Origin of the sequence: Sorangium sp. So ce1153 (genome assembly GCF_051521595.1) — a bacterium.
Taxonomy (GTDB): domain Bacteria; phylum Myxococcota_A; class Polyangia; order Polyangiales; family Polyangiaceae; genus Sorangium.
In genome coordinates this window covers 6,616,436-6,722,500 of the sequence record NZ_CP150361.1, presented here as the reverse complement: position 1 = coordinate 6,722,500, position 106,065 = coordinate 6,616,436, and the positions used below count along the sequence as shown (strand labels likewise).

General features: G+C 73.2%; 79 protein-coding genes and 1 tRNA gene (1 of these 80 running past the window's edge). 50 read left to right on the top strand and 30 right to left on the bottom strand.

Annotated features, from left to right (window positions below):
* The first annotated feature begins 800 nt into the window (after positions 1-800).
* The gene (locus WME85_RS24135) at positions 801-5,813 is read left to right on the top strand and encodes an Lhr family helicase (protein ID WP_437841315.1); all 5,013 of its coding nucleotides are present in this window, start codon (positions 801-803) and stop codon (positions 5,811-5,813) included.
* Between the two features lie 280 nt (positions 5,814-6,093).
* On the opposite strand, the gene WME85_RS24130 is transcribed toward WME85_RS24135, so the two are convergent.
* Complete coding sequence (locus tag WME85_RS24130; RefSeq protein WP_437311794.1) at positions 6,094-6,399, bottom strand: KGG domain-containing protein; 306 nt, start codon at positions 6,397-6,399, stop codon at positions 6,094-6,096.
* A gap of 753 nt (positions 6,400-7,152) precedes the next feature.
* Here WME85_RS24130 and WME85_RS24125 point away from each other — a divergent pair.
* Positions 7,153-8,490, top strand: a complete 1,338-nt coding sequence (locus WME85_RS24125; protein ID WP_437841312.1) for a hypothetical protein — start codon at positions 7,153-7,155, stop codon at positions 8,488-8,490.
* Between the two features lie 27 nt (positions 8,491-8,517).
* Here the strand turns inward: WME85_RS24125 and WME85_RS24120 are convergent, their stop codons facing one another.
* Complete coding sequence (locus tag WME85_RS24120; protein WP_437841310.1) at positions 8,518-12,390, bottom strand: protein kinase domain-containing protein; 3,873 nt, start codon at positions 12,388-12,390, stop codon at positions 8,518-8,520.
* A 391-nt stretch (positions 12,391-12,781) separates the two neighbouring features.
* Here WME85_RS24120 and WME85_RS24115 point away from each other — a divergent pair, with 391 nt between their 5' ends.
* Together WME85_RS24115 and WME85_RS24110 are read left to right on the top strand one after the other, a co-directional pair.
* Positions 12,782-14,395, top strand: a complete 1,614-nt coding sequence (locus WME85_RS24115; protein WP_437841307.1) for a M57 family metalloprotease — start codon at positions 12,782-12,784, stop codon at positions 14,393-14,395.
* A gap of 483 nt (positions 14,396-14,878) precedes the next feature.
* A complete protein-coding gene (locus tag WME85_RS24110) occupies positions 14,879-15,151 on the top strand; it encodes a hypothetical protein (RefSeq protein WP_437841305.1) in 273 nt (90 codons plus the stop codon).
* Positions 15,152-15,244: 93 nt separating this feature from the next.
* Here WME85_RS24110 and WME85_RS24105 read toward each other — a convergent pair whose 3' ends face one another.
* Positions 15,245-15,883 carry a response regulator transcription factor gene (locus tag WME85_RS24105; protein WP_437841302.1) on the bottom strand — a complete coding sequence of 213 codons (639 nt, stop codon included), beginning with the start codon at positions 15,881-15,883 and terminating at the stop codon, positions 15,245-15,247.
* A gap of 402 nt (positions 15,884-16,285) precedes the next feature.
* On the opposite strand from WME85_RS24105, the gene WME85_RS24100 reads away from it, so the two are divergent.
* Positions 16,286-17,227 carry a lysophospholipid acyltransferase family protein gene (locus WME85_RS24100; protein ID WP_437841299.1) on the top strand — a complete coding sequence of 314 codons (942 nt, stop codon included), beginning with the start codon at positions 16,286-16,288 and terminating at the stop codon, positions 17,225-17,227.
* A gap of 292 nt (positions 17,228-17,519) precedes the next feature.
* On the opposite strand, the gene WME85_RS24095 is transcribed toward WME85_RS24100, so the two are convergent.
* From WME85_RS24095 to WME85_RS24085, 3 genes are all read right to left on the bottom strand, one after another.
* The gene (locus WME85_RS24095) at positions 17,520-18,257 is read right to left on the bottom strand and encodes an ABC transporter ATP-binding protein (RefSeq protein ID WP_437311787.1); all 738 of its coding nucleotides are present in this window, start codon (positions 18,255-18,257) and stop codon (positions 17,520-17,522) included.
* Positions 18,258-18,316: 59 nt separating this feature from the next.
* A complete protein-coding gene (locus WME85_RS24090; protein ID WP_437841296.1) occupies positions 18,317-19,915 on the bottom strand; it encodes a hypothetical protein in 1,599 nt (532 codons plus the stop codon).
* A 135-nt stretch (positions 19,916-20,050) separates the two neighbouring features.
* The gene (locus WME85_RS24085) at positions 20,051-21,301 is read right to left on the bottom strand and encodes a prolyl oligopeptidase family serine peptidase (protein ID WP_437841294.1); all 1,251 of its coding nucleotides are present in this window, start codon (positions 21,299-21,301) and stop codon (positions 20,051-20,053) included.
* A gap of 119 nt (positions 21,302-21,420) precedes the next feature.
* Between WME85_RS24085 and WME85_RS24080 the strand changes: the two genes are divergently transcribed.
* From WME85_RS24080 to WME85_RS24045, 8 genes are all read left to right on the top strand, one after another.
* Positions 21,421-21,657 carry an addiction module protein gene (locus WME85_RS24080; RefSeq protein WP_437311784.1) on the top strand — a complete coding sequence of 79 codons (237 nt, stop codon included), beginning with the start codon at positions 21,421-21,423 and terminating at the stop codon, positions 21,655-21,657.
* Positions 21,546-21,962 carry a type II toxin-antitoxin system RelE/ParE family toxin gene (locus WME85_RS24075; protein ID WP_437841292.1) on the top strand — a complete coding sequence of 139 codons (417 nt, stop codon included), beginning with the start codon at positions 21,546-21,548 and terminating at the stop codon, positions 21,960-21,962. The genes WME85_RS24080 and WME85_RS24075 overlap by 112 nt, the downstream gene beginning before the upstream one ends.
* A 1,085-nt stretch (positions 21,963-23,047) precedes the next feature.
* Positions 23,048-23,275 (top strand): hypothetical protein, encoded by a 228-nt coding sequence (locus WME85_RS24070; RefSeq protein ID WP_061620522.1) that lies wholly within the window; start codon positions 23,048-23,050, stop codon positions 23,273-23,275.
* A gap of 223 nt (positions 23,276-23,498) precedes the next feature.
* Positions 23,499-25,283 (top strand): serine/threonine protein kinase, encoded by a 1,785-nt coding sequence (locus WME85_RS24065; protein WP_437841290.1) that lies wholly within the window; start codon positions 23,499-23,501, stop codon positions 25,281-25,283.
* Positions 25,276-25,890: a hypothetical protein gene (locus tag WME85_RS24060; RefSeq protein WP_437841288.1), complete on the top strand. Its 615-nt coding sequence runs from the start codon at positions 25,276-25,278 to the stop codon at positions 25,888-25,890. Before WME85_RS24065 ends, WME85_RS24060 begins: the two co-directional genes overlap by 8 nt.
* 140 nt (positions 25,891-26,030) lie before the next feature.
* Entirely contained in the window at positions 26,031-27,392 is a 1,362-nt protein-coding gene (locus tag WME85_RS24055) for a glutamine synthetase family protein (RefSeq protein ID WP_437841286.1), read from the top strand.
* Positions 27,389-28,543 (top strand): iron-containing alcohol dehydrogenase, encoded by a 1,155-nt coding sequence (locus WME85_RS24050; protein ID WP_437841284.1) that lies wholly within the window; start codon positions 27,389-27,391, stop codon positions 28,541-28,543. The genes WME85_RS24055 and WME85_RS24050 overlap by 4 nt, the downstream gene beginning before the upstream one ends.
* A 192-nt stretch (positions 28,544-28,735) precedes the next feature.
* A complete protein-coding gene (locus WME85_RS24045) occupies positions 28,736-29,374 on the top strand; it encodes a sterol desaturase family protein (protein WP_437841282.1) in 639 nt (212 codons plus the stop codon).
* Positions 29,375-29,736: 362 nt separating this feature from the next.
* On the opposite strand, the gene WME85_RS24040 is transcribed toward WME85_RS24045, so the two are convergent.
* Positions 29,737-30,039: a hypothetical protein gene (locus WME85_RS24040; protein WP_437841280.1), complete on the bottom strand. Its 303-nt coding sequence runs from the start codon at positions 30,037-30,039 to the stop codon at positions 29,737-29,739.
* Between the two features lie 182 nt (positions 30,040-30,221).
* Here WME85_RS24040 and WME85_RS24035 point away from each other — a divergent pair, with 182 nt between their 5' ends.
* The 5 genes from WME85_RS24035 to WME85_RS24015 all read left to right on the top strand — a co-directional run bounded on the left by WME85_RS24035 (position 30,222) and on the right by WME85_RS24015 (position 35,542).
* On the top strand, positions 30,222-30,758 hold the full coding sequence (locus WME85_RS24035) for a hypothetical protein (RefSeq protein ID WP_437841278.1): 537 nt from the start codon (positions 30,222-30,224) through the stop codon (positions 30,756-30,758).
* 121 nt (positions 30,759-30,879) lie between these two features.
* Positions 30,880-30,952 (top strand) — tRNA-Gly (locus WME85_RS24030).
* 296 nt (positions 30,953-31,248) lie between these two features.
* Complete coding sequence (locus WME85_RS24025) at positions 31,249-32,697, top strand: oligosaccharide flippase family protein (protein ID WP_437841276.1); 1,449 nt, start codon at positions 31,249-31,251, stop codon at positions 32,695-32,697.
* Between the two features lie 304 nt (positions 32,698-33,001).
* Positions 33,002-34,627, top strand: coding sequence for a protein kinase domain-containing protein (locus tag WME85_RS24020; protein WP_437841274.1), 1,626 nt, complete (start codon positions 33,002-33,004; stop codon positions 34,625-34,627).
* A gap of 69 nt (positions 34,628-34,696) precedes the next feature.
* Positions 34,697-35,542: a hypothetical protein gene (locus WME85_RS24015; RefSeq protein ID WP_437841272.1), complete on the top strand. Its 846-nt coding sequence runs from the start codon at positions 34,697-34,699 to the stop codon at positions 35,540-35,542.
* Here the strand turns inward: WME85_RS24015 and WME85_RS24010 are convergent.
* The 3 genes from WME85_RS24010 to WME85_RS24000 form a co-directional block, all read right to left on the bottom strand.
* A complete protein-coding gene (locus tag WME85_RS24010; RefSeq protein WP_437760498.1) occupies positions 35,506-35,766 on the bottom strand; it encodes a GlsB/YeaQ/YmgE family stress response membrane protein in 261 nt (86 codons plus the stop codon). The two genes, WME85_RS24015 and WME85_RS24010, sit on opposite strands and share 37 nt — an antisense overlap.
* A gap of 268 nt (positions 35,767-36,034) precedes the next feature.
* The gene (locus tag WME85_RS24005; RefSeq protein WP_437841270.1) at positions 36,035-36,448 is read right to left on the bottom strand and encodes a hypothetical protein; all 414 of its coding nucleotides are present in this window, start codon (positions 36,446-36,448) and stop codon (positions 36,035-36,037) included.
* Positions 36,445-38,298 carry a protein kinase domain-containing protein gene (locus WME85_RS24000; RefSeq protein ID WP_437841269.1) on the bottom strand — a complete coding sequence of 618 codons (1,854 nt, stop codon included), beginning with the start codon at positions 38,296-38,298 and terminating at the stop codon, positions 36,445-36,447. The genes WME85_RS24005 and WME85_RS24000 overlap by 4 nt, the downstream gene beginning before the upstream one ends.
* 298 nt (positions 38,299-38,596) lie before the next feature.
* On the opposite strand from WME85_RS24000, the gene WME85_RS23995 reads away from it, so the two are divergent.
* Complete coding sequence (locus tag WME85_RS23995; RefSeq protein WP_437841267.1) at positions 38,597-39,673, top strand: hypothetical protein; 1,077 nt, start codon at positions 38,597-38,599, stop codon at positions 39,671-39,673.
* 68 nt (positions 39,674-39,741) lie between these two features.
* On the opposite strand, the gene WME85_RS23990 is transcribed toward WME85_RS23995, so the two are convergent.
* Positions 39,742-41,325: a serine/threonine protein kinase gene (locus tag WME85_RS23990; RefSeq protein WP_437841265.1), complete on the bottom strand. Its 1,584-nt coding sequence runs from the start codon at positions 41,323-41,325 to the stop codon at positions 39,742-39,744.
* A gap of 247 nt (positions 41,326-41,572) precedes the next feature.
* On the opposite strand from WME85_RS23990, the gene WME85_RS23985 reads away from it, so the two are divergent.
* Both WME85_RS23985 and WME85_RS23980 read left to right on the top strand, forming a co-directional pair.
* A complete protein-coding gene (locus WME85_RS23985) occupies positions 41,573-44,047 on the top strand; it encodes a hypothetical protein (protein ID WP_437841263.1) in 2,475 nt (824 codons plus the stop codon).
* 4 nt (positions 44,048-44,051) lie between these two features.
* Complete coding sequence (locus tag WME85_RS23980; RefSeq protein ID WP_437841261.1) at positions 44,052-46,376, top strand: ATP-binding protein; 2,325 nt, start codon at positions 44,052-44,054, stop codon at positions 46,374-46,376.
* 121 nt (positions 46,377-46,497) lie between these two features.
* On the opposite strand, the gene WME85_RS23975 is transcribed toward WME85_RS23980, so the two are convergent.
* The 4 genes from WME85_RS23975 to WME85_RS23960 all read right to left on the bottom strand — a co-directional run bounded on the left by WME85_RS23975 (position 46,498) and on the right by WME85_RS23960 (position 49,799).
* Positions 46,498-47,718, bottom strand: coding sequence for a phosphodiester glycosidase family protein (locus tag WME85_RS23975; protein WP_437841259.1), 1,221 nt, complete (start codon positions 47,716-47,718; stop codon positions 46,498-46,500).
* 72 nt (positions 47,719-47,790) lie between these two features.
* Positions 47,791-48,195 (bottom strand): hypothetical protein, encoded by a 405-nt coding sequence (locus tag WME85_RS23970; RefSeq protein WP_437311763.1) that lies wholly within the window; start codon positions 48,193-48,195, stop codon positions 47,791-47,793.
* 83 nt (positions 48,196-48,278) lie between these two features.
* Entirely contained in the window at positions 48,279-48,785 is a 507-nt protein-coding gene (locus tag WME85_RS23965; protein WP_437311762.1) for a hypothetical protein, read from the bottom strand.
* A 261-nt stretch (positions 48,786-49,046) separates the two neighbouring features.
* Positions 49,047-49,799, bottom strand: coding sequence for a hypothetical protein (locus WME85_RS23960; protein WP_437841257.1), 753 nt, complete (start codon positions 49,797-49,799; stop codon positions 49,047-49,049).
* 241 nt (positions 49,800-50,040) lie between these two features.
* On the opposite strand from WME85_RS23960, the gene mutY reads away from it, so the two are divergent.
* Together mutY and WME85_RS23950 are read left to right on the top strand one after the other, a co-directional pair.
* A complete protein-coding gene (gene mutY, locus WME85_RS23955; protein ID WP_437841255.1) occupies positions 50,041-51,267 on the top strand; it encodes an A/G-specific adenine glycosylase in 1,227 nt (408 codons plus the stop codon).
* Positions 51,268-51,636: 369 nt separating this feature from the next.
* Positions 51,637-51,801, top strand: a complete 165-nt coding sequence (locus WME85_RS23950) for a hypothetical protein (RefSeq protein WP_437842663.1) — start codon at positions 51,637-51,639, stop codon at positions 51,799-51,801.
* Between the two features lie 94 nt (positions 51,802-51,895).
* Here WME85_RS23950 and WME85_RS23945 read toward each other — a convergent pair whose 3' ends face one another.
* Complete coding sequence (locus WME85_RS23945; protein WP_437311759.1) at positions 51,896-52,270, bottom strand: hypothetical protein; 375 nt, start codon at positions 52,268-52,270, stop codon at positions 51,896-51,898.
* A 419-nt stretch (positions 52,271-52,689) separates the two neighbouring features.
* Between WME85_RS23945 and WME85_RS23940 the strand changes: the two genes are divergently transcribed.
* From WME85_RS23940 to WME85_RS23930, 3 genes are read left to right on the top strand one after another with little or no spacing between them, the layout of a single operon-like run.
* Positions 52,690-53,367 (top strand): hypothetical protein, encoded by a 678-nt coding sequence (locus WME85_RS23940; protein ID WP_437841253.1) that lies wholly within the window; start codon positions 52,690-52,692, stop codon positions 53,365-53,367.
* Positions 53,364-53,774 carry a hypothetical protein gene (locus WME85_RS23935; RefSeq protein ID WP_437841251.1) on the top strand — a complete coding sequence of 137 codons (411 nt, stop codon included), beginning with the start codon at positions 53,364-53,366 and terminating at the stop codon, positions 53,772-53,774. Before WME85_RS23940 ends, WME85_RS23935 begins: the two co-directional genes overlap by 4 nt.
* A complete protein-coding gene (locus tag WME85_RS23930; RefSeq protein WP_437841249.1) occupies positions 53,771-54,805 on the top strand; it encodes a hypothetical protein in 1,035 nt (344 codons plus the stop codon). Before WME85_RS23935 ends, WME85_RS23930 begins: the two co-directional genes overlap by 4 nt.
* A 43-nt stretch (positions 54,806-54,848) precedes the next feature.
* On the opposite strand, the gene WME85_RS23925 is transcribed toward WME85_RS23930, so the two are convergent.
* The gene (locus tag WME85_RS23925; RefSeq protein ID WP_437841248.1) at positions 54,849-56,339 is read right to left on the bottom strand and encodes a sulfatase; all 1,491 of its coding nucleotides are present in this window, start codon (positions 56,337-56,339) and stop codon (positions 54,849-54,851) included.
* A 77-nt stretch (positions 56,340-56,416) separates the two neighbouring features.
* Between WME85_RS23925 and WME85_RS23920 the strand changes: the two genes are divergently transcribed.
* The gene (locus WME85_RS23920) at positions 56,417-57,526 is read left to right on the top strand and encodes a hypothetical protein (protein ID WP_437841246.1); all 1,110 of its coding nucleotides are present in this window, start codon (positions 56,417-56,419) and stop codon (positions 57,524-57,526) included.
* 44 nt (positions 57,527-57,570) lie between these two features.
* Positions 57,571-59,673 carry a hypothetical protein gene (locus tag WME85_RS23915; RefSeq protein ID WP_437841244.1) on the top strand — a complete coding sequence of 701 codons (2,103 nt, stop codon included), beginning with the start codon at positions 57,571-57,573 and terminating at the stop codon, positions 59,671-59,673.
* Between the two features lie 81 nt (positions 59,674-59,754).
* Here the strand turns inward: WME85_RS23915 and WME85_RS23910 are convergent, their stop codons facing one another.
* Complete coding sequence (locus WME85_RS23910) at positions 59,755-61,623, bottom strand: aconitase family protein (RefSeq protein ID WP_437841242.1); 1,869 nt, start codon at positions 61,621-61,623, stop codon at positions 59,755-59,757.
* Between the two features lie 509 nt (positions 61,624-62,132).
* Between WME85_RS23910 and WME85_RS23905 the strand changes: the two genes are divergently transcribed.
* The 5 genes from WME85_RS23905 to WME85_RS23885 all read left to right on the top strand — a co-directional run bounded on the left by WME85_RS23905 (position 62,133) and on the right by WME85_RS23885 (position 69,085).
* Positions 62,133-62,480 (top strand): roadblock/LC7 domain-containing protein, encoded by a 348-nt coding sequence (locus tag WME85_RS23905; protein WP_437311751.1) that lies wholly within the window; start codon positions 62,133-62,135, stop codon positions 62,478-62,480.
* A complete protein-coding gene (locus WME85_RS23900; protein WP_437842344.1) occupies positions 62,477-62,944 on the top strand; it encodes a type II 3-dehydroquinate dehydratase in 468 nt (155 codons plus the stop codon). Before WME85_RS23905 ends, WME85_RS23900 begins: the two co-directional genes overlap by 4 nt.
* 39 nt (positions 62,945-62,983) lie before the next feature.
* On the top strand, positions 62,984-63,514 hold the full coding sequence (gene accB / locus WME85_RS23895; protein ID WP_437841240.1) for an acetyl-CoA carboxylase biotin carboxyl carrier protein: 531 nt from the start codon (positions 62,984-62,986) through the stop codon (positions 63,512-63,514).
* A 21-nt stretch (positions 63,515-63,535) separates the two neighbouring features.
* Entirely contained in the window at positions 63,536-64,882 is a 1,347-nt protein-coding gene (accC, locus tag WME85_RS23890) for an acetyl-CoA carboxylase biotin carboxylase subunit (RefSeq protein ID WP_437841238.1), read from the top strand.
* A gap of 354 nt (positions 64,883-65,236) precedes the next feature.
* A complete protein-coding gene (locus WME85_RS23885) occupies positions 65,237-69,085 on the top strand; it encodes an FAD-dependent oxidoreductase (RefSeq protein ID WP_437841236.1) in 3,849 nt (1,282 codons plus the stop codon).
* 151 nt (positions 69,086-69,236) lie between these two features.
* On the opposite strand, the gene yhbY is transcribed toward WME85_RS23885, so the two are convergent.
* Positions 69,237-69,539: a YhbY family RNA-binding protein gene (gene yhbY / locus WME85_RS23880; protein ID WP_437311747.1), complete on the bottom strand. Its 303-nt coding sequence runs from the start codon at positions 69,537-69,539 to the stop codon at positions 69,237-69,239.
* Positions 69,540-69,935: 396 nt separating this feature from the next.
* On the opposite strand from yhbY, the gene WME85_RS23875 reads away from it, so the two are divergent.
* From WME85_RS23875 to meaB, 3 genes are all read left to right on the top strand, one after another.
* On the top strand, positions 69,936-70,730 hold the full coding sequence (locus WME85_RS23875) for an arginyltransferase (protein ID WP_437841234.1): 795 nt from the start codon (positions 69,936-69,938) through the stop codon (positions 70,728-70,730).
* 97 nt (positions 70,731-70,827) lie between these two features.
* Positions 70,828-71,127 (top strand): hypothetical protein, encoded by a 300-nt coding sequence (locus tag WME85_RS23870; protein ID WP_437841232.1) that lies wholly within the window; start codon positions 70,828-70,830, stop codon positions 71,125-71,127.
* Between the two features lie 59 nt (positions 71,128-71,186).
* Positions 71,187-72,269 (top strand): methylmalonyl Co-A mutase-associated GTPase MeaB, encoded by a 1,083-nt coding sequence (meaB, locus tag WME85_RS23865; RefSeq protein ID WP_437841230.1) that lies wholly within the window; start codon positions 71,187-71,189, stop codon positions 72,267-72,269.
* A gap of 147 nt (positions 72,270-72,416) precedes the next feature.
* Here meaB and WME85_RS23860 read toward each other — a convergent pair whose 3' ends face one another.
* From WME85_RS23860 to WME85_RS23850, 3 genes are all read right to left on the bottom strand, one after another.
* Positions 72,417-72,710: a hypothetical protein gene (locus tag WME85_RS23860; RefSeq protein ID WP_437841228.1), complete on the bottom strand. Its 294-nt coding sequence runs from the start codon at positions 72,708-72,710 to the stop codon at positions 72,417-72,419.
* 142 nt (positions 72,711-72,852) lie between these two features.
* Positions 72,853-73,602: an endonuclease III gene (gene nth / locus WME85_RS23855; RefSeq protein WP_437841226.1), complete on the bottom strand. Its 750-nt coding sequence runs from the start codon at positions 73,600-73,602 to the stop codon at positions 72,853-72,855.
* A 121-nt stretch (positions 73,603-73,723) separates the two neighbouring features.
* The gene (locus WME85_RS23850; RefSeq protein ID WP_437841224.1) at positions 73,724-74,923 is read right to left on the bottom strand and encodes a Fic family protein; all 1,200 of its coding nucleotides are present in this window, start codon (positions 74,921-74,923) and stop codon (positions 73,724-73,726) included.
* Between WME85_RS23850 and WME85_RS23845 the strand changes: the two genes are divergently transcribed.
* Complete coding sequence (locus WME85_RS23845) at positions 74,841-75,791, top strand: hypothetical protein (RefSeq protein ID WP_437841222.1); 951 nt, start codon at positions 74,841-74,843, stop codon at positions 75,789-75,791. The genes WME85_RS23850 and WME85_RS23845 overlap by 83 nt on opposite strands.
* Positions 75,792-75,957: 166 nt before the next feature.
* Here WME85_RS23845 and WME85_RS23840 read toward each other — a convergent pair whose 3' ends face one another.
* The gene (locus WME85_RS23840; protein ID WP_437841220.1) at positions 75,958-81,255 is read right to left on the bottom strand and encodes a protein kinase domain-containing protein; all 5,298 of its coding nucleotides are present in this window, start codon (positions 81,253-81,255) and stop codon (positions 75,958-75,960) included.
* A gap of 320 nt (positions 81,256-81,575) precedes the next feature.
* Here WME85_RS23840 and WME85_RS23835 point away from each other — a divergent pair, with 320 nt between their 5' ends.
* From WME85_RS23835 to WME85_RS23825, 3 genes are all read left to right on the top strand, one after another.
* Positions 81,576-81,875 carry an FtsB family cell division protein gene (locus WME85_RS23835; RefSeq protein WP_437841218.1) on the top strand — a complete coding sequence of 100 codons (300 nt, stop codon included), beginning with the start codon at positions 81,576-81,578 and terminating at the stop codon, positions 81,873-81,875.
* A 413-nt stretch (positions 81,876-82,288) separates the two neighbouring features.
* Entirely contained in the window at positions 82,289-83,923 is a 1,635-nt protein-coding gene (locus WME85_RS23830) for a hypothetical protein (protein WP_437841216.1), read from the top strand.
* Between the two features lie 1,099 nt (positions 83,924-85,022).
* Positions 85,023-86,570 (top strand): pre-peptidase C-terminal domain-containing protein, encoded by a 1,548-nt coding sequence (locus WME85_RS23825; RefSeq protein WP_437841214.1) that lies wholly within the window; start codon positions 85,023-85,025, stop codon positions 86,568-86,570.
* A 216-nt stretch (positions 86,571-86,786) separates the two neighbouring features.
* Here the strand turns inward: WME85_RS23825 and WME85_RS23820 are convergent, their stop codons facing one another.
* On the bottom strand, positions 86,787-87,551 hold the full coding sequence (locus WME85_RS23820; RefSeq protein ID WP_437841212.1) for a hypothetical protein: 765 nt from the start codon (positions 87,549-87,551) through the stop codon (positions 86,787-86,789).
* A gap of 397 nt (positions 87,552-87,948) precedes the next feature.
* Between WME85_RS23820 and WME85_RS23815 the strand changes: the two genes are divergently transcribed.
* Positions 87,949-89,061 (top strand): DUF1566 domain-containing protein, encoded by a 1,113-nt coding sequence (locus tag WME85_RS23815; protein ID WP_437841210.1) that lies wholly within the window; start codon positions 87,949-87,951, stop codon positions 89,059-89,061.
* Positions 89,062-89,074: 13 nt separating this feature from the next.
* Here WME85_RS23815 and WME85_RS23810 read toward each other — a convergent pair whose 3' ends face one another.
* Entirely contained in the window at positions 89,075-89,950 is an 876-nt protein-coding gene (locus WME85_RS23810) for a class I SAM-dependent methyltransferase (protein WP_437841209.1), read from the bottom strand.
* A 99-nt stretch (positions 89,951-90,049) separates the two neighbouring features.
* Positions 90,050-91,918 carry a serine/threonine protein kinase gene (locus WME85_RS23805; protein ID WP_437841207.1) on the bottom strand — a complete coding sequence of 623 codons (1,869 nt, stop codon included), beginning with the start codon at positions 91,916-91,918 and terminating at the stop codon, positions 90,050-90,052.
* Positions 91,919-92,180: 262 nt separating this feature from the next.
* Here WME85_RS23805 and WME85_RS23800 point away from each other — a divergent pair, with 262 nt between their 5' ends.
* On the top strand, positions 92,181-92,999 hold the full coding sequence (locus WME85_RS23800; RefSeq protein ID WP_437841205.1) for an SDR family oxidoreductase: 819 nt from the start codon (positions 92,181-92,183) through the stop codon (positions 92,997-92,999).
* A 228-nt stretch (positions 93,000-93,227) separates the two neighbouring features.
* Here the strand turns inward: WME85_RS23800 and WME85_RS23795 are convergent, their stop codons facing one another.
* Positions 93,228-95,624 carry a DEAD/DEAH box helicase gene (locus tag WME85_RS23795; RefSeq protein WP_437841204.1) on the bottom strand — a complete coding sequence of 799 codons (2,397 nt, stop codon included), beginning with the start codon at positions 95,622-95,624 and terminating at the stop codon, positions 93,228-93,230.
* 559 nt (positions 95,625-96,183) lie between these two features.
* Between WME85_RS23795 and WME85_RS23790 the strand changes: the two genes are divergently transcribed.
* The 5 genes from WME85_RS23790 to WME85_RS23770 all read left to right on the top strand — a co-directional run bounded on the left by WME85_RS23790 (position 96,184) and on the right by WME85_RS23770 (position 99,673).
* A complete protein-coding gene (locus WME85_RS23790; RefSeq protein ID WP_437841203.1) occupies positions 96,184-96,537 on the top strand; it encodes a DUF4398 domain-containing protein in 354 nt (117 codons plus the stop codon).
* 24 nt (positions 96,538-96,561) lie between these two features.
* On the top strand, positions 96,562-97,041 hold the full coding sequence (locus tag WME85_RS23785) for a DUF4398 domain-containing protein (RefSeq protein WP_437841202.1): 480 nt from the start codon (positions 96,562-96,564) through the stop codon (positions 97,039-97,041).
* Positions 97,042-97,096: 55 nt separating this feature from the next.
* The gene (gene lspA / locus WME85_RS23780) at positions 97,097-97,780 is read left to right on the top strand and encodes a signal peptidase II (RefSeq protein WP_437841200.1); all 684 of its coding nucleotides are present in this window, start codon (positions 97,097-97,099) and stop codon (positions 97,778-97,780) included.
* A 187-nt stretch (positions 97,781-97,967) separates the two neighbouring features.
* Entirely contained in the window at positions 97,968-98,732 is a 765-nt protein-coding gene (lspA, locus tag WME85_RS23775; RefSeq protein ID WP_437841198.1) for a signal peptidase II, read from the top strand.
* A gap of 2 nt (positions 98,733-98,734) precedes the next feature.
* A complete protein-coding gene (locus WME85_RS23770; protein ID WP_437841196.1) occupies positions 98,735-99,673 on the top strand; it encodes a prolipoprotein diacylglyceryl transferase in 939 nt (312 codons plus the stop codon).
* A gap of 165 nt (positions 99,674-99,838) precedes the next feature.
* Here the strand turns inward: WME85_RS23770 and tatC are convergent, their stop codons facing one another.
* From tatC to rlmN, 3 genes are read right to left on the bottom strand one after another with little or no spacing between them, the layout of a single operon-like run.
* Positions 99,839-100,726, bottom strand: coding sequence for a twin-arginine translocase subunit TatC (tatC, locus tag WME85_RS23765; protein WP_437841195.1), 888 nt, complete (start codon positions 100,724-100,726; stop codon positions 99,839-99,841).
* Positions 100,723-101,442 carry a Sec-independent protein translocase protein TatB gene (tatB, locus tag WME85_RS23760; protein ID WP_437841193.1) on the bottom strand — a complete coding sequence of 240 codons (720 nt, stop codon included), beginning with the start codon at positions 101,440-101,442 and terminating at the stop codon, positions 100,723-100,725. Before tatB ends, tatC begins: the two co-directional genes overlap by 4 nt.
* 44 nt (positions 101,443-101,486) lie before the next feature.
* Entirely contained in the window at positions 101,487-102,746 is a 1,260-nt protein-coding gene (gene rlmN / locus WME85_RS23755; RefSeq protein ID WP_437841191.1) for a 23S rRNA (adenine(2503)-C(2))-methyltransferase RlmN, read from the bottom strand.
* 51 nt (positions 102,747-102,797) lie between these two features.
* Here rlmN and WME85_RS23750 point away from each other — a divergent pair, with 51 nt between their 5' ends.
* The 3 genes from WME85_RS23750 to WME85_RS23740 form a co-directional block, all read left to right on the top strand.
* Positions 102,798-104,123, top strand: a complete 1,326-nt coding sequence (locus tag WME85_RS23750; RefSeq protein WP_437841189.1) for an OmpP1/FadL family transporter — start codon at positions 102,798-102,800, stop codon at positions 104,121-104,123.
* Positions 104,123-105,505, top strand: a complete 1,383-nt coding sequence (locus WME85_RS23745; RefSeq protein ID WP_437841187.1) for an OmpP1/FadL family transporter — start codon at positions 104,123-104,125, stop codon at positions 105,503-105,505. Before WME85_RS23750 ends, WME85_RS23745 begins: the two co-directional genes overlap by 1 nt.
* A 266-nt stretch (positions 105,506-105,771) precedes the next feature.
* Positions 105,772-106,065: the 5' end (the start) of a hypothetical protein gene (locus tag WME85_RS23740; RefSeq protein WP_437841185.1), read on the top strand. Its footprint extends 873 nt past the window's final position; 294 of the gene's 1,167 nt are visible here — the first part of the coding sequence; the start codon lies at positions 105,772-105,774; its stop codon lies off the right edge, out of view.

Here is a 106,065-nt window from a genome sequence, read left to right as displayed (position 1 = left end):
CGCGACGGCCTGACGAGGCGAGGGCATTCCGAGCAGCCCGGCCCCCTGGGAGGGAGCTCGTCGCGCGGGGCAGGGACGGGCAGAACTCGCGTGGGACGTCCTGTGCCCGACGTGCTGCGCACGCCGGACACAGGACGTCAATTGCGCTCAAACATCTGCCCGTCCCCGCCCCGCGCGACGAGCTCCCTCCCAGGCGGCCTACCGTCCATCGAAACGGCGGGAGCGCGGAGGTTCGAGGCGCTCTCGACTGCAACGGGTGATCGCGGGCAGGCGAGCTCACGCGGCGGCCGCACTGAGCAACGGATCGGACTGCCGTAGCGCCGGCGGGTGGGTCCACGCGGCGGGGGCGGGCGGGCGCGCTGAGCACCGACCGAGGTGCCATGAGGCCCCAGGAGGCTCGAGGTTTCAGGCGCGCCTTGTGTGGCGCGCAACGGAACGCCTCAGGTGGCATGGCCCGAAGGGAGACATGCCGGGCGGTGTTCCATGCGTAAGCTCTCCCGTCCCCGCCTCGGCGGATGGCCAGCGCCCGCCCGCCCCCGCCGCGTGGACCCACCCGCCGGCGCGTCCGCCCGGAACCACCTCTCTTTCCGCCGGCCCGTTCCGGCCTCTCGACCAAAGGCCGCTGCGCTGGCCATGCGGCATTTTGCCCCGATCAGGGCGCCCTGAACGAGTTGCGCCAGGTCTCGCCGTGAGGGATGGCTCTTGCATAACCGCAGTCCCCGCCCAGGGCGGGACCTCGCGGAGCCAGACGCACGGTCGAGACGCCGCGCGGACCGACTCCGCGCGCCGCGCAAGCGCCGATGGCAAAGAAACGATCCGCAGCCCCCGACCCGCTCGACCGCTTCCATCCAGCCACCCAGGCGTGGTTCCGCGGCGCGTTCTCCGCGCCCACCCCCGCCCAGACTCAAGGGTTTCCACCCATCCTCGACGGCGCCTCCACCTTGCTGCTCGCCCCCACGGGCTCCGGCAAGACGCTCGCCGCCTTCCTCGCAGCCATCGACCGGCTCATGGCCTCGCCAGAGCCCGACCCGGCCGAGCGCTGCCGCGTCGTGTACGTGTCACCCCTCAAGGCGCTCGCCATCGACGTCGAACGGAACCTGCGTGCACCCCTCGCCGGCATCGCCGCCGCCGCCGAGCGCCTCGGCCTGCCCTACCGGATCCCCCAGGTCGGCGTGCGATCCGGCGACACAGCGCCCGAAGACCGCGCGCGGCTCGCCAGGAAACCGCCGGACATCCTGATCACCACCCCGGAGTCGCTCTACCTGCTGCTCACCGCCGCGGCGCGGGACCGGCTGCGCGCCGTCGAGACCGTCATCATCGACGAGATCCACGCGCTCGTCGCGACGAAGCGCGGCACGCACCTCGCCCTGTCCCTCGAGCGGCTCGAGGCCCTCCGGCAAGCGACGCGGCCCATGCAGCGCATCGGCCTGTCCGCCACCCAGCGGCCCCTCGACGAGGTCGCGCGCATGCTCGGCGGCGGCGAGATCGAGGGCGCCGGCGCGGGGGCGCGGTTCATGCCGCGGCCGGTGACCATCGTCGACGCGAGCGCCCCGAAAGCCCTGGAGCTCCGCATCGAGGTGCCCGTCGAGGACATGACCAAGCTCGGCGAGGTCGCGCGGGCAGGGGAGGGCCCGCCACCCGGACCAGCCGACCCGGCGCAGCGCTCCATCTGGCCAAGCATCCACCCGCGCCTCGTCGAGCTCGTCCGCGCCCACCGCACCACGATGATCTTCGTGAACAGCCGGCGGCTCGCCGAGCGGCTCGCCGCGGCCCTCAACGACACAGCCGGCGCCGAGATCGCGCTCGCCCACCACGGCTCGATCGCGCGCGAGCAGCGCCAGCAGATCGAGGAGCGGCTCAAGGCGGGCCTCCTGCCGTGCATCGTCGCCACCTCGTCCCTGGAGCTCGGCCTCGACCTCGGCGCCGTCGACCTCGTCATCCAGCTCGAGGCGCCGCCCTCGGTCGCCGCAGGGCTCCAGCGCGTCGGCCGCGCCGGCCACGAGGTGGGCGGGACGTCGCGCGGCGTCGTCTTCCCCAAGCACCGCGGCGACCTCCTCGCGTGCGCCGCGGCCGCGTCCCGCATGCGCGAAGGCAAGGTCGAGGCGACCCTCTACCCGAGGAACCCCCTCGACGTCCTCGCCCAGCAGATCGTCGCCATCGCGTCGATGGACACGCTCCACGTCGACGCGCTCTTCTCGCTCGTGCGCCGGGCCGCGCCGTTCGCCGACCTGCCCCGCGCGAGCTTCGAGGGCGTGCTCGACATGCTCTCCGGCCGCTACCCCTCCGACGAGTTCGCCGAGCTCCGGCCCCGCATCGTCTGGGACCGCGTCGGCGGCGCCGTGCGCGCGCGCAAGGGCGCGAAGCGGCTCGCCGTCGTCAACGCCGGCACCATCCCCGACCGCGGCCTCTACGGCGTCTTCCTCGACACGGGCGGCGACGCGAGCCGGCCCGGCCGGCGCGTCGGCGAGCTCGACGAGGAGATGGTCTTCGAGGCCCGCGAGGGCGAGGTCTTCCTCCTCGGCGCCTCCTCGTGGCGCATCACCGACATCACCCACGACCGCGTCCTCGTCGTCCCCGCCCCGGGCGAGCCAGGCAAGATGCCGTTCTGGCGCGGCGACCAGCTCGGGCGCAACGCCGAGCTCGGCGCCTCCATCGGCGCCCTCGCGCGGCGGATCGCCACGACCGCGAGCGACGACGAGGCCGAGCGCGCGCTCGCCGACGAGCAGGGGCTCGACGCGCGCGCGGCGCGGAACCTCGTCCGGTACGTGCGCGACCAGGCCGCGGCCACCGGCGAGGTCCCGAACGACCGCGCCATCGTCCTGGAGCGCTTCGTCGACGAGGTCGGCGACTACCGCATCTGCCTCCTGTCGCCGTTCGGCGGCCGCGTGCACGCCCCGCTGTCGACCTGCATCGCCGAGAAGTGCCGCCTCGAGCTCGGCCTGGCCGTCGACACGGTGTGGACCGACGACGGCATCGTCCTGCGGCTGCCCGAGTCCGAGTCGCCCCCCGACGCGAAGCAGCTCCTGCCGCAGGCCGACGAGGTGGAAGAGCTGCTCGTCCGGGGCCTCGGCGACACCGCCCTCTTCGCCTCGCGCTTCCGCGAGTGCGCGGGCCGGGCGCTGCTCCTCCCGCGCAAGTTCCCCGGCAAGCGCTCGCCGCTCTGGGCCCAGCGCAAGCGCGCCGCCGATCTGCTCGCCGTCGCCTCCCGCTACGGCTCGTTCCCCATCCTGCTCGAGACCTACCGCGAGTGCCTGCGCGACGTCTTCGACCTCACCGCGCTCGAGGACCTGCTCCGGCAGATCGCGGCCCGCAAGGTCCGCGTCGTCACGGTCGACGTGCGCGCGCCGTCCCCGTTCGCGGCCACGCTGCTCTTCGCCTACGCCGGCAACTTCATCTACGAGGGCGACCTGCCGCTCGCCGAGCGCCGGGCGCAGGTGCTCGCCATCGATCACGCGCGCCTGCGCGAGCTGCTGGGCGAGGCGGAGCTGCGCGAGCTGTTCGACGCGGACGCCGTGCTCGCCCTCGAGGCGTCGCTCCAGCGCCTCGACGGCCGCGCGCCGCTCAAGCACGAGGACCAGCTGCACGATCTCCTGCTCTCGCTCGGCGATCTGACGCGCGACGAGATCGCCCGGCGCACGGCGGGCCCCGACGTCCCGCCCGAGGCCGCCGGCGAGCGCGCCGCCGCCTGGATCGACGAGCTCGTCCGCGACCGGCGCGCCATCGAGATCCAGCTCGGCGGCGAGCGCCGCCTCGCGGCCGCCGAGGACGCCGGCCGGCTGCGCGACGCCTTCGGCGTGGTGCCGCCGCCAGGGCTGCCGATCGCGTTCCTCGAGCCCGCCGCCGACCCGCTCGGCGAGCTCGTCGCCCGCTACGCGCGCACGCACGGCCCGTTCCGCGCGGACGACGTGGCGCGGCGCTTCGGCCTCGGCCCGGCGCCGGTCCTGGCCGCGCTCGCGCGGCTCGCCGAGCGGGGCCGCGTCGTCGAGGGCGAGTTCCTCCCCGGCGGCCGCGGCCGGGAGTTCTGCGACGCCGAGGTGCTGCGCTCGCTGAAGCGCCGATCGCTCGCCAGGCTGCGCGCCGAGGTCGAGCCGGTCCCGCCCGAGGCGTACGCCCGCTTCCTCGCCGACTGGCACAACCTGCACCGCCGCCGGCGAGGGCTCGACGGTCTGATCGCGGCGCTCGAGCAGCTCCAGGGCGCGCCGCTCTCGGCCTCGGCGCTCGAAGCCGAGATCCTCCCCGCGCGCGTCGAGGGCTACCGCCCCGGCGATCTCGACGCGCTCTGCGCGGCCGGCGAGGTCCTCTGGCGCGGCGTCGAGCCGGTCGGCGACGGCGACGGTCGCGTCGCGCTCTACCTCGCCGAGGCGTATCCGTACCTCGCCCCGCCGCCCGGCCGCGCCGAGGGGCCGCTCGCCGAGGGCATCCGCGCCGCGCTCGCGCGCCGCGGCGCGCTCTTCTTCTCGGACCTCTCGCGCGAGACGGGCGCCTTCGGCGCCGACCTGCTGGCGGCGCTCTGGGAGCTCGTGTGGGCCGGCGAGGTCACGAACGACACGCTCGCCCCGCTGCGCGCCCTCGGCCGCGAGTCCCGCTCGAGCGGCCGGCGGCGCGATCGCGATCGCCCCGCGCCCGGCCGCGGCCTCTCCGCCCTGAGGGCGCGCCGCATCGGCCCGCCGGGCAGCGAAGGGCGCTGGTCGCTGCTGTCGCCTGCGCTGCTGTCGCCCGCAGGAGCGTCCGCCGGCGCGTCCGCAGCATCGGCCGGCACGGCTGCAGCTCCCGCGGGCGCGCCCGGCGTCTCCGGCGCGCCCGGCACGGCGGGTGCGCCCAGCGAGACCGAGCGCCGCGCGGCGCTCGCGCGCGCGCTGCTCGAGCGCCACGGCGTGCTCACGCGCGAGGCGGCGGCGGTCGAGGGGCTCGCGGGCGGCTTCTCGGCCGTTTACGACGTGCTCCGCGCCATGGAGGAGTCCGGTCAGGCGCGGCGCGGCTATTTCGTCGCCGGGCTGGGCGCCGCGCAGTTCGCGGTGCCCGGGGCCGACGACCGCCTCCGGGCCTGTCGCGAGCCGTCCGACGATCCGCAGACGCTCGTCCTCGCGGCCACCGATCCGGCGAACCCCTGGGGCGCCGCGGTCCGCTGGCCCGAGCTCGCCGCGCGCGGCGACGGCGCCCCGGAGGGCGCGGTCCGCGGCCCGGTGCGCCCGCAGCGGGCCGCCGGCGCCCTCGTGATCCTTCACGACGGCCGGCTGCTCGCGTGGATGGGCCGCACCGAGCGGAGCCTCACCACGTTCCTCCCCGAGGCCGAGCCGGAGCGCGGCGACGCGATCCGGGCGATCGCAGCGGCGCTCGCGGCGCTCGTCAGCGAGGGGCGTCGTCGCGCGGTGCTCGTGGCCACGATCGACGGCGAGCCGGCGCACAGCTCCCCGCTGGCGCGCGCGCTCGCCGACGTGGGCTTCACGTCCGGGGCGCACGGCTACCTCAAGCGCGCGCCCACGCCCGAGCGGGCTCCGTGGCGCCCGCGGCAGCTGCCCGGGAACGCGCCCGACTGGGCTCGCCGCGCCGCGGCGGCGGGGCGCGACGGGCCCGAGGACGAGGTCGATGGCTTCAAGCCGCCGCCCGGTCTGCGCTCCTGGCCGGCCGGACCTCCGGCGGGCGGCTGGCGGATGTCGCCGCGCGGCGCGGCCGAGGGCGGCGATATACGCGCGGCCGAGGGCGGAGCGCGCGCGGCCGAGGCCGACGCTCTGGACGACGGCGACCTCGATCTCGACGACGACGACGCGGCGATGTTCGATGAAGGCGCAGGGCTCGACGACGGAGCCGGATGAAGGAGCCGCTTCACCGCGTGGGATGACGGAACGGCGCGACCGGTCCGCCGGACAGCGCGATCGGTCCCGGCGCGCTGCCCCGCGCCGCGCCGGCGACCGAGCCAGCGGTCCGATCCCACGAGTCCGTTCGCGCTGGACCGCGAGACGATATCCCGCGAGGGACCTCGCAAAAAAAAGGACCGCCGAGCAGCCAGGAAGGGAATGGCCCTTCGTGGTTCCTCGGCGGCTCTTCCTGCTTCTGCGGCGCTGGAGGGACCTCGAGCGGCGCGCTGCGACGGGTTCAGCCCTGGTGGCTGTGCTCGCTCGGCTTCATCTGCTGCTCATGGCTGCCGCGGTTCGCCCGACGGCTCCCGTTCGGCCCCTGGCTCCGCGCCTCGGCGCCCTTGCGCCCGATGGAGGCCATGTGCTCACGGTTCTGGCTGACGACCTCGCCGCCCTTGCGGCCCGCCGCGCGTGCTTCTTCGGACGTGAACTCGTGCGCCGTGCCCTTTTCATGAGCCGCCTTGCCGCCCTGGCTCGCGATCTGGCGCTGCTGCTCCGCGTTCATCGCCGCGAAGCCCCGCTTGCTCTCGCTGCTCTGTCCCATGGATCCACTCCTCGGATTGATGTGCATCGTGAACGTCACTCGACGACCGTGACTACCTGCTGCTTAGCCACATCGCGCCGGCGGTGCCGGCGACGCCGGACGGTGCTGCAACGGGGGTGCCAGACGGGAGAGCTCGGACGAATCCAACGATGCGTTGAGGCCGGACAATTGATGACCACCTGGTCACCCGGCATGTCCCCTCCAGGGTCCGATGCGGCAATTTGCCTCACTGTGCGTGCGGCCGTGCGTGGGCGCCCCAACTTGTGCGGGCTCAGCCGTGACAGGCTCGCGGCGCGCCTCCCGATCTCCGTGCTGCGATGATCGGCTGTCGCTCCTCGCCACCGATCGAACTCGCGAGATGACCTGTCATCACCGCGTGACACATGGGTTCATGATGGACTCCTCGGGTATCGCCCGAGCGGCCGCGGGATCTTGCGATCGAGCGTCCGGCGATCTCTGACGTCGCGCACGTCGCGCACGTCGCGCACGTCGCGCGCCGCCTCGTCACGCGCGCCTCGTCCTCGGTTGGATTGTCGTGAGGCTGTTGATTTCCAATGAGATGGTTTCGAGTCAGGTGGGCCGCAGCGCTCCTTGACAGGGGCGTCGGGCGGGGGTGGGCTGTCGTGCTGGCGCGTCGCGTCTTGACATCACGACCCGCTGCCGTTCTTGTTGCACTGCATCATCACGCTCAGCGCCCTGAGCCCGAGGAGGGACGCTCCCGGGCCGGGGGTGACGCACGGCAGGAGATCCACGATGGCGCTTCCGATTCCGGGGGCTCGGCTCGACGACGGCCGGCTCTTCTCACCGCATACGACATCCTCGCCTCACCGCGCGCGCGGCCGCTCCACGGAGCCTTCGCGCGGCGCGGGCCCGGTCGTGCTGTCGCTGGCGCTCCTCGCCGGCTGCGGCGGCTCCTCCACCGGCGCTGCTCCCGCGGAGAGCCCTCAGCCTGGCCCCGCGCCCGCGGCGAAGGAGCCTTTCGACCTCGAGAAGGCGCTCGCCCGCGAGGCCGACGAGCTGCCCGCCCGCGAGATCCGCGCCGCGGACTGGTCGGCGCGCGCGTTCGGGGCAGGGGAGCCGAAGATCGAGCAGAAGGAGAAGCTGGTCGCGATAGCGATCCCCCTCGGCACGGACAACCAGGTCGAGTGCTTCGTCTACAACACGATGCTCGACTCGGGCGAGGTGATAAGGAATTTCATCGAGCTCCTCGACCCCGAGAAGGTGGAGGTCTCTCGCGTCGTGCCCTGGGAGATCAGCGTGCACCGGGAGAGCCCCGCGGTGTTCGTCGAGGCCCGTTACCTCGTCCCGACCGCCGCCGGGAAGGCGGCTGGCCTGCTGAAGATCGCGCTGCACGCCGACAAGGCGCACCCCATCGCCTGCCTGCACGACGAGGTCGGGTATGTCCGCACGTTCGAGCGGCTCGCCAAGGGCCTCTTCGACTCGTTCGAGTCGAAGAGCGCCGCGCCGAAGCCAGAGTACACGGACACGGTGATCCTGCGCCTCGACAAGGTCCCTGTCGGCTTCGAGACAAGCGATCTGTTCAAGGACGAGAACGGCGAGCGGCGGTGGCTCGCGCGCTCGGCCACCCTCCTGCCGCGAGATCCCAGAACGCTGCACACCGAGGACGATGCGTCGAACGTGCTCATCGACCCTCAGGGGCGCCTCAAGGGCGGTGTCTGGATCGAGACGTCGGGCGGCAAGACGAACCACCGGATCGAGCTGTCGCAGAAGACGAATCATCAATACGAGTACACGGGAGAGGTCGAGGGCAAGAAGGTCCAGGGGACGTTCACCCCCTCGGCCAAGGCGTGGCTCGCCTCGCCGGTCGCCACCGCCTCGGAGCTCGCGCGGCTCCTCAAGAAGAAGGGCGGCTTCGATCTCAAGCAGCAGGAGTACTTGCCCGGCGTCGACCCGACGAAGCCCGTCGACGTGCAGTATCTCCGCGACGCCTCGGGCGCCGTCACTGTGTCCATGAGCACCATGCGCCTCGTGGGCAACCTCGCTCCGGACGGCCGACCGGAAGCGTTCGAGGTCTCGGCCGGCCCCCCCCGGCTCACGCTCCAGCGCGCCTACGTCAGGGGCAAGCTGTGAGCGCCTCACGGCGGCCGTCACGGCGCCTCACGGCGGCTCGTTAGTCCACGCTTCCGCGAGAGCGAGCGTCCGCGCGTTCTCGCGGCGGGCCAGGAAACGCTCGCGAAACGCGGGGCCGCCGACCCTGGCGGCCCGGTCGAGCAGGCGCTCGCGCGCCGCGGCGATCGCCGCCCTCGCCTCGGCCGGCTTGCCGCTCGCGGCGAGCGACTCGGCGTAGGCGAGGCGGACCAGGGACTCGCCCTCCTCCACGGCGCCCAGCGACTCGAGCAGCGACATCGCCTCGGCGGCCGCGGCGAGCGCCTCGCCGGCGCGCCCCAGGCCGAGCAGCGCCTGCGCCAGCGCCGCCAGCGCCGCGGCGCGCAGGGGCGGCGCGGCGTCGAGCGCCGCGGCGGCCGCGCGCGCCTCGCGCTCGGCCCGGCCGTGATCGCCGGCGAGGAGCGCCGCCTCGGCGAGGTAGGTCCGCGACGTGCCTACCGCGCGCGGGTCGCCTTGCCGCTCCTCCTGCTCGAGCACGTGCCGGAGCGCCCGGTCGGCCTCCTCCAGCTGACCGCGGCAGGCGAGCACGTGGCCGAGGTTGGCCTGGGCGAGCATCGCCGGATCGTGCAGCCCCATGCGCTGCGCGTCGGCCATGGCGGCGCGCAGCGCCTGCTCGGCGCGCTCGAAGTCGCCGAGCTCCGCGTAGAAGAAGCCGAGGTTGCTCCGCGCGACGCACGCGTTGCGCCGGTCGCCGGCGCGCTCGAACGCGTCGAGCGACATCACCGTTGCCTCGAGGCAGTCGCCGAGGCTGCCGCTGGCCAGCAGGCGCACCGAGCGCGCGTAGCACAGCTTCCCGAGCAGCTCGGGGTCCGGCGCGCTCTCGTCGCTGAGCGCCGCGTCGAGCTCCTCGAGCAGCGCGTTGGACGCCGCGTAGTCGCCGCCGAAGGCCACGAAGCCGGCGCACTCCGCCAGGCACCCGAGCCGCGCGCTCCCGGCCCCCTCGCCGGGCGGCTCGCCGCTCGCCGCCTCGGCCCAGCGCGCGACGCGGTCGAACTTCCCCTGCTTGCCCGCCGCGACAGCGGCCTGGTGCACCGCGCGGAACCACATCGTGGACCCGCGGCGGAGGTGCTCCGCCGCCTCGACGCCGCGCTGCTCGCCGGCCGCGAACTCGCCCCGCCAGAGGTGGGCCTCGGCCTGCACGAGGCGCAGCGCGCCGAGCAGCTCCCCCGCGGCGCCGCACCGGACGCCGCGCTCGGCGAGGTCGAGCGCGGCGATCAGGTCGTTGCCCCGGAGCGCCTGCTCCGCGGCGCGCTGGTACCAGACGGCGGCCCACGCCGGGTCCGCGCCGCGCTCGAAGTGCTCCGCGAGCAGCGCCGCGTCGCCCTCGCCCGCGCGCTCCAGCCACTCGCCCGCGAGCCAGTGGCCGAGCTCCCGATCGCGCGCCGTCAGCATCCCGTACGCCGCGTCCCGGATGAGCGCGTGCCGGAAGGTGTACTCGGTCTCGCCGGCGAGGCTCTCGCCGCGCCCGCGCACGATGAGCTCGCGCTTCTCGAGCGTCTCCAGCGGCCGCGCCGCGTCCGCGCCGCCGAGGAGCGCGGCCACGCCGCCCCGCCAGAACGTCTCGCCGAAGACGCTCGCCGCCCGCAGCGCGCGCCGCTCCTCGAGGTCGAGCGCCTCGAGGCGCGCCTGCACCATCACGAGCACCGTCTCGGGCACGCTCGCGCCCTTGCCCTCCGCCACCGCGCGGACCTGCTCTTCGAGGTAGAACGCGTTGCCGTCCGCGCGCTCGACGAGCGCGCTCACGAGCTCGTCGCCCGCCTCCTGGCCGAGCGCCTGGCGCACGAGCCGCTCGCTCGCCCGGCGCGTCAGCCCCGCGAGGCGCACCTCCAGCGCGCCGCGGCTCGTCCACAGGTCGCGGAACGTCTCGTGGACCTCCGGCCGGCCGAACGCCAGCACGAAGAGCGGCAGATCCCGGAGGTTGCGCAGCGCCCCGTCCACGAGCGTCACCGTGGGCAGGTCGCCCCACTGCATGTCCTCGAGCACGAGGATCACGGGCGCGCGCGCGCACTCGGCGCGGAGGAAGTCCTCCCAGGCGGCGCGGAGCTGGTCGTTCATGAGCACCGGGTTGCGCCGCGCCGCCCGGAGCTGCGCGCCCTCGTCGTCCGAGAACCGCGCGCCCACGATCTCCCCGAGGAACGCGGCCACGCGGCCGCCGTCGCCGGCGCCGCGCTGCGCTGCGCGCGCCCTGAGCTTCTGCAGCCGCGCCTCGAGCGGCTCGTCGTCGAGCAGGCCGATGGCGCGCCGCAGCGCCTGCGCGAGCAGCCCGAAGGCGGAGCCGGCGCGCATGGGGTCGCCGCGCCCGATCCAGACCTGCGCGCCCTCGCTGCGGGCGCGGAGCCGCTGGAGCAGCTCGTAGCGCAGCCGCGATTTGCCCGAGCCGGCCGGCCCGACGACGACCGCCGCGCTCGCCAGCGACTCCTCGACGCAGTGGGCGAACGCCGTCTCGAGCAGCGCGAGCTCCCGCTCGCGGCCCACGCACGCCGTCGGCTTGCCGAGAAGGAGCGGCGGGGCGTCGAGGTGGTCGTCCCGCTCCCCGTGCAGGTGCTGCCAGGGGCCGTCGGGCGCGACGTCGAACCGGCCGCCGAGGAGGCCCGCCGTCACCTCGTCGACGCGGAGGGGGGCCGCGCTGGCGGGGGCGCGATCCGGGGCGAGCATGAGCACCGCGCGGTCGATCAGCTCGCCCACGGGCGCGCGGGGCCAGATCTCCGCGCGGCCGGAGACGAGGGCCACGGGCGCGCCGCCGAGCACCGCGCGGAGGGAGAGCGCGCAGCGCGCCGCGCGCGCCGCGAGGTCGGTGGGGGCCTCGGCGCTGGAGAGCACGATGACCGGCGACTGGTCGGCGAGGATCTCGATCTGCCCCCGGTAGCGCTCCGCCACGGCGCGCAGCGCCCGCGCCCGCCGGTCCATCTCCTGCGCCGAGGACGCCGGGCCCGCCTCGGCGCTCGCCTCGCGCGCCAGGATCAGGCTCACGATCTTCCGCTCGCTGCTCGTGATCTCGCGCGACCGGGCGCCCGCGGACGAGACGCTGGGCCACTCGAGCATGCGCTCGCGCAGCGCGGCGAGCTCCGCCGCCACCGCGTCGCCGTCGCTCGGGCGGCGGTCCGGCGCCTTCGAGAGCATCTGCGTGACCAGCGCCTCGAGCGCGGCGGGGATCTCCGGGCGGAGCTCGCGGAGCCGCGGCGGGTCCTCGAGGACGATCTTGAGCGCCACCGACAGCGGGTCGAGCCCCTGGAACGGCGCGCGCCCGGTGAGGCATTTGAAGAGCACGCAGCCGAGGGAGAAGACGTCCGCGCGCGCGTCGACGTCCGGCTCGCCGCGCGCCTGCTCCGGGGCCATGTAGCCCGGCGTTCCCAGCATGGCGCCCGTCGCGGTGAGCCGGTGCTCGACGCCGGACACGCGCGCGATCCCGAAGTCGATCAGGGTGACGCCCTCGACGGCGCCGCCCGCGAGGAAGATGTTGCTCGGCTTCAGGTCGCGGTGGACGACGCCCTCCCGGTGGATGACGCCGAGCGCGGCGGCGATGCGCGCGGCGAGCGTCATGCTCTCGGGCAGCGTGAGCTCCGACCGGCTCAGCCGCCGGGAGAGCGTCTCGCCCGAGAGCCATTCCATGACGAGGTACATCTCGTGCGTGCCCGTCACGCCGTCGGCGATGTACCGCACGATCCCCGGGTATTGCAGCGCCGACAGCGCCCTGACCTCGCGCGCGAAGCGGCCGGACTCCATCTCCCCGGAGCTCCGGAGGACCTTCACCGCGACGGTCTCGCCGGTCCACCGGTCGCGCGCGCGGTACACGTCGCCCATGCCCCCGGCGCCGGCGACGCCCTCGATCTCGAACCTGTCTCCGACGATCTCTCCGGCGCGCATGGGCGTCCGAGCATACCGCGGCGCGCGGCGGGTCCGGCGCCGCGCGCGCAACGTGACCTCGCGCACTGTGCCTGGTTCTGCGCGCGCGGCCAGACCGGATGTCGGCACGCGCGCAATCACGCGTCGTCGCGCGTCGTCGCGCGTCGTCGCGCGTCATCGCGCCGACCTGCGCTCCTGCGGAGGCGCGCATCGCGTGTCGCGAGAAAATTGGACTGCTGAGGTAACCCTGTCCGCCGCGCTGGAGGGATGGAGCGCGCTCGAACAACTTCATTATTTTACGGATTGACAGCGATTTGGTGATCCCGCTGCGTCCGGATCAGGATAGATATCCTCCAGGCCGGCCGACTTCCTCGTAGCAACAGAGGATCGTTTCAATCGGAAGGAGCTTTCAATGCGCTCTGTGAGAACGCGTGTCTGCGGCCCGGTCAATTTCCAGCTCGCGGTGATGATCGCCTGCGCGTCCCCCCTCGCCGCCTGCCTGGCGGACATCGAGGACGACCCGGCGGAGGCCGTCGGCAGCAGCCAGGAGGGCTTCGAGGCGTTCGAGAGGGCCGCGTTCCGCGAGCCTGACTCCGGCATTTACATCGTCAACGGGGACACGCCTGTCGCCGACATCAAGCACCTCCGGGAGTTCTGGGAGACCTACGTGCGCGACGGCGCCCTCATCGTGCAGCGCGCCAGCGGCGGCGGCGATGCGGTCTGGTCGGCAGCACAGAAGAAGAACATCACCTACTGCGTGAGCACGACCTTCGGCGCGCGCCACGCCGCCGTCGTGGCGGCCATGAACGCCGCCACCGGCGCCTGGGAGCAGGCGGCCGACGTCGACTACATCTACCAGAGCGCCCACGACGGGAACTGCACGGCCAGCAACAACAACGTCGTCTTCGACGTGAGGCCGGTGAACTCGGGGGGCATGTACATCGCGCGGGCGTTCTTCCCCAACGACGGCCGGTCGGCGCGCAACGTGCTGATCGACGGCAGCGCCTTCGGCGCGGAGCTGCCCTCGCTCGAGGGGGTCTTGCGGCACGAGCTCGGGCACACGCTCGGCTTCCGCCACGAGCACACGCGGCCCGAGGCCGGCACCTGCTTCGAAGACAACAGCTGGCGCGCGCTGACCACCTACGACTCGGCGTCCGTCATGCACTATCCCCAGTGCAACGGCACCGCCGGCTGGAACCTCACGCTGACCACGAAGGACATCCAGGGCGCCCAGGCTCTCTATGGTCTGCCCGGCGGCGGCGGCGGCGGCGGCGCTGGTGGCGGCGGCGGCGCTGGTGGCGGCGGCGGTGCTGGTGGCGGCGGCGGTGCTGGTGGCGGCGGCGGTGCTGGTGGCGGCGGCGGCACGACGACCGAGAGCTTCAGCGGCAGCGCTGCGGCCCGCTCGTTCGTGAGCGTGGGACCGAGCGCCGGGTTCGACGTCACCCCGGGGACGAGCTTCAAGGTCGTGATGACCGGCACGGGCGACCCCGACCTTTACGTGAGACTGGGGACGGCGCCGACGACGAGCGTGTTCGACTGCCTCTCCGAGGGCAGCACCGCGTCCGAGACGTGCACGCTGAACGTGCCGACCGGGCAGACCAAGGCGTTCGTCAAGGTCCTCGGGTACACGGCCGCCACGTACAACGTGGATGTGACCTACACCCGGTCGAGCGGCGGCGGCGGCGGCGGCGGCGGCGGCGGCGGCGGTGGTGGTGGCTCCGGCACGGCCACGTCGGCGACCTTCAGCGGCAGCCTCGCGGCGGGCGCGGCGGCTGCCCACGGGCCCCTCTCGGTGGTTCCGGGCACCACCTTCAAGCTCGACATGACCGGCACGGGCGATCCCGACCTCTACCTGAGGTTCGGGGCGGCGCCCACGACGAGCGCGTACCACTGCCGCCCGTACACCAGCAACGCGACGGAGTCGTGCAATCTGACCGTCCCCTCCGGGCAGACGCAGGCCTTCATCGCGGTGAGCGGCTACACGGCCAGCACCTATCAGCTCACCGCGAGCTACACGACTCCCTAGCTCCGCCGTGATCCATTGTGCGCGCCCGAGCCGTCGGCCGGGCGCGCTCCTCCTCCGCTGTGCGGCGAGCTCCGCAGGGCTCCGCTGACGCGCTGAGCCATCGGAGGCATGGACTCGACGGACGATCGCCCATCCGGGGGTGCTCGCGTCCCGTCGAGAGCGCACTTCCAGGTAGTGCTGTCATTTGAACATGAAGGCGGTAAGGCGGGAAGAAAATCTCAATGATCTTCCCGCCTTACCGCCTTCATGTGAACCCTCTCTGGGCAAATGACAGCACCACCCACTTCCAGCAGGGATCGCCGCTGATGGCCACAGCGCGGACACACTGTGCCCATGCGCTCCGCGTGGGCACGTAGGTGGGTATCAGGCGCAGGATGAACAGAGTACGGGGAGCCCGTCGCCCCATGGGCGAGTGACCTCCATGCACAAAAAATCGTCGCCGAAAACTGGGCACTTCGAGTGCGCCCTTCCTAGGGTGCTCTCATGGACAAGAAAATTGTAGCCGCAACTCTCCTGCAGGCGCTCGCCATTGCCCAGCGTGAAGGACGTGTCGAGACCCTCGAGACGCTCGTCGAGAAGCTGCGTGTTCGCCGCAGAGACGTGCGCAGCACGCTCACCCTGCTCCACCGCCACGGGATGCTGGACGTGCTCCGGATGCGACTCACGCTCTCGGGGTTCGCGGCCGGCTCGGCGCTGATCGGCAAGGCGCTGCCGGCGCTGCGGGCGGCGCCGCGGGCGGCGACCGCAGCGGCGTGAGCCGCCGGGGCGCCGCGCGAGGTGCGGCGTGAGCGAGCGCCCGCGGCGCGCCGGGCGCTCGCCGCTCGCCCGGCGCGGCGATGCCGGGAGAGCCTAGGCCTCGACGAGGCCCGAGCGCACCGCGAGCCGGGTCAGGTCGGCCACGCTGTGCGTCGCCACCTTCGCGCAGAGGCGCGCCCGGTGGGTCTCGACGGTCTTCACGCTGATCGAGAGCTGCGCGGCGACCTCCTTGGCCGAGTGGCCCATCGCGAGGAGACGGAGCACCTGCCGCTCCCTGTCGCTCAGCGACGCGACCATGTCGCCGCGCGCGGCCGCGTCGCGCCGCTGGAGCGCGCGCACCATCGCCGCGCTCACGTCCGGCGACACGGCCGTTCGCCCCCGGACGACGGTGCGCAGCGCCTCCACGAGGTCGGCGAGCCGGCTCTGCTTGGACAGGTATCCATCCGCGCCGGCCCGCATCGCCTCGGCGACCCGGAACTCGTCCCGGTGCATCGAGAGCACCACGATGCGGAGCTCCGAGATCTCCTTGAGCTCCCGGATGAGCTCGATGCCGCTGCGGTCCGCGAGGCAGAGCTCGATGACCGCCACCTCACAGCGGCGGAGCTCCTGCGCCCGGAGCGCCTCGCGCCCGCTTCCGGCCTGAACGACCTCGCCCACCCCTGGCTGTGACCCGAGCGCGTGCGCCAGCGCCTCCCGTACGACGTGCTGATCATCGACGAGCAGGATATTCATGTTGAAAGCCCCCCTTGCCAAGGTGCCTTGTATCAAAACAGCTTGCACGACAAGAACCTGTTTTGTCGGTAAGGCGCCGCCTGGAAAGGGCCATTCGTTCCCGTGGGGATGAACTGGGCCCCTCGCGAGATCGCCTTGGACGCGCTGAGGAGGGCAATCGAGGCCGGCGCCGCGCGCCCGATGCCTGGAACGGCCGCTCGACCGGCGGACCGGCGCGCTCCCGCGTCGTCCCGCGTCGTCCCGCGTCGTCCCGCGTCGTCCCGCGTCGTCCCGCGTCGTCCCGCGATGCGGCCGCGCGCGCCGCGCCACGGCGAGCCCTCGGCGAGGCTGTCCGCGGCGCCGCGACGTCTCCGGTCGAACTCTCTCCCTCGGCCGTTATGTTTGCGCTAGATAAGCTGCCTCATGCCTGGCACGCTCGGCGCGCTCCTCTCCGGACTACGACATGACTCGGCCTTCTGGCGTCGCGCCCTCACCGCGGGCGTCACGCGCGGGCCGGAGCCCTGGGTGCGCCACAGCCCTCCCTTCTTCGGTGTGTTCTTCGCGGCCGCGCTCCCCGAGGTGCGCCGGCGGGTCGAGCAGAACCTCCGCCGGGTGCGCGGGCCGCGGTCGCGCGTCGCCGACATGCTCGACAGCGCCGCGGTGTTCGCCACCTACGGGAGCTGCATCACCGAGGCGCTCCTGCTCGCGAGCGGCCGCGGTTACACGGTGGCGAGGCGTTCCCGGGGCGTCGAGCACTACCACGCGTGCGCTGCGGCGGGCCGGGGGGTGATCATCGTCACGGCGCACACGGGCGGCTGGGACATCGCCGGTCAGATCCTCGGCGTGGTGCACCCGGAGGGCGTCATGCTGGCGATGCAGCGGGAGCGGGACGCCGAGGCGCGCGCCATCCAGGACGCGGCGCGGCAGCGCGCCGGCGTGCAGGTGGTCCACATCGGCGACGGGCCGCTCGACGCGCTGCCGCTGCTCAACCACCTGCGGCGCGGCGGCGCCGTCGCGATGCAGATCGACCGCGTGCCGCCCGGGATGCGCAGCCGCGAGGTCGCGTTCCTCGGCGCCCGCTGGCGCGCCCCCGAGGGCCCGATCGCGCTCGCCGCGATCAGCGGTGCGCCGATCCTGCCGGTGTTCACGCACCGCCTCGGCTTCCTCGAGTACGAGGCCGTCGTCTCGCCGGCGATCTGGCTCCCCCGCCGCGCGACCGAGGAGGAGCGGGACAGGGCCGCCGCGGCGATGATGGGCGCGATGGAGCGCTTCCTCCGGGCCCACCCGACGCAGTGGTTCCACTTCACGGGCGAGGGCCCGGTCGCGCCGGCGGGACGCGGAGAGGACAACAGAAGAGAAGATTGAACCGCCAAGGACGCCAAGGACGCCAAGGACGCCAAGGACGCCAAGAGAACAAAGAATCTTTGTTCTCTTGGCGTTTCTAGCGGCTATTCGCCATCTCCCTCGGCAACACCGAGGACGTCAGAACAACCCAGAAAATCTCTTCTCTCTTGGCGTTCTTGGCGTTCTTGGCGGTTAATCTCTATCTCTCTCTTCGTCGGCAACACCGAGGACGCCAGGAGCCCTCAGGAGCTCCCCTCCGCCCCTCCTGGCAGCTCCTCTCGCGGGGACGCCGTCCCATGCAGCTGAGGGCCGCTCAGAGCGGTCCTTCGGTGAGCCCGTGGACGAACTGCCTCACGCGCGGATCGTCGCTCGCCTTCGCCTCCTCGGTGGTGCCGTCGAAGATGAGCCGGCCTCTGTAGAGCATCCCGACCCGGTCGGTGACCGTGAGCAGCCGATCGAGGTCGCTCGAGACCATCACCACGGTCGCCTTCATCGCCCGCTGCTCGGCGCGGAGCAGATCGAAGATGCGCTGCGACGTCACCGGGTCGAGGCCGGCCGCGGGCTCGTCGTAGAGGACGATCTCGCCGCGCGCGATCGTGGCGCGGGCGACGCCGACGCGCTTCTTCTGGCCGCCGGACAGCCCCGCCGGCGTCCGGTCCTCGAAGCCCGCCAGCGACACGACGCGGAGCCGCTCCGCGACGCGCTCCTCGATCTCCTCCTCGCTCAGGTCGTAGAGGCGCCGCAGCGGGAACGCGATGTTCTCCCCCACGGTCATGTAGTCGAACAGCGCGTTGTTCTGGAACAGCATCCCGAACCGGAGGCGGAACGTCTGGAGCTCGATCTCGCTGAGCGCGTGCACGTCCTTCCCGTCGACGACCACGCGCCCGCGATCCGGCCGCAGGAGCCCGGTGATCATCTTGAGCAGCACGCTCTTGCCCGAGGCGCCCGGCCCGATCAGCCCGTAGAGGCAGCCCGCCGGCACGTCGAGGTCCACGCCCCGGAGGACGGGCATCCCCCCGAAGCTCTTCGTCAGCTGCTCGATCTGGATCATCGGTCGCGTCGACACGGTCGCCGGGGAGGGGGCGCGCGCCCCCGTGACATGGCTCCGCTTTACTTGAACGTCGTCCGGGCGACGTCGAGCCGCGGGTGCGACGGGAACGACATCCCGCGGATCTGCCCCGAGATGCACGACGCGATGCCCGGGTTCGACGGGCTCGTCGTGACGGTGACCCCGACGGCGCGGCCGTTCTGCACGGCCGCGCAGACGTTCACCTCCATGTTCGACGGCACCCCGCACGCGTTCAGGTACGAGCCGCGGTTCAGCACGTTGCCGTAGGCGCCGGCGGTGAGGTCGGCCGGACCGTTGTTGCCGAGCTTGTACTCCTCGACGTAGCGCGCCTGCGCCGCCTCGCAGCTCAGGCCGCCGCCGAGCGTCGGGTAGCTGCCGCCCCCGCTCGGACGCGCCCCGCCTGCGCGCGCCGCCTTGGCGCCGCTCCCGAGGCCAGCGTCGACCTCGATCGCGACGCGGTCGGTCGCGCCCTGCACCGCGAGCTCCCGCTCCTTCTTGTGACTGCGCTCGCGGTACCACCAGCCCGCGCCCGCGGCGAGGATGACGCCCATCAGCGCCATCCCGAGCAGCGCCTTGTACTGCGTGCCCTGCTTCTCTGCGGAGACCACCGCGTCGAGCGCGCGCTTCTCCTGCACGATGTCCCGGTTCAGCTTCGCCTGCTCGGCGAACGGGGCGAACTCCTCCCAGTCCTGGATGGCGCGCTCTTCCCCGGAGAACGTGTCGCGCAGCACCTCGACGCCCGTGAACGTGCCGGAGGCGATCTGCTGGAGCAGCTCCACCGAGGAGAACGGCCCGTGGTCCATGCCGTCCTTGATGACGGCGTACCGTGGCCGCGGGTCGGACTCGAGCGCGGCCTTGAGATCCGCGAGCTTGCGGGTCGGATCGTCGCCGCGCAGCCGCTGCGGCTGGGCCACCGGGATGGCGACCGCGAACGGCCCGTCGCCGGTCACCGCCTGGATCTTCGGCAGCGACGGCGCCGACGGGACGCGGGCCTCCTCGCCGTGGCCGGTCGGGGGCATCATCGAGAGGTTGATGTCGACCTCGAAGTCGCCGTCGCCGTCCAGGTGCGACGTGTCGGCGCTCGGCGGCTGCTCCGAGGCGGTCGGGACGATCTGATAGAGCGCCTGCGCCAGGGCGGCGAGATCCGCCGGGCGGTGCTTCGGATCGGCGACGAGCGACTTGCCGAGCACGGTTTCCAGGGCGGGCGGCAGGTCGGGGACCACGTCCGCCGGCCGCCGCATCCCCGGGCCGACGCTGCTGTTCGTGAGCAGCTCGTAGAGGATGGCCCCGATCGCGAAGACGGTCGCGCGCGAGTCGCCCTCGCCGCCCTTGCGCTCTTCGGGCGCGAGGCAGGCGCGGTCGCGCGGCAGGAGCGGGGCGGCGTGCGCGAGCTCGTCGACGAGCCGGAGCTCGCCGCCCGCGCCGTAGCCGAGGGATGAGGGGTGCACGAACATCTTCCGCCCCTGCGCGTGCAGATCGTGGAGCTGCGTGCAGAGCGGCACCACGAGGCCGATCGCCTCGCGGATATCGAAGCGACGACCGGTCGCGCGGCGCGAATCCATCTCGGCGCGGAGCGTGCCGGCGGGGATGGACATGCCGACGGGCAGCGGGGTGAGAATGGTCTGGACCTGAGAGGACATCGGGGAGCAACACTACGACAACACGACGGGTCCGCTCAACGCTGCGACGCGACGCTTGCGGTGTGGACGTGCAACGAAGCCCGGCGACGACGTGTGTTGAGCAGCGTGAGCGTGCGCTTCTGACGTCAGCGTTCTTCAGCGCGGGTTCGGTGTGCGTCCGCCGGTCTCAGCCGTCGTGCTGGCGGCGTCCGCGCCGATGGCCAGGGTGTGCCCCGCGAAGAAGCGGAGCAGGTCGGTCTCGCGCGACTTCGGCCAGCGCGCGTGGTTGATCGCGCCCTTCTTGGCGGAGCAGCGGTTCCTCAGGGCGCAGTGGGGCTCGTCCCGGTTCGCCTCGTCGAGGCGCAGGAACGAGGTGTGCGCGGTGAGCGCGTCGCGCGCGCGCAGCCACCGCTCGACGGACTCACACGGGAACACGTCGTCGCAGGCGCGGTACATCGCCATCGCGGGCGGGGGAGGGCCGGGGCACGCCCAGCTGGCCGGCGGGGCGTCGCTGCCGAAGGTCGCGAACGCGGCGACGCGGTCCGCGCGCATCATCGCGTAGGTCGCGGCCATGTGGCCGCCGTAGGAGGCGCCGAGCGCGTAGATGCGCCGCCGGTCGACGAGCTTCTGCTGGAGCAGCTGGTCGACGAACGCGTCGGCGGTCGCGACGTCGACGTTGCCGTCGCCGGTGAACTCGGCGTCGAACGGTGCGACCGCCGTGTAGGTCTTCGTGCCGCGCTCGCGCTCGGCCTGGGTCGGGCTCTTGAAGGCGCGGCCCTGGGGCGCGAGCACGATGAAGCCCGCGTGCGCGGGGTCGCCGGTGAGGTTCCACGTCGCGCCGAGCTTCCGCAGGCCGGTCTCCTTGTCGACGCTGGTCGGGTCGTCGCCGTCGGCGTGGAAGAAGACGATGAGCGGCAGCGGCGCGCGCGTCTCCACGCCGCTCGGCGCGATCACGCAGGCGTAGCGGGGCGACCCCTCCGCGTCGCGCGCCTCGAGCACCTGGGCCCCGCGGCAGGGCGGCCGGCCGAGCGTCTTGCGGAGCTCGCGCCCTGGGCGTCCCTGCTCGGGGACGCAGCTCCCCTCGCTGGGCGGGCGCGCCTCGGGCGGCTTCGCCGGCTGAGCGGCGGTCGTCGAGCTGGCCGCGCGGGCGCCTGCGTCCTGTCGACCCGCGGCCGCTCGCGGCTGTCCGCCGTCGGCAGCGGCTGCGCCGGCGCCGGCGTCCCGCTCGAAGACGCCGAGCAGGTCGCCGCCGTCGACCCCGGACGACGGCGTGGAGCACGCCGCCGCGATCCACGCCGCGGCGCCGGCGAGCGCGGCGCCGGCGAGCAGGGCGCGGCCGCGCCGGGGGCCAGGAGGGGCCGGCGTCGTGGTGCGCCGGGCGCGGAGGCCGGGTCGAGGTCGAGGCACCGGCGCACTCTAGTACGGCGTTTCCGGAGCTCAGCCGGGATTTCTCGCCCCGCGCTGAGCTAGCCCGGGTTGGCTCGACGGGTCGCTCTGCGGCGCGACCCGGGGTACGCTGGACACCCATGGCTCATCCCACCCAGGACATCCTCGCTGCCGCTCTGTCCCTTCCCGAAGGAGAACGCCTCAGGCTCGCGTCCGAGCTGCTAGCCAGCGTCGAGGAGCCGCACGACGACGCCTGGAACGCCGCGTGGCTCGAGGAGCTCGAGCGCAGGGAGCAGGCGGTGCGCGATGGGGGGAGCGCGGGGGACGCGTGGGCCGAGGTTCGCGCGCGGGTGCTCGCGCGACTGGGCGCTCGTTGACCCGGCCGATCCTCGTTCGCGTCGACGCGCAGGCGGAGCTGGACGAGGCTGCGGGCTGGTATGAGCGGCGCCGTCCTGGGCTCGGGATCGAGTTCGTGAGAGCCGTCGAGGTGGCCCTCGAAGCGATCGCCGAGGCGCCGGAGTCATCGCCACGATGGCAGGCTGGATATCCTTATCGAAAATATGTTCTGCGCCGTTTCCCTTTCGTCGTGTTCTTCACGGCAGAAGGCGCTGGGATCCAGATCGTCGCGTTCGCTCACGCGAAGCGGCGACCGGGGTACTGGAGGGGACGCTCGAGCCAGTGAGCTGTCTCCCGGTATCCTTCCATCTGCAATCTGATCCACGGTTGTCCGCCTGAGGTGATTTCACGGTTGTCCGCCTGGGGTGATGCGGCCATCCGAGAGCTGTGCGAGAGCTGCACCGAAGTCGGCAAGTCGCGGGCGGACCCCTGGAACGTTTGGGCCTGGCAGCGGGCTCAGCCCAGAAGGCCGTGGTGCTGCTGGATCCGGCGGACAACCCTTCGCATTCGTATCTTGGGTCCTCGGCGCTCGCCCCCGGCGCACTGTGCGGTATAACGTGCAGAGTTGGCCGTTGTCACCGCTATCGTGATCTCCAAGTCTCCGGGCTGCGTCAGGCAAACGAGCCGTAGTTGCGCTCGGCGCGAGCTGGAATGCGGCCAGAGGCCGCCGCGCTGCGATCGCGGTAAGTTGCCTTGCTTCGAAGCGCTGCTGGGCGGCGCTCGACTCGAGTCCGAACGCATCGAGAGGCCACCGTGCGTCGACTGGGGTAAGTTGTCTTGCTTTAGACCGCCGCCGAGAGGCGCTCGGCGCAAGTTGAAATGCGGCGAGGGGCCGCTGTGCGGCGATCGAAGTAAGTTGTCTTACTTTAGAACGCCGCCGAGAGGCGCTCGGCGCAAGTTGAAATGCGGCGAGGGGCCGCTGTGCGGCGATCGAAGTAAGTTGTCTTACTTTAGAACGCCGCCGAGAGGCGCTCGGCGCGAGCTGGAATGCAGCGAGGAGCCGTCGTGCGGCAGATGAAGTAATTTGTCTTACTTTTTGGGGCCGCCAAGAGGCGCTCGGCGCGAGCTGGAATGCGGCGAGGGGCCGCCGGGTGGCAAATGGAGTAAGCTGTCTTACTTCATGAGGCCGCTGAGAGGCGCTCGGCGGCGGCGGCGATGCGACCAGGGTCGCCGGAGGGCGATCACGGGCAGCTCGGCATCCATGGAGACCCTGTCATGCCCCGGCGTTCGCGCACCGCGCAGCCTGTGGACCGGGCCGACCGATCCCCTGGCGACCCCGCGTTCGTCCGGCGCGACCCGGACGAACGTACACGGCAACCTCCCGCGGCTTGCGGGGCAGCCCTTCATGGCTAGGCTGGTGCGCACCCAGCCATGACGCCCTTCGATATTCTCGTCGGCACCGCGCTCGCGGCGCTCCTTGCTTTTCAGATCTACGTCACCGTTCGCGTCTTTCGAAGCCGCGTCTACGAGCCCAAGCAGAAGGTCTACCAGGCACAGCTCGTCTGGCTGCTCCCGATCATCGGCGCCGGGCTGGTCTTCTCGATCCTCCAGGAGGAAGACAAGTCCCGCCGCGACGCCTCCTCGCACCTCGGGAGCTGAGCCTCCGGAGCTGAGCCCCCGGAGCGGAACCGCCCCGCGGCCACGCCGGCGCACCCCTCCGCGTCACGTCCAGCCGCCCGCCTCGCTCGCTTCTCCGCCCTCCGTCCTTCACGCTCATCTGGTCACCTCGGCGCCCCGCGCGTTGTGACGCTGGCACAATCGAACAGGAAAATTCGGTTTCGCCCTTCGGTCCAGCGGCCCCGTGCGCTATGGCTCAGGGAGCATGGCGGACGACGTCTTCGGCATCGTCGGGACCACGCAGGCGGGTAATTTCCACGTCGAGCAGGTGGTCGCGGAGGGGGGATTCGGCGTGGTGTACCGCGCCCTCCACGCCGGGTTCCGCGCGCCGGTCGCCTTGAAGTGCCTGAAGGTGTCCGAGGCGAAGACCCCGCGCGAGCGACAGCTCTTCCTCGAGAAGTTCCGCGAGGAGGCCCAGCTGCTCTTCCGGCTCTCGGCGTCGATCCCGGAGGTCGTCCGCCCGCTCCACGTCGACGTGCTGCACCTGAAGCGAGGGGAGTTCGTCCCCTTCCTCGCCCTCGAGTGGCTGGAGGGCGAGTCGCTCGACAAGGTCATCGACCGGCGGAGGCTCAAGGGGGAGCCGCCGATCCCGCTCCACAAGCTGATGAAGTTGATGCGCCCCATCGCGCAGGCGATCGCGCGCGCGCACCGCTTCCCGAGCCCGGGGGGCACGGTGTCGATCATCCACCGCGACCTCAAGCCCGAGAACATCTTCATCACGACGCAGGAGGGGACGGAGCGCCTCAAGATCCTCGACTACGGCATCGCGCAGGCGAAGACGCTGGCCGAGCAGGCGGTGGGCCGGGTGACGAACGGCGATCCGCTGAACGCGTTCTCCCCGGCGTACGGCGCCCCCGAGCAGTGGGCGCCGAAGCGCTTCGGGCAGACGGGAACCTGGACCGACGTCTGGGGTCTGGCGCTCACGATGGTCGAGGCGCTGGTCGGGCGGCAGGTGATCGAGGGCGAGGCGCAGGCCATGATGGGGACGGCGCTCGACGTGAAGCGCCGGCCCACGCCGAGGACCGAAGGCGCCAACGTCCCGCCGGAGGTCGACGCGGTGTTCGAGCGCGCCCTCGCGGTGAGCCCGCGCGATCGCACGCGGGACGTCGAGACCTTCTGGTCCGAGCTCGAGGCGGCGATCGGGCTCGCGCCCACGTTCGGCCGGTCCGCCGCGTACGAGGACGCGTACTCCGTGCCGCCGCCGCCGCCGTCGTCGTCGATGCGCGCGGCCCCGCAGGTCAAGCGCGCCGCGCACGTGTGGCTCGACACGCCGGCCGACGGCGGGTCGCTGGAGATCGACCTCGACATGGCCCCGGCCTCGATGCGCTCGCCGAGGGGAGGCCGCCGGGACGGCCCGGCGAGCAGCGTGCGCCCGGCGCCGCCCCCGGACTCGTCCGGGCTCGAGATGGATCTGCCCGAGGCGCCGTCGCCGATCGCGATGGGTCGAGGCATGGGCGGGCTCGTCTCCGACAGCCCGCCCGGGAGCGCGCAAGGCCGCGCGTTCCGGGACGAGCGCGCCGGCTTCGCGGAGTCGACGCCCGTGGGCCCGCTCCCCCGCGGCGTCGGGATGGAGAGCGTCCCGCCGAGCACGCGCGCGCGCGGCATCGGCATGCTGGAGAGCGCGCCGCCGATGGAGATGGCGCTCGGCGTCGCGCCGCGCGCGACCTCGATGGCGCCCGCGGCGGTGCGCCCGCTGTCGGACATGCCGTCGGCCCGGTACCGGCCGACGGCGCGCCCGCCGGCGGACGTGCGGCCGCGCCCCGCGGACCCGAAGCCGCTCGCCGGGCCGAGCCTCCTCCAGCAGCTCGCGCTGCCGGTCGCCTGCATCGTGTTCGCGTGCGTGCTCACCGTGGCCGACCTCATCATCAAGCGCTCGGGCGAGGCGCTGAGCTTCGGCCCGGTGCGCGCGTTCTGGGTCGCCGGCGTGCTGCTCCTCGTCGGCGTCGGCCTGTTCTTCTGGCGCATGCTCGGAGATCCCGGAGATGCCTGACGTGACCCAGGGGCGCGCCCTCGCGGAGCAGCGCGCCGATCAGAGCGTGTCGGCCCGCTTCACCCGGCTGATGAACGCGTCGACCTCGCGGTGGGGCGTGCTCACCGATCCCCCGCTCGTGTCGCTCGCCTCGGGCGTCTTCCTGCTCGCGTTCCTCGCAGCGCTCGGCCGCGACGCGAGCCCCTCGGTCGCGCGGGCGCTCGGCGCCCTCGTGCTCGCGCCGGTCGCGTTCGCGCTCGTCGTCAGCGTGGCGCTGCGCGGCGCGCGGCGCGAGGTCGTCGCGTGGCTCGCGCGCCAGCCGTTCCCGGTGGAGAACCTCAACGCCGTCCTGAACGGGCTCGGCGAGGCGCTGGAGGTCACCTTCGCCGGCGCGGCCCCGGACGCGGCCGAGCTCAACGTCGAGCTCGACAAGGTGCACCCGGACGCGTTCGTCACCGGGGGCGTCGAGGACGCGCGCACGCTGGACATCCGCATCGGCGTCGTCGACTCGAAGCGGAACCCGGCCGCGACGAACCACCAGCGCTACGCGCGCGTCCGCGAGCTCGTCGAGCGCGTGCTCGTGCCGCTCGCGGAGCGCTACCCGATCCAGAGCGTCAGGGTGAAATGAACGCCGAATGAACGCCGGACGCGCGCCCTCCTCGCGGAGGAGCCCCGGACGAGCGTCCACGAGACGGCGCGGCGGCGCGGCCCGAGGGCCCCTGCGGGCGCTTGCCATTCCGCCCCGTTCCCCTGCTATCGTCGCGGCCCATGACCGCCTCGACCTCCGAGAAGCTCCTCTCCGATCTGGAAGCGCGCGGCGTCACCCGCGCCAAGATCGGCGGCTTTGACATCGACGGGATCCTCCGCGGCAAGTACGTCTCCCTCGAGAAGCTGAAGAGCGCCCTCGGGAGCGGCTTCGGCTTCTGCGACGTCATCTTCGGCTGGGACATCGCCGACGTCCTCTACGACAACGCCAAGGTCACCGGCTGGCACACCGGCTACCCGGACGCGCACGCGGTCCTCGATCCGAGCACGCTGCGCGACATCCCCTGGGAGCCGAACACCGCCGCGATGCTCGCCGACTTCCGCGACGAGCGCGGCGGCCCGCACCCCGCGTGCCCGCGCTCGCTGCTCCGGAGCGTCATCGCGAAGGGCGAGAGCATGGGGTACTCGGCGAAGTTCTCGTGCGAGTTCGAGTTCTTCCTCTTCGAGGAGACGCCGCGCTCGCTGCACGAGAAGCGCTTCGCGGGCCTGACGCCGCTCAGCCCCGGCATGTTCGGCTACTCGTGGGTCCGCGAGGGGCAGAACAAGCAGCTCATGGCGGCCATCCTCGATCAGTCGCGCGCCTTCGACATCGAGATCGAGGGCCTGCACACCGAGACCGGCCCGGGCGTGTACGAGGTGGCGATCCGCTACGACGACGTGCTGCGCGCCGCGGACAAGGCCGCGCTCTTCAAGGTCGCGATGAAGCAGATCGCCCACGAGCACGGCCTCTCGGTGACGTTCATGGCGAAGTGGAACGCCGACCTCCCCGGATCGAGCGGCCACCTGCACCAGAGCCTCTGGAAGGACGGCCGCAACGTGTTCCAGGACGCGTCGGCGCCCGGCGGGCTCCCGGCCGCGCTGCGGCACTACGTCGGCGGCCAGATCGAGCTCATGCCCGAGCTCACGGCGCTCTACTCGCCGACGATCAACGCCTACAAGCGGTACGTGCCGGGCGTCTGGGCGCCGCTCACCGCCAGCTGGGGCGTCGAGAACCGCACGGCCGCGATCCGCCTCATCGGTCTCGGTACGCCCGGCGCGCGCGTCGAGTACCGCCAGACGGCCGCGGACATCAACCCGTACGTCGCGATGGCGACGTGCCTGGCCGCGGGGCTCCACGGCATCGAGAACGGCGTCGAGCCGCCGCCGCAGGCCTCCGGGGACGCGTCGTCCGCCGAGTCCTCGCGCCTGTCGCTGCCGCGCACGCTCGCGGAGGCGACCCGGATGCTCGCGGCCAGCCAGAAGGCCCGGGACATCCTCGGCGAGAGGTTCGTCGAGCACTATGTCAAGACGCGCGACTGGGAAGTACGGCAGTACGAGCGCGCGGTCACGGATTGGGAGCTGAAGCGCTACTTCGAGGCGGTGTGATCATGAGCCAGTTCACGGTTTGGAGCTTTCCTACTCGCATCCTCTTCGGCGCCGGCGTCGTCGGGCAGACCGGCGCCGAGGCGCGCCGGCTCGGCGCGTCGAGGGCGCTCGTCGTCACGGACAAGGGCGTCGTCCGCTCGGGGCTGCTCGAGCCCGTCGCCGCGTCGCTGCAGCGAGAGGGCGTCGAGGTCGCCGTCTTCGACGACGTGCTCGGCAACCCGATCGAGAAGAACGTGCACGACGGCGTCGCCGCGTTCCGCGACGCGCGCGCCGACATCGTCGTCGCCGTCGGCGGCGGCTCGCCGCTCGACGTGGGCAAGCTCGTCCGCCTCGGCGTGAACCACGACCGGCCGCTCGTCGACTACGACGACGCCACGGGCGGCGATCGCTTCATCACGCCCAACGTCCCGCCGATGCTCGCCATCCCGACCACGGCCGGGACCGGCAGCGAGGTCGGCCGGTCGGGCGTCGTGACGCTCGACGTGAACCACCGGAAGACCGTGATCTTCTCCCCGCACCTGCTCGCGAACGCCGCGCTGCTCGACCCGGAGCTGACGCGATCGATGCCGGCCTTCCTCACGGCCGCGACGGGCTTCGACGCGCTCACCCACTGCGTCGAGGCGTACGTCTCGAAGGGCGATCACCCGATGGCGGACGGCATCGCGCTCGAGGGGATCCGCCTCGCGGCCGCGCACCTCGAGCGCGCGGTCACGCACGGCAACGACCTGGAGGCGCGCGGCGGGATGATGAAGGCGGCGATGATGGGCGCCGTCGCTTTCCAGAAGGGGCTCGGCGCGTGTCACTCGCTCGCCCACCCGCTCTCGAGCGAGTGCGGGCTGCACCACGGCCTCGCCAACGCGCTCTGTCTCCCGCCCGTCGTCGAGTTCAACGTCGTCGCCGCGGGGCCGCGCCTCGCCCGCGTCGCGGCCCTCCTCGGCGCGGAGGAGGACGCCGCCGCGTGCGCGGACGCGATCCGCGGCCTGCGCACCCGCATCGGGCTCGCGGCCGGCCTCGAGAAGGCGGGGGTCCCGCTCAACAAGCTCAACGCGCTGACGGACCTCGCCGTTCAGGACGCGTGCCACTCGTGCAACCCCCGCCCGTGCTCGCGCGAGGATCTCCGCCACCTCTACGAGGCCTCCTTCGTGGGCTGACGCGCGCGCCGCGCGGCGCCTGGCGGACGCAGGCGCGACGTGAGCGCGCCGCGCCGCCCCGGGGAGGCCGCGGCGAGCGCTGACCCGAGCGCCGAGGCGACGGATCTCGGTCATTTTCCGGCATCCAGCGGGCCGCTGGGTGCCGGCCTACCTCTGGCCGACAATGGATAAATGAGGTAGCAGGGGTCCACGATGACCGTCACCCCCACCGAGCGCACCGCCCGTCCCGCGACGTGCCAGATGTTCGAGACGCCGCTCATCGAGCGGTTCTCTCGGATCCACCCGATCGTGCCGTTCGCCTTCTGGCTCCCGGTCTACGGCTATCTGGGCGTCCGCGCTGCCCTGAATGGTGTCCGCCTCGTGGACGGCCTCGGGCTCGTGCTGGTCGGCCTGTTCCTGTGGACGTTCGCCGAGTACGTCCTGCACCGATACGTCTTTCACTACGTGGGCCCGCGCCTGTGGCAGCGCCGGATGCACTTTGTGCTCCACGGGGTGCACCATGATTTCCCGCAGGACGCCGACCGGCTGGTGATGCCGCTCGGCGCCAGCATCCCCCTCGGCGTCGTGTTCTACACGCTGTTCCGCGCCGTCTTCGGGCCTGTTCCAGCGGATCCGCTCTTCGTCGGCTTCGGCCTCGGCTACCTCGCGTACGACGGCACGCACTATGCCATTCACCACTTCCGCATGACCTCGCGCTGGGGGAAGTGGATCAAGCGCCATCACATGGTCCATCACCACACGGGGGAGCGCGCGCGGTGGGGCGTGTCGTCCCCGCTCTGGGACTGGGTCTTCGGGACGATGGGCACCTCGCAGGCTGGAAAAGGCAGCTGAGCGAGAGATCGAAGCGCGCTCCGGAGCGCGATTCTGGTGAACGTCAGGAGAGTGGGAATCGGTCCCCGGCGCCGCGGGTTAAGAGGCCGTGAATCGGTCGCGCCTGGACGCCTGTGCCAGCGGCGTCGACGCGGCGCTACAGCGCGGCGTCGAGCCGCGGGGTCATCGAGGAGGGGAGGGGAGAGCCCGGTCGGGTCGGCCCGCCGCGCGAGCGCGAGGAGGCGGAGGGCGAGGCGCGCGCGGCGGTGAACGCGCGGCGCCCGCCCGGGCTCAGGCGCGCGGGAGGCGCGCGAGACGCGCGAGACGTGGAAGATGGGCCTGCTTGACGCGCGGCCCGGGGAGCCCGAGGTGCGGCGAGCGCCTCACGGCGAGGACGCGGTGCCGGGGGGAGGCGGCTCGGCGGCGGGCAGCCGCCTCATGGCAGCCGCATAGAAAGTTCGGAGCGTGTTGCGCCCGCAGTAGGGGCACAGCCACGCCACGTCGAACCGGTCGAGGTGGGCGTTGATGCTGTGCGCCGGCGCGAGCTCCTTGTCGGCCTCACCGGAGGCCGACCGGCCGCGGGGGGCCCGGGTGGCCCACCCGGCGGTGACATGCCGGTGCTCGTCCAGGGTGGCTGAGAGGCTTGCCTGGCACTCGCAAGGAGTGGAGATGAGAAACCGACTCATGCGTGACCGTCCTTCGTAGATGTTTCCGTAGAACCGTGTCGGCATGCCGCGACGCGGCGTGCCTGGAAGCGTGCTCGGCGCCCGGTAAAGAAGCGCGCCCTCATATAAAGGTTGATCAGTTTGAGCTCAAGGGGTGTTAGCCTGGAGGACGGTCGCCTTCGAGTGGCCGGGAAGGGGAGTACATGACCGCTCGACGTGCCACTCGTGAGCGCGCGGGGCTGGCGTCCGGGAGGCTGCAGGTCGTCGAGACGCGCCGGCCGGGGCCGCGCTCGGTGCGCAGCTTCAAGATCCTGCTCGCGCACGACGCCCGCGCCGCGACCTGCGACCCGCTGGCCCGCGCGATCGAGGCCGCGCTGGAGAACGTCGAGATCGTGGACGCGTCGTCGATCGACGACGCCCTGCTCGCGTCGGCGACCGAGCGGTTCGACGCGTGCCTCGTCTGCCTCGACCTGCCGCCGGCTCCGGTCGGCGGCGCGCGCCTCGCGAGCGAGCTCGTGGACAGCAACCACCCGGTCGTGCTCGTGACGAGGAGCCTGCGCTGGCTGCCGCCCGACCGGCCCGCGCTGCAGCAGCTGCCCTGGATCCCGCCGGACGCGCCCACGGCCGAGATCACCAGCGCGATCGCGGCGGCGACAAGCGAGTGCGACAGCGTGATCCGCGCGCGCGCGCCGCTGCCCGGGGACCTGCTCGGCGCGCCCGCGTTCCGCGCGCGTCGCTGAGCGCCGGCGCCCCGCCGCGCTCCCCTGCGCCCAGACCGACCACCGGCGGGTCCGCGATCCAAAAACGAAATGAAGGGGTTGCTTTGCGGCCCAGGCTTCGGTAGAAGCTCCTCCACCTCGCGCGGGACTAGCTCAGTTGGTAGAGCATCAGCTTCCCAAGCTGAGGGTCGCGGGTTCGAATCCCGTGTCCCGCTCCGAGGATCTCCGGCCCCATTCTGCGCTGGCGGTCCTTCTGCAATCGGATGCCGCGAGGCCGAGGAGCGTTTCCTGCCCCGGCGCCTTGTCGATGTCTCCCTGAGCTGAGCTCGAGGGCGGGCGTCCGGCGCCCGGCGGCTCCTTGCCCGCGTCCGCGTCCGCGCGCGTCACCCGTCTGCGGCCTCGCGCGCCGCGTGAGACGGACGCGCTCTGGGCGCGCACGACGGCTGAATCCGGGTCCCTCCCGCTACGTGGGCCGTGCCGCCCCACACCATTGGGACACGCGGAGGTGTTCATGCAGGATGGCCGGCGCATCGCCCTGAACGCGGCGCTGATGCTCCTCAAGCAGGCGATCATGGCCGTCCTCGGCGTCGTGTTCGTCGGCTACCTCGCGCGGAAGGTGGGGGTCGCCGCCTGGGGCGAGTTCCAGGCATCGCTCGCGATCGCGGGGATCGTGACGATCGCCGCCGGCGTCGGGGTGAGGGGGTACCTCGCCCGGGAGATCGCCGTGAGGCCGGAGCTCGGGCCGCGTCACCTCGGCGCGGCGCTCGCGATCCGCGGCGTGACCGGGACGCTGGTGCTCGGCGCGACCGCGGGCGTCGTGCTCGCGACCCGCTCGGGGACCGGCGCGCAGCTCGTCGTGCTCGCCGCCGCGTCCCAGCTCGCGACGCTGCTCTACTCGACCATGTGGCTCTCGTTCGAGGCCCACGAGCGCTTCGAGCTCATCCTCTACGCGGAGCTCGGCGCGAGGCTGTTCGTCATCGGGCTCTCGACGGCGTTGCTCGCCCTCGGCCTCGGCGTCGTCGCGGCGGCCGCGGCGTTCCTGCTCGGCAACGTGCTGGAGCTCGGGCTCACCGCGCACTACCTCCGCAGCCGCCTCTACCGGCCGGAGTTCGCGACGCCCCCCGCCGCGCTCTGGCAGATCGCGAAGCGCAGCCTGCCCATCGGCGCGCTCGGCGCGCTCGCGAGCGCGCTCCTCCAGGCCGACCGCATCATGCTCCGCGCCCTCTGCGACGAGGAGGCCGTCGGGGTCTACAGCGCCGCCTGGGTGCTCAGCGAGAACTTCCGGCTGCTCCCCGACGTGATGCTCGGCGCCGCCTTCGCGGCAGGCATGCGCCTCTACGCCCAGGATCGCGACGGGTTCGGGCGCCTCTACAGCGGCTGCATGCTCGTCGCCGCGCTCTTCGGGCTGCCGATCGCCGCCGGCCTCGTCCTGCTCGCGCCGGACATCATCCGGCTCGTCTACGGAGCGGCGGGCGACTACGCCCCGGCGGCGGGTGTCCTCCGGGTCCTCGCCTGCGGCGTCCCCGTGGTGTTCGCGTTCCAGGTCGTGACGCTGCCGCTGCTCGCCGCGAAGCGCGAGGGCGACATGGCGCAGCTGCTCGCCGTGACGCTCGTCGCCAAGATCGCGCTGAACCTGCTGCTCTTGCCGCGCTACCGCGCCCTCGGCGCCGCGTGCGCGACGCTCGCCGTCGGCGCGGGGTCGCTGCTCGCTTCGTGGGGCATGACCGCGCGCTGGGCCCAGTTCGTCGAGCTCGGCCGCATCGTCGCGGTCCTCGCCGCGACGGCGGCGATGGCCGGCGCGGCCTACGCCGCGCGTGTCCTCGCCGGGATGTGGGCGTCGATCGCCGTGGGCGCCGCCGTCTACGTCGCCCTCCTCCTCGCCCTGCGCGCCGTCTCCTTCCGCGAGCTGCGCGCGTTGCTCGCGCGCCGCGTCCGCGCCGCGCCAGCCCCCGCGGGCTGATCCGGGTCCGCCGAGGGCGGGCCCGGCGCGCGAGCAGCGTGTTCCTCGGCGCCCGCGTCCATCGCGTCCATCGCGTCCATGTGTGGAACAAGGGGCGATCCAGATTCCGCATTTTCCGCCGGGAGCCGCGCTCGCCGCGGGTCTCTGTGGCTGCCGACATGCGCTCTCATCCGGCGGGATCCACGCAGGAGGAGCTCGACGCCCGTGGCTCGGAGGTGACGGTGACGCGGCTCTCCTCGTGGCATGCAGCGTGAATAGCGAAGGGCCGATGTGGCGTCGCGGGCAGGTCCGGGGAGTGGCCGGGGTGGGGCGACTCCGGCAGTGGATGGCGCGGCGGCCGTCCTCGCTCCGCGCCCTCGGCGCGCCGGGGCGAGAGGAGGGGAGCGCGGCGGAGCAGCCGTGGAGGTCGAGGGAGATGGACCTGCCCATGGGCGACGGCGGCTACGCGTTGCTCGCGCGCCTGTCGGCGGGCGGCATGGCCGAGCTGTTCCTCGCGTGCCGGCGCGGGCCGGCAGGTATCGCCCACCCCGTCGTCGTGAAGCGCCTTCGCCCCGAGGCGAGGCGAGATCCGTCGATCGTGCGGATGTTCCTCCGCGAGGCGTGGATCAGCGCCCGGCTCCAGCATCCGAACGTGATCCGGTTCCATGACTTCGTCTTTCACGAGGGGCGCCATCACCTCGTCGTCGAGTACGTCCCGGGCTGCGATCTCGCCGCGGCGGCGCGCGCCTGCTTCGCCGAGGGACGGCCGTTTCCGATCGAGGTGGCGATCGAGATCGGCCTGGGCGTGCTGCGGGCGCTCGGGCACGCCCACGGGCTCCGCGACGACAGCGGGAACCTCGTCGGCCTCGTGCACCGCGACGTGAGCCCGCAGAACGTGCTCCTCTCGCTCGAGGGCGAGATCAAGCTCATCGACTTCGGCGTGGCGAAGATGGCGGCGATGAGCGGGGTGGAGGACGCCGCCGCCCTCGGCCCGGCCAGGGCGGCGCGGGGCGCGGCCCTGTCGAGCGGCGCCGGCACGGTGAAGGGCAAGCTCGGCTACGTGGCGCCCGAGCAGCTGTGCGGGGAGCGGATCGACGCGCGGGCGGATCTCTTCGCGGTCGGGGTGATCCTGTTCGAGCTGCTGACGGGGCGGCGCCTGTTCCACCGGAAGGACGACGGCGCGACGATGCGCGCGGTGCTCTCCGGCGAGGTGCCGGCGATCACGCCGCTCCGCCCGGCGTGCCCCGCGCTGCTCGAGGAGGCCGTGCGGCGCGCGCTCGCGCGCGATCCCGACGCCCGCTTCCAGGCAGCGGCGGACATGGAAGAGGCGCTCGCCGAGGTGCTCGCCTCGCTGCGCCGGGCGCCGGGCGGGGGCGACGAGCCGAGCTCGAGCGAGCGCGGCCTCCTCGCGGGCCAGGAGCTCGCGGCGCTCGTGCGCGAGGTCACGAGCGGCCGCGATCGGCACCGATCGATGCTCGTGCGGGGTTGCCGGAGATCGGCCGGGCTCCGCGTGCGCCGCGGCGCGCGGTCGACCGCCGCGGGCCGGTCCGGGCAATCCGGGCAAGACGCGCGGTCGACCGCCGCGGGTCGGTCCGGGCAAGACGCGCGGTCGACCGCCGCGGGCCTGTCGGCGGAGGAGCGCGGCGAGGCGACGCCGCAGCCGCGCGGGCCGGATCCGGGCGCGAGCGCGCCGGAGGACGAGGGCGAGCGCGGCGAGCGCAGCGAGGTAAGGGACGCCGTGACGCCGCACTGGAGGGACGCGCGCCCGGCGCGGCGCATGCGACTTCTGCCCTGGCTCCTGGTCGCGGCGGTCACGTTCGCCGTCGGGGCGCTCGCAGGCAGGGCGATCGGCGCAACCGGCGCCAGGTCGCCCGGCGCCCGAGAGCCGCGCGGCGGAGGCGCGGAGAGCGCGCGATCCGGGGCAGAGATCCATTCGGCACCGCGGCGGTGATGCGCCGAACGCGCACGGCCCTTTGCGGTGGCGCGGGCAGCGACGGGCTCGCTAGCCTAGCCGGCCCTGATGTCGGTCCGGAAACTCCTGAGCCGTCCCTTCGCCGTCGCGGCGCTGGCCTTGCCCCTCCTCGCGAGCTCCACGAGCGGGCGCGCGCTGCCTCGGCCCGTCCCCAGCGAGCCGGCGGGGCCGAGCGAGCTCGGTGCGTCGAACGCCGTGTCGATCGACGCGGCGTTCGACACGGCGATCGAGCGGCAGTCGATCTGCGTCGGCTCGACGGTGGCGAGCGCGGGGGAGCTCGGCGACGTCCTGTATTACCGCAGCTCGCCGGGCGCGCGCGGCGAGGTCTCCGTCGGCTACTACGCCTTCTTCTCGGAGGAGCGGCCCTGGGGTAACAACTGGCTCACCTGGACCGTGCTGCCGGCGCTCGCCGTGGACCTCGTCTACACGCACGCGCTGCTCCTCGGCCCGGGGATCCAGCGCGTCGCGTACGGCAAGGGCGACGTCGAGGGGTTCAGGATCCTCTACCGCATGGACGAGGCTGGGCGGCTCGCCGCCGACCACGCGGTGGCCGATCGAGGCGATCACGGCGAGGTGCGGCTCGAGCGCTCGGATCTGCTCTCGGTCGACCCTGCGCGGCCGACGGTCTACTCGAGGTGGTGGAGCCACCAGCTCGGCGGGCAGGGCGCGGGGCCGGACGATCTCGTCTATCGCCGGTGCTACGGCGCGGGCGCCATCCGGCCGCTGCCACCGGACGTGGCGCTCGATTTCCGCCTGGATCGGCGCGCGGCGCCCGCGCGCGTGGTGCCCGCCGCCGCGCTGCTCGGGCAACCCTCGCCCTCGCGGCGGGGCGATGCCGCCGCCGCGGGGGCGATCGATCAGGGCCTCGCCTTTCTGCCGACCGTCGCGTTGTAGATGGCGAGGAGGACGATGGCGCCCAGGATCGACATGAAGAAGCCCCCGCTCGACTGGTACGAGGGATAGATCCCCAGGGCCCGGCCGACGAAGCCGCCGAGCAAGGCGCCAGCGACGCCGAGCAGCGCTGTCACCACGAAGCCACCCGGGTCGCGCCCGGGGGTCAGCAGCTTGGCGATGACGCCGACGATGAGCCCAAACAGGATCCACAACAGCACGGACATGGTTCGCTCCTCTCGACACCGGGCCGCGCCGAGGGCGGCTTCCCGTGTCAACGCGGAGGCCAGCGTTTGCAGACGACGTGCCCGGGCGCGGTGCGCTCCGTTCGCACCGGGATGAAGGGACGCCACGGCGGCCAGCGTGAACGGTGAGGCATGGCGGCGCGCGGCGCTGCGCATCGGCTGTACACCGGCGCGCGGCAGGTCGAGCGGCGCCGCGCGCCGCGGCGCTGCCGGCGCGGGGTGAGCGCTTCGTTCGCACCGCGCCGGGGCCTCAGCCCTCGCCGCCGGCTGGCTCCTCGCCGCTCCCGTCGCCGCTCCCGTCGCGCTCGGCGCTCGGCTCGGGCGCCGTGCGCACGGGTGCCGGTGCGTCGCCCGGGCCCGTCGGCCCGCCGTGCCCCGGGGCGTGCCCGTGCGACTCGCCGTACCCGAGATCGGCCTCCTGCGCGGCAGCCTCGCGACGGGGCTGAGCGCCGCGGCGCCGCGGCGGCCGGGCGCGCGCTGCGCGGGGCCGCCTCAGCTCGTGGACGCCGCTCGGCAGCGGCGCGGGCGTGAGGTCCGAGCCGCACGCGCACCGCGGCGCCGCGGCGGTGCCTGGGCCGGGGACGAGGAGGAAGCCGCGCCCGCACCGCGCGCACTCGAGGAGCGTCGCGGAGGGCGCGTCCGGGGCGCCGCCGTGCGCGCTCACGGCGGCTCCATCGGACAGGCGTGCTCCGGGCCGGGCGGGCGCGTCGCCCGGCCGCGCGCGTCGCCGGCCGGCGACGCGGGGGCGTCGCGCGCCGGCGAGGGCGAGGTGAGCGGGGCGAGCGCGGCGGCGGCGGCGTTGAACAGCAGGCACAGCGAGCCGCCGAGCACCGTGGCCGCCACGGTGCCGAGCACGACCGGAGCGAGCCGCCGCCGCCGCCGTCGGCGCAGCCCGCTCTGGCTCCGCGGCCCGCCGGACAGGCGCGCCCGGAGCAGGAAGAGCGGCGCGAGCGCGGCGCCGAGCTCCGCCCTGCGATCGACGCGGGCCGGCTCGGGCGCGGGCGGGGGCACCGCGGCGGCGGGAGGCGCCTCGCTCGCCGGCGGCTCGCCGATCGGCGCGGGCGGCGCGGCCAGCTCGGCGAGCGCGGCCGGCGGGCTCGGCGAGGAGCGGTGACCGACCCACGTCGGAGCGGACGAGGCGTCGCGACGCGGGCTCGGCGGCGAGCAGGGCTGATCGAGCGGCGCGCTCCCCGAGGGCGACGAGGCGCGGTACCCCACCCACGTCGTGGCGCAAGCGGCGCGGGACGCCGCGGCGTCCCGCCCGGCGGCGGCGTCCTCGGCGGCGGTTCTCCAGCGCGACGAGGGCGACGCCGCGGCGCGCGCGCTCCGGGCCGGGGGCCGGGCGCGGCTCGCCGCGGCGCCGTCCTCCGCGGCGGAGCGCGCCAGCCGGCGCGCGACGTGCGCGAGCGCCTCGCGCAGCGCGCGCGCGCTCTGCGGGCGATCGTCCGGGTTCTTGCGCAGGCATTGCAGGATCAGCGCCTCCAGATCCGGATCGATCTCCGGGTGGAGCGCGCCCGGCCGGGGCGGCGGGGAGTCGACGTGGGCCGCGGCGAGCGCGACGGGCGTCGGGCGCTCGAACGGGAGCCGGCCGGTCGCCATCTCGAAGAGCAGGACGCCGCACGCATAGATGTCGCTCCGCGCATCCACGGCCTGCCCCGCGGCCTGCTCCGGGCTCATGTAGGCGGGGGTTCCGATGACGAGCCGGCCGCAGTCCTCGTCGAGCACGGCGAGGCGGGGCGCGCCCGCGAGCGCGCCGGACCCGTCGTCGTGGAGCAGCTTCGCGGTGCCGAAGTCGAGGAGCTTCACCTGCTCGATCGGCGCGCCCTCATCGTCGACGCGGGGCACCACGCGGATGTTCTCGGGCTTGACGTCGCGGTGGATGACGCCGGCGTCGTGCGCGTGCTGCAGCGCGGAGCACAGCTGGCGCATGATCGAGACGATGCGCTCCGCCGGAAGGATGGGCTCGGCGTTCAGGAGCTCGATGAGGTCCTCGCCGTCGAGGTGCTCCGTGACGAGGTACCAGAGGCTCGACGGCGCCGCCTCGTATCCACCGGCGCCGAGCGCCTCGGCCGGCTCGCAGCCGAAGTCGAGGACCCGCACGATGTTGGGGTGATCGAGCCGGCTCGCCGCCAGCGCCTCGACGTGGAACCGCCGCACCGCGTCCCCGGCGAGGGCGGCGCCGGAGCGCGATCTCTCGTCGGTGCGCGACCGCTCGCTCACGCCGCTCGACCCCCGATGGTCGAGGTCCATCCGGCGCGGCGCCGCCGAGGCGCGCGTCGTGCAGGCGCAGCTCGCGTCGCCGCGAGCGCGCGGCGACGCGGCGCGCTCGCGGATGATCTTCACCGCGCACGCGCGACCGAGCCCTACATGCCGCGCGCGGTAGACGCGCCCCATCGCGCCGGCGCCGATCATCTGCTCGACGAGGTACCGCCCCCCGAGCAGGCGTCCCCTGAGGAATCGCTCCGAGGACGGGAGGCCCGCGTCGAGGGGCGCGGAGGAGCGGAGACAGTCCATGGCGCCTCCCACGCAGCAGAATGGGTGCCATCGCGCTGTGCGGACGGTTCACAGCGCCCCGCGGACAGAACGGCAGGCGCCGCCGCGCCGCGCGCTCATGCCCGCCCCGCCGGGCGCCGAGCTCGCGCGACGCGGGCCGCGCGGCCCGCGAGCGCCCGCGCCTGGGCGGGAACTCGCACGCAAAACGCGCGCAAAACGCGCGGAGCTCCGCGGGCAGAGCGCCGGGGCGGCGGCGCGCGAGGGCTGAATTGTTCTGTTGTCGACGGCCTGTGATAGCGTGGCGCGCGAGGAGGCCCGAGTGCTCTTGAGACGATCCGTTCCGTTCGCTGCGGCGCTGTTCCTGTTGCTCCCGACAGGCGAGGTGCGCGCGCAATCGGACCAGGACAGAGCCGCGGCCAGGTCGCTGGCCACGCAGGGCGCCGAGGCGTTCACGTCCGGCCGCTTCGAGGACGCGATCGATCTGCTCGGCCGAGCCGAGGCGCTCGTGCACGCGCCGACGCACCTCCTCCTGTCCGCGCGCGCGCAGACGCGCCTCGGCCGGCTCGTCGCGGCCAAGGAGACGTACCTGAGGATCGTGCGCGAGGAGCTTCCGCCCACGGCGCCGTCCCCCTTCAAGAGGGCCCAGCAGGACGCGCGGGAGGAGCTCGCCGCGATCGAGCCCCGGATCGCGTCGCTGCGCATCGCGCTCGAGGGCGCCGCGGGCCGGAAGATCGGCGTGAAGCTGGACGGCCAGCCGGTCGCGGACGCGCTGCTCGGCGTGCACCGCCCGATCGACCCCGGCAGCCATGTGGTCGTCGTGTCCCCGCCGGGCCTCGCCCCGATCGAGCAGGGGATCACCCTCGCTGACGGCGAGCGGAAGGAGCTGAAGATCCCGATCCCGGAGAGCCCGCCCGCGCCTCCGCCGAGCGGCTCGGGCGACTGGCAGGGCGCCGGGAGCGGCGATCAGACAGGGGTTCCGCCCGCCGGCACGCCGGGCACCGCGGAGCGGAAGACGAACGTGGCGCTGCTGGGCGGGGGCATCGCGGCCGCGGCGCTCGGGCTCGGCGGCGTCGTCGTCGGGTCGGTGTTCCTGGCGAACGGGAGCTCGACGCAGCAAAAAGCGAACGATCTGAGCGCGGCGCGCGGGTGCGAGTCGCCGGGCAGCGTCGGCGCGGAGTGCGGGCCGCTGGTCCAGCGCCAGATCCAGACGCTCGACTCGGACGCCGCGTCGGAGCGGACGACCGGCGCCATCGGCCTCATCGCCGGCGGCGTGCTCGTCGTCGGCGGCGCGACGCTGATCGTGCTGGAGCTGACGTCCAGGCCGGAGCCGTCGAGCTCGGCCTGGATCGCGCCCTACGTGACGCCGACAGGGCTCGGGGTGCGCGGCGCGTTCTGAGCGGCGCGTGCTGAGCGGCGCGTGCTGAACGGCGCGTCCGGCGCGTGGCGCTCCGGGGGGGCGCGCGCTCAGTAGCCGAAGTCGCCCGGAACGCCGGGCTTCTGCGGCTTCTGCGGCGGTGCTGTCGGCTTCGTCGACGGTACCGTCTGCGGCGGCTTCGTGGCGGGCGGGGGCCTCGTCGGGGGAGGCGCCGTCCGCGGCGGGGGCGGCTTCGCGGGCGCCGAGGAGGCGCCCGGGGTCGCGCTGGGCTCGGTGGTGGCGGACGGCACAGGATCCGCGACCGCGGCGCTCGCCGTGACGGTCGGGTCGGACGGGGGCGTCGTCGCCGTCGCGGCCGCTGTCGTCGGTGGCGGTGGTGGGGGGGCCGTCGGAGGGGTCGTCGCGCTGACGGCGCTCGGGTCCGCGGTCGCCGCGCCCGTGGGCCCGCTGTGGCCGAAGGCGAGCCACACGGCGACGCCCGCGCCGAGCACGGTGGCCGCCGCGGCGAGCGCGACGACGAGCGGCATCCTGGAGGGGGGGCGCGTCGAGCGGCCCGTGACGCCGGACGAGGCGCCCCACGAGTTCGCGGTCAGCTGCGGCGTCTGGCCCAGGCCGGGTACCGGCGGCGTCTGGCCCAGGCCGGGTACCGGCGGCCCGTGTCCGTTCTGGCTTCCCCACGAGCCCTCGGGCCGGACGGCCGGCGGCGTCGTCGCCGGCGGCATGGTCGCCGGCGGGGCGACCATCTCCGGCTGGGACGGTAGCGACAGCCGGGGGAACGTGGCTCGCCCCGTGGTGAGCATGGCCAGGCTGGGGCGCGCCGCTGCCCAGGCGAGGAGCGCGTTCTTGAACTCCGCGCAGCTCTGGAAGCGCGCCCCCGGCTCGCGCGCCATCGCCTTCTGGATGATCCCGGAGAACTCGACGTCGAGGTCGGGCACGAGCTGCTGGGGCAGGGGCGCCGCCTCGAGGACGATCTTGAAGAGCAGCTCGTTGAACGTCTCGGCGTCGAACGGCACCTGGCCGGTGGTCGCCTGATAGAGCAGCACGCCCATGGCGTAGATGTCGGTGCGCTGATCGACCGGGCTGGAGCCGCGCGCCTGCTCGGGCGACATGTAGTAGGGCGTCCCGACGACCGCGCCCGTGCGCGTCATGCTCATCTCCGAGCCGGCGAGCTGCGAGAACTTCGAGACGCCGAAATCGAGCACCTTCACGAAGTTGCTGAGGCCGGCCTTCGTGGGGAGGATGAAGATGTTGTCGGGCTTGAGGTCGCGGTGGATGATCCCCGCGGCGTGCGCGGCGCCGAGCGCCTCGAGCACCTGGATCATGATCGGCACGGTGGTCTCTGGCCCGAGGCGCCCCATCCGCTGGATCTTGGCCCCGAGGGTCTCGCCCTCGAGGTACTCCATGACCATGTACCGCGTGCCGTCCACCAGCACGCCGAGGTCGAGGACCTCGCAGATGTGGTCGGAGCCGATCCGCGCCGCGGCCTGGGCCTCGCGCTCGAACCGCGCGACCGACTCGGCCTGGCTCGAGATGGTCGCGTGCAGCAGCTTGATGGCGACGCGGCGCCGGATGCGCACGTTCTCGCCCTCGAACACCGCGCCCATGCCCCCCTGACCTAGCAGCCGGACGATCCGGTACTTGCCGTCGATGATCTCGCCGATCAACGCGGTCATGACAGCCTTCCCGGTTCGGAGAAGCGAATCACGCGGCCAGACTAGCACGGTCGCCCGAGCCCAGCCTACGCCCTCGCGGGCGCGCGCCGCTCGTCGTGTCGGCTTGTCTCGTCGTGGTGCTGCCGAAAGCCCCGGGACGGCGCATCCCCGGGGCTGGCGCGGGGGACGTTCGTGATAACGTCGCCCACGTATGCCGGTTTACGAGCTGTCGGTCGATGGTGCCCTGGTTCGCGAAGCGGAGAAGGTCGTGTCTCTCGCAGGCCGCGAGTACCCGACGCTCGTCATGCGCTGGGAATCACGGCTCTTCGACCAGCCCTGGCTCACCACGCTGGTGCTCGACTACGTGATCGCGCTGCCGCCGCTCATGATGGGGCAGGCGACCTTCAACGAGGTCAGGATCGCCGCCTTCACCGGGCGCGCGGGCACGAAGTTCCTGTACTTCGGCACCGAGATGAGCGCGAGCGTTCCCCGGATCGCGCCCGAGATGGAGAACGCGATCGCGCCCGCCGCGCTGTACCAGGAGTTCCGGCTGGACGAACAGACCTGTCCCATCCCCTATCTGAAGCTGATCCAGGTCAGTCCGCGCATCTACGGGGAAGGGCTGCAGAACTACTACTCGCCGCCGATCAAGGTCGAGCGCTACGACGGGGTGGCCTCGCCGGAGCACGTCGCGGACTTCTTCCCCAAGATCGTGGCGAACCTCGATCCGGTGAAGGGCACGACGCTCGTCGATCCCGCGCAGGGCTTCTGGACGGGCGCGCGGTTCCTCGGCGCCACGTCGATCGCCATCCTCCGGCAGGGCCGGGTGGTCGGCCTGCACCGCCGCACCGGCAAGACCGACAAGGACCCGATCCCGCCCGAGGTGAAGCGGCGCGATCCGCGGCTCGACGTGCGCGGCGACTGGGTCGCCGTGGACGTCGGCGCCGCGTCGACCGTCGTCGCCGTCCGGGGGGAGCGCGGCGGCGCGGAGTTCGTCCGGATCGGGACCGACGCGCCGCTCCGGGTGTCGGCCGACAACGAGAACCCGAGCGAGGTCGCCTTCGAGGCGCTCGCCCGGACCACGAAGGCCTGGCGCGACCGGGTGATCCTGCCGCTGACGCGCTGGGGCGACGTGCTCGTCGGGCACGCCGCGCGCGACATGCGCCTCCGGCCGGGCGAAGGCGCCCACGAGCGCGCCGCGGCGTCCCTCCCGGCCCTCGCGCTGCTGCGCGAGCGGACCGAGCGCGGCGAGCCGTTCCGGCTCCGGGGCAGGAGCGACCCCGACTCGACCGAGTCGCTGAAGAAGCCGGCGCCGCCCATCATCGACGAGGAGGGGATCGGCGCGCACGACCCGTTCGATCCGATCGAGCTCTACGCGTACTACGTCGGCCTGCACCTGAACCAGCGCTCGCGAGGGCTCTACACGCGCTACGCGATCGCGATGCCGACGGGCTGGTCGCCCGAGCGCCGCGCCAGCGTGCTCATCGCCTTCCGGCGCGGCCTCTTCCGGAGCCTGCCCGCGGGCCTCTGCGAGTACCACGACCTCGACGGCCTCCAGGTCGTCGACGCGGGCCCGTCGGCGATCGCCTATGCCGTCCAGGCGTTCCGCATGTTCGGCATCCAGCCGCGGGAGGGCGGCGTCCCGTTCTGCGTGATCGACGCCGGCGCCAGCGAGACGGGGATCGCGTTCGGCATCCTGCGGAGCGCCAAGGCGCACGAGGAGGCGCAGGGGCTCGAGCGGATGGTCGAGTACATCGAGCCCGCGGCCATCCCCTGGCTCGGCGGCGAGCGGCTCCTCCACCGGCTGGCCTACCGGGTCTACGCGGCCAACCAGGACGTGATGCGCGAGCGCCGGATCCCTTTCGAGCGCCCGCCCGAGGAGGGCGCCCTCGACGGCGCGGAGGAGCTCTTCGCCCCGTCGCCCGACGCGCGCGCCAACACCTGGGCGCTCAAGGAGCTCTTGCGGCCCCTCCTCGAGCGGGGGTCGAGCGCGCCGATCGAAGAGCGGATCGCGCTGCGCGGGCTGGACGGGGAGGATGCCCAGGTGCCGCTCTCGATCGATGGGGGCGCCATCGGCGGCGCGATCGAGGGGTGGCTCCAGGAGGGGGTCGACGTGTTCCGGCAGCACCTCGGCGGCGCCATCGCCAGGATCGGGCGGGAGCCGGATCCGTACCAGGGGCTCCGGATCCTGCTCGGCGGGCGGCTCGGGATGAACCCGCGCTTCGCGGAGCTGCTCGCCGGCGTGCTGCCCCCGGGCGTGCAGGTGCACCGCTTCAAGGAGCCGGACAAGGCGAACCTCGGCGCGCCCACCGTGAAGATGGCGGCCGCGCTCGGCGCGCTGTCGCTGCGGTTCGATCGGATCGGGGCGACGGTCCGCGCGGAGAAGCGCGACGCGTTCCGCTACCGCGTCGGGCGCGCGCGCCACGGGCAGCTCGCCGACGTGCTCGATCCGTCGGTCGACTACGACGCCTGGCGCGAGATGGGCGCTTGCCTGAAGCCCGACGTCGAGGTCCTGTTCATGGCGGCCGAGGACGAGGGGGAGGTCGCCGCCGACGACCCGCGCGTGCGCCGCGCGGTCTGCGCGCTCGGGCGCGGCGCCGTCGGCCAGCGGCTCTACATCCGGGCCGTCGGGCCGGCGCGCGCGGAGGTCAGCGTGGGGCCGCCCGGCGGCGATCCGGCGGCCGGCGCCGTGTGCTGGGGGATCAACCTGGAGAGCGGCGCCGCGGAAAAGACCGGCGGCTGATCGTATGGGGGCTCCGCAGCTGCACGCGCCACACGGCGGCCTCGATCCCGAGGTCGCCGCCCACGCCGGGGCCGCGCAGGGCGGCGGGCCCCTCTCCGCCGCGCCGGAGGGCGGCGGGCCGGCGGCGCCCGCGCTGCAGGGCGGCGCGCCGCCGCACGAGCCGCGCGACGCCCCCGACGCCCGGCAGGCCGAGGCCCGGCTGGCCGCGCAGATCGAGACGGCGAGCGCGCTCTCCGGGTCTACCTCGCTCGTGGAGGCTGCCCCGCGCGTCCTCGCCGCCCTGGTCGAGCACCTCGGCTGGGACGTCGCGGCGCTCTGGCTCGCCGAGCCGGAGGCCAGCGCCGCGCGCCCGCCGTCAGCGGCGGACGGCGCGACCACCGGGGGCGACGCCGCGCTCGCGGCGGCGCCTGCGGGCGCGCTCCGCTGCGTCGAGGTCCGGGCCGCCGCGCCCCTCGATCGGGAGGCGCTCGCGGCGGCGCTCCGCGAGACGCCGTCCCCCTCCGGCGAGCCCGAGCTCGCCGTCGAGGCCTTCCGGAGCGGCGCGCCTGTGTTCCGCGCCAGCGGGGACGGCGTCCCCGAGGCGGCGCGCGAGCCGTGCTGGTGGCGCGCTGCCTGCGCCGTCCCGATCCTGAGCGGCGCCCGCGTTGCCGGGGTGCTCGAGCTGAGGAGCCGCGCCCCTCACCGCCGCGATGAGCAGCTGCTCCGCGTCCTGTCGGCCGTGGGCAGCCAGATCGGGCAGGTCGTCGCGCGGCGGCGCGCCGAGCGCGAGAGCGCGCGCGCCGCGGTCGAGCTCCGCGCGCTGTTCCGCGCCATCCCCGACCTCTGCTTCCGCCTCGACGACGAGCTCCGGATCGTCGACTGCAACGAGCCGCGCCTCTCCGAGCTCCACGCCGCGCCGGAGGCGCTGCTCGGCAAGCGCATGGCCGAGGCGCTCCCTGGCGAGCTCGGCGAGCAGATCGAGCGCGCGACCCGGGAAGCCCGCGAGGCGGGCGCCGTCGTCGCGCTCGAGCACGCGCTCGCGGGCGTGTGCGGCGCCGGCGGGGAGCGCCACGTCGAGGCGCGCATGATGCCGTTCCTCGACGGCCACGCCCTCGTCCTGCTCCGCGACATCACCGAGCGGCGGCGCACCGAGGAGGCGCTCCGGCAGCGCGAGGAGCGCTCGCGCGAGTCGCAGAAGATGGAGGCGCTCGGCCGGCTGGCCGGCGGCATCGCGCACGACTTCAACAACATGCTCATGGTGATGCTCGGCTACGGCGAGCTCCTCCTGCGCCGGCTCGGGCCCGACAGCGCGCTGCGGCGCGACGCCCTCCAGATCACGAAGGCCGGCGAGCGCGCCGCGGCGCTCACGCGGCAGCTGCTCGCGATGAGCCGGCGCAAGGTGCTGCAGCGCGAGGTGCTCGACATCAACGCGGTGGTGCTCGACATGCAGACGATGCTCCAGCGCCTCATCGGCGAGAACATCGACCTGCAGACGAACGTCGGCCGCGATCTCGGATCGATCAAGGCCGACAAGAGCCAGCTGGAGCAGGTCCTCCTCAACCTGGTCGTGAACGCGCGCGACGCGATGCCGAGGGGCGGCAAGCTCGTGGTCGAGACCTCCCTCGGCGAGCCCGGGGCGAGCCCCACCGCGAAGTCCTTCGCGCCGGCGGAGCGGGACGAGGACGCCGCGCCCGCCGCGGGCGACCCGCCCTACGTCGTGCTCTCGGTCACCGACAGCGGCCACGGCATGGACCAGGACACGCTCTCGCACCTGTTCGAGCCGTTCTTCACGACGAAGGCGCGCGGCAAGGGCACGGGGCTCGGCCTCGCCACCGTCTACGGGATCGTGAGCCAGAGCGGCGGGCTCATCGAGGTCGAGAGCGAGGTCGGGCGCGGCGCGACGTTCCGCGTCTACCTCCCGCGCGTCGAGGGCCGCTCCGAGGTGGCGCCCGCGCGCGCCCGGCCGTCGCCCGCGGGCGGCGACGAGACGGTGCTCGTCGTCGAGGACGACGACGCCGTCCGCAAGCTCATCGTCGAGGTGCTCGAGCGGCGCGGCTACGGCGTCGTCTCGGCCGCGAGCGCCGAGGAGGCGCTCGCCGCGCTGGCGCTCGAGGGGGTCGACGCGGTGGACCTCTTGCTCACCGATCTCGTGATGCCGGGTATGAACGGCCGGGAGCTCGCGGAGCGCGCCCTCGCGCTGCACCCCCGCGCCCGCGTGCTGTACATGTCCGGCTACGCCGACGATGTGTTCGAGGGCGCCGAGCCCGACGGCGAGCGCGCCCTGCTGCAGAAGCCGTTCACCCCCGACACCCTCGCGCAGCGCGTGCGCGACCTCCTCGACCGGCGGTGAAAGCCTCTCGCGTCCGCGTTGACCCTCTTCAGCGGCAACACGGCTGAGCCTTCAAGGCCATGGGTAAGCTGGCCAGGGCTCGAAGGCTCGCCGGCGCGGCGCCGATGTCCCCGGCTACACGCTACGACCTGGGTCCGGTCTTCCTCAGCAGGTAGAAGAAATCTCGCGGCGACGGCTCGGCCACGTACTCCTCCGCCTTGAACTGCACGTCCGGGATGAGCGCCGACGCCGCCCGTGGCCCGACGCCGTCCGCGCCGCGGCTGTACAGGAGGAAGCGCGGGTAGGCGTGGTTGACGTCGAGCTCCGCCACATCGTGCGCGCCCGCGGTCCTCATCCCGTGCGCGAGGGTGCGCGCGGTCACCGCCTCGCCGAGCCCGTAGAACAGCAGCTTGCCGGTCGCGTCGACGCCGAGCGCCGACCGGCGGATCACCGTCTCGCCGCTCACCGTCGCGCCCCAGTCGCGGTTCGAGTCGTAGAGCGCGTGGTGCAGCTCGCCCTGCTCGACCAGGCACGGCGGCGTCTGCCGGTAGCCGGCCATGCGGGCCTCATCGGCGCGCACCTCGGGCCAGGTGCGGATCCGCACCGCGCCGTTGCGGTAGAGCGCGATCGTGCAGGCCCGGTCGCGCGGCGGCAGGAACGTGTCGCCGTCGAGCATCATCCCGTAGTGGCCGTGCATCGCCTTGAAGCCGCCGTTGAAGGCGGCGATGAGCTCCCCGGCGTGGTCCTCGGGGACGAGCCCGGGGCGCCGCTCGGCCGGGATGTCCGGCGAGAACGGCTCCTTCGTGCCCGCGACGAGCCGGAGGTCGACGCGCCCGAGGTCGATGGCCACGACGGCGACCGCCGCGAAGACGCGCCGCGCGTCGGGGTGCACGACGCTCTTCCAGAGCACCGGCGCGTCGCCCGGCCGCGCGGGGTCGGCGATCGGCGCCCAGACGCCGTCGCCCGTCGCGGCGACGTCCGGGAAGGGCGGCGCGAACGAGGAGGGGGGCGAGGCCGCCTCGGCCGCCAGGCGCTCGCCGCGCTCCTCGGCCTCCGCCGCGGCGGCGGGCGCGGGCTCCCAGAACGTCTTCGGGGCCGCGTGCCTGTAGATGGCCTGGTTCACGCCATCGGCGATGCCGTAGGCCACGTCCTCGGCCCACGCGACCGGCGCTGGCCCGACCACGGCGCGCGCGCCGTCGGCCAGCGCCGGACCGAAGCCGCGGATCTCGTGGATGCCGTACCAGAGGGCCTCGACGGCGATCGCGCAGACCGCCGCCCAGCGCAGCGCGCGTTCGGGCAGGCGAGGTCGGGGGCGCCGCCGGCGCGAGGACCCGCTGGCGGAGGAGGGCGAAGGTTCGTCCACGGCGACGAGGAGGCTACCCGATCGCGCGGGCAGCCCCAAGTTCCGGGCTCCGTGCGCGCGAGGACGCGCTCGCTACGGCTGTCCGTGCGCCATCGTCCGGGGCCCGTCCTTGAACAGGATCTCGATCTTGCCCCGGTCGATGACCTTCGCGACCACGCCGTCGCCGAACTTGCTGTGGTGAATGAGCTCGCCTTCGCCGAAGGTGAGGGTGATGCGGTACGGCTTGAACGCCCCGGAGGGCTGCCCCGCGATCGCGCGCTCCCAGGCGAGCGTCTGATCGCGCTCGGCGCGCTGCGCGGCCGTGAGGCGCTCCACGCCGCCGCCGCGCGTCGACGCCGAGGCCGCCCTCGGCTCGCCGGTGCTCCGCGCCGCGGCGCGCGCGGCCGCGCTCTTCTCCCGCTCGCTCTTCGGCTGGCGGTAGAGGTGGTGCGACATGCAGGTCTTGCACTCGACCTTCTTCACCACGTCGCCGACCATCGCGATGATTCTATGAGTGAGGTCGAGGCGGCACTTGGTGCACCAAGCATCGACTTCGCCGCCGGTCCTAAGCTTCTTCGTCGTCACTTCTCCTCGCGGCGCCGGTCTCGCCCGGTCTCTTTGCTTCGGTCCTTCACGTTCACTTGGGCGGTAACTTCCGGTTTTGGCAAGCCGGTCCTCGGCTCGTCCTGGCTGTCATCTCTCTTGGCCGCGTCGTTCGGAACGAAGCGGATCTCGGTCTTGATCTCGAAGGAGAGCTTCGTCAGCACCTTCGTGATCTCGTCCGCGAACTGGGTGTGCTCGAGAACGTCGCGGATCTCCTTGGCCACGACCCGGTAGAGACCGTTCTTGGTCTCGTCGATCTGGGTGTAGAGGTAGTGGAGGACCTCTTTGGGCAGCTTGAGATCGCCCACGAAGTGGCGGAGGTTCTCGGGCCCCTCGCTGAGCTTGTCGATGCCGCTCTCGACGGCGCGCTCGACCACGCGCTTGAAGATCTCCGGGATGGCGCGTTCGAAGAGGCGCTTCTTCTCGCCTTCGCCTTCCACCTTGTCCCCTTCGTCCTCGCGGAGCGGCTCGGTGTCGTCGGCCATGGCTCGGGCTCCCCTAGCGGGACGAGGCGGCCACGTCAATGCGGGGGTGCGTGCAGGGTGCCGGCGTCGCGCCATGGTCCATGGATCTGCCGGATTTCGATGACGAAGGGGAGCCTTTCGCGCGCGTCCGGCAGGCGGGAGAGCTCTTCTTGTCGTGTCCGTGCCAGGTCCGCGCCAGCGCTCGCGGCGTGAAGCCGCCGAAACCGGGACGGAATGTGACCGCTCGATGTCGGCCGCGTGGCAGGTCCAGGCCGCGTCGGCTCAGAGCTCCTCGTAGGCGTCGGCCTCGTCCGCCTCCGCGCCGCCGTCGCCCTCCGGCGCTCGTTTGTAGGACTTCAGGACCCACACCTCGGCCGCGAACCGGCCTCCGCCGCGCCGGGCGCTGATCTCGACGGTGGCGTCGTCGTCCTCGAGCGAGCAGAAGGGCCGGTCCGGCTGGACGATCGGCCAGGCGTCCTCGGTGCCGTCGCTCGCGATCATGGCCCCGCGGCTGCTCCGCACGGCGACGTCCAGGTTCAGGACCCCCGGTCCGCCCACGGCAAAGACCCGGTAGCAAGCGCCACGGACTGTCTGGAGCGGCGCCGTGACGATCGCCCCGCCTTCGGCCACCTGCCCCTCGATCGGCCTGGGCGAGAGCCGTCGCATGCCGTTCTCCGGGCCGCACAGCAGCGAGAGCCGGGTCACGTCCTTCACCGGATCGCCGGTGATCCTGAAGTTTCCGTAGCAGCGAACCCAGGGGCCGCCGACGCGCACCGGCAGCACCGGCAGGTCCGGGTCCGCGGCTCCGGCGTCGCCGTCGCCCTGTCCGGCGTCGGCGTCCGTGGGGCCGCCGGAGCCGACCGCGACCGCCGGGTGCGGCGGCGCGGCGGAGAGCACGACCGGCGGGCCGGGCTTGCCCTCCCAGGGGCGCGGTTCCTCGCGACACGCCGGCGCGGCGAGCCCGAGGAGCAGGGCGGCGCTGAGGCGCGCGGCCCGAGGGATCGGCAGGGAGGGGCAGGCGCGCCGGGACGACACCGCGGTCGGCTCTTGCGCTAGAGTCCCGCGCGATGGAAGCGTTTTCTGTGCGCAGCGCGCGGCAGGCGGGTAATCCGTGCGTGGAACCACGCGTGGTTCCAAGCGTGGGACCGCGCAAAGGACCCGGCGATCGCCTCCGCGCCGGGCCGTGCAAAGGTCCGCGCCGAGAGGTTCGCCGAGGAGCGCGCCGCGGGTCGCGCCGAGGGCACAGCGGGCGGGCCCTTCGCGCGTGAGCCCGGCGTTGCGATCGCCCGCGCGCGCTGGCGCGAGCGCCAGCCGCGCGAACCAGACGCCCACGCGCGCCCCGCGCCGCCGCAGCCCGTCCGGTGAGCAGGGCTCGACCCCGCCGGAAGCGCCCGCGCCCAGCGAGCGCGATCTGGACATCGCGGCCGCCCTCGCGGCGTGGTTCGACCGCGTGGCGCGCGACCTGCCGTGGCGGAGGACGCGCGACCCCTACGCGATCTGGCTGAGCGAGGTGATGCTCCAGCAGACCCGCGTCGAGACGGTGATCCCGTACTACGAGCGCTTCCTCGCCCGCTACCCGACCGTCTTCGCGCTCGCCTCTGCCGCGATCGACGATGTGCTCTCGCTGTGGAGCGGCCTCGGCTACTACCGCCGCGCCCGCGTGCTCCACCTCGCCGCGCGCGAGGTCACCGCGCGCCACGACGGCGCGCTCCCGCGCGACGTCTCCGCGCTCCGCGCGCTCCCTGGCGTCGGCGCGTACACCGCGGGCGCGATCGCGAGCATCGCCTACGATCAGGCCGTGCCCCTCGTCGACGGCAACGTCGCCCGGGTGCTCTCCCGCATCGAGGGCATCGACGACGACATCCGCAGCGCCTCGGGCACGCGCAAGCTCTGGTCGACCGCGGATCGCCTCGTGCGCGGCGCGGCCGGCAGCGTTCAGCCGGGACGCTTCAACCAGGCCTTGATGGAGCTCGGCGCGACCGTGTGCACGCCCCGCAATCCCCGCTGCGACGCGTGCCCTGTCGACGGCGCGTGCGTCGCGCGCGCCCTCGGGAGGCAGGCGGAGCTGCCGGTGATCGCCCCGAAGCGCGACGTCCCGGCGGTCGCGATGGTCGCCGCGGTGGTGCGGTCGGGCGACCGCGTGCTCTTCGTCCGGCGCGCCGAGGGGGGGCTCTTCGGCGGGCTATGGGAGCCGCCCATGGTCGAGGCGCGCGCGCTCGCGGACGCCCGCGCGCTCCTCGAGCAGGTCGGCGTCGAGCCTGACGCGCCGCTCCGCGAGGTCGGCCGCGTGCGCCACATCCTCACGCACCGCCGGCTCGACGTGACGGTGGCGCGCGCCGAGGTGGCGGCCCCCTGGCGCAGCCGGGCAAAGCTTGCCTCCCCCTACGAGAAGGCGGCGTGGCTCGATCCGGGCGTGCTGGATATCGGCGTTTCCAAGCTCGCGCGAAAGGTCCTGTCCGCGGCGTCGGCGCCCGACGCCGGATCCGCGCGGCGGCCTCGGTAGCGGCGCGCTCCCGGCCGAGCGCGCGCGTCCCGGCCCCGGAGAGGCCGGAGACAGGCCTGTAAGCGCGCCCGCGTGGAGCTCCCAGCTCGCTCCGCTCCGCTGCGGGCGGGGAGCCGCGGCGCGCGCGGCCGGGCCGCCGCGACGCAGCGGCGCGGGTCAGGGCGAAACCCATATGTCGCCGTGGAACGCTCCTGGCGCTGGTGTCGTGGCGCCAGCGCCGTGGCACGGAAGGCGCTTGGTGGGAGTGGCGGGCAGGCCCTCTAGCCTCGTGGCGCCGGCGATGGCCGGAGCTCGATTGAAGCCTGGGAGCTCAGCAACATGGATGCGCGACGACGGACCACAGAGACGTTGCCCACGGCGAGCGCACCTGTGCGATCCATGACCGTGATGGCCGACGACGGCGCGCTCTACGTGCTGCCGCTGTGCGAGCGGATCGTGCTCGACGTGCTGGCCTACGAGGACGAGGGCCTGCTGGCCTTCATCCGCATCGACGGAGAGGTGGTCGCGGAGCTGCCCGTGCTCGGTCAGGCGTGACCGAACTGCACCCTGCGCATGCCCAGCGCGGCGGAGCGCCCCACGACCTCCCCTCGACCTCGCGGCGCGCGCCCGGCGGCCCCGCGCGCCCCCTTCAGCCGACGTTCCGCCGCATCCGCTGGGTCACCGGCTGCTCGTCCTCTCCTTCGGCGTCTGGATCCACGGACTCGACATCCTCGTCCTCCAGCAGATAAGGCAGGTCGCCGTCGTCGTCGTCGTGCGACATCGCCACGTCGCTGATGTCCTGGCCCCTGGTGGCCCCTTCAAGGAACTCCGCTCCGAGATCGCTCGCCAGGTCGGCGGCGGCGTCGGCGGCGTCGGGGTTCACCTCGAACTCGGTGCATCCGGCGTCGTTCGGGTGGTGGTGGTAGCCGCGGCTCTCGTCGTCGAGCGTCGGGATGACGTCGCTGAGCTCGCTGCGCGGGTTGGCCTTGCCGCGCAGCGGGGGCGCCGCGCCGGCGTCCATCATGTCGGCGAAAGGCTCATCCAGCTCGCTCGGAACGAGCCGCGGCGCGGACGAGCGCGCCTCGGCCGCCTTGCGCGGCCTTCCCGGATCGATGCGATCTTCTCGTTCTCGGCGGTGCGTCGGGCTCACGCGCGGTGCGCGCAATGTCGACGACGTCGATGCGTGTGCGGCGGTGCTCTGCCTGCCTCGGGTGCTTGAATTGCTCACGGTGGTCTCTACATGCAGGGTCCGGTCCGCAGGTGAAGCGGGCGGATGCGCAAAGAAGGCGAGGACCGTGCCGCGGGGCAGCGAGCGGCGCCGATGCCGGGGCAGCGCCGCCTCGAGAGCGCGCCGGAGCGGCGCGCTCTCGAGCGAGGCGCGCGCGGGCGGGACGCAATTGAGCGTGCCAGCGGGCGCCGCCTCGGGGTAGAAGGCTCGTGTCGATGCTGGAACTCCGGACCGGGCTCTCGCTCGTGGCCGTTCTGCTGGGAGCGTCCTGGGGGCGCGCCGCCGCGGCTCAGCCCGCTGCCGCGCGCGAAGCTGGGGCCGCCGGGGCGGCGGTGGCCGGCGAGGAGAGCGAGGGCGCCGAGCTGGAGGCGTACCGCGACCTCTCGCGGCCGCCGGGGACGGCGGCGCGCGTCGTGTCCACGGTCGCGATGGGGAAGGGGATCCGGTTCAACAACCCCTACCGGCTGCAGACGCAGCTCGGCGACACGGCGGAGTCGCTCTCGCTCACCGCGGGGTACCTCGATTTCGGCGCCGCGTTCGCGCTGGGGCCGGCCGACGGCGTTCAGCACGGCGCGGCCCTGCGCTTCTCGATCGCCGCCGGCGGCGTCCCGCAGGAGTCGCTCACGCCGAGCTACTTCGTGGCCTACCGCGGCTTCAAGCGCGCGCTCGCGTACGGGCGGCTCGGGGCGGCGATCCTGATCGAGCCCGACGTGAACGTCGGCGGCGAGCTCGCCGCCGGCATCGGGTACTTCCTCCTCGCTGGCGTCGCGCTCTCGGGCGAGATCGTCGGGGATCTCTTCTACGGCGCCGCGACCTACGACGCGGCGTACACGGTCTACCCCGTCGTCTCGGCGCAGCTCGGGCTCCTCATCGATCACGAGCTCCTGCCATGAGCTCGCCGGGACGCGCGCGGCGCGGCGGGCGCCTCCGGGCGAAGGAGACCGCGGGCGTCGCGGCGCTGCTGCTCCTCGTGGGCATCGCGCCGGTCGTGGGGGACATCGGCAGCTGCGGGCAGGCGCCGGAGGAGCTCGATCCGTACAAGTTCTTCGCGCTCAAGGCGCAGATCGATTGCGCCCAGTGCGAAGCGTGCGGCCTGCGCTCGCGCGCCTGCGACGCCGCGTGCGGCTTCGAGGGCGCGCCGGAGTTTCCGCCCGGCTGCTACCCGCTGGTCCACGACGGCGAGGTGTGCCTGCACAAGCTCCAGATGGAGGGCTGCGACGCGTACCGCGCCTACGTGGCCGACGAGCGGCCCTCGACCCCGACCGAGTGCAATTTCTGCCCGGTGGAGGCCGCGCCGTGAGCGCGCGCCGCGCAGCCGCGTCCCGCCGGGGCCTCGCGACAGCCGCGCGGGTGCTCTCGTGCGCGGCGCTCGCGGCGCTCCTGTCCGGGTGCGCCGCGAGGCCGGCGCTCCTGGCGAGCCACGACGACTACGCGGCGTACCGGGCCACCCGCGTGTCGAGGACCCTCGAGGGGCGGCTCGCCGCCGCGTCGACCTATCTGGAGCGCTACCCGCAGGGCTCCTTCGCCGGCGAGGTGCGCGCGTACCTCGCGCGGGCCGAGCCGATCTACTACGCCGCCAAGCGCGGGACCGCCGCGGGGCTCACGGCGTACCTCGCGACGCTGCCGCGGGGCGCGTTCCGCGACGACGCGGCCCACCGGCTGCGCGAGCTCGTCCGGGAGCGCAGCGCGGGCGACCTGCTCGCGCGCAGCGCCAGAGAGACCGAGGCGCAGCTCTCGAGGCAGCGGGCGGCGCGCGCGCGGGTCCGCGAGGAGCTCGCCGCGTGGCTGCGCCGGTTCCTCGGCAGGGACGCCTGGGGGCGTCCGCTCGCGGAGTCGCCTGCCGAGGTCATCGTCCCGTTCGCCTTGACGCTGCCGGCCCCCCGGTGCGCGCCGGCCGACGGGCGCGCGGGGCCGGGCGCCGTCGTCTGCTCGAAGCGCGTCGAGCTCCCGTTCGTCGTGAACGCCGAGGGCGAGAGCGCGCCGCGAAAGGCGGAGCTCGAGGTCGCCGTCCTGGAGGACGCGGCGGGCCGCCCGATCGAGGTCGCGCTCCGGGGGCCCGACCTCTTCACGCGCCTCGAGGAGGCGCGCTCGGCGCGCGAGGTCGCTCCAGACGACGCCGCGGGCCGCGTCGGGGGCATCGCGCTCGCGGTCGAGCTCTCGCGCGGCGCCTTCGCGGCGCGCGTCTCCGGCGATCCGTCGTGCGACCGCGAGGCGGAGTCGCCCGTGGTGCTTCACCTCGAGTGCGAAGGGGCCCGCCTCGTGGCGCGCGCGGCGAGCGACGCGGGCGAGGAAGACAGCCTGACGATCACCGTCGCCCCGCCGGCGCGCTAGACCGCGCGCGGCGGCCAGAGACCGCGCGCGGGGTGGCCAGGCGCTAGCACCGCTTGTTCTTCTTCTTGCCCTTCAGCTTCGCCGTGTTCTTCGGACACACGTCCTTGATGGCGGCGGAGCGCTCCTTGTAGAGCGCCTTCATCTCCTCGAAGACGGACGGCTGCTCTCGCTTGAGATCCTTCAGCTCCCCTGGATCCGCGACCACGTCGAAGAGGTCGAAGGCGTCGTCGTCGCCGTAGGCGATGAGCTTGTGCTGGCCGTGGATGAGCGCCCTGCGCCGGTCGTTGTCGCTCGTGCGCGGCAGGTCGACGATGACGTCGCGCGGCTCGGCCTTCGCGCCGTGGAGCTCGGGCACGAGGCTCTTGCCCGGGAAGGACGGCTCCGCCGGGGCGCCGGTGAGCTCCAGGATCGTCGGCGCGAGATCGATCGAGCTGCGCGGCACGTCGATCCGGCGCGGGGTGATCCCGGGCGCCTGGATCATCAGCGGCACGTGGGCGAGCACGTCCCACACCTCGAAGCCGTGGCGGAACATCTTGTGCTCGCCGAACGCCTCGCCGTGGTCCGCGGTCACGATGATCGCGGTGTCCTTCGCCCACGGCTGCTGCGCGACGAAGTCGAGGAGCTTGCCGACGTGCATGTCGGTGAACTTGACCTCGCCGTCGTACTTGTCCCGGGCGCGCTTGCCGAACGGCTCGATGCCCTCGTGCGTCATGTAGACGTCGTGCGGATCGAGGAAATGGAAGTACGCGAAGAAGGTGCCCGACGTGTTCGCCTTGTCGGAGAGCATCTTCAGCGCGAGATCGAGGTGCCCCGGGCTCGTGACGTTCCGGTCGGTGGTGTTGTCGGCCGAGAGCCCCGGCACGATCTCGTACACGTCGAAGCCCTGCCGGAAGCCCGCCTTCTGGTCGAAGTAGAAGTGCGCGTGCGCGCTCATCGTGCGCACCCCGGCCTTCTGCAGCAGCTCCGGGAACATGAGCACGCTGTCCGGGTAGTTGCCGAAGAAGTAGCCGCTGCGGTCGACCTCGCTCGGGTACCTGCCGGCGAGGAACCCGCCGACGCTCATCGAGGTGTACGACGAGATCGCGTAGTGGCGCGTGTAGCTGACCGCCTTCTTCTCGAACGCCGTCAGCGTGGGCGCGATGTCGCGCTCGTAGCCGTTCCACGGCATGTCCGCGCGCAGGCTGTCGATCGAGACGACGAGCACGTTCATCTTCGCGCGCTGCCCCGCCGGGGCCGGCGCCGCGCCTCCGCCCTCCTTGCTTGCGGCGGCGGCGCTCGAGGCGGAGGGCGCGGCGCCGGCCCCGGCGGCGTCCGGTCCGGCCGCGGCGGGCTCCTGCCGCGCGCTGGGCTCAGGCGTGCGCGCGGGCGGCGGCTGGCCGTCGCCTTCGCGGGAGCAGCCCGGGCCGGCGCTGACGAGCGCGAGCGCGAGCGCCGCCGCGAGGCGCCGGTGGGCCGGGCGTGATGGCCTCGAGGAGAAGGGCGCCCGTGGTCCTTCCGGCTCCCAGGTGCTCGTAGGTGCAGCGACCGTGTGCATGGTCGCCGTCTTACTCCGACTCGCGCCGCTCCGCCAAAGCCGCACACCGCGGGCGAGTTCCGGTATGCTCTCTTCTCATGGCCCCGGCCCCTCGGAACCCGCCGCCGCTACCACCTCAGGCCCGCTCGCAACCCGCGGCGAGGCCGGCGGAGCGGGCGGCGCCGGAGCCGCCGAGGTCGCTCCCGCCCGACGCGCCGCGGCGCGTCGGCGAGCACGTCAGCCAGGCGCTGAAGGACCACATCACCGAGATGGCGCTCGGCCTGCTCGAGGAGCAGATGCAGGCCCGCATCGTCCACTACCGCGCCGATCTCGAGACCAACCCCCAGCTCGACGCCGTCACCGCGCAGGTCGTCGCCCAGCTGAAGGTGATCCAGGCCTCCGCGGGCGCGGCGGAGCGCGGGACGAAGAACCGCGACGCGATCCGCGACGCGCACGAGAAGACGCTCTGCGCGCTGCTCGAGCGGGTCGTCCGCGAGGACGGCATCTCGCTGCTCGTCGAGCGGCGGCTCAAGAAGATCCACAAGAACCTCGCCCGCCTGTTCTTCCAGTCCGAGCTCCACGAGAAGACGCGGGGACGCGACGGCGCGCCCAAGGTGATCCACCACGGCGAGCAGGCGCTCTTCTACGTCCTGACCCGCTACAGGAACCGGATCGAGGCCGAGCTCGACGGCTTCGAGTTCGCCTCCGAGCAGGCGCGGGAGGAGTCGTTCGAGCTGCTCGCGAAGCTCACGAAGGACATGCAGGACGCCTTCCTGTCGCGCCGATCGAGCGAGCTCCGGCGCATCGTCTCGGTGGTGCACGCCGTGCTCGTCGACTTCTTCAGCGTGCGGCTCGCCCAGAGCCTCGGGGACATCTCCGCGCGGGTCGTGCGGGACGCGGGCACGTTCGAGGGCAGGGCGTTCGCGTACAAGGTGACGAGCGAGGCGTTCCCTCGCTTCCGCGCGGCGTTCGAGCGCCACCTCATGGTGATGCTCATCGGCTTCGCCGAGGACGAGCTGGTCGCCCAGCTGGCCGACACGGCCGGCGCCGAGCGCGACGAGACGATCCTCTTCATCACCGACCCTCACCTCTTCAGCATGATCTGCGGCGAGGTCTGCGAGGGGCTCTACGAGTTCCTCTGCAACGAGGGCTTTCTCGACCTGCCGCCCGACTGGCGCCGCGCCTCGACCGCGCCTTCTGACAGTTGACCGGCGGCTGATCCACGGCCGCTCCAGGAGAGATCCAGGACCTCATGAGACGGTACGACGTCGCGCGAGCGGGCTCCGGCCTGCTCCTCGCTCTCACGCTGCTCGCCGGCTGCGCGCGCGGCCCCGATGTGGACGCCTCGGGGCTCGCGCTGCGGCGCGTGGTCATCTACAGGAACGGCGTCGCCTACTTCGAGCGCCGGGGGCTCATCGACGCCGACCAGGTGACCTTCAGGGTGCGCAAGGAGAAGGTCGGCGACTTCCTCGCGACGCTCGCGGTCATCGAGGCCGGCGGCAGCAGCGTCCGGAGCGCGTCGTTCCCCGTCGAGGTCGACGACGCCTCCGAGGAGGACGACGACGCGCCGGCGGAGCCCGGGCCCGAGGTGACGACCGCGCCGCGGCCGCCGAAGGACAAGGGCGCGAAGGAAGGCGACGCGAAGAAGGACAAGGACGAGCTCGAGAAGGTGAAGCTCACGCTCGACGGGCGAGAGCACGACCTCGTGGTCGGCTATGTGGCCGAGACGCCGGTGTGGCGGCCCTCCTACCGGCTCGTGATGGGCGCGACTGGCGCGCCGGGCGCCGCGGGCGTCGATCCGCGCGCCCCGTCGAAGCAGGCGCACCTCCAGGCGTGGGGCATCGTGCAGAACCTCTCCGGCGAGGACTGGAAGGGGGTGAAGCTGTCGCTCGTGGCGGGCGCGCCGCTCGCCTTCCAGGCGACGCTCGACCAGGCGGCGATCCCGCCGCGCCCGATCGTCAGCGATCAGGGCGAGGTGATCGCGTCCGTGCCGACGAGCGAGACGACGCTGGCCGCCGAGGCCGCGCCGCCGCCGCCGCCCATGCCGGCGCCGGCGGCGCCAGCGGCGGCCGCGGACGCCGCCGCCGAGTACGCGCCCGAGGCCGAGGAGCGCGGCAAGCTGGAGTTCATGAAGGAGGGAGCGGCTCCCAAGACGGCGGTGGCCACGCGGCCGGCCTCGAAGCGGGCTACTCGCGGCGGCGCGGGCGGCGCGGTCGGCGCCGCGGCGGCGCCGCCGGGCCAGATGGTGTTCAACGACGACCGGCTGGCCGAGGCCAGCAAGCCCATGATGAACCCCTCGCCGCCGCGCAACATGAGCGCCCTCGCCGCGGTCGCGATGGAGGCGGGCACGACGCGCTACGATATCCCGTTCCCGGTCGACATCCCCGACCGGAGCGCGACGATGGTCCTGCTGCTGGCGAAGCAGGTGCCCGGCGAGTCGATCTTCCTCTTCGCGCCCGACGGCGGCGTGCCCGCGTCGAGCTCGCACCCGTTCCGGGTGGCGCGCTTCACGAACGACACGAAGGGGCTCCTCGAGCGCGGCCCCATCGCGGTCTTCGAGAACGGCGCGTTCCTCGGCCAGGGCATGGTCGAGCCGCTGCCGCCGGGGGCCACGACGACGGTGCCGTTCGCGCTGGAGCGGGCGCTCGCGGTCGACACGGCGCGCGAGGAGAGCGCGGAGGGCGCGCGCATCGCGAAGATCGAGGGCGGCGCGCTCGAGATCGAGCGCGACTGGGTCACGCACACGAAGTACGCCGTCCGCAACGGCGGCGACGCCGCGGCGAGGACGCTCGTGAAGCACCCCCGCCTGCACGGCACGCGCCTGCACGCGCCCCCGAAGGGCACGGAGGACAACGTCGGCACGGGCAGCGCGCTCGTGCCGATCGACGTGCCGCGGCGGGGGACGGCGGTGCTCGACGTGGACGAGCGGCGCCTCTTCCGGCAGCAGATCGACTGGCTCAGCCAGCTCGCCGACGACGCGGTGCAGGGCTACCTGAAGGACCCGCGCGCCGACGCGGCCGTGGCGAAGCAGCTCGGCCAGGCGTGGGACGTCCGGGGCAAGCTGCGCCCCGCGATCGACGAGCGCGACAAGATCCTCGCGGAGCAGCAGCGGCTGGAGCAGCAGAGCCAGGAGCTCCGCCAGAACCTCCGCGCCATCGAGAAGAACAGGACCGCCGACGAGCTCCGCCGCGACCTCACGGACCGGCTCGCGAAGGCCTCCGCGCGCCTCGACGAGATCACGAAGCGCGTCATCGTCCTCGAGATGCAGATCAACGAGCAGCAGATCCGCTTCCGCGATCTCACGAACGAGATCAAGCTCCTCGCGCCGCTCGCCCCCGTGCGCTCGGCGTCCTGAGCGCTCGCCTGCGGGTCCCCGGCGGGGACGGCGTCGTCCCTGCCGGGAGCTCGACGCCGCCCGCCCGGAGCTCGACCCCCGCTACCGCGCTGGCTTGCTCGCGCTGGGCGGCTGCCGCACGGTGCCCGCGTGGGTCCAGCTCCGCTCCATCCCCGTCGCGAGCCAGGCCACCTCGACGCGCTCGCTCCCGAAGACCGCCGCGACGCGATCGCCCCACTGCGCGGGGGCGGGCAGCTCCACGCTCTTCTGATCCTTGATGCTGCCGAGCGCCTCCGCGCCGACGAGGAACGTGGCGATCCCCTCGCTCGCGAACGCCGACACCGCGGTGCTCGGGACGAAGGGCGCGACGACCGCGCGCACCGCCGAGAGATCTGCCGCGCGCTCCGCGACCGCCCGCACCTCGTCGAGCGTCGACAGCACGAGCGCCACGCCGCCGGCCGGCGCGGCCTGCGCCTGCTCGTCCGCTACCGCAGGGGCCGCCTCGACCGTGGCGGGGGCCTTGCGCCCGCGCGCCCCGACCGCCGCGCGCCCGTTCAGCTTCGGCACGCCCGCGAGCACGTCGAGCGTCAGCGGCCCCTTCCAGGGCACCGCCGTCGGCGCCGTCGGCGGCTTCTTCGTGCTCACCTGCTCGCCCTTCTTGTCGCGGAGGATCAGCACGTCGTCGGTCGGCAGCGCCCGCGGCACGGTCACGCGCACCGGCCGCTTGAACGACCGCGGATCGCCGACCGCGCCCGTCGCCACGGCGTAGGCGAGCGTCTCGGCCGAGGCCACGACGAACGACGGCGTCCCCGCGATGCGCGGCTCCGGATCCGCGGTGCGCAGCGACAGGCCGCCGGGCGGCGGCGGGTAGACCTCCGACGTCACGACGCGCCGGTCCGGCTCGATGATGCGCGCGCCCGTGGCGACGAGGTCGACCAGCGCGCCCGACTGCGCGAGCACCTCGAGCACCTGCCGCGACGGCGGCGCGACGAGCAGGTCGAGCCGCGAGGGGACGCGCTTCGACTTGAGCAGCAGCGCCGCCGCGAGCATGTCGCGCAACGTCACGCCGGAGTCGCCCCCGAGGACGACCTGCGCCACCGGCTTGCCCGCGAGATCGCGGACCGGCCGCACGACGCCCTCCTCGTCCATGAGCAGCGGATCGACCGTGCCGAGGTCGATCGACACGACCTCCTCGCACGGCGCGCCCGGGTCCGGCACGAGCGCGCGGTGTGCCTTCGACCGGCGCTGGTCGCGGAGGAAGACCTCGGTCTTCTCGTCGCTCACGAACAGCGCCGCCGCCGCGCCCACCTGCGGCGCGATGCCGCAGAGCACCGCGCGGTCGCCCACCGAGAGGAGCCGCGCGCTCGGCCCGGCGAACTCGAGGATCACCGGCGCGTGGTGCTCGCCCTCGATGCGCCGCACGACCTCGTCGAGGTTCCTGCGGAGCAGCTCGAGCGCGACGTCGCGCGCGCAGACGAACGGGCGCACCCGGCCCGAGAGGTGGATCTGCACGCTCCGCGGCGGCCGGAGCCAGGCCGAGCCCGTGGCGAGCGCCTGCCCGAGCTGGCTCGGCGAGACGACGAGCGACAGCATGCCGATGCCGCCGACGGTCGCGAGGCGCGGGTCGTCCGTGAGGGCGAGCCGCGCCGGCGCCGCGAAGCGCTCGAGGTGCACCGGCGCGGGGAAGCCGATGCCCGGCCGCGCGATCGGGATGTTGTAGGTCGGGAACTCGGGCGACACCGAGTGCGGGCTCCCCTCGTCGATGTCCGCGAGCGAGCTCGCGTCGGCCACGCAGGTGCCGTCGTAGGCGACGGCGACCTCGACCGGCGTCTTCTTCATGCCCGTCGCGATGGCTTCGGCCAGCGCGCGCGACGGCGCCCTGGAGAGGATTACCTGGTCGACCTTGACCTGGACGAGATCACCGCGCAGCTGAGGATCCGCCGCCCGCCCGGCGAGGATCTTCTGGGGCATCGTGCGGGGGGGATCCCCGGCTCGCGCACGCATAGATGTTGGGCCGTCCTTATTCTTCTTGATGAGCTGGAGGGTACGGCGCACGCCGCTCCCGACCACGTTTCACGTCGTCCCGCCGGCGAGACGCGCCGGCGGGTTCGCCCCGGGCGTCGCCGTGGGCGAAAGAACGGCCGCACGTTAGCCGCTCGCCGGGACAAGGGTCAAGGCGTGCTTTGGAGCGGGCCCCCAGGGGCGGGAATCGCCCGGCTGGGACCAGGATGCAAGAGGCAAAGCGCCCTCGCCGTTCGACCCCGCCCAGCGTTTCCCTCGTTTCCCACGTTCCCCAGGTCCCTCGCGTCGCTCGCGCCGCTCGCGTTCTTCCCGCGCCGGGCTGCCGGGTTGCCGGCGCGGCCAGCGGCGGGGAGCGCCGGCCGTGCCGACGCGGCGCCGGGGCGCGGGATGTCGGGGCAGGTTCGTTTGTTTTCCCGATCGTGCCGCGCTTGGGTAGTCTTCGGCGCATGTTCCAGGCCGTGCTGAAGGAAGTCGTAGAGAACACCGAGGGCGGCATCGCGACCCTTCTCATGGATTTCGAGGGGATCGCGGTCGACAGCTACTCCAAGCCGGGCGCCGCGTTCGACATCACCACCATCGGCGCCGAGTTCAGCGTCGTGCTCAAGTCGATCCAGCGCGCCGCCGAGATGCTCGACGCGGGCAACGCCGCCGAGATCGCCATCCAGGCGGAGAAGGTCACGACGCTGATCCGCGTCGTGAACAGCTCGTACTTCGTGGCCTTCTCGATGACGCCCGACGCGAACATCGGCAAGGCGCGGTACCTCCTGCGCACCAGGGTGCCGGCGCTGCTGAAGGAGCTCGCCTGAGCGGCTTCAGGATCTCCGTCATCTCCGGGCCGAACCTCGATCGTCTGGGCAAGCGCGAGCCAGCGATCTACGGCACGGCCACGCTGGATGACATCCACCGCGCCGTCGAGGACGCCGCTCAGGCCCACGGCGCCTCGGTGTCGTGCATGCAGTCGAACTGCGAGGGCGAGCTCGTGACCGCGATCAGCCACGCCGGCGATCGCGGCTTCCACGGCATCCTCCTCAACGCCGGTGCATACACGCACACGTCGATCGCGCTGTACGACGCGATCCGCGCGGGCGCGCTCCCTACCGTCGAGGTGCACATCTCCAACCCAGACGGCCGCGAGCCGTTCCGCCGCCGCTCCCGCATCGCGCCGGCCTGCATGGCGCGCGTGGCGGGCTTCGGTCCGAGCTCGTACGTGCTCGGGTTGCTCGGGCTGCTGGGACACCTGGAGAAGCTGCGACCCGTCGAAAGAGGTTGAACATGGGCCGTCACTCTGGTTGAAAGGCGGCAAACATCGATGGCCGAACGTCCTTCCATGAACATCAACCTCAAGCAGTTGCGGGCGCTGGTGCGCCTCCTAGAGAAGCGCAACGTGAGCGACTTCGAGTTCGAGGACGAACACGTTCGCATTCGTCTCACGCGCGGGGGCTTCGTGCCGCAGGGCGGGGCGCAGCAGCTCGCGCCCGCTGCTTTCCACTTCCAGAGCGCGCCGGTCGCGCCGCCGCCGCAGGCCCAGGCGCCCGCGGCGGCGACACCCGCGCCGGCTGCGGCGCCGGCGGCGGCGCCCGCCGCGGTGAGCGACGAGAACGTCACCTACGTGACCTCGCCGTTCGTCGGGACGTTCTACCGGTCGCCGTCTCCCGACGCGCCTCCCTTCGTCGACGTCGGCAGCGCGATCCGCGTTGGTCAGGCGCTCTGCATCATCGAGGCGATGAAGCTGATGAACGAGATCGAGGCGGACTCCCCCGGCACGATCGTCGAGATCCTCGTCGACAACGGCAAGCCGGTCGAGTTCGGCCAGCGTCTCTTCAAGGTGCGGCGCAGCTAGCGCTGCCCGGGCGAGGGTGCCGTGTTCCAGAAGATCCTGATCGCCAATCGCGGCGAGATCGCGATGCGTGTCATCCGCGCTTGCCGCTTGCTCGGCATCCGCACGGTCGCGATCCACTCCGAGGCGGACGCCGCGGCGCTGCACGTCCGGTTCGCCGACGAAGCCGTGTGCGTCGGCCCGGCCGACGCGTCGAAGAGCTACCTCAACATCCCGCAGATCATCGCGGCCGCCGAGGTCACCGGCGCCGACGCGATCCACCCGGGCTACGGGTTCCTCTCCGAGAACGCGAAGTTCGCCGAGCTCTGCAAGAAGTGCCGCCTCACCTTCATCGGGCCGACCGCCGAGGCGATGCGGACCTGGGGTGACAAGGTGTCCGCGCGCGCGGTCGCCCAGCGCTTCGGCATCCCGATGCTCAGCGGCACCGGCGTGCTGAAGAGCGCCGCGGACGCGGCCGAGCAGGCCGAGCGCGTCGGCTTTCCGGTGATCCTGAAGGCCTCCGGCGGCGGCGGCGGCAGGGGCATGCGCATCGTCCGCCACGCCGGCGAGGTGCAGCGCTCGTTCGAGATCGCGACGCAGGAGGCCCTGAGCGGCTTCAAGAACCCGGACGTCTACCTCGAGCGCTACGTCGAGGCGCCGCGCCACATCGAGTTCCAGGTGCTCGCCGATCAGCACGGGGGCGTGTGGACGCTCGGCGAGCGCGAGTGCTCGCTCCAGCGCCGTCACCAGAAGGTGATGGAGGAGTCGCCCAGCCCGGCGATGGACAACGACAAGCGCGCCCGGATGGGCGACATCATCCGGGCCGCGATCCTCGAGACCGGCTACACGGGCCTCGGCACGCTCGAGTTCCTCATGGATGAGCGCGGCGAGCTCTACTTCATGGAGATGAACACCCGCGTCCAGGTCGAGCACCCGGTCACCGAGATGGTGACCGGCGTCGATCTGGTCGCGCAGCAGATCCTCGCCGCCGCCGGCGAGCGCCTCTCGCTGCCCGACACGCGCCCGTGGAGCTTCCGGGGCCACGCGATCGAGTGCCGGATCAACGCCGAGGATCCGCGCTCGTTCGTGCCGTGGCCGGGGCTCATCACGGAGTACCACTCGCCGGGCGGCGCCGGGATCCGCGTCGACTCCGGCGTGTACGGCGGCTTCCGCGTGCCGAGCTCCTACGACTCGCTGGTCGCCAAGGTGATCGCGCACGGCGCGAACCGCGCCGAGGCGATCGCGCGGCTCCGCTGCGCGCTCGACGAGTTCATCGTCGGCGGCATCCGCACGAACATCCCGCTGCACCAGGCGCTCCTGCGGGATCCAGAGGTCATCGCGGGCAACATCTCCACGCACACGATCGAGCGCGTGGTCTCCCAGGGGTTCTGACCGAGGCGCACCGCCGCCAGCCCGTGCGACGGGCTGGCGCTCCACGTCGCGGCCCGCCCGTCGCCCGGGCTGGCGCTCTTCAAAACAACGCACGCGGACGCGCGCGTTGCGACCGGGCGCGGCGGGGCTCCTTCGCTCCTCGCCCTGGGAGCGACGGCGCTCGCTCGATCCCCGCGCCGTCGCGCTCGCAACTCCCTGCGCTGCGCTCTGACGGCGCACGGCCTGGAGCCCGCGTGGGAAGGTCGATGAATGTTGCCCGGGAGACAGGTCGGAGGTACTGCCCGGTGCTACTTTACGCCGCTCCCTGAGATCGGGTGATCAAACCCCTTGAAATAGAAAGCATTTGCCGCGGGTATGGAAGCGAACGCTGGAGTGCAGGCTGACTTCTCTTCGTGGGTGCAGGCGACCTCCGATGTTTCCGAGCTCGAGCTCGGAATCCCTGGTTTCGGTTACGCCGACCTCTTCGACCCGGCGAAGCTCGCCGAGCTGACGGAGCGCTTCGAGGACTACTTCCGCGCGTCGGACGAGGGCGCTTACGCGCGCTTCGACGCGTACCGGGCCTTCTTGCGGTCCGAGCAGCCCGTCGCCTCCGGGTCTCCGGGCGCCGGGGCCGGCGACGCGGGCCGGCCCGCGCTCACCGCGGAGCAGGTCTCCGAGGCGCTCCTCGCGGCGGCGCCGTACGTCGGCCGCTTCGTGGCGACGCTCTTCCGCGTCGAGCGGGACACCCAGGCGCAGATCGACGCGACCCTCGAGCGGAGCGTCCTCTGGGACTTCAAGCGCGAGTTCTCGAAGAAGCGGCTGTTCAAGCAGAACCCGGGGAAATCCTGGCAAGGCACGCCCGTCGAGGCGGCGCACGCGGCGCGGCGGTCGCTCGCGGCCATGGGCGCGCCTGCGGGCGTGCTCGACAGCGGCTCCGCCGCCGAGGAGCTCGCGATCGCGCGCGCGACGCTCGCGCTGATCGAGGTCGACGAGATCGCGCGCAAGGCGGCCAAGGCCGGCGGCGCGAGGTGGACGGACGAGCTCCGCGCGCGGGCAGCGAAGGCGCGCGCCGCGCTCCGCGACGATCCATCGCTCGCCGAGCGGGTGGCGCCGGCGGTGGCGGTCGCGGGCGAGGCGCCCACGGAGGCCGAGGACGCGGCGGTGGTCGCGTTCGCGCTCGACGCCGTCGAGGCCTGGCTCGCCGCGCGCCGCGCGGATCACCACGACCCGGCGCGGCGCTGGCCGACGCTGAAGGCGCCGCGCACGCTCGACTACCAGGAGCTCGTGCAGCTGCACCGGAAGAGCGCGAACGGCAGCAGCAGCTCGGCCGAGCTCCTCGTCGGCCCGGAGAACCACCGGAGGGATCGCGACGGCTTCGCGCTGACCGACCGGCGCGCCGGGCCCCGCGAGGTCGAGAGCCAGGTCGACTACTGCCTGCTCTGCCACGATCGCGACAAGGACTCGTGCTCCAAGGGCCTCCGCGACAACAAGACCGGGGCGATCAAGTCGAACCCGCTCGGGGTCGAGCTCCACGGCTGCCCGCTCGACGAGAAGATCAGCGAGATGCACACGATGCGGGGGCGGGGCGAGTCGATCGCCGCGCTCGCGCTCGTCTGCATCGACAACCCGATGTGCCCCGGCACCGGGCACCGGATCTGCAACGACTGCATGAAGGCCTGCGTCTTCCAGAAGCAGGATCCGGTGGACATCCCGCAGATCGAGACCGCGGCGCTCACCGACGTGCTGTCGCTGCCGTGGGGCCTCGAGATCTACGGGCTGCTCACGCGGTGGAACCCGCTCGACGCGCTGAGGCCGCACGCGCTCCCGTACAACGGGAAGAACGTGCTCGTCGTCGGCCTCGGCCCGGCGGGCTACACGCTGGCGCACCACCTCACGCGGCAGGGCTTCGCGTGCGCGGCGATCGACGGGCTGAAGATCGAGCCGCTGCCGGTCGAGCTCACGGGCGACGAGACGCGCCCGCCGCGGCCGGTCAGGGACTTCAAGCGCCTCTACACCGAGCTCGACGAGCGCGTGCTCCTCGGCTTCGGCGGGGTGAGCGAGTACGGGATCACGGTGCGGTGGGACAAGAACTTCCTCACCGTCCTCTACGCCACGCTCGCGCGGCAGCGCCTGCTACGGATCTACGGCGGCGTGCGGTTCGGCGGGACGGTCGATCTCGACGACGCCTTCCGGCTCGGGTTCCACCACGTCGCGATCGCGGCGGGCGCGGGGCGGCCGACGATCATCCCGCTCAAGAACAACCTCGCGCGCGGCATCCGCAAGGCGTCGGACTTCCTGATGGCGCTCCAGCTGGCCGGCGCCTACAAGCGCTCCGCGCTCGCGAACCTGCAGGTGCGCCTGCCGGCGGTGGTGATCGGCGGCGGCCTCACGGCGATCGACACGGCGACGGAGCTCGCGGCGTACTACGTCGTGCAGGCCGAGAAGACGGCCGACCGGCTCGACGCGCTCATCGCCGAGCGCGGCGAGGCCGCCGTCCTCGCGATGTTCGACGAGGAGGAGCGGGAGTTCCTGGCCGAGCAGCGGCGCCACGCCGAGGAGATCCGCGACGAGCGCGCGCGCGCCGCGCGCGAGGGGCGGCCGCCGCGGTTCCAGGGTCTCGTCGACGCGTGGGGCGGCGTTTCGCTCGTCTACCGCAAGCGGCTCATCGACTCGCCGGCGTACCGGCTGAACCACGAGGAGGTCGCCGCGTCGCTCGAGGAGGGGATCCGCTACGTCGAGAACCTCGCGCCGGTCGAGGCGGTGCTCGACGAGCGCGGGTGCGTCTCGTCGCTCGTCTTCGATCGCCAGGCGGTCGTGGACGGCAAGTGGCGGAGCACGGGGGAGACGGTGTCGATCCCCGCCCGCACCGTGTGCGTCGCGGCGGGGACGAGCCCCAACGTCACGTACGAGAAGGAGCGCCCGGGCTCGTTCGCGTTCGACAAGTGGCGGCAGTTCTTTCAGCCGCACCGCGCCTACGTGGGCGACGACGGCAAGCTCAAGGTCGAGCCGGCCGCGGCGCGGGAGGGCTTCTTCACGAGCTACAACGACGGCGAGCACGCGGTGAGCTTCTACGGCGACAACCACCCGCACTACGCGGGGAGCGTCGTGAAGGCGATGGCGAGCGCGAAGGACGCGTACCCGTCGGTCGTCGCGCTGTTCCAGCGCGACATCGCGCGGCTCGGCGAGGAGCCGCAGGCGGCGCGCGACGCGCGGCGGCGCGACCTGTTCGCCCGCCTCGATCACGACTTCGTCGCGGTGGTCGAGCGCGTCGAGCGGCTGACGCCGACGATCGTCGAGGTGGTCGTGCGCGCGCCCGCGGCGGCGCGGAAGTTCGAGCCGGGGCAGTTCTACCGGCTGCAGAACTACGAGGTGCGGTCGCCGGTGATCCGCGGGACGCGGCTCGCGATGGAGGGGCTCGCGCTCACGGGCGCGTGGGTCGACAAGGAGAAGGGGCTGCTCTCGCTGATCGCGCTCGAGATGGGCGCCTCTTCCCGGCTGCTCGCGGCGCTGCGCCCGGGCGAGGAGGTCGTCGTGATGGGCCCGACCGGGACGCCGACGGACATCCCCGAGGGGGAGACCGTGCTGCTCGCCGGCGGCGGGCTCGGCAACGCCGTGCTGTTCTCGATCGCGAAGGCGCTCAAGGCGCGCGGCGACCGCGTCATCTACTTCGCCGGCTACCGGCGGGGCGAGGATCTCTTCAAGCAGGACGACATCGAGGTGGCGACCGACCAGGTCATCTGGTGCACGGACGGCGGCGCGGAGGTCTCCCCGCGGCGCCCGACGGACCGCCATTTCCGCGGCAACATCGTCCAGGCGATGCGGGCCTACGCCGAGCGCCAGCTCGGCGGCGAGCTGGCGAGCCTCTCGGAGGTGCGGCGCATCATCGCCATCGGCTCGGACAAGATGATGAACGCCGTGCGCGAGGCGCGGCACGGGGTGCTCGCGCCGCACCTCGACCCGAAGCACGTGGGCATCGCGAGCATCAACTCGCCGATGCAGTGCATGATGAAGGAGGTCTGCGCGCAGTGCCTCCAGCGGCACGTGGATCCGGAGACGGGCAAGGAGACGCTGGTCTTCTCGTGCTTCAACCAGGACCAGCTCATCGACCACGTCGACTTCAAGAACCTCGCCGCGCGGCTCCGGGCCAACACGGTGCAGGAGAAGCTGTCGAACGCCTGGCTCGATCACCTGCTCGCCGCGCGCCCGGAGCTGCGGCACGTGTGACGGCGGCGCACGCGGCGCGTCGGGCCACCAGCGCGCTGGTGACTGGACGCGCCGAGGGCGCGCGGCCGCTCTGTCCAGCCTCGCCGCCGCGCTGATGACGTGATGGTGCGCGGCCGCGCCGCCGTCCTGGCGCGTGGCCGCGAGCCCGCGCTCAGCTGCCGGTCGGCAGCTTGATCTTCGGCTCCTTGGGGTGGCGCCGGTACAGCAGGATCGTCCGGCCGAGGGTCTGGGCGACCTCGGCGCGGAGCCGCTCCGAGAGCGCATCGGCGACGTCGCCCAGGTCGTCGGGGCACTCGGTGCCGAGTCGCACCTTCACGAGCTCGTGCCGCTCCACGGCGGCCTCGACGGCCGCGACGACGCCGTCGGTCAGGCCCGCCTTGCCGAGCTGCACGACCGGGTCGAGGTGATGCCCCAGCGCCCGGAGGTGGCGGCGCTGCTTTCCTGTGAGATCCAAAGCGTTCGACCTTTCTCGAGGCGCCCGCGCTGAGCGGGCCCTTCACCGGGCCGCCTCGCGGGCGAGCGCCGGGTCATACCGGCCCCCGGGCCAAGGGAAAAGGGCGCTCGGCGCCGGTTCCGCGCGCAAGCCGTCCGGACCGGGGGATCCGCGGAACGTGAGCGACACGAGCAACACGGGCGACACGAGCGACACGACCAATACGAGCGGAAGGAGTGAATGGGCGCAAATGAAGGTGGATGTAAGATATAATTGATGCAGGGCGCGGGCGAGCGGGGCACCGCCCGGCGCCCCGGGCGGCTCAGGGTTTTGCTTGACGGGGCTGCGCAACAGGCATCCTCTGGATCTAGCGGCCAGCGTTTCGACGAAATTTCGAGCGCTTGGATCGGCGGTGACATGGGCTCATCGAGCGAGCGAGAGGCGGTACCAGCGCAGGACGTGGAGCGCCCGCGGCTGGACGAGGTCGCGGATCCGCTCGAGCTCACGGTCCACGACGAGGTGAGCCCCTGCCCGTACCTCCCCGAGGCGGAGGCGCGGATGCCGCTGCGGGTGCCCATCCGGCCGCTCACGCGCGCGGAGTTCGACCGGAGGCTGGTCGCGGGCAACCGTCGCCACGGCAAGCTGCTCTACCGCACCCAGTGCCCTTCGTGCCGCGCGTGCGAGCCGATCCGGATCCTCGTGCGCGACTTCGTCCCCGGCCGCACGCAGCGCCGGGTGCTCCGCCGGGGCGAGCAGGTCGTCGACGTCGAGATCGGCGCGCCCGTGACCACGCGAGAGAAGGTCGCGCTGTACAACCTGCACAAGCACGGCAGGGGGCTGATGCGCGACGACGGCCCTCTCGGCGCGGCGGGCTACGAGGCGTTCCTCGTGGACAGCTGCTGCGAGACGTTCGAGATGCGCTACCGGGCCGGCGGGCGCCTCGTCGGGGTCGCCGTCGTGGATCGGGGGCAGGACTCGCTGTCGGCGGTCTACTCCTTTTACGATCCCGCGCTCGAGCCGCTGAGCCCCGGCGTCTTCTCGATCCTGAAGCAGCTCGAGCTGTGCCGCTCCTGGGGTCTGCGGTACCTCTACCTCGGGCTCTACGTCGAGAAGTGCTCGCGGCTGGTCTACAAGGCGCAGTACCTGCCGCACGAGCGGCTCATCGACGGCCGCTGGCAGCGCTTCGACCGTCCGGCGCCCGCGGCGCCGTGAAGGAGGCGCATCGCCGGGCCGGTCGGCGCCTCGACCGGCGCGCGCTCGCGGCGCCGTGAAGGAGGCGCGCCGCTGGATTTCGCGAGCGACCCGCTTCATGAACGTGCCCATGTGGAACCGCGCCCTGTCGCTCACCTCCTGCGCTGTGCTCTCGGCCCTGCTCGCCGTCGCGTGTGGCCAGACGAAGCCGATTTTTGACCGCGGCGGCGGCGGCGGCGGCGCCGGGGGCGCTAGCTCGTCGGCGGGCGGCGATGGCGGGGCTGGCGGGGCTGGCGGCGAGCCGTCTGGCGGCGGCGGCCAGGCCGGCGGTGGCGCGGCCGGCGGCGGCACGGCCGGCGGCGGTGCGGCCGGCGGCGGTGCGGCCGGCGGCGGGGCGGCCGGCGGCGGGGCAGGGTAGGGGGCGGGATCGACAGCGGCCCGGTTGTGTCCTCGCATCGCCGGGCCTAGACCGCTCGCGTGCACCCGCTCGCAGAGAAGGTCCTCGCCCGCGACATGCGCGCGACGGCGCGGGCCTGCCGCCTCGTCGACGATCGCGCCGGCGACCATGCCGCGATCCTGAAGGATCTCTTCCCCCACACCGGCCGCGCCTGGGTCCTCGGCGTGACGGGCAACCCGGGGGCGGGCAAGAGCACGCTCACCGACCGGCTGATCGGCGTGTTCCGGAAGCAGGGGCGTCGGGTCGCCGTGGTGGCGGTGGACCCGACGAGCCCGTTCACCGGCGGCGCCATCCTCGGCGATCGCATCCGCATGCAGGCGCACTTCGGCGACCCCGACGTGTTCATCCGGTCGCTGGCGACCCGGGGCGCGCTCGGCGGGCTGTCGCGCTCGGCGGCGGACATCGCGCGGGTGCTCGACGCGTGGGGCGCCGACGTCGTGCTGGTCGAGACCGTCGGGGTCGGGCAGGACGAGCTCGAGATCACGCGCATGGCGCACACCACCCTGGTCGTCGCGGCGCCCGGGATGGGCGACGAGGTGCAGGCGATCAAGGCGGGCATCCTGGAGTGCGCCGACGTCTTCGCCGTGAACAAGGCCGACCGGGACGGGGCCGATGCGGCGGTCCGCGACCTGGAGCTCATGATCGCGCTCGGCGGCGAGGTGGCGCAGGCCTCCGGTCGGGCGCGCGGGCACAGCGCGGCGGCGCTCCACGCCCGCGCGGCGGGCCCGGCGGGCGCGGGCGGTCCGAGCGGCGGGCCGCCCGAGGGGCCGTGGGTGCCCGCGATCGCGCGGACCGTGGCGACGCGCAACGAGGGCGTCGCGGCGCTCGTGGACAGGCTGGAGGGGCACCGGGCCTGGCTGTTCGGCACCGAGGCCGGCGCGGCGCGCCGGGAAGAGCGCCTGCGCGAGGCGATGCACGTGCAGCTCCGCGACGCGCTCACCGACGCCGCGGTCGCCGCGCTCGGGCCCGCGCTCGAGGCGGCGGTGCGCGCCGTCGCGCGCCGCGAGGTCGACCCCTACACGGCCTCGGAGCGGCTCGTCGAGGCGTTCCGTACCGGCGCCGCCGCGCCGGGCGGCGCCGTCACGCCGGATGACGTGGCCTGACCGCCGCCGCGCCGCCCCTGTCGGACGAGCCGCGGCGCGGCCTGGCCCGTCGGTCGGGCTCACCCGGCGCCGCCAGGCAGACTTGCAGGGGGCCTCGCTGGCCCTCCCTTGGGATCGGGACCCCTCGCGACGTCCGCCGGAACGAGCCTAGTTGACGCACCGATCGAGTGCCTCTCTCTCGTTCTTGCAGGAGATCTCCCATTTGTAGTCGTGGCAAATCCCGGTGTCGTCCTCGCACGCGAGGAGCTCGTCGTACCTGTCGAGACATCCGCGGCGGTCAGCGTCTTCGTACCTGTAATCGTAGCGATCAAGGCACTCGTCGTACTCGCGGTCGCTGCACCCCTCGCAGTCGCACTTGTAGTCGCAGAGATCGCCCTCCAGGCGGCCGCACGCGGCGGTGAGCAGGCTGGTGAGGGCGACGATCAGGTGCAAAGCCTTCATCGTTCCAGTCTACCCCGCGCCATCGGCGCCAGCGCAACAAACAGCTCGCGGCAGCGCGCCGAGCAGCGGTGAGCCGCGCTGGCCTGCTGTGCGTGTTCCCGTCAGCGCGCTCGACAGCTGGCCTGCGCAGCGTGGGTGATGCTCACGGCTGCGCGTCGCGGCGGCGAGGGGGGCGCGGCGGCTTCCGCCCCACGTTCTCTGCGCGGAACGCGCTCGGGCACGCGTCGCTGATCCCGCATCCGCCGCACGCCGGCTTCCTCGCGAAGCAGATCCGGCGGCCGTGGAAGACCAGCGTGTGGGACAGCATATCCCGGTCACGTTGCGGGAAGAGCGCCCCGAGATCGCGCTCGATCTGCTCTGGCTTGTCGCTCGTCGTCCACCCGAGCCGCTGCGCGAGGCGCTGCACGTGGGTGTCGACCACGACGCCCTCCGGCGCTCCGAACGCGACGCCGAGAACGACATTCGCTGTCTTGCGCCCCACGCCAGGCAGCTTGACGAGCTCGGCCAGCGTCCTCGGCACCTCGCCGCCGTGCCGCTCGATGAGGCCTCGCGCGAGCCCCACGATGTTCCGGGCCTTCTGGTTGAACATGCCCATCCCGAGCCGCCGGAGGAGCGCGCCGATCTCGGCGGGATCGGCGCCGGCGAGCGCGCGGGCGTCGGGATAGGCGCCGAACAGGTGTGGCGTCACCTTGTTGACCAGCACGTCCGTTGTCTGGGCGCTCAGCACCGTGGCGACGAGCAGCTCGAAGGCGGATCTGTGATCGATCTCGCAGTGGGCGTCGGGGTGCAGCGCGCGCAGCCGCGCGAACGTTGCCTGAGGCGGCGCGCCCGGCCGCGCGGGCGCGGCTGCGGCGGGCTCGCCCCCGCGAGCGGCCTTGCTCGGCCGCTTCACGGGGGCAGCTGCGCTCTCGTCCTGGTTGCGGGCTGTGTTGCGCCGAGCGGCGGCCCCGGGCGGGCGGCGCGCGCTCCGTCCGGCTGGAGCCGCGCCCTGCGCGAGGCCGCGCTGCGCTATCTCAGCTGACGAAGGCGCGTTTCCGCGTCTCATGCTCATCGAGGAGCTTCTCGACGCTCGCGAGGGCGTTCTCCACCGACTCCTGCACCATCTGCAGCACCGTCGTCGCCGAGCCCTTCAGCGCCTCGTAGTAGCGCTGCCGCTCGGTCGAGTGGATGATCGACGGCGGCAGGCCGGTGCGGAGCAGCAGCATGTTCATGAACAGCCGCGCGACCTTCCCGCTGTCGTTGGGGAACGGATAGACCCGGAGCAGATCGTAGTGCGCGCGCGCCGCGATCCGGATGCCGTTCCGCGTCTTCCGCGTCTCCGGGTCGCTCAGCCAGTCGATGATCTGCCGCACCTTGTAGGCGATCTTGTCCGGCGGAGCGTACTCGTGGAAGTAGAGCCGGTGCTGGGGGATGTCCTTGCGGTATTTCACCGTCTTGATGTCCCCCTCCTCCGGGTGGAGGATCAGGTACAGCTTCTTCACGCAGTCGAGGGTGACCGGTGCCCGCTTGTTCGCGCCCTGCTCGCGCACATACGCGATGGCCTCCTTGTGGCGCCGGATATCATCGTAGGTCGGCTGAAGGCTGGAGTCCGTCACAAGCGGAGCCGGGCCGTTGAGCGCCGCGCGCAGCTCGTCGAACGTGTAGACCACGCCTTCGAGAGCGCTGTCGTGGTAAATCCACGACATATCGAGGCTGTCGATGTAGCGCCGCCGGAAATCTTCCGTCTGCGCGTTCAGTCGCTGCTCGATGATCGCGCTGCGCTCCTCGATGGTGGCCCGCCGCGGGGGCGGCAGCATCGGCAGAGGCAGCGTGACGACCCGCGGCGGCTCCCGGAGCGGGACGCGGCCCGGGCGGCGCTCGATCAACGCCCCCGCGCCCTTTCCCTTCGCCCCAGCCGGCCGCGAGCTCTTCTTCTCGAGGACGGGCCTGTCGCTCGCGCGCTGCGGCCTGTCGCTCGCGCGCTGCGGCCTGTCGCTCGCGCGCTGCGGCTTGTCGCTGGTCCGGCGCGGGCGCTCCGCCTCGACCGGCGCGGCTTGCTCCTCGACGTCCCTGAGCTTCAGCTTCTCCTTGAGCTTGAGCTTCGGCTCCTTGAGCTTGAGCTTCGGCTCCTTGAGCTTGAGCTTCGGCTCCTTGAGCTTGAGCTTCGGCGCGTCCTCGGCCCTCAGCTTCTTCTTCCGGAGCTTCTTCGGCTCGGCCGCCGGCGCCGCGAGCACTCGCTCGGAGCGCGCGGCGACCTTCCTCCTGAGCAGCCTCGGCTTCGCGGCCTTGACCCGCGCGAGCCTCGGCTTCGTGGCCTTGACCCGCGCGAGCCTCGACTTCGTGGCCTTGGCCCGCGGGACCCTCTTCTTCGCGGCCCTCGTGCTCCGCGCCCGCCCGGCCGCGGCCCTCGGCTTCGCCGCCCTCTTCTTCGCGGCCCGGGCCCTCGTCACCCTCGGCTTCGCGACCCTCGCCCTCGCGGTCCTCGCCCGCGTCGCCTTGGCCTTCGCCGCCCTCGCCTTGACCTTCGTCGCCCTCGCCTTCGCCCTGGCCTTGGTGCTCCTGAGCTTGGCGGCGGCGCGCGTCGATCTGGCTTTCGTCCTGGCGGCAGCCTTCCTCGCCTTGGACGCGCCGGCGCGCTTGGCGGCGGCGCGCGTCACCTTCTTCGCCTTCGCGGCCGCCGATTTCTTCCTGGCGCTCGTGCGCGTCGCCCGCGCCGGGGTGCGTGCGGCCTTGCGCCGCGCCGGGGCCGCCGACTTGCGGGTGGTCGCCCGTTTTGTCGTGGCCTTCCGGCGCTTTGCCGCCTTCACGGCCGAGGTGCGTCGCGCAGCAGGACGAGAGGCAGCGGCCTTCCGCTTCGGCTTGCGCGCGGTCGATCGGGCGGCAGGTTTCGCCTTCCTCGTCCGCGCTGTCGCGGCAGCTCGTCTCGAGCTCGCCGCGCTGGCCTTGGTCGCTCTCTTCCGGTCTTTTTTCGAAGTTTTTCGGGTCTTCTTTGCCGCCATGGGCGTGCTTTCACACAATCGCTCAGGCTGCCCGCTGCCACGCTGCGGCGAGCTAACATACGATCCAAAAGGCCTAATGCCGGCCCGCAGCCTAGCAATTTGACGATTTATCCGTCAACCAGTCCGGTGCGGAAGTCAGCAGAGAGTGATCTCCGTCCTCTGGATCATCGTCGATCCAGCTAGCACGCTCCGCCGGGGCGCGCCTTCGGTGGGCCCCGCCGCCCCGCCTGAAGGCGAGCGGGCGCCCTCCGGGAGCGAGCCCCCGGCGCTCAGCTGTCGATGTTGATCCCGAGCCGCTGCCGGACGGCGAAGTACTCCTCGCTGACCGCGAAGAGCATGAGCTCCTTGAGCCGCTCCTTCTGGGGCACGGCGGCGCTCGCCTCGTCAGCCGCCTTGATCATCTCCTGCGCCAGCTCGAGGTCGTTCGCGAGGAGGAACCCGGCGCGGTCGGCGGTCAGGTCGATTCCGGACACCCAGCGCTTCAGATCGATGGCGCCCGCCTGGAGGAGCTTGGTGACGATGCTGGCCAGCTGATCGCGCGCCGGCCCGACGATGGTCGGCTCGAGGACCGCCAGGTTGTCCTTCACCGGCCCCTCCAGCTCCTTCGTGATCGGGAAGGTGGGCGAGATCAGCTTGATCGCCGCGAACAGCCAGGCGCGCAGGCCGGTGCCCGTGGGCACGAGGTGGCGGAGGTACATGCCGGGCCGGTAGTAGGTGAGGTGGCGGGCGGCGATGAACGAGGCGGCCTGGGTCGGCAGGTCCATCTGGAGCGCCGCGGCGCCGAGCACGATCGCCGGCACGTGCGCGTGGAGGAACGAGACGCCGCCGCCGTCGTTCGGGTTCTGGAACGTGAGCGGAGCCTCCAGGCCGAGGACGCCCGCGGCGTAGTAGAGCGTCTGCGACATCGGGTAGGGGTGGCGCGAGAGGTCGATCTGGTAGGCGAGCTGGTAGCCGAGCTCCTCCAGCGGCTGCCCGTTCTTCCGCAGCACCGCCGGCTCGATCACGCCGAAGATCGCGGTCAGGAGCGGATCCGCGTCGGGGTGGACGAGCGCGGTCGCCCACGTCTCCTCGTCGAGCGGCTGCTGCGCGGCCGCGGCCGTGTCCGGGCGCATGCGGCGGAAGAAGCGCTCCTCGTCCGGCTCGGCGGCGCTCAGGCAGCAGAGCGCCTGGCACAGGCAGAAGGCGGCGTCGGCCCGCTTCGTCTCGGTGTACAGCTTCCGCAGCAGCCGGTACGCGTCCGGCCGGTAGGGGTTGCGCCGCAGGATCGGGAGCTGCGCGGCCACCGCCTTGTCCAGGTACTGCGCCGGGTTGCTCGCGTACAGGTTCGCCAGGAGCTCGTTCCGCTCGTCGTTGTCCGGATCGAGCGTCTGCGCCGCCTCGTAAGCGTCGATCGCGTCGCTCATCCAGTCGAGCTTGTCCTTGTACAGGGCGCCCAGCCGGTCGAACGTCTCGAGCATCTTCGCCGTGTCGTTCTCCTCGGTCGCGCGATCGAGCTCGACCTTGAGCAGGCGCTCCACCTCCTCGTGGTCGCCCTTCTCGCCGCGGAGCTCGATCGCCTCGGCGAGCGCCCGGGTGAGGGACGGGTCGAGCTCCAGCACCTCGTCGTAGAACCGCGCCGCCCGGTCGAGGTCGCCGAGCTGCCGCGCGCTCACGATCGCGGCGGTGTGCATGTACTTCGCCTTCTGGCGCCGATCGTCGATCTTGGCGGCGAGCTTCAGGACGATGTCGATGAGCTTCGACCAGTCCTTCTCCTCGCTGTAGAGCTGCATCAGCTTGGTGAGGATCTTCCGGTCGTCGGGGCGCTCGTCGAGCGCGGCCACGTAGCTCTTCGCGGCGCGCGTCCGGTCGCTCAGGTGCGTCGCGAGCAGGTCGCCGATCTCGAGCAGGAGCGCGCTCCGCTCCTCGCCGACCACCACGTCGAGCCGCCGGTGCTTGAGGCGCACGACCTCCTCCCAGTCCCCCTTGGCCTCGAACACCCGGGAGAGCAGGGCGAGCGGGGCAGGGGACTCCGGGAGGAGATCGGCGGCGTCGTTCAGCGGGGCGATCGCGCCGTCGGCGTCGCCGGCCGCGAGCCTCGCCTCGCCGAGCCGGAGCAGCGCGTCGGCCCGCTCCCGCTCCGGCAGGTGCGCGCCGAAGCGGTCCACCAGGCCCTCGTAGAGCGACGCGGCCTCCCTGGCCCGGCCCGCGTCGAGGTTGACCTTCGCGGCGCGCGAGATCGCCGCGGGGTCGTCCGGCGCGAGCGCGAGCAGCGCCTGCACGGTGCCGATCGCCTTGCCGCTCGAGCCGCTCTTGCTGAGCGCGTCGACGTAGCGGAGGAGCAGCTTGAGCCCCTGCTCCTTCGGCAGGGCGTCGACCCGGTTCGCCAGCGGCTCGTAGTGCCGCGCCGCCTCGAGGAAGCGGCCGGCTTCGAACGCGAGGTCGCCCGAGATCATGTGCCCGAGCATGCTGGTCGGGTCGAGGTCGACCGCCCTCGTGGCCGCCTCCGCGGCGCGCGCGTCGTCCTTCAGGCGCTCCCGCAAGAGGAGGGCCATCTCGCCGTACAGCCGGGCCTTGGCGAGGTTGCCCTCCGCGCCCTCGGCCTCGCGCGCGATGAGCTCGACGGCGCTCGTCGCGTCGCCCCGCGCGAGGTAGGCCGCGCGCAGCGCCGAGGTCGCGCCCGCGTTGTGCGGCTGCGCGTCGAGGGCCATCTTGTAGCGCTCGATCGCCCCGTCCCGGTCCCCCTTCTCCTCGAGCATCTTCGCCGCGCGGATCCAGAGATCGGCCCTGCTCTCCGCCGTCTTGGCCGTCGCCGCGAGCGACTCGATCGCGCTGAGCGCCGCCGCCGCGTCGCCGGTCGCGGCGCGCACGTGGGCCAGCGACTCGAGCGCCCCGGCGTGGTGCGGGTCGGTCGCGAGCACCCGCTCGTAGGCCTTGCGGGCGCGCTCGGGCGAGCCGACCTGCTCGAGCAGCACGCGCCCCATCGCGAGCAGGATCTCCTCCCGCCGCTTGTCGTCGGACACCATGCCGAGGTGCCGCTCGTAGAGGGCCACCACGTCCTCCCACCGCTCGAGGGCGCGGTAGTGCCGCCCGAGCGCGACCAGCGAGCCCTCGTGCGCGCCGTCGATCCTGAGGATCGCCTCGAGGGCCTCGGCCGCCTTCGCGTGGTCGAGGAACTCCTCGTCGTAGATGCCGGCGATCCGCTCGAGGAGGTTGATCTTCTGCCGCGGCGTCGCGCTGACGTCGATCTGCCGCTCCAGGTTCTGGAGGAGCTCCCTGTAGCGCCCGTTGCGGCTGTAGATGCGATCGAGCCCGCGCAGCGCGGTCAGGCTGGCCGGGTCGAGCTCGAGCGCGGCCTCGTAGCGGCGCGTCGCCTCGCTCAGATCGCCGAGCCGATCTTCGTAGAGCTCGGCGAGCTTGCACACCGTGTCGACGCGCTCCTCGCCCCGCAGCGCCTCGGCGCGCCGCTCGAGGATCTTGGCGTAGCCGGCGTGGTCCTCGATGCGCCGGTAGATCCTGAGCAGCGCGTCGCACGTCCTCGTGTGCCCGGGGTCCTCGGCGAAGATCTGCTCGTACAGATCGCGCGCGCGGTTCGCGTCGTTCAGCTTCGTCTCGAGGAGCTCGGCGGCCGCGGCGCGGAGATCGCGCGCCTCGCCGGGGGTCGCGGCGCGGTCGGCCCGCGAGAGCAGCACCTGGACGAGCTCCTGCCACTGCTGGGCGCGGCGGTAGACCTGCGCGAGCCCCTCCAGCGCCTTCTCGTTCGCCGGGTCGAGCCCGAGCACGAACTGGAAGCAGGGGATCCCGAGGTCGGCCCGCGCGATCTTCTCCGCGTACCAGGGCCCGAGCCGGTTGAAGAGCGCGATCTTCGGCTCGGCGGCCATCGCCTCGTCGGTGCTCGCCTGGCTCAGGATCTGGAGCGCCTCGGCCCAGACCTTCATGTCGCTGCCGGCCGCGCGCTCCAGGTCGACGGCGTACGCGTCCTGCTCCGGATCCTGCGCGAGCGCCTGGGCGAAGGCGAACACCCCCTGGTCCTTGTCGTCGAGCTCCCGCACGTAGAGGTGCCCGATCTCGTTCATGGCCCGGGCGCGCTCGCCCGCGCTCTCGGCCTTCTCGCTCCGCTGGAGGAGCATCTCCACGAGCTCCTCGTGCTTGCCGAGCGCCTTGCGGAGCTCCTCGAGCGCGCTGAAGGCGACGTCGTCGCCCGGGTCGCGCTCGAGCAGGCCCACGTAGATGGCCTCCGCCTTGTCGTGGAGCTTCCCCTTCTCGGAGATCCGGGCCGCCCGGAAGTGCAGCAGCTTCTTCGCCGCGGCCGCGTCTGCGCCGCCCTCGCCCTCGGCGGAGCTCGCGTCGAGCTGGTCGGCCGCCATCACGAGCGCCTCGGCGACCCGCCCCGGATCGGCCCCCTGGTCGACGGTCGCCTCGACGGCGAGCGCGAGGTCCGCGTCGGTCGGCCTCGCCACCAGCCGGTCGATGAGGTCGTTCAGCTGCGCCTCGTCGATCGTCGCCCCCTTCTGCTGCGGCTTGCCGAGCGGCTCGATCGCCTCGATCACCGCGCGCGTCCCCTTCAGCCTCGCGTCCGGCGACTTCGCGAGCAGGCGTCCCGAGAGCTCGTCGATGTCCTTGCCGACCCACCCGCGCGGCGCGGCCGCGCTCGGCGCGGGCGGCGCCTCGGTGAGGTGCGCGAGGGCGACGTCGACCGCGGCCGCGCCCGAGAACACGGGCTTGCCCGTGAGGACCTCGAAGAGCAGCGCGCCGAAGGCGTAGAGATCGCTGGTCGGGCCGGCGACCTCGCCGCGCAGCTGCTCGGGGCTCGCGGTCCGGACGAGCTCCGGGCTCGACCACCCGGCGCCGAGCCGGTCGCCGCCCACGTCGATGAGGACGGGCAGCGGCTGCCCGTCCTCGTCGCGGGCGACGAGGACGTTCTCCAGCTTGAGCGCGCCATGGACGAGGCGCTGCTCGTGGAGCGCCGCGAGCCCGCTCAGGATCCCGCGGAGCAGCGGCCTGGCCTCGTTGACGTGGAGCGGCCCCGAGCGCGCGAGCCGCGCCGAGAGCGGCAGCCCGTCCACGTGCGTGTACGCCACGAACGCCCGCCCGCCCACGAGCCCGGCCTCGACGCCGCTGGCCAGGTTCTCGTGGCGCACCTGCGCGGCCAGGCGGACGTGGGTGAGGAACCTGCGCACCGCCCTGCTGTCCCGCGTCACGTCGCGCCGGAGCACCTTGAGCGTCCTCGGCTCGGTGCCCCGGGTCGCCGCGTAGACGAGGCCCCGCGGCCCCTCGCCGATTTTTCTCGTGATGACGAAGTCGCCGAACGTCTCGCCGGCCGCGAGATCCTCGGGCAGGGCGAGCCCCTGGACGCCGAGGGCGCGGACGCGGGCGTCGACCTCCGCGCGTGAGGCGATGACGGCATCGATCAACGCCTCGATGGCGTCGACCTCGACGCAATGGTCCGTGAGCGCGCGCGCGAAGGAGGCCTTGGAGGCGCCGCCGCCGATCTCGGCCGGGTTGAAGCCGAGGAGGTCGGATGACAGGGCCATCATTTCATCAAGCGAGAAGAGGCGCTCGAGCTCGCCTCGGACGATATCAATGGACATGGGTCTCCTCGGGCCGAGCCCTCGTGCCGGCGTGCGCGCGGCGCTGCGGACCTGCCGGACGGCGGGGCGTGCGTCATGCTAGCGAAGCTTGCGGCGCCACGCGACCTCCGACGCTCGTCCGGCCTTGCCGGCGCGCGCCAGGCGATCGTGCTCGCGGGCGCGCGGCGCGCCGGAGCGCTCATCGCGGCCACAGCCCGCGCGGCGCCGCGGGGGCGGGCCGCGCTCACGCCGTCTGCCCAGCCGCGACCCGGTGGAAGTTAACGCGGAGTTGCAGGAAGGTTGAAGGAAAGTTGACAGGATTGCCGGCAATGTGCGAGCGGATGTCTGTGCGTCGCATAGCGCAGTTCCTGGAGCGGACGCTCCCCATCGCGGTGCTGGTCGTCGCGGCCGTGGGCGCCCCGGTCATGATCTTCTCGCCTCAGGGGCTGCCGCGCCTGCGGGAGCTCGAGAGAGAGCTCGCCGACGTCGACGAGGAGAACGCCGAACTCGGGCGGCAGATCGAGGCGCTTCGCGGCAGGGTGGCGCGCCTCCGCGACGACCCGACCGCCGTGGAGCGGATCGCGCGCGACAACCTGGGTCTCGTGAGGCAGAGCGAGGTGGTGTTTCAGTTCTCCCGCTGAGGACTCGAGGCTTCCGCGTCTGTCCCAGGCCTGTTGTCGTTACAGACACCGGACAGACACCGGGGCTCCGGCGCAGGGCGCCCGGCGTGATCACGTGAGCTCGCCCGGCGCGCGCCCCAGCGCCGCCAGCCCCGGGGGCTCGCCCGCAGGGACGCCCCCGCCGAGGCACGCCGCCCGCGACGCTCGCCCGGCGCCGCGCGCTCCGCGAGGGCCATTGCGCCGGCGGCCGGGCCTCCCGTCGCCGCCGGCGAGGTGCGGTCTGCTCCCCCACGGCGCCGTGCTCTCCTTGTTACAGTTACAGAGAGACAGCGAGATCCTGCCGAGAGCGGTCCTCGCCGGGTGACCGGCGTGCGTCGTGGTTGCGTGGTCGCGCGCCGCACGCTGGCAGCGCCCTTTCTGGTATCGTGCAGCGAGTGTCGCTAGACCTGGGCCGCCTCCTCATCTCCGCCGGCGCCGTCTCGAAGGCTGAGGTCGAAGCCGCCCTCTTCGTGGCGGTGCTGCGGGGCATCTCGTTCCCTCGCGCCCTCATCGATCGCGCCGCCATCACCGAGCGCGCCCTGGAGGCGGAGCTCGAGCGCCGCGGCGGCCTCGCGCTGCGGCAGGTCGTCGGCGCCCGCGAGCTCGTCGCGCGCCTGCCGCGCGCCATGTGCCGCCGCCTCGGCGCCGTCCCGATCCGCGTCGATCCCGGCGCCGGCACCGTCGACGTCGCGGCCGCCGATCCGCTCGATCGCCACATCGCCGACGAGTTCAGCTTCCACCTCGGCGCGCCGGTGCGCATCTTCCGGGCGCCGATCACGGCGATCGAGGAGGCCATCCGCGCCCTGGAGCTCGACGAGCGGGAGCAGGTCCCGGTCCGCCGGCGCCGGGCGACGCCCGCATTTCCCCACGGCGCGCCGCAGTCGACCATCCCGCCGCCGCCGTCGCACGAGGTGCCGATCCCGCTCATCCGGCGCGCCCCGGTGCCCTCCTTCGACGAGGCGGGCCTGGTCGAGTCGCCCGGCGGCAGCGCGGGGCGCCGCGCTCCGTCGCAGAACGGCCACGCCCTGCTGGTCGACGCGCGTTCGCCGCAGGAAGAGCCGATCCTGCCGCTCCGGCACGCCAAGGCGGCGCGCGACGCGCGCGCCTCGTCCTCGATCGCCCTGCGCCCGCTGGAGGCCGAGCGCGCCGCGGGCGCGGGCTCCGCGCGCTCGGCGACCCTGAAGGCGCCGGCGGTCGAGCCGCCCGCGGTCTCGTTCCCGCCCCCTCCGCCGGTGGAGATCTCGCCGCCCTTCAAGCTGCTCGCCTCGATCATGCCCCAGAGCTCGCCTGGCCCCGGCAGCGGGCCGGAGAGCGGCGGCCGCGAGCCGGCCCCCTCGACGCGGCGCCTCGGCCGGCTGCCCCTCGACGCGCCGTCCGGGTTCGCGCCGGGGCGCCGGGGCGCTGCCGATGCCGGGCTCCCCTCGTCGCACCGCGGGGGCGAGGGCCGTCCGCCGAGCGCCGCGCCGCCGTCGAGCAGGCGCTCGGGGCGGCTCCCGGCGCTGCCCCCCGCGCCCGAGCCGGAGCTCTCCGACGCCATCGACGACGACCCGCCGCCGCAGCCCTTCGTCGATCTGAGCGACGTCATCGACGCGCTGTACCTCGCGCGCACGCGCGACGACGTCGTCCGGCTCGCGCTGCGGGGGCTGCGCCTGTTCGCGCGGCGGGTCGCGATCTTCGCCGCGCACCGGGGGGTCTTCCGCGGCTTCGCCTGCAACGCGGAGTTCGGCGACCAGGAAGCGCTGCGGAAGCTCACCCTTCCGATGGACCAGCCCAGCGTCCTCGCCACGGCGGTGGCGACGCACCTCTACGTCGGGCCGATCCCCGGCACGCCCACCCACGCGCCGCTGCTCGACGTCATGGTCAACCCGAGCCTCGACGTCGCCGCCGTCGCGGTCCAGGTCGTCGGCCGGCCCGCGATGATCCTGGTCGCCGACCGGATCATCGACTCCTCGAGCGGATCGCGCCGGATGGTCGAGCTCGCGCGCGCAGTCGGCGAGGCGTTCAGCCGGATCCTGTCCGCGCGCGGGTGAGCCGCCGCCGCTCGCGGCGCCCCGGAGCGCGGATCGCCCCACCGGCGCCGTCGCTCTTCTCCTGCGCGATGCCGTCGCAGTTCTCCTTCCCGACGTCATCGCTCGCCGCGCGCGAGGTGCCGGCGTGGCGCGCGACCGCGAACGGAGACCACCGGGGGCGCGACGCTGGCGCGGCGCGGGGTGGCAGATCGCTCGCGGACAGCATCGCGAGGGCCCGCGGCGCAGCGGCCGCGCATCCATGCCGTGCGCGTGACGGCGCAGGCGCTCGCCGCTTCGAGCACGCGGTGAAGCGCGGGGCCATCGCGGGGCAGGGCGCGCTCGTGTCCGACGCGCCGCCGGCGCCGTCGCACGCGCGCCGATCCTCGCCCGGAGGTAGATCCGAGCGCACGCAAGCGCGCCTCGAGCGCGGCGCGCGAACACACCGCGAGCCCGAGCCGCTCGCGCGCGACGTCGCCGCGACGCGCCGCGCGTCGAGCGCGCAGCGCCCTCTCTCGACGCCGTGACGGCGGGCGCGACGTCGCCGCGATCTGCCACGCGCTGCGCGCGCCCAGCACCGGGGCGCGACCAGTATCCGACCGCAGGTCATCTCTTCGGCAGCGCCTTCGCAGCGCCCCTGCGCGGGCGCATCGCGGTTGCAGCTGCTGCGCGATCGCGCTGGCGCAGGGCGCGCGCCGCGCGTCGCTCTCACGGCTGACCCGGCGCACGCGGCCACGTCCGTGCGCACCGCGCGCGCTGCGCCGCCGCGCCGCGCGTTGCGCCGCCGGCGTTGCAGGCATGCGCTCCGCGGCTTTCATTTGCGCAACGTAGGAAGGAAAATCCCGATGCTTGTCGTCGTGCAAGTGCGCGTGGCGCGAACTCAAGAGGTGTGATTTTCCAGTGTATCTACCCGGAGCGATCCGCTTGTTTCGCGTGTCACGGGAATTTTCTTCTACCAGGGTAACTCGGTACGCTCCTTTCGAAATTTTTTACAATCCGGAACCCTTTTTCTGAACGCCGGTCAGATTTGGCTATCCGACTGAGGGTCAAATCGGGTTAAGGCATTTGGGTCTCATCGAGTTCGCCTGGACAGCGTGGTTCGCCTCCCCGAAAGGAGCTTCAAATGCATCCTGCAAAGCCGCACGAGAGCAATGTGGTCACCCGTAAGTTCGCAGTGGTGGTCGCTGGTTTGACCGCCGTTGTGGCCGGTTGCTCGGCAGACGTCGGCGACGCCAGCATCGAGGCAGTCGGCACGAATCAACTGGGATTTGACCACTTCGAGCGGACGGTCTTCCGCGAGGCTGACACGGGCGTCTATATTGTTAACGGGGATACGCCGGTCGTGGATATCAAGCATCTGCGCGAGTTCTGGGAGACGCATGTGCGCGATGGTGCGCTGATCGTCAACCAGTCTGGTGGGAGCGACGTTATCTGGACGACGGAGCAGCGGCGCAATCTCACCTACTGCGTGAGCACGAGATTCGGGGACCGTTACGAGACCGTCGTGACGGCGATGGAGGAGGCCGTCCAGGCGTGGGAGGAGGTCACCGACGTCGACTTCATCCACGTGGAGTCGGCCGACTCGAGCTGCACGTCGAGCACCAGCGGCGTCCTGTTCGACGTGAACCCGGTGAACACGGGCGGCCAGTACCTGGCCCGCGCCTTCTTCCCCGGCCAGTCGAGGTCGACGCGGAACGTGCTGATCGACAGGACCGCTTTCGGCAGCACCCAGCCCACGCTCACGGGCATTCTCCGCCACGAGCTGGGGCACACCCTCGCTTTCCGGCACGAGCACACCCGTCCTGAGGCCGGCACCTGCTTCGAGGACGACAACTGGCGCGCCCTCACGGAGTACGACGGAGCCTCCGTCATGCACTATCCGCAGTGCAACGGCACCGGCGACAGGACGCTCAACCTCACGCAGAAGGACATCGATGGCGTTCAGTCACTCTACGGCACCCCCGAGGGCGGCGGCGACGGCGGCGGCGGCGGCGGCGGCGGCGGTGGCGGGGGCGGCGGCGGCGGTGGCGGTGGCGGCGAGCCGGTGACCGAGAAATTCAGCGGCCGTGTCGCGCGCGGGGCGTTCGACGTGGTCGGGCCCGCGGAGGGGTTCGAGGTCGTGCCCGGGACCACCTTCACGGTCGTCATGACCGGGACCGGAGATCCCGATCTCTTCGTGAAGTTCGGCTCTGCGCCGACGGCGAGGTCGTTCGATTGCCGGCCCTACCTCAGCGACGCCAACGAGACGTGCACGCTCGATGTGCCCGAAGGCGAGACGAGGGCCTTCATCAAGGTGCAAGGCTTCGCGGCCTCGAACTACGACATCGAGGTGAGCTACTCCGCGCCGGGAGCCCCCGCGTCCGGCGGCACCGAGACGTCGACGAGCTTCGAAGGATCCATCTCGCGGCGCGAGACGGCCGCCCACGGACCGATCGCCGTCGCCCCGGGCACGACGCTCCGGGCCGTGATGAGCGGCTCCGGCGATCCCGACCTCTACGTGCGGTTCGGCGCGCAGCCCACGTTGAGCAACTTCGACTGCCGTCCTTACCTCGACGGCGCGGACGAGACCTGCGAGCTGACGGTCCCGGAAGGGCAGTCCGAGGCCTTCCTCCTCGTGAACGCGTACTCGACCAGCTCGTACACCGTGCAGGTCAACTACACGACGCCCTGACGCGACGGACGCGCGGACCGCACCCGCGCGAAGAGAGCACGGATCGCAGGACAATCACGCCACGGCGGACACCGAGGACGGGAATCGCCCCTCCTCGGCGTCCCCGCGATCGCTCCTCCCGGACGCCGCCGATCGGCGGGTAGGCTCGACCGGAGTGCCAGGGCGCGGCGGCGCCATTCACACCCTCACCAGCTTCCAGATGGCCGTCGGGTAGGCTCAACCAGAGCGCCAGGACGCGGCAGCGCCACTCCCACCCGCCTCGCAGGCGGTCGGCGCCGTCGCCGCTTCGCCGAGCGAGAGGGAGGTGATGAACTCGTGATCCACCGACAGCGCCGCGTCGCCGAGAACCACGAACGTGTCGCGGCCGTCCTCGACGACGAGCTGATCGCTGAGGATCTCGTGGCTCTCGGCCGTCATGTCGTCGAACAGGCGGGCGCTCGGCGCGGCCTGCGCCGCCCGCCGCGCGACCCACGCCGCGACCGGCGTCACCAACGAGCTCACCGGCGCATAGATGGTGGCCTCGCCGGTCGGGATCCGGACGAAGCCCGGCGCGATCCCGGCGCGGCGGAGCAGCGCGGCGCCGTGCTGCGGATCGAGGATCATCCGCTTCACCACGCCGGCGGCGTTGCTCAGCGAGACGTCCGCGTAGACGAGGCGACCCGAGGTGTCGATCTCGGCATACTCGCGCAGGACGCCGCCGGCGGGGAGCGCGCCGGCCTCCGCGCGCGCGGACCGGGTCTCGCTCGACAGGGTCTCCGAGCCATCCGGCCGGACCCGCCGCTCGACCCGGCTCTGCGCCCCGGCGGCGCCGAAGAACGTGTAAACCTTCATCTCGGCCTTCTCGGTCGGTCCCCCGGAGAGGCAGGCGGCTGCCCCCGGAGTGGCCCGATCCCCGGCCGGATTTGTCGCGCTGTCGCCACAGCCCCCGAGCACGATGCCCGTGAGCGCGACCGCGAACAACAGTGAGGTGCGTGTGCTCATACCCACTCTTCGCCGGCGCCTCGTGTTTATTTCATGCTCGCTTCCTTTTTCGCGAAGCGGCAGGTCCGCGACGGGCGGGGCGGACGCCATCGGGGAGGACGCGCCCCGGGCAGCGCACGAAAGCGACGCGAAAAGCGCGCGCGGGCGACGCGAAAGCGCGCGCGGGACGACGTGAAGGCGCGCGCGGGACGACGTGAAGGCGCGCGCGGGACGACGTGAAGGCGCGCGCAGTGAGATGCGAGAGCGCAGCGAGAGGCGGGAGGAGGCGGGACGGCGTGGCGGGCGGTCCGCGATGGAAATCTCCGGCGCGCGCCCGCCCGCGAGGAAATCGACCCCCGCGCCTCGGTGAATGATAGGCTGCACGCGCGGATCCATCGAAGGACGCCGCTGCTTGCCCATGCCGAACGAGACCCCTCACGCCCATCGCTTCACCTGGCTGTTGGCCGCGCTGCTCGTGGAGTCCGTCGCGCTGGCCGCATGCATTGGAGATCCGTTTCAGGTCGGCGGCGGCGCCGGGGTAGGGGCCGCCGGCGGCGGCGGCAGCGAGCCGATGGGCGGCGGCGGCAGCGAACCGATGGGCGGCGGCGGCGCCGGGGTAGGGGCCGCCGGCGGGGGACCGCCGTCCGTCCCGGTGACCTGGCCGGACTCGCTGACGAAACGCTGCTCGGACGGCACGACCGTGCTGGAGGAGTGCCCGGGACCGTCGGAGCCCTTCTTCGGACAGGACGGGAACTACGAGATCGCCGTTCCCTCCTATACGGAGCGCGACGGCACCGTGAAGGACTCGGTGACCGGGCGCGTATGGGAGAAGGTGACGGAGAACGTGACATTCACCCTGGCCGGCGCGCAGGAGCACTGCGCGACGCTCGCCGCCGAGCAGCTCGGCGGCCTCGCGACATGGCGCCTCCCGACGCGGCGCGAGCTCGTCTCCATCCTGGACTTCGGCCACACCACGGCGTTTCCGGACATCTTCGCGGCGGCGCAGGACAGCTTCTACTGGTCCGCGACCGACGTCGCCGGGGACAGCACGTACTCCTGGGGCGTGCTCGCCAGCAAGGCGACGATCGGGTTCTACGAGAAGGACGGCATGGCCATCGCCCATGCGCTGTGCATCGCAGGCGAGCAGGAGACCACGCCGGCCGCTCTGTCGATCGGAGAGGACTGGGTGCTCGATGGCTCGACGGGGCTCGTCTGGCAGCGCCACGCCTCCACGACCCGGTTCATCTGGAGCGCCGCCCTCGCGCACTGCGAGGAGCTCACCTTGGCCGGCCAGAGCGACTGGCGGCTGCCGAGCGCGAAGGAGCTGCTCTCGATCGTCGATGATCTGCGGTCCGGCCCGGCGATCGACGTGGAAGCGTTCCCGGGGACACCGTCCGATCCCTTCTGGTCGTCGACGCCCGCCATCGACAGCGCGGACAACGCCATCCTCGTCAACTTCTCGAACGGCGCGTCGCAGGACCACACGGTCCGCGATCGGCGGCTCGCGCGCTGCGTTCGCTCCGACAGGTGAGCGCCGCGGCGGCTCAGCCGCCGGGCTTGACGAACTTCAGGACGAAGCGATCGCTCGTGCCTCGCTTCTCGCCGGCCACCATGGGCGAGGCGTTCCAGTCGCGCGTGTCCGTCGGGGTCCGCAGGAACGTCGCCTCGGCAGCGAGCCGGAAGCCGGCCCGCTCGATCTCCTCGCGCACGACCTTCTCCTCGATCCGGTGGAGCGTCTTCACCTCGGTCACGCCCGTCCCGTCACGCCCGCTGTGGTCGATGATCGCGAACACGCCGCCGGGCTTGAGCGCGCGGAAGATCGCGCGGTTCATCGCGGCCCGGTCCACCTCCATCCACACCGTGTCGTGGTAGAAGAGGACGAGGAACACGGCGTCGAGGTCCCGCGCCTCGGGCGGCAGCGGGTCGTCGAGCTCGCGGTCGACCCGGACCACCGCCTTCATCACGGGCTTCTTCAGCCGCTCGCTCCACGGCTTCTCGGCGAAGCGCTCGAGGACGAAGCGGTTGTTCTGCGCGTAGACGGCCCCGCCGGGGCCCACCGCCCGCGCCAGGAGCTCGGCCGTGTAGCCGCCACCGGCCTCGAGCTCCGCGACCTTCATCCCCGGCTGGATGCCGAAAAACGCGAGCGTCTCCGCCGGCTTGCGACCGGCGTCGAGCGCCCGGTCGGCCTCCGCCCGGTCGGCGGCGTCGACGACGGCGCGCAGGGTCGGCGGCACCTCGACCGAGGTGACCCGGGAGGGCGCCTGGGGGGTCGCGTCGGCCGGCGCAGACGGCGCGGCGGGGGCCGTGGCCGGCGCTGCGTCGGGCGCGGCGGCCGGAGCAGACGGCGCGGCGGGGGGCGCGGAAGCACAGCCGGTGAGCGCGGCGAGGGCGAGGGCGACGAGGGCGTTGGGGCTTCGCACGCAGCGCTGCTAGCCGAGCGGGCTGAGCGCCGCAAGCGGATCGAGGCCGGGCGCGCCCGGCGCGGCGCAGCGATCAGCGCGGGCGGCGCGGCGCGGCGATCAGCGCAGGTGGACGACGGCGGTCCCGGCGGCCGACACCGTGACGGAGAGCTGCTGGGTGCGGGCGGGGTCGACCCCCGAGGTCGCGCGCAGGTTGAAGCTGCCGCAAGGCCAGCGGTACTCGCCCGGCGCCCGCACCTCGGCGGGACCGCCCGAGACGAGCCACGCCTCGCCGGCGTCGAGACGGAGCGCCCCCTGGCAGGTCGCGCCGGGGGCTGCGTCCGGGGTGGCGCCCGCGGCGGGGGCTGCGTCCGGGGTGGCGCCCGCGGCGGGGGCTGCGTCCGGGGTGGCGCTCGCCGCGGGGGCTGCGTCGGGCGCAGCGCTCGCCGCGAGGGCTGCATCCGGGATGGCGCTCGCCGGAGGAGCCGGCCGTCGCAAGGGCACGAGCGCGGCCCGCGCCGCGGCGGCGAGCCGCGGCCGCGCCAAGGCAGAGGCGTGCTGCGCTGCCGCGGGGGGCGCCGCGCTCAGGCGACCGCGGCTGACGCGCACGCTGGCGATCGCGATCCCGGCCAGCGCGGCGCAGGCGATCGCCGCCGCGAGCAGGCGCTGCCGCGAGCCCCCGGCCGGAGGCAGGGACTGGCCCGACGCCGAGAGCGGCGGCCGGAGCTCGTCCCGCGCCCGCGGCGCCGACGAGCCGGAGGCTTTCACCGACGGGGCCGAGAACGCGTCCGGCGAGCTCTCCTCGCCCGACACCGGCGCCACGGCGTGGAAGCCGCCGCTCACCGGGGCGCTCGACGGCTCCGGGAGCGCCGCGCCCGACCCGTCGAGCGGCTCGTCCTCGCCAGCGAGCGCCTGCGAAGGCGCCCCCGGGCGCCTCGAAACGCGCAGGGTGAAGGGGCTGTCCCCGTCGGCGCGCGTCAGCTCGCCGCCCTCCAGGTCGTCGTCGTCATGGGGGGGCTCGGACGTGGTGAGGCCCGCAGCGCGCGACTCGGGCGGCTCCTTCAGCGCCGCGTTCACGAGCGCCGCGAGGTCCTCCGGCGCGCCGATCTCATGGCCAGCCTCGCGCAGCGCCTCGATGGCCTCCAGCATCGCGCCGGCGTCGGGGAAGCGGTCCTCCCGGCGGGGCGCGAGCGCGCGCGCGAGGAGCGCCTCGAGCGCGGGGCTCACCTCGGAACGCAGCTCGCTCGCCCGCAGCATCTGCCCTTCGCGCGCCGCCGCCATCCGCGTGGCGGCGCTCGTCCCGGAGAACGGCCGCTCGCTGGTGAGCATCTGGAAGAGGACCACCCCGAGCGCGAACAGGTCGGCGCGGGCGTCGACCCGCTCGCCGTCGAACTGCTCGGGCGGCATGTAGCTCGGCTTCCCGACGAGATCGCGCCTCGCCGCGTCGCCAGCCTCCCCCCGCATGGCGATCGCCACGCCGAAGTCCGCGATCTTCACCGCGCCGGCCAGCGAGATGAGCACGTTCCCCGGGCTCACGTCGCGGTGCACCATGAGCCGCCCCTCGGCGGCCGAGCGCTCGTGCGCGTAGCCCAGCCCCTTGAGGACCTCGGACGCCACGAACAGCGCGACAGGCACCGGGACGGCATCCCCGCGAGCCCACAGCCACCGGCAGAGCCGACCTAGATCCGTCCCGGACACAAGTTCGCAGACGAGATAGAAGTCGCCCGCCTCGTCGATGCCGAAGTCGAGCACCTCATCGATGTTGGGGTGCTTGAGGCGGGTCATCATGCTCGCCTCGTCGATGAACAGCTGTTTGAGGTCGTCGCTGCCCGCGTGCATCGGGACGATTCGCTTGATGGCGACCGGGATCTCCGCGCCATCCGGCCCGAGCGCGACCGCGCGAAACACCTCCCCCAGCCCGCCGCGCGCCATCCTCGGCCCGATGGCGTAACGCCCCAGAACAAACCCCCTCGATGGCGCGCTCTCCACGGTGCCCAGACTCTAAATGGCACCGAGGGGCCCGGTAAAGGGGCGACCGCGCTCGACCACCGCAGATCCCTGCGGTCGATTGCACAAATCGACTCGCGGTGCTGCTGCCTCGGCAAAACCGCTCTGTCCCGGCGGCCCGCCGCCAGATCGCGACACGTCCACAGCGAACTTCTTGCGCCGGTGCGGGGTGCGCCGACCTGCGGCGCAGGACGCGGCGGGTGTCGCTGAATCTGCGTGGGTCTGGTACAAGTCCGCTCAGGACATGATGAAAGCTGCCCCGAACGAACCGACTCCGGTTGTCTTCATCACCGGCGCCTCCGCGGGGTTTGGCGCCGCGATCGCCCGACGCTTCGCTGGCCTGGGCGCTCGCCTGATCCTCGCCGCGCGCCGTTACGAGCGCCTCGAGGCGCTCGCCGCCGAGCTCACGGGCGGGGGGGCGAGCTCGTCGGGCGCCGAGGGGGGCGCGCGGGCGGCGGCGGTCCACCTCCTGCGGCTGGACGTCCGCGATCGGGGCGCGGTGGATCGGGCGATCGCGGAGCTCCCGCCGGAGCTCGCCGAGGTGTCGGTGCTCGTGAACAACGCGGGCGGCGCGATCGGCCTCTCGCCGGCGCACACGGCGGATCCCGACGACTGGGAGCAGATGGTCGACACGAACATCAAGGGGCTGCTCCACTGCACCCGGGCGCTCCTGCCCGGCATGGTGGCGCGCGACCGGGGGCACATCATCAACATCGGCTCGGTGGCCGCCGAGACGCCGTATCCCGGGAGCAACGTCTACGGCGCGTGCAAGGCGTTCGTGGCGCAGTTCTCGCTGAACCTGCGCGCGGATCTCCTCGGCAGCCGGGTGCGCGTCACCGACATCGAGCCCGGCCTCGCCGAGACCGAGTTCTCGCTGGTGCGCTTCAAGGGCGACCGGGACAGGGCGGCCGCCGTCTACCAGGGCGTGAAGCCGCTCTCGGCCGAGGACGTGGCCGAGGCCGTGCTCTGGTGCGCGACGCTCCCGGAGCACGTCAATGTGAACCGGCTCGAGCTGATGCCCGTCATGCAGGCGTTCGCCGGCTTCGCGGTGAAGCGAAGCTAGAGCGGCGCTCACCCGCTTCGGATACGGGCCCATCTCGGCGTTTTCGGTGCTCAGCGCACGGGAGTGCGCCTGCGCGCCGAAAACGCCGATCTGGACCCGTCTCCTGTGCGGGTGAGCGCCGCTCTGCCTGCGTGACCGAGTGAGAGGGGACCCGCAAAGGACACGACGAGAGCTCAGAGATCGTTTGTCTTGGCGTCTTGGCGGGTCAATCTTCTCTCGCTCTCATGCTCACGCCTGGTGCAGCAGGAGCTGCAGGAGGCCGAGGGCGGCGCGCTTGCGGAGGCCCTCGACGGACTCCGTCGCGCCGACGCAGAGAGGACAGCCGGCCACCTCGCAGCCGCAGCCCGCGATGAGCTGGCGCGTGCGCGCGAGGAGCTCGTCGCGCTGCTCGTAGATGCGCTCGGCGAGCCCGACGCCGCCAGGCACGTTGTCGAACAGGAACAGCGTCGGATCGAAGACCCCGGCCACCTCGCCGTCGGGCGCGGCGTCCGGCGCGCGCGCCTCGCTGCCGTCCTCGAGCGTCTGGCCTATGTCGCGCGGATCGCACATGAGCGAGAGCGTCGCCACCGTCTCCAGCGCCCGCGCGATCCCGCGCAGCCCGTCGATGGCGGTCGCGCGGCCGAGGCCGAGCTCCTCGCAGAGCGGCTCGGGCACGGTGAGCCAGAAAGACGTCGTGTGCATCTGGATGTCGGGCAACCGCACGTCGCCGTAACCCGTGTTCTCGTGGGTGTAGAACTTGATCTTCTTGTACCCGACTATCTTCTCCACGACGCTCACCTCGCCGAACGAGGCGGCCGCCCGGCCGAGCGGGGACGACGCGCTCTCATCGAGGATGCTCACCTTGCGGTGGGTGAGCGCGGTCGTGAAATAATCGGGGACGACCTTCGTCACGAACGCCTTGTGGTTCTCGTAGTCGAGCCGCTCGACCTGGTACTGCTCGCCGTCGTGCTGGTAGATGGCCTGTTCGTGGAGCATCGTCGGCGCGGCGCGCCAGTCGAGCTCGGCGAGCGTCTTGCCATGGGCCTTGTCGATGATGACGAAGTTGTCCCAGCCCACCGAGCGCAGGCTCACGTGGTTCGCCGGGTAGGCGTCGGTCGCCCAGTGAAAGCGATCGTTCGACTCGTGCACGACGCCGTTGTCCTGGAGGAAGCGGAGCGCCGCGACGGTGTCGTCCGACGGCATCGCCGCGTAGGGCTCGCCCTTGAGGAAGGGCAGCTCGAACGCCGCGCACTTCAGGTGCTGCACCAGGATCTCGGTGTTGTGCGGATCGATGCGCGCCGACTCGGCCCCGCGCTCGAGCAGGTAGCTCGGGTTCCTCGCGAGGTACTGGTCGAGCGCCGCGCTCGTCGCGCACAGGACCGCGATGCTCGTCTTGCCGCGCCGGCCCGCGCGGCCGAAGCGCTGCCACGTCTCCGCGACCGAGCCGGGGTAGCCAGCGCAGATCACCGCGTCGAGCTCGCCGATGTCGATGCCGAGCTCGAGCGCGTTCGTCGCCACGACGCAGAGGATCTCGCCCTCGCGCAGCCCCCGCTCCACCCGGCGGCGCGTCTCCGGCAGGTACCCGCCGCGGTAGGCCATGATCGCGTCCTCGGCCCCGATCTCCTTGCCGACGCCCTCGCGCAGGTACTTCAGCATGATCTCCACCGAGTTGCGCGACTGGCCGAACACCAGCGTGGGCACGCGGGCGCGCGCGAGATCCGAGGCGAGGCGCACCGCGCTCTTCAGCGTGCTGGCGCGCACCCCGAGCTCGGCGTTGACCACGGGCGGGTTGTACAGGAAGAACCGCCGCGGGCCGCGCGGGGCGCCGGACTCGTCGATGAGGTCGAGCTCGTCCTCGTCGACGCCGAGCAGGCGCGCGGCGTGCGCCCGCGGGTTGCCGATGGTCGCCGTCGCGCAGAGGAACGTCGGGCTCGAGCCGTGGAAGGCGGCGACCCGGCGCAGCCGGGCGAGGACGTGGGCGACGTGCGACCCGAACACGCCGCGGTAGGTGTGGAGCTCGTCGAGCACGACGTAGCGCAGGCGCTGGAACGTCCGCGCCCAGTGCGCGTGGTGCGGCAGGATCCCCGCGTGGAGCATGTCGGGGTTGGTCATCACGATGGGGCTGCGCTCGCGCGCCGCCCGCCGCGCGTCGCCCGGCGTGTCCCCGTCGTAGACGATGGCCGGGATCGTGAGCCCCGCCTCGCGGATGAGCGCGTGCAGGCCGGCCTCCTGGTCCCGGGCGAGCGCCTTGGTCGGGTACAGGTAGATGGCGCTGCCGCCCTGGCCCGACGCCGCGCCCTCGGCCAGCGCGTCGAGCACCGGGAGGTGAAAGCAGAGGCTCTTGCCGCTCGCAGTCGGCGTCGCGACGACGACGTGCCGCCCGGCCCGGGCGGCCTCCGCGCCCCGCTGATCGCCGCGCGCCGCCGCGAAGGCCCGAGCCTGGTGGTCGTAGAGCCGGGTGATGCCGCGCCGCTCCAGCGCGCCGCGGAGCGCCGGCGAGAGCGCCTCGGGCATCGGGGAGGTGCGCGCCTCGGCGGGCGGCAGCTCGCGATCCGCCGTGAAACAAGGGCGGACATAGCCGGAGGCAAGCCACGACGAGATGACGGTCTCGACGCCGGTCTCGATCTTCCAGGGGGGCGACGGCATGACGCGGGCATACTAAACAGATGCGCCGTGTCGCTCAACCGGATCAGGCAAGGCGCGCGCGGCGGGTGGATCCGCCCGGGCCCACCGGGTCAGGCCGCGCCGATCCGCGTCAGCCCGCGCGCGGTGAGGGCGGGCTGACGCGGATCGGCGCGGTGGAGCGTGAAGGCCGGCGCGGCAGGCGCGCGTACAGCGGAGAGAGGACAGCTCCTGTCCGCGGGCGAGATGCGCTGTCCCCGCCCTCTCGCGGGGCCCTGGGCCGCTCGCGAGAGGGCGGGGAGCGGGCGAATGACCCGTTTGCGCGCAACGGATGGGAAGCGCGGATACGGCGCGTGAGGCGATGTCTCAGCGCGCGCGTCGCGGCTGCTGCACCGACGGACAGCGGGCTGCGCGCCTCGTGGGCGCGCTAGGGCGCGGCCCGATGGGCTGCTGGCCTGGTGTGCTGGTTGCCTGAGGAGCGAGCCGACCGGCGACGGAGAGCCGGAGTCGAGACCCACATCCGCTCTTTGACCCGCCAGCGCCGGGCGATCGCTCGCCGGGGGCTGGCCACGAGGTGTTGCCCATGAGAAACGCAGTGATCTTGACGCTCCTCGGCGCGTCGGCGGCGGGGTGCGCCGCGCGCGCGGCGACGTTCGACGAGCGGCTCGTCGCGTCGCAGGCGCAGATTCGAGCCGCCGAGGAGGTCGGTGTCGAGGAGATCCCGCGGGCGGATCTCCACCTCCGCCTCGCCCGGGAGCAGGTGCAGAGGGCGCAGCGGCTGTCGGCAGAGGGCGTGCCGGATCGGGCGTGGCGCATGCTCCTGCGCGCGGAGGCGGACGCGGAGCTCGCGGTCGCCGTAGCGCGCGAGGCGCGGGTCGAGGCCCTCGTGCGCGAGGCGCTCGGGGAGGTCGGATCCATCCAGCAGCGGCTCCGGTAGGGGCCCGGGAGGAGGCGCGGAATCATGCGATGCAACCAGAGGGTGATGGTCATGCTGGCCCTCGGCGGTCTCCTGGGGTGCGCGAGCGCCCCGCTGCCGCCGAAGGAGCTCATCAGCGCGAGGGAGAGCTACGAGCGCGCCCGGGCGAGCGCGGCGGCGGAGCTCGCGCCCGCGGACCTGCACGGCGCCCGCGAGGCGCTGGAGCGCGCGGAGCGCGCGTTCGCCGAGGAGCACGAGATCACCAAGGCGAGGGACCTCGCGTACCTCGCGGATCGCCGGGCGCAGCTGGCCGAGTCGCTCGGGCGCACGGCGGCCGCGGAGCGGCAGCGCGGCGCGGCGCTCCAGGCGTACGGCGAGCTGCAGCTCGCGCTGCGCAGGAAGGGGGCGCCGCCGGCAGGCCCAGCAGGACCAGACGACCCGGCCGGGCCGCCTGGTCGCCAGGGGACGACGCCGGCGCAGGTAAGCGCCCGGGAGCGCCCGCTGACGATCCTGCAGGGCCGGTGAGCGGACACTCCAGGCTGTTTGCTCCGCGCTACGGCATCGCGTAGAAGCGAGGACGATGTCCTCGGACGCACCGCAAGCGTCGCCCGCCGCGCACCTGCCCGACGAGCTCCCGCGAGGCGAGCAGGCCTCGCTCACCTTCCTGGCGGTCGTGGCGCTCGTCTCGTGCGCCGCCGACCTCGCGACGAAGGCGTGGGCGCACGCGCGGCTCGCCGGGTTCGACGCGAAGCGGTCGGGCGCGAAGGTCTTCACGGTCATCCCGGATCACCTGGATTTCATCTTCGCGCAGAACCCCGGCGGGGCCTGGAGCTTCCTGCGCAGCCTGCCGGACGGGCTGCGGCGGCCGTTCTTCCTGTTCGTCTCGGCCGCGGCGATCGTCTTCATCTTCTCGATCTACCGGCGCGTCCACCGGAACCAGACCGCGATGAAGTGGGGCCTGGCGCTGGCGCTCGGCGGCGCGATGGGCAACCTGGTCGACCGGATCCGTTACGGCTGGGTCATCGACTTCATCGACGTGTACGTGTCCCGCGGCGGCCAGGAGTTTCACTGGCCGACGTTCAACGTGGCCGACATCGCGATCGTCGCCGGGGTCATCCTGATGTCCACGGACATGATCGCCTCCGCCCGCAACGCGAGCGCGCCCGCGCCGGACGCAGGCGGCGCGCCCCCTGGCCCGGCAGGCGGCGACGCCGGCCCTCCGCTCTCGACCGAGGTGCCCCCGCCGGCCCCTCCGGCGAGCTGAGAGCCAGAAGCGGCGAGCGCGCCCGGAGCAGGCGCGCGCGAGCCAAGCGAAGGATGCGGGGGAGGGGGACGGCGCGACGTGCGAGACGTGCGCGGCGCGAAAGACGCGAAAGACGCGCGAGACCGTGCGCTCGCGGAGGGAAGCCTTTGCCGGAGCGCTCGGATTGTCGTAGAGGAACGCGTTCCGCATGAGCGAAGACGCGACGCCGCGAGATGCTGCCGTGGAGACGAAAGGTGCCGACGCCGAGCCGGACCGCTCCGCGCGCGTGGATGCGCCGGGAGGCGAGCCGCTGCCTGCCGGTCAGCCCGATGACGAGCCTGGCGCCCTGTCGCCGGAGGAGGACGCCGACGACGTCGTCGCGCCGGCGGTGCCGGCTTACCGCCCGTCGTATCCATTCCTGATCGGCGTCTCGCTGGTCACGCTGGCCGCCGATCTCGGCACGAAGTGGTGGGCCAAGGACCGGCTGGAGCCGCAGGCGCTCACCGATCTCGCCACCGCGCCGCGGCCGCTCGCGCTCCGGAAGATCGAGGTGATCAAGGATCACCTGAACATGATCTTCGCGAAGAACCACGGCGGGGCGTGGGGCATCCTGGGCGACGAGAGCGAGGCGATCCGCCGCCCGTTCTTCCTGCTGATCTCGCTCGCCGCGATCGTGTTCATCGTGTCGCTGTACCGGAAGCTCCACCCTTCCCAGGTCGCGCTCCGGTGGGGGCTGCCGCTCGTGCTCGGCGGCGCGCTCGGGAACCTCGTCGACCGGATCCGCTACGGGTACGTCGTCGATTTCATCCAGGTTCGTTTCACGCCCGAGTTCGTGTGGCCGACGTTCAACGTGGCCGACATCGCGATCGTCGTGGGCGTCGGGCTGATGGCGATCGACATGTTCTCCCCCCGCCGCCCCGCGGTCGTGGGGAAGCCCTCCGGCACGCCCGGAGCGAAGGCGTCCGCGGGCTGACCATGCGCCCCGAGCTGTTCCGCCTGGTCGACGTCGCGTTCCCTGCCTACTTCCTGCTGCTGCTGACCGGCTTCCTGTTCGCGACCGCGGCCGGCGCGCTGTGGGCGCGGCGGATCGGCCTGGATCCGGACGTCGTCGTCGACCTGGGGCTCGCCTGCCTGCTCGCGGGCGTCATCGGCAGCCGGCTCCTCCACGTGATCGCGGACGGATACTTCTGGGATTACGTGCACCTGTGCACCGATCCGTCGCAGGTCGACTGGAAGGTCGAGCAGGCGCTCTGCGCGCCGCGGTACCACGGCGTCTGGGACGCCGCGAAGGGGGTCTGCCACCCGACCGAGCCCGACTGCTTCGCGTGGGCGAAGTTCTGGGCCGGAGGCCTCACGTACTACGGCGGCTTCATCGGCGCGTCGGCGGCGGCGTACTGGCTGCTGAAGCGCGATCGGTTCCCGTTCTGGAAGGCGGCGGACATGGCGGGCTTCGCGGTCCCGCTGGGCCTCGGGTTCGGCCGCATGGGGTGCCTCCTCGCCGGCTGCTGCTTCGGCCTGCGCACCGACGGGGCGTTCGGGCTCTCGTTCCCGCCGAACAGCCCCGCCAGCGAGGCGCAGTTCAAGCTGCACGAGCTCGCGAGCGCGCGCGCGCCGTCGCACCCGGTGCACCCGACGCAGATCTACGAGTCGGCCATGTCGTTCGCGATCGCGGCGATCTGCCTGCTCTATGTGCACGGGCGGAAGCGGTACGACGGGCAGGTCTTCGCGACGTTCCTCGGGCTCTACGCGCTCGGGCGCTTCACGCTCGAGTTCGCGCGCGCCGACGACCGCGGCGGCGTCCTCGGCATGTCCACGTCGCAGCTCATCGGGGTCGCGATGGCCGCCGTCGCCGTCGCCATCCACGTCGCGCGGAGCCGGAAGGCGGCGCCCGCGGCGGTAGCGCCCGCGGCCTGAGCTGCGGGCGGCGCGGCACCGGGCGCGTCGTGCGTGCAAGTGGGCGCGGCGGCAGCGGTGTCCGCGGCAGTAGCGCCCACGATCCGGGCATTCACCCGCAGACGTGCGCGCGCGCCGCCAGAAGGCGGCGCCCCCGGCAGGACGGGCGCCGCGCCCTGCGGCCCCTCAGCCCTGGGTGACTTCCTTGTCCTTGCGCTTCTTGTACGCCGCGCGCTGGGCGTCCGTCGGCGGCTTGCCGAAGACGTACGCGAGGCCGATGGACACCACGTAGAGCAGGCACATCGGCACGGCCATCACGAGCTGGCTGGTGATGTCCGGCGGCGTCAGGATCGCGGCCAGGACGAAGGCGGCGAACACGAACCAGCGGCCGAACATGATCAGCTGGAGGTAGTTGATGATGCCGGCGAGCGACAGGAACAGCACGATGAGCGGGATCTCGAAGATGATCCCGAAGCCGAGCAGGAGCTGGGCGACGAAGTCGAGGTAGTCGCCCATCATCACGGTCGGCGTGATCGTGACCCCATCGGCGCCGACCGTGCCGGCCATGCTGAGGAAGTAGCCGAACGAGATCGGGAAGGCCGCGCGCCAGCCGAAGAAGCCGCCGCCGACGAACAGGAGCGTCGAGAACAGGACGAAGGGGATGACGTAGCGCTTCTCGCGGGCGTAGAGGCCGGGCGCGACGAAGGCCCACAGCTGGTAGAAGATGAACGGCGAGGCCAGCGCCGCGCCGCCGATCATCGACAGCTTGAAGTAAGCGACGAACGCGGCCGCCGGCGCGCCGAAGTGGAGCGACGGGTTGCCCGGCAGGTTCTGCTCCCTCCAGGCCTGCACGAACGGGATGGTCAGGAAGTGCAGGAGCTCCTCGCGGACCTCCCACCCCACGAGGCAGGCCCCGAAAAAGACAAGGATGCTCCGGACGAGCCGCTTGCGCAGCTCGTCCAGGTGCTCCCAGAACGACATCGGCTTGTCTTCGGTGGGGTCCTCCTCGGCGTCGCTGGACGCGCCGGCCGCCCCCGGGGAACCGCTCTTCGCTGCCACCTGCTCCTGGCTCATGACGCCGCTCCGCTCTCCGCCGCGCCCTGCGTCGCCGCCGCGGCCTCTGGCGCCGTCGTCGACGCTGTCGTGGGCGCAGGCTCCGTCGCCGCCGCGCTTGCCGTGTCCGCGGTGGCTGCCGTGCCCGCGGTGGCTGCCGTGTCCGCGGTGGCTGCCGTGTCCGCGGTGGCTGCCGAGCCCGCGGTGGCTGCCGAGCCCGCGGTGGCTGCCGTGTCCGCGGTCGCTGGTGTGGTTGCGCTCGCTGTCGCTGCGCTCGCTGCGTCCGTCGAGGCCTCCGCCGCCTTCGTCGCGCCGTCAGCCGCGGCGTCCAGCTCGGCGCCGTAGGCGTCGCAGCCGAGGACGGGGTACTCGCGCTCGCGAAGGGGCTTCACGTCCGGCGGCGGCGCCGGCGCTGGCTCGGGCTCCGGCGGCCTCACGCGCGGCGTCGCCGAGGCGACCGTGCCGACGGACGACACGGCGTCGCGGACCGGCGTCACCAGCGTCTCGATCACGTTGACGCGCGACAGGGCGCGGAGCTCGCGGATCTCTCGCTCCAGCCCCTCCTGGCGGATCAGATCGTCGATGCCGCTCTGCGTCCGGAGCTCGGTCGTCATGCGGCGGAGCTTGGAGACCCAGGCCCCCGCCGTCCGCATCATGGAGGGAAGCCGCCGGGGGCCCACCACCACGATGCCCACGAGGATGAGCACCACGATCTCGCCAAAGCTGAAGCCGAACACCGGCGCAAGCTAGCGCGCACGGGGGCGGGGATCCATAGCGACCCTCACGGCTGCGCTGGCCGCGGCGGCGCGCTCGCCCCGCCGGCCACGGCGTCCGGCGCGGCCGCCGCGCGGGCAGGCGACGCCCGGCGACCGCCTGGCCGCTGCGCCTCCGCCTGCGACCGCGCGAGCTGCCCGCACGCCGCGCCGACGTCGCCGCCGCCGGAATAGCGCACGATCGACCCGACCCCGGCGGCGGCGAGCACCGCGCGGAACGCCTCGAGCCGCGCCGAGCGCGCGAACGGATCGACCGCGGCGCCGCTCGCCTCGACGCCGCCGGGCGAGGGCAGGGGCGCGTCGGCCGCGCCGATGGCGTTGTACGGGATGAGGCTGAGCCGGGGAGAGATCCCGTGCTCCGCCGCAAAATTCCGGACGAGGGCGGCAAGGCTCGCGGCGTCCTCGTCCGTGTCGTTCTGGTCCGCGAGGAGCGTGTACGCCCACATCGGCGCGTGGCCCGTCGCGCGCGCGTGCTCGCCCACGGCGGCGAGCACCTCGTCGAGCGGGTGCGCGCCGTCGATCGGCATGAGCAGGCGCCGCCTGCCGGGGCGCACCGAGCCGAGCGAGAGGCCGAGGCGGACCGCGGGGACCTCGGCCGCGAGCCGCCGGATGCCGGACGGCAGCCCCGCCGTGCAGACCGTGATGTTGCGCATGTCGATCGCCTGCGCGCTCGGCTCCGAGAGCACCCGGATCGCCTGGATGACCCGGTCGGCGTTCGCGAGCGGCTCGCCCATGCCCTGGAACAGCACGCCGTGGACGCGCGCGCCGCCGCCCACGCCCCCGGCGGGCGCGCCGAGATCCCGGCGGATGAGCCGCACCTGCTCGACGATCTCCCAGGCCTCCAGGTTGCGCGTGAGGCCCATGCGCCCGGTGGCGCAGAAGGCGCAGGCGAGGGCGCAGCCTACCTGCGAGCTCACGCACGCCGAGTACCGGCCCGGCCGCTCGAGCGGGATGCGCACCGACTCCACCGTCGCGCCGTCCTCCAGGCGGAAGGCGTACTTCACGAACGGATCCTCGGCGCTCGCGCGCCGCTCGACGAGCGCGAGCGTCCTGATCTCGCCCGCCGAGCGCGCGGCCTCGAGCGCGGCGCGCCGGATGGTCGCGGGCGCGCGCGCGGGCAGCTCGCCGAGGCGGTGCGCCAGCGAGACGATGCGGCGCGCGTCGGTGAGATCGATGCCGCACGCGTCGGCGAGGTCCGCCGGGAGCACGGCCTGGAGCGGGAGGCGAGGGCGGCGTTCGTCCAGGGTGCTTTGAGGGCGGAGATCCACGGCCGGTACCGACTAGCGCGCCAGGGCGGCCCAGTCTACGGTCGCCCGCGCATGCTTCGCCCGGTCCGCTGGATGCGGCGCGGTATCGCTCCTCTTCTTCGCGTTCTCGCGGCGGGGCTCGCCTTCGCGCCGGCGCGCGCGGCTCAGGCGTCGCCCGAGGACGTGCTCGGCTTCGGCGCGCGCGCGAGCGCCATGGGCGCGACCGGCGCCGCGAGCGCCGAGGGATATGAGGCCGTCCACGCGAACCCGGCGCTCCTGTCGCTGTCGCGCGAGCGCCGGCTGACCCTCGGGCTCGAGGGCGCGATCTTCGACCTCCGCGCCGGCGATCGGCGGCTGTCCTACGCGCCGCTGCGCGGCAGCCTGATCGGCGCCACGCTGCCGATCCCGTTCGGCGGCGCGCTCGCGGACCGCGTGACGATCGGCCTCGGCTTCTTCACGCCGTTCGACGTGGTGGTCCGCGGGCGCATCCTCTACCCGGAGACGCCGCAGTTCCCGCTCGCGGACCGCACCCAGTCGGTCGCGGCGCAGGCGGCGCTCGGCGCGTCGCTCGGGCGCGGCGTCCGGGTGGGGGCCGGCTTCGCGGCGCTGGCGGCGCTCTCCGGCTCGGTGACGGTGGCGACCGACGCCTCCGGGCGCGTCGGCACCCTCGTCGAGGACACGCTCGTCGCGAGCTACGGGCCGATCGTCGGCGCGAGCTACGATCTCGGCGCCTACCGCGTGGGGGCCACGTTCCGCGGCGAGCTCGTCGGGCGGTTCAACGTCGTCATCCACGCCGAGGACCTCGGGGGTATCGCCGTGCCGCCGCTCAACATCGCGGGGATCGCGCAGTACGATCCGGCGGAGCTCGCGCTCGAGGTGGCGCGCGTGAGGGGCCCCTGGAGGGTGGCGATCGGCGCGACGTACAAGCGCTGGTCGGACTATCCCGGCGCTGTCGAGGCGACGGTGCGCTGCCCGGAGGTCGACCCCGACACGGGCGAGCCGTTCACCGGCTCGTGCTCGGCGCCGGCGCCCGCGGCCCCGGGGTACTCGGACACCGTCGTGCCGCGCGTCGGCGTGGAGCGCACCCTCGCGCTGCGGCCTGGCGCCACGGCGCACGCGCGCGGCGGCGCCTTCTTCGAGCCGTCGCCCGCGCCCGAGCAGACGGGCGCGTCGAACGTCTACGACAACGCGCGCCTCGGGCTCTCGCTCGGCTACGGCCTCGCGCTCGCCGCGCCGCTGCCGCGGCTGACGCTCGACCTGTTCACCGAGGTCCAGCTGCTCTTGCCGCGCGCGCACCAGAAGCGCGGCGACCCGGGCGCCGCGGCCGGGGAAGGCGGCGCCGTGCGCGCGCGCGGCTTCCTCGTCGCGGGCGGGACCACGGTCGGGGTGGCGTTCTGATGCGCCGGCTCCCCTGCGCCGCCGCCCTGCTGCTCGCCCTCGTCGTCAGCGGGCGAACGCGGCGAGCGCGCGCGCACGCGCCGGACGCGTACGGCTTCGGCTCGCGCGGGGCCGCAATGGGCGGCGCGCTCGCGGCGGACGCGACCGACTTCTCGGCGAGCTACTACAACCCGGCGGGCCTCGCCGGCGCGACGGGCCTCGGCCTCTCGATCGGCTACGCGTACGCGTCGAACCGCCTGCGCACGGACGGCCGCGACAGCGGCGTGCGCGACGTCCACGGGCTCTCGGGCGGCCTCGTCGCGCCGGGCGAGGTGCTCGGCGTGCCGTTCGCGTTCGGCCTGGCGACGTTCCTGCCGGACGACGGGCTGTCGCGGATCACGGCGATCCGCCAGGAGACGCCGCGCTGGGAGCTCCACGACGACCGGCTCTCGATCCTGTTCCTGGCCGCGAACGTCGCGCTGCGCCCGCTCTCGTTCCTGGAGATCGGCGGCGGCGTCGCCTTCCTCGCCTCGACGCGGGGCCGCTTCTCGGTCACCGGCCGCGCCGACGCGCTGTCCCCCTACGACTCGGCGCTCCGCCACGAGGTCGACGCCGATCTCACGTCGATCCGCTACCCGCAGCTCGGCGCCCGGGTGCGCGCCGGAGACCTCGGCTTCGTCGGGCTCGCCTACCGCGGCGAGGCGAAGCTCCCGCTGTCGATCGACGCGCGGCTGCAAGGGGTCGTCGACTTCGCGGGCATCGAGGTGCCGCTCCTGTACGAGCTGGAGTCGCGCACGGTCGACGCGTTCCTGCCGCAGCAGGTCGTCGTGGGGGCGAGCTTCCAGCGGATCGAGGGCCTGCGCGTGAACGTGGACGTCGCGTGGGTGAACTGGTCGGCCTACGAGAGCCCGGTGGCGAGGACGCGGGCGCACCTCGAGGCGACGCCGCCCCCGGAGCTGCCGCTCGACCTGCCCGACGATCCGCGGCCGACGTCGGTGGTGCCGCTCCGGTTCGCGGATCGGCTCGTGCCGCGGCTCGGCGTCGAGGTCCTCGCCCTCGCGGCAGGGGGCCTGCGCAAGGTCGCCGGCCAGGAAGGCGAGCGCCGCGCGATCGAGATCCCGCTCCGCGCCGGCTACGTCTACGAGCGCTCGCCGGTCCCGCCGCAGCGGGGCGCGACGAATTACATCGACGCGGATCGGCACACGGTGTCCCTGGGCGCGGGCGTCGTCCTGAACCGGCCGCTGGCGGAGCTGCCGGGGTCGCTGCGGATCGATCTCCACGGGCAGCTGTCCGTGCTGCCGGAGGTCGTCGTGCAGAAGGACAATCCGGCGGATTTCGTCGGCGATTACCGGGCGGGCGGGACGATGGTGAACCTCGGGGGGACCGTGACGGCGGGGTTCTGACCTCGTCAACGGCGGCTCGAGCGAGCGGAGCTTGCGCTCATGCTACCCGATCGGGTCCTGCCCACGCCGGAGGCCATGGTGGCAAACCTGCCACCTACGTCGGGTCACTTTGCACGCAGATTTGCAAGCGGAATGACGCACACGGGGTCGCTGTGCACGCAAATCTCCAAGCGTCGTTGCGCGTATGGGGTCGCTTTGCACGCAGATCTGGAAACGTACGGACGCACGTAGGGGCAATTTGCATGCGGATCTCTGAGCATCGTTGCATGTGCAGGATCACCCCCCATCCGCCAGGGCTCGCTCTGCGCCGGCCGTCGCTCCGGTCGCTCCTGGGAGCGCTCGCCGCGTGCGCCGCCTCGCTGTCGCTCGTCGCCTGCGCGACGCTCCCGTCCGAGGGCGGCGAGGGCAGCGTGCCGAACGCCCATGCCGGCCCGTTCCGCGAGATCGATCAGGAAGAGCTCGGGAGCTCCCGGGTGGCGCCGCACGTGATGGAAGACGACGATCGCTTCGCGCGTGACGCCTCCGTGATCGATCTCGACGGCGATCCCTCGACGCTCGCG

What these genes read in the sequence shown, in the direction of transcription:
- WME85_RS24135 (WP_437841315.1), top strand. Translation starts at nt 801, where the DNA reads ATGGCAAAGAAACGATCCGCAGCCCCCGACCCGCTCGACCGCTTCCAT.
- lspA (WP_437841198.1), top strand. Translation starts at nt 97,968, where the DNA reads ATGAGCGAAGACGCGACGCCGCGAGATGCTGCCGTGGAGACGAAAGGT.
- accB (WP_437841240.1), top strand. Translation starts at nt 62,984, where the DNA reads ATGGCCGAACGTCCTTCCATGAACATCAACCTCAAGCAGTTGCGGGCG.
- WME85_RS24130 (WP_437311794.1), bottom strand. Translation starts at nt 6,399, where the DNA reads ATGGGACAGAGCAGCGAGAGCAAGCGGGGCTTCGCGGCGATGAACGCG.
- WME85_RS23910 (WP_437841242.1), bottom strand. Translation starts at nt 61,623, where the DNA reads ATGCCCCAGAAGATCCTCGCCGGGCGGGCGGCGGATCCTCAGCTGCGC.
- WME85_RS23790 (WP_437841203.1), top strand. Translation starts at nt 96,184, where the DNA reads ATGAGAAACGCAGTGATCTTGACGCTCCTCGGCGCGTCGGCGGCGGGG.
- WME85_RS23835 (WP_437841218.1), top strand. Translation starts at nt 81,576, where the DNA reads ATGTCTGTGCGTCGCATAGCGCAGTTCCTGGAGCGGACGCTCCCCATC.
- lspA (WP_437841200.1), top strand. Translation starts at nt 97,097, where the DNA reads ATGTCCTCGGACGCACCGCAAGCGTCGCCCGCCGCGCACCTGCCCGAC.
- WME85_RS24090 (WP_437841296.1), bottom strand. Translation starts at nt 19,915, where the DNA reads ATGTCCTCTCAGGTCCAGACCATTCTCACCCCGCTGCCCGTCGGCATG.
- WME85_RS23935 (WP_437841251.1), top strand. Translation starts at nt 53,364, where the DNA reads ATGAGCTCGCCGGGACGCGCGCGGCGCGGCGGGCGCCTCCGGGCGAAG.
- WME85_RS23795 (WP_437841204.1), bottom strand. Translation starts at nt 95,624, where the DNA reads ATGCCGTCGCCCCCCTGGAAGATCGAGACCGGCGTCGAGACCGTCATC.
- WME85_RS23815 (WP_437841210.1), top strand. Translation starts at nt 87,949, where the DNA reads ATGCCGAACGAGACCCCTCACGCCCATCGCTTCACCTGGCTGTTGGCC.
- WME85_RS23745 (WP_437841187.1), top strand. Translation starts at nt 104,123, where the DNA reads ATGCGCCGGCTCCCCTGCGCCGCCGCCCTGCTGCTCGCCCTCGTCGTC.
- WME85_RS24035 (WP_437841278.1), top strand. Translation starts at nt 30,222, where the DNA reads ATGACCGCTCGACGTGCCACTCGTGAGCGCGCGGGGCTGGCGTCCGGG.
- WME85_RS24095 (WP_437311787.1), bottom strand. Translation starts at nt 18,257, where the DNA reads ATGATCCAGATCGAGCAGCTGACGAAGAGCTTCGGGGGGATGCCCGTC.
- WME85_RS24010 (WP_437760498.1), bottom strand. Translation starts at nt 35,766, where the DNA reads ATGTCCGTGCTGTTGTGGATCCTGTTTGGGCTCATCGTCGGCGTCATC.
- WME85_RS23965 (WP_437311762.1), bottom strand. Translation starts at nt 48,785, where the DNA reads ATGGCCGACGACACCGAGCCGCTCCGCGAGGACGAAGGGGACAAGGTG.
- WME85_RS24025 (WP_437841276.1), top strand. Translation starts at nt 31,249, where the DNA reads ATGCAGGATGGCCGGCGCATCGCCCTGAACGCGGCGCTGATGCTCCTC.
- WME85_RS23945 (WP_437311759.1), bottom strand. Translation starts at nt 52,270, where the DNA reads ATGATGGACGCCGGCGCGGCGCCCCCGCTGCGCGGCAAGGCCAACCCG.
- WME85_RS24060 (WP_437841288.1), top strand. Translation starts at nt 25,276, where the DNA reads ATGCCTGACGTGACCCAGGGGCGCGCCCTCGCGGAGCAGCGCGCCGAT.
- WME85_RS23915 (WP_437841244.1), top strand. Translation starts at nt 57,571, where the DNA reads ATGAGACGGTACGACGTCGCGCGAGCGGGCTCCGGCCTGCTCCTCGCT.
- WME85_RS23785 (WP_437841202.1), top strand. Translation starts at nt 96,562, where the DNA reads ATGCGATGCAACCAGAGGGTGATGGTCATGCTGGCCCTCGGCGGTCTC.
- WME85_RS24120 (WP_437841310.1), bottom strand. Translation starts at nt 12,390, where the DNA reads ATGCGCGCCGGAGAGATCGTCGGAGACAGGTTCGAGATCGAGGGCGTC.
- WME85_RS23990 (WP_437841265.1), bottom strand. Translation starts at nt 41,325, where the DNA reads ATGACCGCGTTGATCGGCGAGATCATCGACGGCAAGTACCGGATCGTC.
- WME85_RS23860 (WP_437841228.1), bottom strand. Translation starts at nt 72,710, where the DNA reads ATGAAGGCTTTGCACCTGATCGTCGCCCTCACCAGCCTGCTCACCGCC.
- WME85_RS24105 (WP_437841302.1), bottom strand. Translation starts at nt 15,883, where the DNA reads ATGAATATCCTGCTCGTCGATGATCAGCACGTCGTACGGGAGGCGCTG.
- WME85_RS24015 (WP_437841272.1), top strand. Translation starts at nt 34,697, where the DNA reads ATGTCGGTCCGGAAACTCCTGAGCCGTCCCTTCGCCGTCGCGGCGCTG.
- WME85_RS24080 (WP_437311784.1), top strand. Translation starts at nt 21,421, where the DNA reads ATGGCTCATCCCACCCAGGACATCCTCGCTGCCGCTCTGTCCCTTCCC.
- WME85_RS23840 (WP_437841220.1), bottom strand. Translation starts at nt 81,255, where the DNA reads ATGTCCATTGATATCGTCCGAGGCGAGCTCGAGCGCCTCTTCTCGCTT.
- WME85_RS24045 (WP_437841282.1), top strand. Translation starts at nt 28,736, where the DNA reads ATGACCGTCACCCCCACCGAGCGCACCGCCCGTCCCGCGACGTGCCAG.
- WME85_RS24000 (WP_437841269.1), bottom strand. Translation starts at nt 38,298, where the DNA reads ATGGACTGTCTCCGCTCCTCCGCGCCCCTCGACGCGGGCCTCCCGTCC.
- WME85_RS23800 (WP_437841205.1), top strand. Translation starts at nt 92,181, where the DNA reads ATGATGAAAGCTGCCCCGAACGAACCGACTCCGGTTGTCTTCATCACC.
- WME85_RS23980 (WP_437841261.1), top strand. Translation starts at nt 44,052, where the DNA reads ATGGGGGCTCCGCAGCTGCACGCGCCACACGGCGGCCTCGATCCCGAG.
- WME85_RS23870 (WP_437841232.1), top strand. Translation starts at nt 70,828, where the DNA reads ATGAACGTGCCCATGTGGAACCGCGCCCTGTCGCTCACCTCCTGCGCT.
- WME85_RS24110 (WP_437841305.1), top strand. Translation starts at nt 14,879, where the DNA reads ATGGACAAGAAAATTGTAGCCGCAACTCTCCTGCAGGCGCTCGCCATT.
- WME85_RS23875 (WP_437841234.1), top strand. Translation starts at nt 69,936, where the DNA reads ATGGGCTCATCGAGCGAGCGAGAGGCGGTACCAGCGCAGGACGTGGAG.
- WME85_RS23940 (WP_437841253.1), top strand. Translation starts at nt 52,690, where the DNA reads ATGCTGGAACTCCGGACCGGGCTCTCGCTCGTGGCCGTTCTGCTGGGA.
- WME85_RS24115 (WP_437841307.1), top strand. Translation starts at nt 12,782, where the DNA reads ATGCGCTCTGTGAGAACGCGTGTCTGCGGCCCGGTCAATTTCCAGCTC.
- WME85_RS24125 (WP_437841312.1), top strand. Translation starts at nt 7,153, where the DNA reads ATGGCGCTTCCGATTCCGGGGGCTCGGCTCGACGACGGCCGGCTCTTC.
- WME85_RS23820 (WP_437841212.1), bottom strand. Translation starts at nt 87,551, where the DNA reads ATGAGCACACGCACCTCACTGTTGTTCGCGGTCGCGCTCACGGGCATC.
- WME85_RS24055 (WP_437841286.1), top strand. Translation starts at nt 26,031, where the DNA reads ATGACCGCCTCGACCTCCGAGAAGCTCCTCTCCGATCTGGAAGCGCGC.
- WME85_RS23925 (WP_437841248.1), bottom strand. Translation starts at nt 56,339, where the DNA reads ATGCACACGGTCGCTGCACCTACGAGCACCTGGGAGCCGGAAGGACCA.
- tatC (WP_437841195.1), bottom strand. Translation starts at nt 100,726, where the DNA reads ATGAGCCAGGAGCAGGTGGCAGCGAAGAGCGGTTCCCCGGGGGCGGCC.
- WME85_RS23750 (WP_437841189.1), top strand. Translation starts at nt 102,798, where the DNA reads ATGCTTCGCCCGGTCCGCTGGATGCGGCGCGGTATCGCTCCTCTTCTT.
- WME85_RS24100 (WP_437841299.1), top strand. Translation starts at nt 16,286, where the DNA reads ATGCCTGGCACGCTCGGCGCGCTCCTCTCCGGACTACGACATGACTCG.
- WME85_RS23770 (WP_437841196.1), top strand. Translation starts at nt 98,735, where the DNA reads ATGCGCCCCGAGCTGTTCCGCCTGGTCGACGTCGCGTTCCCTGCCTAC.
- WME85_RS23970 (WP_437311763.1), bottom strand. Translation starts at nt 48,195, where the DNA reads ATGGTCGGCGACGTGGTGAAGAAGGTCGAGTGCAAGACCTGCATGTCG.
- WME85_RS24065 (WP_437841290.1), top strand. Translation starts at nt 23,499, where the DNA reads ATGGCGGACGACGTCTTCGGCATCGTCGGGACCACGCAGGCGGGTAAT.
- WME85_RS23825 (WP_437841214.1), top strand. Translation starts at nt 85,023, where the DNA reads ATGCATCCTGCAAAGCCGCACGAGAGCAATGTGGTCACCCGTAAGTTC.
- WME85_RS23885 (WP_437841236.1), top strand. Translation starts at nt 65,237, where the DNA reads ATGGAAGCGAACGCTGGAGTGCAGGCTGACTTCTCTTCGTGGGTGCAG.
- WME85_RS24070 (WP_061620522.1), top strand. Translation starts at nt 23,048, where the DNA reads ATGACGCCCTTCGATATTCTCGTCGGCACCGCGCTCGCGGCGCTCCTT.
- WME85_RS23920 (WP_437841246.1), top strand. Translation starts at nt 56,417, where the DNA reads ATGGCCCCGGCCCCTCGGAACCCGCCGCCGCTACCACCTCAGGCCCGC.
- WME85_RS24040 (WP_437841280.1), bottom strand. Translation starts at nt 30,039, where the DNA reads ATGAGTCGGTTTCTCATCTCCACTCCTTGCGAGTGCCAGGCAAGCCTC.